The organism is Sunxiuqinia elliptica (genome assembly GCF_900113005.1).
Taxonomy (GTDB): domain Bacteria; phylum Bacteroidota; class Bacteroidia; order Bacteroidales; family Prolixibacteraceae; genus Sunxiuqinia; species Sunxiuqinia elliptica.
Map to the genome: position 1 here is coordinate 288,357 of NZ_FONW01000001.1, position 115,343 is coordinate 403,699.

The 115,343-nt window shown below is 42.2% G+C and carries 91 protein-coding genes and 1 tRNA gene (2 of these 92 cut by a window edge); 34 read left to right on the forward strand and 58 right to left on the reverse strand.

The window, feature by feature from the left end; genetic code table 11:
• The 3 genes from BM156_RS01125 to BM156_RS01135 form a co-directional block, all read right to left on the reverse strand.
• Positions 1–671, reverse strand: partial view of a TonB-dependent receptor gene (locus BM156_RS01125; RefSeq protein WP_093917979.1) — the 5' portion only. 1,684 nt of this gene lie to the left of the window's left edge; only the first 671 of its 2,355 coding nucleotides appear in the window; its start codon is at positions 669–671; its stop codon lies off the left edge, out of view.
• A 150-nt stretch (positions 672–821) separates the two neighbouring features.
• Positions 822–1,433, reverse strand: coding sequence for a porin family protein (locus BM156_RS01130; protein WP_093917980.1), 612 nt, complete (start codon positions 1,431–1,433; stop codon positions 822–824).
• 1 nt (position 1,434) lies between these two features.
• Positions 1,435–2,124, reverse strand: coding sequence for an SIR2 family NAD-dependent protein deacylase (locus BM156_RS01135; protein ID WP_093917981.1), 690 nt, complete (start codon positions 2,122–2,124; stop codon positions 1,435–1,437).
• A 329-nt stretch (positions 2,125–2,453) separates the two neighbouring features.
• On the opposite strand from BM156_RS01135, the gene dnaG reads away from it, so the two are divergent.
• The 3 genes from dnaG (at position 2,454) to BM156_RS01155 (ending at position 6,008) form a co-directional block, all read left to right on the forward strand.
• On the forward strand, positions 2,454–4,400 hold the full coding sequence (dnaG, locus tag BM156_RS01145; RefSeq protein ID WP_093917983.1) for a DNA primase: 1,947 nt from the start codon (positions 2,454–2,456) through the stop codon (positions 4,398–4,400).
• A gap of 12 nt (positions 4,401–4,412) precedes the next feature.
• Positions 4,413–4,904, forward strand: a complete 492-nt coding sequence (locus tag BM156_RS01150; protein WP_093917984.1) for a pyridoxamine 5'-phosphate oxidase family protein — start codon at positions 4,413–4,415, stop codon at positions 4,902–4,904.
• Between the two features lie 66 nt (positions 4,905–4,970).
• Positions 4,971–6,008 (forward strand): NAD-dependent epimerase/dehydratase family protein, encoded by a 1,038-nt coding sequence (locus BM156_RS01155; RefSeq protein ID WP_093917985.1) that lies wholly within the window; start codon positions 4,971–4,973, stop codon positions 6,006–6,008.
• A 143-nt stretch (positions 6,009–6,151) separates the two neighbouring features.
• Here BM156_RS01155 and BM156_RS01160 read toward each other — a convergent pair whose 3' ends face one another.
• From BM156_RS01160 to BM156_RS01170, 3 genes are all read right to left on the reverse strand, one after another.
• On the reverse strand, positions 6,152–7,129 hold the full coding sequence (locus BM156_RS01160; RefSeq protein WP_093917986.1) for an ROK family protein: 978 nt from the start codon (positions 7,127–7,129) through the stop codon (positions 6,152–6,154).
• Between the two features lie 149 nt (positions 7,130–7,278).
• Positions 7,279–8,562 (reverse strand): MFS transporter, encoded by a 1,284-nt coding sequence (locus BM156_RS01165; protein ID WP_212733382.1) that lies wholly within the window; start codon positions 8,560–8,562, stop codon positions 7,279–7,281.
• 550 nt (positions 8,563–9,112) lie between these two features.
• The gene (locus BM156_RS01170; protein ID WP_093917987.1) at positions 9,113–10,060 is read right to left on the reverse strand and encodes a pyruvate, water dikinase regulatory protein; all 948 of its coding nucleotides are present in this window, start codon (positions 10,058–10,060) and stop codon (positions 9,113–9,115) included.
• Between the two features lie 221 nt (positions 10,061–10,281).
• Here BM156_RS01170 and katG point away from each other — a divergent pair, with 221 nt between their 5' ends.
• Positions 10,282–12,516 carry a catalase/peroxidase HPI gene (katG, locus tag BM156_RS01175; protein ID WP_093917988.1) on the forward strand — a complete coding sequence of 745 codons (2,235 nt, stop codon included), beginning with the start codon at positions 10,282–10,284 and terminating at the stop codon, positions 12,514–12,516.
• Positions 12,517–12,588: 72 nt separating this feature from the next.
• Here katG and BM156_RS01180 read toward each other — a convergent pair whose 3' ends face one another.
• The 15 genes from BM156_RS01180 to BM156_RS01250 all read right to left on the reverse strand — a co-directional run bounded on the left by BM156_RS01180 (position 12,589) and on the right by BM156_RS01250 (position 26,323).
• A complete protein-coding gene (locus BM156_RS01180) occupies positions 12,589–13,602 on the reverse strand; it encodes a branched-chain amino acid aminotransferase (RefSeq protein WP_093917989.1) in 1,014 nt (337 codons plus the stop codon).
• Between the two features lie 195 nt (positions 13,603–13,797).
• Positions 13,798–14,574, reverse strand: a complete 777-nt coding sequence (locus BM156_RS01185; protein WP_212733383.1) for a DUF2797 domain-containing protein — start codon at positions 14,572–14,574, stop codon at positions 13,798–13,800.
• Positions 14,575–14,612: 38 nt separating this feature from the next.
• A complete protein-coding gene (locus BM156_RS01190) occupies positions 14,613–15,323 on the reverse strand; it encodes an HAD family hydrolase (protein ID WP_093917991.1) in 711 nt (236 codons plus the stop codon).
• Between the two features lie 71 nt (positions 15,324–15,394).
• A complete protein-coding gene (locus BM156_RS01195; protein WP_170846816.1) occupies positions 15,395–16,978 on the reverse strand; it encodes an aspartate:alanine exchanger family transporter in 1,584 nt (527 codons plus the stop codon).
• Between the two features lie 78 nt (positions 16,979–17,056).
• On the reverse strand, positions 17,057–17,767 hold the full coding sequence (gene pepE / locus BM156_RS01200) for a dipeptidase PepE (protein WP_093917993.1): 711 nt from the start codon (positions 17,765–17,767) through the stop codon (positions 17,057–17,059).
• Between the two features lie 182 nt (positions 17,768–17,949).
• Positions 17,950–18,750: an outer membrane beta-barrel protein gene (locus BM156_RS01205; RefSeq protein ID WP_093917994.1), complete on the reverse strand. Its 801-nt coding sequence runs from the start codon at positions 18,748–18,750 to the stop codon at positions 17,950–17,952.
• Between the two features lie 101 nt (positions 18,751–18,851).
• Positions 18,852–19,766 carry an outer membrane beta-barrel protein gene (locus BM156_RS01210; protein WP_093917995.1) on the reverse strand — a complete coding sequence of 305 codons (915 nt, stop codon included), beginning with the start codon at positions 19,764–19,766 and terminating at the stop codon, positions 18,852–18,854.
• Between the two features lie 138 nt (positions 19,767–19,904).
• A complete protein-coding gene (locus BM156_RS01215; RefSeq protein WP_093917996.1) occupies positions 19,905–20,948 on the reverse strand; it encodes a hypothetical protein in 1,044 nt (347 codons plus the stop codon).
• Positions 20,949–20,994: 46 nt separating this feature from the next.
• Positions 20,995–21,480 carry an RNA polymerase sigma factor gene (locus BM156_RS01220; RefSeq protein ID WP_093917997.1) on the reverse strand — a complete coding sequence of 162 codons (486 nt, stop codon included), beginning with the start codon at positions 21,478–21,480 and terminating at the stop codon, positions 20,995–20,997.
• A 38-nt stretch (positions 21,481–21,518) separates the two neighbouring features.
• A complete protein-coding gene (locus BM156_RS01225) occupies positions 21,519–23,153 on the reverse strand; it encodes a S41 family peptidase (protein WP_093917998.1) in 1,635 nt (544 codons plus the stop codon).
• A gap of 10 nt (positions 23,154–23,163) precedes the next feature.
• Positions 23,164–23,589 (reverse strand): deoxycytidylate deaminase, encoded by a 426-nt coding sequence (locus BM156_RS01230; RefSeq protein ID WP_093917999.1) that lies wholly within the window; start codon positions 23,587–23,589, stop codon positions 23,164–23,166.
• 131 nt (positions 23,590–23,720) lie between these two features.
• Positions 23,721–24,095 (reverse strand): response regulator, encoded by a 375-nt coding sequence (locus tag BM156_RS01235; RefSeq protein WP_093918658.1) that lies wholly within the window; start codon positions 24,093–24,095, stop codon positions 23,721–23,723.
• A gap of 136 nt (positions 24,096–24,231) precedes the next feature.
• A tRNA-Leu gene (locus BM156_RS01240) sits at positions 24,232–24,315 on the reverse strand.
• A gap of 65 nt (positions 24,316–24,380) precedes the next feature.
• Positions 24,381–24,851 (reverse strand): hypothetical protein, encoded by a 471-nt coding sequence (locus tag BM156_RS01245; protein ID WP_093918000.1) that lies wholly within the window; start codon positions 24,849–24,851, stop codon positions 24,381–24,383.
• Positions 24,852–24,955: 104 nt separating this feature from the next.
• Positions 24,956–26,323, reverse strand: a complete 1,368-nt coding sequence (locus BM156_RS01250) for an MFS transporter (protein ID WP_093918001.1) — start codon at positions 26,321–26,323, stop codon at positions 24,956–24,958.
• A gap of 180 nt (positions 26,324–26,503) precedes the next feature.
• Between BM156_RS01250 and BM156_RS01255 the strand changes: the two genes are divergently transcribed.
• The 5 genes from BM156_RS01255 to BM156_RS01275 are packed head-to-tail and all read left to right on the forward strand — an operon-like array spanning position 26,504 to position 33,851.
• Positions 26,504–27,091, forward strand: coding sequence for an RNA polymerase sigma-70 factor (locus BM156_RS01255; protein ID WP_093918002.1), 588 nt, complete (start codon positions 26,504–26,506; stop codon positions 27,089–27,091).
• 37 nt (positions 27,092–27,128) lie between these two features.
• Positions 27,129–28,136, forward strand: a complete 1,008-nt coding sequence (locus BM156_RS01260) for a FecR family protein (RefSeq protein WP_093918003.1) — start codon at positions 27,129–27,131, stop codon at positions 28,134–28,136.
• A 20-nt stretch (positions 28,137–28,156) separates the two neighbouring features.
• Complete coding sequence (locus BM156_RS01265; protein ID WP_093918004.1) at positions 28,157–29,725, forward strand: PDZ domain-containing protein; 1,569 nt, start codon at positions 28,157–28,159, stop codon at positions 29,723–29,725.
• The gene (locus BM156_RS01270) at positions 29,725–31,299 is read left to right on the forward strand and encodes an STN and carboxypeptidase regulatory-like domain-containing protein (RefSeq protein WP_093918005.1); all 1,575 of its coding nucleotides are present in this window, start codon (positions 29,725–29,727) and stop codon (positions 31,297–31,299) included. The genes BM156_RS01265 and BM156_RS01270 overlap by 1 nt, the downstream gene beginning before the upstream one ends.
• Positions 31,296–33,851, forward strand: a complete 2,556-nt coding sequence (locus BM156_RS01275) for an MG2 domain-containing protein (RefSeq protein WP_093918006.1) — start codon at positions 31,296–31,298, stop codon at positions 33,849–33,851. The genes BM156_RS01270 and BM156_RS01275 overlap by 4 nt, the downstream gene beginning before the upstream one ends.
• A gap of 4 nt (positions 33,852–33,855) precedes the next feature.
• Here the strand turns inward: BM156_RS01275 and BM156_RS01280 are convergent, their stop codons facing one another.
• Entirely contained in the window at positions 33,856–34,869 is a 1,014-nt protein-coding gene (locus BM156_RS01280) for a lipoate--protein ligase (RefSeq protein WP_170846817.1), read from the reverse strand.
• Entirely contained in the window at positions 34,847–37,252 is a 2,406-nt protein-coding gene (locus BM156_RS01285) for a TonB-dependent receptor (protein WP_093918008.1), read from the reverse strand. The genes BM156_RS01280 and BM156_RS01285 overlap by 23 nt, the downstream gene beginning before the upstream one ends.
• Before the next feature lie 111 nt (positions 37,253–37,363).
• On the opposite strand from BM156_RS01285, the gene dtd reads away from it, so the two are divergent.
• From dtd to BM156_RS01305, 4 genes are all read left to right on the forward strand, one after another.
• Positions 37,364–37,819 (forward strand): D-aminoacyl-tRNA deacylase, encoded by a 456-nt coding sequence (dtd, locus tag BM156_RS01290; protein WP_093918009.1) that lies wholly within the window; start codon positions 37,364–37,366, stop codon positions 37,817–37,819.
• 140 nt (positions 37,820–37,959) lie between these two features.
• Complete coding sequence (locus BM156_RS01295) at positions 37,960–38,307, forward strand: nucleotide pyrophosphohydrolase (protein WP_244525703.1); 348 nt, start codon at positions 37,960–37,962, stop codon at positions 38,305–38,307.
• A 6-nt stretch (positions 38,308–38,313) separates the two neighbouring features.
• Complete coding sequence (gene deoC, locus BM156_RS01300) at positions 38,314–39,144, forward strand: deoxyribose-phosphate aldolase (RefSeq protein WP_093918010.1); 831 nt, start codon at positions 38,314–38,316, stop codon at positions 39,142–39,144.
• A 145-nt stretch (positions 39,145–39,289) separates the two neighbouring features.
• On the forward strand, positions 39,290–40,012 hold the full coding sequence (locus tag BM156_RS01305; RefSeq protein WP_093918011.1) for a FadR/GntR family transcriptional regulator: 723 nt from the start codon (positions 39,290–39,292) through the stop codon (positions 40,010–40,012).
• Between the two features lie 4 nt (positions 40,013–40,016).
• Here BM156_RS01305 and murQ read toward each other — a convergent pair whose 3' ends face one another.
• Entirely contained in the window at positions 40,017–40,838 is an 822-nt protein-coding gene (gene murQ, locus BM156_RS01310; RefSeq protein WP_093918012.1) for an N-acetylmuramic acid 6-phosphate etherase, read from the reverse strand.
• A gap of 13 nt (positions 40,839–40,851) precedes the next feature.
• Positions 40,852–41,694, reverse strand: a complete 843-nt coding sequence (locus BM156_RS01315; protein WP_093918013.1) for a hypothetical protein — start codon at positions 41,692–41,694, stop codon at positions 40,852–40,854.
• Positions 41,695–41,860: 166 nt separating this feature from the next.
• Between BM156_RS01315 and BM156_RS01320 the strand changes: the two genes are divergently transcribed.
• The 7 genes from BM156_RS01320 (at position 41,861) to BM156_RS01350 (ending at position 56,664) form a co-directional block, all read left to right on the forward strand.
• Positions 41,861–44,338 carry a bifunctional glycoside hydrolase family 9 protein/polysaccharide deacetylase gene (locus BM156_RS01320; RefSeq protein ID WP_093918014.1) on the forward strand — a complete coding sequence of 826 codons (2,478 nt, stop codon included), beginning with the start codon at positions 41,861–41,863 and terminating at the stop codon, positions 44,336–44,338.
• Positions 44,339–44,392: 54 nt separating this feature from the next.
• Positions 44,393–45,502: an acyltransferase family protein gene (locus BM156_RS01325; RefSeq protein WP_093918015.1), complete on the forward strand. Its 1,110-nt coding sequence runs from the start codon at positions 44,393–44,395 to the stop codon at positions 45,500–45,502.
• Positions 45,503–45,567: 65 nt separating this feature from the next.
• Positions 45,568–48,570 carry a serine hydrolase domain-containing protein gene (locus BM156_RS01330; protein WP_093918016.1) on the forward strand — a complete coding sequence of 1,001 codons (3,003 nt, stop codon included), beginning with the start codon at positions 45,568–45,570 and terminating at the stop codon, positions 48,568–48,570.
• Position 48,571: 1 nt separating this feature from the next.
• A complete protein-coding gene (locus tag BM156_RS01335) occupies positions 48,572–50,410 on the forward strand; it encodes an outer membrane protein assembly factor BamB family protein (RefSeq protein ID WP_093918017.1) in 1,839 nt (612 codons plus the stop codon).
• 388 nt (positions 50,411–50,798) lie between these two features.
• Positions 50,799–53,891, forward strand: a complete 3,093-nt coding sequence (locus BM156_RS01340) for a SusC/RagA family TonB-linked outer membrane protein (protein WP_093918018.1) — start codon at positions 50,799–50,801, stop codon at positions 53,889–53,891.
• Between the two features lie 23 nt (positions 53,892–53,914).
• The gene (locus BM156_RS01345) at positions 53,915–55,801 is read left to right on the forward strand and encodes a SusD/RagB family nutrient-binding outer membrane lipoprotein (protein ID WP_093918019.1); all 1,887 of its coding nucleotides are present in this window, start codon (positions 53,915–53,917) and stop codon (positions 55,799–55,801) included.
• A 29-nt stretch (positions 55,802–55,830) separates the two neighbouring features.
• Positions 55,831–56,664, forward strand: coding sequence for a hypothetical protein (locus BM156_RS01350; RefSeq protein WP_093918020.1), 834 nt, complete (start codon positions 55,831–55,833; stop codon positions 56,662–56,664).
• A gap of 148 nt (positions 56,665–56,812) precedes the next feature.
• Here the strand turns inward: BM156_RS01350 and BM156_RS01355 are convergent, their stop codons facing one another.
• Positions 56,813–57,829: a radical SAM/SPASM domain-containing protein gene (locus BM156_RS01355; protein ID WP_093918021.1), complete on the reverse strand. Its 1,017-nt coding sequence runs from the start codon at positions 57,827–57,829 to the stop codon at positions 56,813–56,815.
• Between the two features lie 348 nt (positions 57,830–58,177).
• On the opposite strand from BM156_RS01355, the gene BM156_RS01360 reads away from it, so the two are divergent.
• Together BM156_RS01360 and BM156_RS01365 are read left to right on the forward strand one after the other, a co-directional pair.
• Positions 58,178–58,744, forward strand: coding sequence for an RNA polymerase sigma factor (locus BM156_RS01360; protein ID WP_170846818.1), 567 nt, complete (start codon positions 58,178–58,180; stop codon positions 58,742–58,744).
• Positions 58,734–60,029, forward strand: coding sequence for a hypothetical protein (locus BM156_RS01365; RefSeq protein WP_093918023.1), 1,296 nt, complete (start codon positions 58,734–58,736; stop codon positions 60,027–60,029). The genes BM156_RS01360 and BM156_RS01365 overlap by 11 nt, the downstream gene beginning before the upstream one ends.
• 4 nt (positions 60,030–60,033) lie before the next feature.
• Here BM156_RS01365 and BM156_RS01370 read toward each other — a convergent pair whose 3' ends face one another.
• Positions 60,034–61,008, reverse strand: coding sequence for a polyprenyl synthetase family protein (locus BM156_RS01370; protein ID WP_093918024.1), 975 nt, complete (start codon positions 61,006–61,008; stop codon positions 60,034–60,036).
• Positions 61,009–61,216: 208 nt separating this feature from the next.
• Between BM156_RS01370 and BM156_RS01375 the strand changes: the two genes are divergently transcribed.
• The 3 genes from BM156_RS01375 (at position 61,217) to polA (ending at position 64,867) form a co-directional block, all read left to right on the forward strand.
• A complete protein-coding gene (locus tag BM156_RS01375) occupies positions 61,217–61,522 on the forward strand; it encodes an ArsR/SmtB family transcription factor (protein WP_243745418.1) in 306 nt (101 codons plus the stop codon).
• Between the two features lie 100 nt (positions 61,523–61,622).
• A complete protein-coding gene (locus tag BM156_RS01380) occupies positions 61,623–62,072 on the forward strand; it encodes a 6-pyruvoyl trahydropterin synthase family protein (protein ID WP_093918026.1) in 450 nt (149 codons plus the stop codon).
• 11 nt (positions 62,073–62,083) lie between these two features.
• The gene (polA, locus tag BM156_RS01385; RefSeq protein ID WP_093918027.1) at positions 62,084–64,867 is read left to right on the forward strand and encodes a DNA polymerase I; all 2,784 of its coding nucleotides are present in this window, start codon (positions 62,084–62,086) and stop codon (positions 64,865–64,867) included.
• 515 nt (positions 64,868–65,382) lie between these two features.
• On the opposite strand, the gene BM156_RS01390 is transcribed toward polA, so the two are convergent.
• The 7 genes from BM156_RS01390 to BM156_RS01420 form a co-directional block, all read right to left on the reverse strand.
• A complete protein-coding gene (locus BM156_RS01390; RefSeq protein WP_093918028.1) occupies positions 65,383–65,739 on the reverse strand; it encodes a hypothetical protein in 357 nt (118 codons plus the stop codon).
• Positions 65,740–65,855: 116 nt separating this feature from the next.
• Positions 65,856–66,041, reverse strand: coding sequence for a YgaP family membrane protein (locus tag BM156_RS01395; RefSeq protein ID WP_093918029.1), 186 nt, complete (start codon positions 66,039–66,041; stop codon positions 65,856–65,858).
• Positions 66,042–66,060: 19 nt separating this feature from the next.
• Entirely contained in the window at positions 66,061–66,372 is a 312-nt protein-coding gene (locus BM156_RS01400; protein WP_093918030.1) for a hypothetical protein, read from the reverse strand.
• 2 nt (positions 66,373–66,374) lie between these two features.
• Entirely contained in the window at positions 66,375–69,629 is a 3,255-nt protein-coding gene (locus BM156_RS01405; RefSeq protein ID WP_093918031.1) for an efflux RND transporter permease subunit, read from the reverse strand.
• Between the two features lie 13 nt (positions 69,630–69,642).
• On the reverse strand, positions 69,643–70,734 hold the full coding sequence (locus BM156_RS01410; protein ID WP_093918032.1) for an efflux RND transporter periplasmic adaptor subunit: 1,092 nt from the start codon (positions 70,732–70,734) through the stop codon (positions 69,643–69,645).
• A 15-nt stretch (positions 70,735–70,749) separates the two neighbouring features.
• On the reverse strand, positions 70,750–72,081 hold the full coding sequence (locus BM156_RS01415; protein ID WP_093918033.1) for a TolC family protein: 1,332 nt from the start codon (positions 72,079–72,081) through the stop codon (positions 70,750–70,752).
• Between the two features lie 225 nt (positions 72,082–72,306).
• On the reverse strand, positions 72,307–73,251 hold the full coding sequence (locus BM156_RS01420; RefSeq protein WP_093918034.1) for a tRNA dihydrouridine synthase: 945 nt from the start codon (positions 73,249–73,251) through the stop codon (positions 72,307–72,309).
• A gap of 99 nt (positions 73,252–73,350) precedes the next feature.
• Here BM156_RS01420 and BM156_RS01425 point away from each other — a divergent pair, with 99 nt between their 5' ends.
• From BM156_RS01425 to rnpA, 3 genes are all read left to right on the forward strand, one after another.
• Positions 73,351–74,325 (forward strand): DUF4271 domain-containing protein, encoded by a 975-nt coding sequence (locus BM156_RS01425; RefSeq protein WP_093918035.1) that lies wholly within the window; start codon positions 73,351–73,353, stop codon positions 74,323–74,325.
• An 18-nt stretch (positions 74,326–74,343) separates the two neighbouring features.
• Positions 74,344–75,093 carry a uroporphyrinogen-III synthase gene (locus BM156_RS01430; RefSeq protein ID WP_093918036.1) on the forward strand — a complete coding sequence of 250 codons (750 nt, stop codon included), beginning with the start codon at positions 74,344–74,346 and terminating at the stop codon, positions 75,091–75,093.
• A gap of 71 nt (positions 75,094–75,164) precedes the next feature.
• Positions 75,165–75,545, forward strand: coding sequence for a ribonuclease P protein component (rnpA, locus tag BM156_RS01435; RefSeq protein WP_093918037.1), 381 nt, complete (start codon positions 75,165–75,167; stop codon positions 75,543–75,545).
• Between the two features lie 52 nt (positions 75,546–75,597).
• On the opposite strand, the gene BM156_RS01440 is transcribed toward rnpA, so the two are convergent.
• The 3 genes from BM156_RS01440 to BM156_RS01450 form a co-directional block, all read right to left on the reverse strand.
• The gene (locus BM156_RS01440; RefSeq protein WP_093918038.1) at positions 75,598–76,689 is read right to left on the reverse strand and encodes a chorismate mutase; all 1,092 of its coding nucleotides are present in this window, start codon (positions 76,687–76,689) and stop codon (positions 75,598–75,600) included.
• A gap of 2 nt (positions 76,690–76,691) precedes the next feature.
• Positions 76,692–77,585: a prephenate dehydrogenase gene (locus BM156_RS01445; RefSeq protein ID WP_093918039.1), complete on the reverse strand. Its 894-nt coding sequence runs from the start codon at positions 77,583–77,585 to the stop codon at positions 76,692–76,694.
• Positions 77,586–77,887: 302 nt separating this feature from the next.
• The gene (locus BM156_RS01450; RefSeq protein WP_093918040.1) at positions 77,888–80,368 is read right to left on the reverse strand and encodes a T9SS type A sorting domain-containing protein; all 2,481 of its coding nucleotides are present in this window, start codon (positions 80,366–80,368) and stop codon (positions 77,888–77,890) included.
• Positions 80,369–80,458: 90 nt separating this feature from the next.
• Between BM156_RS01450 and BM156_RS01455 the strand changes: the two genes are divergently transcribed.
• From BM156_RS01455 to BM156_RS01465, 3 genes are all read left to right on the forward strand, one after another.
• On the forward strand, positions 80,459–81,916 hold the full coding sequence (locus tag BM156_RS01455; RefSeq protein ID WP_093918041.1) for a glycoside hydrolase family 32 protein: 1,458 nt from the start codon (positions 80,459–80,461) through the stop codon (positions 81,914–81,916).
• A gap of 100 nt (positions 81,917–82,016) precedes the next feature.
• Positions 82,017–84,170, forward strand: a complete 2,154-nt coding sequence (rnr, locus tag BM156_RS01460; RefSeq protein ID WP_093918042.1) for a ribonuclease R — start codon at positions 82,017–82,019, stop codon at positions 84,168–84,170.
• A 79-nt stretch (positions 84,171–84,249) separates the two neighbouring features.
• Positions 84,250–84,858 (forward strand): TetR/AcrR family transcriptional regulator, encoded by a 609-nt coding sequence (locus BM156_RS01465; protein ID WP_133465245.1) that lies wholly within the window; start codon positions 84,250–84,252, stop codon positions 84,856–84,858.
• 73 nt (positions 84,859–84,931) lie between these two features.
• Here BM156_RS01465 and BM156_RS01470 read toward each other — a convergent pair whose 3' ends face one another.
• The 17 genes from BM156_RS01470 to BM156_RS01550 form a co-directional block, all read right to left on the reverse strand.
• A complete protein-coding gene (locus BM156_RS01470; protein ID WP_093918044.1) occupies positions 84,932–85,390 on the reverse strand; it encodes a toxin-antitoxin system YwqK family antitoxin in 459 nt (152 codons plus the stop codon).
• 184 nt (positions 85,391–85,574) lie between these two features.
• Positions 85,575–86,789 carry an ABC transporter permease gene (locus BM156_RS01475; protein ID WP_093918045.1) on the reverse strand — a complete coding sequence of 405 codons (1,215 nt, stop codon included), beginning with the start codon at positions 86,787–86,789 and terminating at the stop codon, positions 85,575–85,577.
• Positions 86,790–87,617 carry a class I SAM-dependent methyltransferase gene (locus BM156_RS01480; protein WP_093918046.1) on the reverse strand — a complete coding sequence of 276 codons (828 nt, stop codon included), beginning with the start codon at positions 87,615–87,617 and terminating at the stop codon, positions 86,790–86,792.
• 2 nt (positions 87,618–87,619) lie between these two features.
• The gene (gene rbfA / locus BM156_RS01485) at positions 87,620–87,958 is read right to left on the reverse strand and encodes a 30S ribosome-binding factor RbfA (protein WP_093918047.1); all 339 of its coding nucleotides are present in this window, start codon (positions 87,956–87,958) and stop codon (positions 87,620–87,622) included.
• 216 nt (positions 87,959–88,174) lie between these two features.
• The gene (gene metK / locus BM156_RS01490) at positions 88,175–89,431 is read right to left on the reverse strand and encodes a methionine adenosyltransferase (RefSeq protein ID WP_093918048.1); all 1,257 of its coding nucleotides are present in this window, start codon (positions 89,429–89,431) and stop codon (positions 88,175–88,177) included.
• 346 nt (positions 89,432–89,777) lie between these two features.
• Entirely contained in the window at positions 89,778–90,125 is a 348-nt protein-coding gene (yedF, locus tag BM156_RS01495) for a sulfurtransferase-like selenium metabolism protein YedF (protein WP_093918049.1), read from the reverse strand.
• 109 nt (positions 90,126–90,234) lie between these two features.
• Complete coding sequence (locus BM156_RS01500) at positions 90,235–90,828, reverse strand: MarR family winged helix-turn-helix transcriptional regulator (protein WP_093918050.1); 594 nt, start codon at positions 90,826–90,828, stop codon at positions 90,235–90,237.
• Positions 90,829–90,962: 134 nt separating this feature from the next.
• Complete coding sequence (locus BM156_RS01505; RefSeq protein ID WP_093918051.1) at positions 90,963–91,226, reverse strand: DUF2024 family protein; 264 nt, start codon at positions 91,224–91,226, stop codon at positions 90,963–90,965.
• A gap of 68 nt (positions 91,227–91,294) precedes the next feature.
• Positions 91,295–91,528 (reverse strand): thioredoxin domain-containing protein, encoded by a 234-nt coding sequence (locus BM156_RS01510; protein ID WP_093918052.1) that lies wholly within the window; start codon positions 91,526–91,528, stop codon positions 91,295–91,297.
• A gap of 187 nt (positions 91,529–91,715) precedes the next feature.
• Complete coding sequence (locus BM156_RS01515; protein WP_093918053.1) at positions 91,716–92,603, reverse strand: glycine betaine ABC transporter substrate-binding protein; 888 nt, start codon at positions 92,601–92,603, stop codon at positions 91,716–91,718.
• A 57-nt stretch (positions 92,604–92,660) separates the two neighbouring features.
• Positions 92,661–93,581 (reverse strand): universal stress protein, encoded by a 921-nt coding sequence (locus BM156_RS01520; protein ID WP_093918054.1) that lies wholly within the window; start codon positions 93,579–93,581, stop codon positions 92,661–92,663.
• Between the two features lie 24 nt (positions 93,582–93,605).
• Entirely contained in the window at positions 93,606–95,225 is a 1,620-nt protein-coding gene (locus BM156_RS01525; RefSeq protein WP_093918055.1) for a BCCT family transporter, read from the reverse strand.
• A 185-nt stretch (positions 95,226–95,410) separates the two neighbouring features.
• On the reverse strand, positions 95,411–96,367 hold the full coding sequence (locus tag BM156_RS01530) for a helix-turn-helix transcriptional regulator (RefSeq protein ID WP_093918056.1): 957 nt from the start codon (positions 96,365–96,367) through the stop codon (positions 95,411–95,413).
• A gap of 113 nt (positions 96,368–96,480) precedes the next feature.
• The gene (locus tag BM156_RS01535) at positions 96,481–96,840 is read right to left on the reverse strand and encodes a DUF3795 domain-containing protein (protein ID WP_093918057.1); all 360 of its coding nucleotides are present in this window, start codon (positions 96,838–96,840) and stop codon (positions 96,481–96,483) included.
• Positions 96,841–97,015: 175 nt separating this feature from the next.
• Positions 97,016–97,471, reverse strand: a complete 456-nt coding sequence (locus BM156_RS01540) for a GyrI-like domain-containing protein (RefSeq protein ID WP_093918058.1) — start codon at positions 97,469–97,471, stop codon at positions 97,016–97,018.
• A gap of 146 nt (positions 97,472–97,617) precedes the next feature.
• Complete coding sequence (locus BM156_RS01545; RefSeq protein WP_093918059.1) at positions 97,618–98,421, reverse strand: methyltransferase; 804 nt, start codon at positions 98,419–98,421, stop codon at positions 97,618–97,620.
• Between the two features lie 414 nt (positions 98,422–98,835).
• A complete protein-coding gene (locus tag BM156_RS01550; protein ID WP_093918060.1) occupies positions 98,836–104,448 on the reverse strand; it encodes an MBG domain-containing protein in 5,613 nt (1,870 codons plus the stop codon).
• 392 nt (positions 104,449–104,840) lie between these two features.
• On the opposite strand from BM156_RS01550, the gene BM156_RS20855 reads away from it, so the two are divergent.
• On the forward strand, positions 104,841–106,379 hold the full coding sequence (locus BM156_RS20855) for a collagen-like protein (protein WP_093918061.1): 1,539 nt from the start codon (positions 104,841–104,843) through the stop codon (positions 106,377–106,379).
• A gap of 11 nt (positions 106,380–106,390) precedes the next feature.
• Here BM156_RS20855 and BM156_RS01560 read toward each other — a convergent pair whose 3' ends face one another.
• Positions 106,391–107,200 carry an aminotransferase class IV gene (locus BM156_RS01560; protein WP_093918062.1) on the reverse strand — a complete coding sequence of 270 codons (810 nt, stop codon included), beginning with the start codon at positions 107,198–107,200 and terminating at the stop codon, positions 106,391–106,393.
• 249 nt (positions 107,201–107,449) lie between these two features.
• Here BM156_RS01560 and BM156_RS01565 point away from each other — a divergent pair, with 249 nt between their 5' ends.
• Together BM156_RS01565 and metG are read left to right on the forward strand one after the other, a co-directional pair.
• Positions 107,450–109,648, forward strand: coding sequence for a B12-binding domain-containing radical SAM protein (locus BM156_RS01565; protein ID WP_093918063.1), 2,199 nt, complete (start codon positions 107,450–107,452; stop codon positions 109,646–109,648).
• Positions 109,649–109,775: 127 nt separating this feature from the next.
• Positions 109,776–111,809 carry a methionine--tRNA ligase gene (metG, locus tag BM156_RS01570; protein WP_093918064.1) on the forward strand — a complete coding sequence of 678 codons (2,034 nt, stop codon included), beginning with the start codon at positions 109,776–109,778 and terminating at the stop codon, positions 111,807–111,809.
• 118 nt (positions 111,810–111,927) lie between these two features.
• On the opposite strand, the gene BM156_RS01575 is transcribed toward metG, so the two are convergent.
• The 3 genes from BM156_RS01575 to BM156_RS01585 form a co-directional block, all read right to left on the reverse strand.
• Positions 111,928–113,697 (reverse strand): sensor histidine kinase, encoded by a 1,770-nt coding sequence (locus BM156_RS01575; protein WP_170846820.1) that lies wholly within the window; start codon positions 113,695–113,697, stop codon positions 111,928–111,930.
• A 168-nt stretch (positions 113,698–113,865) separates the two neighbouring features.
• A complete protein-coding gene (locus tag BM156_RS01580; RefSeq protein ID WP_093918066.1) occupies positions 113,866–115,254 on the reverse strand; it encodes an alpha-amylase family glycosyl hydrolase in 1,389 nt (462 codons plus the stop codon).
• Positions 115,255–115,269: 15 nt separating this feature from the next.
• Positions 115,270–115,343, reverse strand: partial view of a glycoside hydrolase family 97 protein gene (locus tag BM156_RS01585; protein WP_093918067.1) — the 3' end only. 2,071 nt of this gene lie beyond the right edge of the window; only the last 74 of its 2,145 coding nucleotides appear in the window; the start codon falls outside the window, past its right edge; the stop codon is at positions 115,270–115,272.

The window sequence follows — 115,343 nt, forward strand, 5'->3', positions numbered from 1 at the left end:
TGAGCCGGAACATCTCCCTTGTAAAGCTTCAGATCTTTGATGGCATCGTTATTGAAAACGGAAAAGAAGCCCATCAGGTGCGAGGCATTGTACACAGTGGCTTCATCCAGCAAAATTAGGTTCTGGTCAGGACTTCCGCCACGCACACTAAACCCTGAGCCTCCTTCTGCAGTTGAATGCACGCCCGGCAATAACTGAATCGCTTTGATCACGTCAACCTCACCCATCAATGCCGGAATAGACTTAATGGTTTTGGTTTGCAATTTCTCCACCCCCATTTCAACTTGGGTGATGTTCTGGTTTTTTCGTTCACCCCTCACCTGAATCTCGTCCAGTTCCTCTGATCCGGGTGCAAGCTCAATTTCAATCCGAAAGTCTTCTGTAAGTTCAACCGTTTGCGAATAATCGTCGTAACCGATGTAACTACACAGCAGCGTGTAGGCTCCGGGAGCAACGGCAATTGAATAAAACCCGTAACTGTTGCTGATAGTGCCGACACCAAGTTCTTTGATCATCACGGAAGCACCAATGAGGCTTTCTCCAGTTTCGGCATCCAAAATGTGTCCGCTGATAATCTTTCGTTCCGACTTTTCATCTTCATCAGTAAAGGCATAAAGTAGATTTGCTGTAACAAGAAATACAGCAAAAAGGAAAAGTAGTTTTCTAAACATTGTTTAACTGATTTTCAAAGTAATTTTTGTTTTCTGTTTCTGACTTTCCCTATAAGACAAGCTTTACCTTTAAACGTTGCAGTTTTTTGATAAAAAAAGAATTACAAAACGCAAACAACTGATCGACAACAAAGAATCAAGATAAAAATATTATTTTCCTAATCGGTAATACAGGCTGGTACTAATTACGTTATTGTACTGGTCGTCCCACCAATACCAGTAGATGTCGCCTGGTAAATCACGAATTGGGAGGAACGAATAGGCGATTCGAAGCTCCACTTTCAAGCGATCGTTGATTTGCCAACGCGATCCCAACAAAGCCTGAAAATCGAAATTATTAAATGGGCGTTCATCTTCCTCCGGGAAAGGCCCATGATTTTCCCACTCCCCACTGTGCATCAAGTATCCTACTGATGCTCCGGCAATGAAAGAGATCGACTCACTGGTTCTGATGCCCAAGTATACAGGCACATCCATATAGCCTAAACGCATGATGTATTTTTCCTGGTCCTGCGTTTCCCGATCTGGATTCTTCCGACTACCTTTTTGGTTGTACTTAATTTCGGCTCCGGCATAAAAACGCATGGACAGATCGGTTTGAACATAACCTCCAAACGATACCCCGGGCTTGTGATAGCCGGTGGTAAAGTCACCATCAACCTGCGAAGCATTTAAACCTCCAACCAAGCCCCCTTCAAAACGTTGGGCCTGAACATTGAAGAACAGCCACGACAAAATTCCTAAAAGTAAAATTCGTTTCACACTATATCAGTTGTTTAAGTTTATCCTTAAGCTGAGCAACTCCTTCACCCGCCTTTTCTTCAATAAAGGTAACCCCTTTCATGTAAACCGGTGGACGTTCGGGATCGACAACAAAAACCGGGACGTCTTCCCGAATGTAATGCAGCAATCCTGCTGCCGGATAAACATTTAGTGATGTTCCAACAACGACTAAAATATCGGCCTGTTCAACCAGTGGAACCGCCTCGTCCATTGCAGGAACCATTTCGCCAAACCAAACGATGTGCGGCCGCAGTTGGTAGCCTTTTTCACACAGGTCTCCAAACTTAAGCTCCCAACCATCCAAGTCATAAATCAAATTAGGGTAACGTGTACTTCGCACTTTCTTGAGTTCACCGTGCAGGTGAAGCACCTTGGAAGCTCCTGCCCGCTCATGCAAGTCATCAACATTTTGGGTGATAATCTGTACATCAAAATCTTGTTCCAGCTCAACCAGCCCTTTATGTCCTTTATTGGGCTCACTTTCATACAGCTGTTTTCTCCGGTCATTGTAAAATTTCATAACTAACTCGGGATTTCGCTCCCATGCTTCCGGCGTGGCTACCTCGGTCACGTCATATTCTTCCCATAAACCACCCATGTCGCGGAAAGTACGGATTCCGCTTTCCTGACTCATTCCGGCTCCCGTCAGAACAACCAATTTCTTTTTCATTTGCCTATAACTGTTTATTTCACTGATGACTTCCAGATCGAAATTGCACCACAACCTCCTCCTTCACCATAAAATCGATCATCCTCTGTTCATCATTTCTGAGTTTGCTTTAAAGATAGCTTATTCAACAGGAAAAAGGAAAGCCCAGCCCCATGGGTTTTTGGCTCCATCTTTCCAGTTCCGGGCTCCTTAGAATTCCATACGTTTTGCCCCTGCACGCTGCAAACACGCTTTCGAAGTTTTTCGAGACAAACAGCTTTAGCATTCCACATCGAATACTTATTAACACATCAAACCTAAATGGGGCAATTTTTCCTACTTTTGTGCCTATGATTGACCAAGCAACAATTGATCGAATTATGGATGCAGCCGAGATCTCAGATGTGGTCTCGGAGTTTGTAACGCTTAAGCGAAGAGGAGTTAACATGCTTGGTTTATGCCCGTTTCATAACGAAAAGACTCCCTCGTTTATCGTTTCACCAGCAAAAGGTATTTTCAAGTGTTTTGGCTGTGGAAAAGGTGGTAACTCCGTCAATTTCATCATGGAGCATGAATCCTTGTCGTATCCCGAGGCATTGAAATGGCTTGCCAAGAAATACCATATCGATGTACAGGAATCTGAGGAGACCGAAGCACAAAAGCAGTTGAAGGATGAACGCGAGAGTATGATGATTGCATCAGCTTTTGCTCAAAAATATTTTACCCGATACCTGTGGGAAGAGAATGAAGGCCGCACCATCGGCCTCAGCTACATTCGGGAACGCGAACTGCGCGACAACATCGTTAAAAAGTTTGAACTTGGCTACTGTCCTGATGGGAAAGATACCTTTACGCAAGCGGCGCAACTGCAAGGCTACCAAATGGAATTTTTGGAGAAGACAGGGCTAACCATTAAGCGCGACGACTGGGTACGCGACCGCTTTGCAGGTAGGGTGATTTTCCCTATTCACAATGTGGCCGGACGAGTCATTGCGTTTGGGGGACGAACGCTCAAGAAAGACAAAAACACGGCAAAATACCTTAACTCCCCCGAGTCGGATATTTACCACAAAAGCCGGGTACTTTATGGAATCTTTCAAGCCAAACGGGAAATAACCCGCCAGGATAAATGCTACTTGGTCGAAGGTTATACCGATGTGATTGCTTTTCATCAAGCCGGGATTGAGAATGTGGTAGCCTCATCGGGAACGGCACTAACACCGGACCAGATCAGGTTGATCAAGCGATTTTCGCCCAATATCACGATCATTTACGATGGGGATGAAGCTGGAATCAAAGCTTCGTTGAGGGGAATTGACTTGGTACTGGAAGAAGGCATGAACGTAAAAGTGCTGCTCCTTCCGCAAGGAGAAGACCCTGATTCGTTTTCGCGGTCGATGAGTTCAACGCAACTTCAGGAATATATCGAGGCCAATCAAACGGACTTTATCCGATTTAAGACCAAACTCCTGCTTGAAAATTCAGAAAATGATCCGGTTAGTAAAGCCCGTTTAATCAGCAATATTGTCCGCTCCATTTCGGTTGTCCCAGATGCCATTACGCGCTCCATGTATATCAAAGAATGCAGTAGTTTGATGGATGTTGGGGAAGATATTCTTTACACAGAAATCAGGAAACTGATGCAGAAGGAATCAGACGATCTTCGCCGTAAAGAGTACCGGGATCAAACAGCCCGAAAGCTGGCTCCTCAGCCTGTACAGGAACAGAAGGTAATAAAAAACCTTTGCGAAATTGAAGAGCGGGAGATTCTGCGCATTCTGCTAAAATATTTTCACACCGAAGTTTTTGAAGAGGAAGGTGAAACGCCGGAAGAAACCATCTCCATCTCGGTTGGTCGTTTTGTGATTGAAGAGATTGAAAACGACGGTCTTTACTCCGACAATGAGCTGATTAACAAATTTGTGGATTTATTCAGAGAAAACCTGGATAATCCCCAATTTAAACCAAGCCAGTTTTTCATCAACCATTCTGATCAGCAACTTTGCCAACTGGCCAGTGACCTGATGTCGGAGAAATATGTGGAAAGCAAACGCTGGAAAAAGGGAGGAGCCTTTGTTGAAAGTGAAGATGAAGTTTTGGATCTCCTTGTTCCTAAAATTGTCCAGGAGTACAAACTCCGTAAAGTAAAAAATATGCTTTCTGACCTGGAGAAAGGGATTCAGCTTGCTTCCGACGATATGGAGAAAGTTCTGAGCCTTCAAAATCAATACATTAATCTAAAAAAAGTTGAAAAGCATTTGTCGATTCAACTCGGCAACCGCACCATTACCAGATAAAATCCCCAGACCATGAGAACCTTATTTATTGAAGATCGTGAAGAGATCAATGAAGTCATCAGGGCCTGTAAAACGTGCTTTGTAGGCATGTCTCTTAATGATGCCCCATACGTACTTCCGATGAACTTCGCCCTCGAAGGCGATACTATCATCCTTCATTCAGCTCAGGAAGGACGCATGTGGGAGACCATGAAGCAGAACCCTCAAGTGTGTATCAATTGGACCTTGGGCGAAGAACTAGCTTGGCAGGATGTCCGTGTTGGCTGCAGCTATCGTGTCAAATCAAAATCGGCTGTTGTTGAAGGCTCCATTGAGTTTATTGATGATTACGATGAAAAATACCGCCTATTAGGGAAGATCATGGGACAATACAGCGACCGTGAGTTTAAGTTTGGGAAACCTGCTGTTGTCAACGTTGGTCTTATGAAAGTCCACATCAATAAAATCACAGGGAAGATTTTCGGAGCCAAAGCAGTAACTCCATGGAATCAAAACAAGGAATAAGTAAAGCCATTGTCTGACTGATTTGTTCTTGCTATTTTTACCGACTGACAATTCATTTTTGACACTATGATTTTTGTAACCGGAGGAACAGGCTTAGTTGGCTCTCACCTATTATACGACTTACTCAGTGCAGGAAAGAGCGTTCGCGTATTGAAACGCCCCTCCAGCAACCTGAAAGGCGTCAAGAAAGTTTTTGCGTATTACACCGACAAGGCAGATGAATTGTTCGATCAAATAGAGTGGGTTGAAGGTGATATTCTGGACTACCACAGCCTGGAGGAGTTACTGGTTGGTGCCACGGAAGTTTTTCACTGTGCTGCCATCGTTTCTTTTCATCCCAATGATCGGGACAGCATGCTCAATAATAACGTGAAAGGCACAGCCAACCTGATCAACGCCGCCTTGCACAATCAAGTTAAAAAGTTCTGTCACGTCAGTTCCATTGCTGCCCTTGGGAAAACTCAGGATGGGACTGAGATTAACGAAGAAACCTACTGGATTCCATCCAAACAAAAATCAGGTTACAGTTTGAGTAAATTCTTCTCTGAAATGGAAGTCTGGAGAGGAATTGAAGAAGGCTTGGAAGCCGTTATTGTCAACCCATCAATCATTCTAGGACCTGGGAATTGGGACATTGGAAGCCCAAAACTATTTCAGGCCATCTGGAAAGGGCTCAAATATTACACGAAAGGAGAAACCGGCTTTGTTGATGTTCGGGATGTAGCCACAGCCATGATTCATTTGATGACTAATCGCAACTTCGAACAAACGAAGAATCAGCGCTTCATTCTCAACGCCGGGAATATGAGCTATCAAGATTTCTTTTTTAAGATCGCTGATTCGCTTCAAAAGCCCCGCCCCCGAACTTTTGCATCTGATCTGATTTTACAACTAGCTTGGCGAGCTGCGCGACTAGCTAGTTTCTTCTCCGGGAAACGCCCTCAGATCACTCGAGAAGCTGTTTCCGGATCCAACCGAATTCATCGTTACAACGGATCCAAAATTCAACAAACCATTGATTTTCAATACCGCGATTTAAATCAAACAATTGCTGACATCGCTCTTCTTTTCCAGGAAGACATTCGCAAAATAACACCTCATTAACCAATAGTCAAAAGAAAAAAGATTGAGGTAAATATCAAATAATCAATTCCTTGAAAGGAGATCCCAATAGTCTTTAAAACGATTAAAAACAAAAAAACGGAAGCTCGAAAGCTCCCGTTATTCTATCGTGAATTGATTGATTTTTATTTATCCACTTCTTTCCAAACCAAAGCACTTGCTCCAACAATAGCAGCATCTCCTTGCTTCAATTTAGAAGGTAAAATCTGAATCTTATCCTTAAAGATAGGAAGCAAGTATTTTTCCATACCCGCTTTTGTTGGCTTGAAGATATAATCGCCAGCAGCAGTTGGACCACCAAACAAGAAGACAGCCTCTGGGCTCAGGTGGTGAACAGTGTCAGCCAAAGCTTGACCTAACCAATGTCCTGTTTTTTCAAATACTTCCAAAGCCACTTTATCGCCTTTCTCGGCAGCATCAAAAATCATTTTAGAGTCCAGCTCTTTGTATGATTTGTCAGCCAACAAGCTATTAACAGCATTGTCACGTACCAGAATTTCAAAGGCTGTCCGCTTCATTCCAGGAGCCGAACAATAGGCTTCCAAGTGACCCTTTGTTCCGCAACCACACATGCGACCTTCAGGAATCAAAACAGTATGTCCACATTCTCCGGCAAAACCATCGGCTCCGTATACCAAGTCGCCATTAACAACGATACCGCTGCCAACACCAGTTCCTAAAGTAAACATCACAAAGTTTTTCATGCCTTTTGCACCACCATAGATCATTTCACCAATAGCAGCTGCATTGGCATCATTTGTCAAAGCCAAAGCGTCCAATTCAGGAAAGCTCTTTTTCAACAATTCTACCAAAGGGACAACTCCTTGGAATGACAGGTTTGGAGCATACTCAATGGTTCCATTGTAATAGTTTCCATTAGGAGCACCAATTCCAATACCCAAAATTTCGATGTCACTGTTAACCAATTTCACTGACTTAATCAGTTCTTTGATGGCAACAGTCAGTTCTTCAATATAGCGATCTAAATTACCATGAGAAGGAGTAGGGATTGAATCCTTTACCATCACGTTTCCTTCTCCGTCAACAACACCTATCGCTGTATTGGTGCCGCCGATATCAACACCTATTGCTACTTTTTTCATTTGTTCTATATTTTAAGTTTTCGAGTATTCCGAAACTCGCATCCTTCATTCTACATCCACCTTTTCTTCGGCTGTTCATATTCTAAATGTCGAATTCGAGTTTAGCTTACTCCTTGATTTTAGTTCTTCTATCTAAAGGCTACTCCAGCTTAGTCTACTGGAATATCTTGATTTACGTTCTTGCTACCAACAAGGGCATAGTACAACAGGTAAGCCAATCCCAAGAATGGAACCCAGTAAGATACCATGTAACCCGTGCTATCAGCAATAGCATTCTGAACCAATGGCAAGATTCCACCACCGACAACCATGGTCATGAAAATACCAGAAGCAGAAGCTGTGAATCTTCCTAATCCTTCAACTGCAAGGTTGAAAATACCTCCCCACATTACCGAAGTACAAAGTCCAATCAAAACAAGGAACATCGCATTAATAGGTACATTGGCGAATCCAAAAGCAATACCTTCGGCTGAACTTTGGAAAACCGGAATTGAAACAGTCGTTGCAATCGGTAGAACAATTGCCAAAAGAGCCAAAATCATACCAAGTCCCGAAGCAATAATCAACATGGATTTACTTGAAACCTTTCCGCCGATAGATGCACCAATAAAGCGGCCAACCAACATCAAAAGCCAGTATGTTGCAACAACAGTTCCTGCAGTTGCTGCATCCAAACCACCGGCATTCGCATCTGCTAAAAAGAAGAACATCGTTCCTGGAACACCAACTTCGACTCCAACATAAATACCAATAGCAATGGCTCCCAAGACAAAGTGACGGAATGACCAAGCACTATGTTTTGATTTTTCAACAACCTTATCTTTATCCACAATGTGTGGTTCTGGAATAGTAACGAAGTACAGTACCAAACCAACTAAAGCAAAAATTCCCATTGCTGTAAACATCACTGGGTTGACATCCTTAATGGCTGTGTTTTTTGTAACCTCGCCGACTAACATACCAACCAACAACGGAACTGAAGTTCCCATGAAAGAGTTGAAAGTAGCACCAACTTGAATCAATTGGTTACCTTTTTTACCACCGCCACCAAGTGTATTCAACATTGGGTTTACAACAACATTTAACATACACATTGAGAAACCAGCAACAAAGGCTCCCAACAGATATACAAAAAAGCTTTCCGCTACACCTGAAAGGTATTGAATTCCCACGCCTACAAAACCAATTAGGATTGCTAGCAAAGCAGTTTTTTTGTAGCCTACTTTTTCGAGTAACTTCCCTGCTGGGATTCCCATAAAAGCGTAAGCTAAAAAGTTGGCAAAGTTTCCTAACATGCCTAAAAAGTTCGAGGCTTGAAACTGGGATTTTACAACAACTCCCATAGGTGCTGCCAAATTTGTTACGAAAGAGATCATACCAAATAGTAAGATCATCATAAAAATCGGCAGTGCGTAATTCTTGTGCTGATTCATAATAGATTGATTATTAATTCCTATAAAGTTTATTTGTTCTAAAAGTCTTACCCTGTAATGCGATTGTTATCTTTAGATTAATAATGGCATTTTAGTAATGAGTCCGAAAATACCAAAATGATTTTAATCTGCTCTTATAATTGTTCTAAATAAGGCAAATTGTTCGTAAAATATTGCTTTGACTACTAAGCTAAAAAGAAATTTGCCGCTTTCTTTTACCTCATTTTTTGTAAAGAAGGAAGTTTTTTAAATACCTGGTAACGATCCCAAAATAGTTAGAAGAGAAAAGAACAGCTAAGAAAAAGCCTAAAAACCATAGTGAATTAATACACAAAGAATAAGGAAAGAAAAGATTAACGATCTAAATGAAAAGTTGTATTGCAAATCTGCCAGTATCGATTTAACAATGAGCTTTATTTCAATAGAAATTATTTCCCTACTTATCAAAGCGATAAAAACAAGAATTGCGATTATCAACTCCTCTTTAACAGATTAGGAAAAGCAGAACAAAGTCAAGCACTAAGCAGCAGTATTAAATACCAAGTGAATTTTAGTTTTCAGCATCCGGATCAGTAGGAAGTTCAAAGTCTAGCTGGGAATCATGATCACCAACTCCGGCAGGGTTCGTAACGTCTTGATATGGTGACACAATGCGTCGCCCTCCAAACTCAAACCGCTCATTCATAATATTTAAGATCTCATTAGCCGAAGACTCTACAGGCTTATTGGACACGTGAATAACCGAAAAGCCTCCTTTTTTGAAAATGAAAGAAGCATTACGTATTTCATTTCGGACTCTCTTCTCATCAATATAAGCTTCGCTGTTATGATTCGGCATACTTTTCAAGCGCTTAACGCGGTGAGCAATCAAATGTTGAGTTCCAATATGCAAACCAAAAACCCGCTTAGGATCTACCTCAAACAGCTCACTTGGAGGCTTTATACCATTGACCAAAGGAACATTGGCAACTTTCCACCCATACATGGCCAGATAAACACTCAAGGGCGTTTTTCCTGAACGCGACACGCCACACAAAATAATTTCAGCTTTATGCAAACGTTCCGGACTCATCCCATCATCATGATTCAAGGTAAACTCAATGGCCTCAATACGATCAAAATAGCGTTGATTAATTTCTCGGAACAAACCCGGAGATTTCAAGGAAGGAATTCCAAGTGTTCGATCCAGGTAATCAGCCAGCTTTCCCATGAAATCAATCTCCTCAACCCCTTCTTCTGCAGCCATCCGCATCAATGCCTTCCGAAGATCCGAATTGACCATGGTGTGGGTGATTAACGCTCCTTCCTTTTTTGCTTTTCGAACTACCTCCCGGATCTTTTTCTCGTCCGATACATTAGGCACAATAACCACAGGTACATCATTATTTGGATACTGAATAAGTAAGGACTGCACCATATTGTTTCCAGCAAGCCCTTTTCCACCGGAAATTACATAAATCGGTCTTGTTTTTTCCTTTTTTGCTGATGTTGTTCCCATAACAAACGATTTGCTTCTACTACTAACAACAATTACTGATGAAAATAGATTGCTCAGACACAACAAGTCCCTGAGCAAGACTTCCTTCAAAAGAAACACGATAGCCCAACAAACAAAACATAACAACAAATCTCATCTATCTATATATCAAAACTATCGATGAAAATTATAGAAGAATTTATTGTAACTTGAGATACCTCGAAAATAAAATTTAGCAAACCATGGAACACAAAAAAGACTCACACGCATCATCTCAGCAATCAAGTAGTGAAAGCAGATGTCCGGTTACCGGAGCAACAGCAAAACACAGCGCCGGTGGTGGCACACAAAACCGCGACTGGTGGCCCAAGAAACTGAACCTGAATATTCTTCGTCAACACGCGAACTTGTCCGACCCAATGGGAGCGGAATTTAATTACGCCAAAGAATTTAAAAGCCTCGACCTTAATGCGATAAAAAAAGACTTAGCTGCACTAATGACTGATTCTCAGGATTGGTGGCCTGCAGACTACGGGCACTACGGTCCACTCTTTATCCGTATGGCCTGGCATAGTGCCGGAACTTATCGAACCGGTGATGGCCGTGGAGGCGCTGGTCGTGGGCAACAACGCTTTGCACCACTAAACAGCTGGCCCGACAATGTTAGCTTAGACAAAGCACGCCGGCTATTGTGGCCAATCAAACAAAAATTTGGCAAAAAAATCTCTTGGGCCGACCTCATGATTTTAACGGGCAATGTCGCCTTGGAAACGATGGGATTCAAGACCTTTGGTTTTGCCGGCGGTCGTGAAGATGTTTGGGAGCCAGATCAGGATATCTATTGGGGATCAGAAACAGAATGGCTGGAAGATAAACGCTATTCAGGTGATCGTGATTTAGAAGATCCGCTGGCCGCCGTGCAGATGGGACTGATTTATGTTAATCCCGAAGGACCAGATGGCAATCCTGATCCGATTGCCGCAGCAAAAGATATTCGCGAAACCTTTGCTCGCATGGCCATGAACGATGAAGAGACCGTTGCCCTGATTGCCGGAGGGCATACCTTTGGAAAAACTCACGGAGCTGGCCCGGCCGATCATGTTGGCCCTGATCCGGAAACTGCCGGACTGGAGGAACAAGGCTTAGGTTGGAAAAACACCTTTGGAACAGGAAAAGGGGCAGATACCATTACCAGTGGAATAGAAGTAACTTGGACCAAAACCCCAACCCAATGGAGCAACAACTTCTTTGAAAACCTATTTGATTACGAATGGGAGTTAACTAAGAGTCCGGCAGGTGCTTACCAATGGAAACCACGAGGACAAGCAGGACAAGGCAGTGTTCCGCATGCTCATGATCCAAATAAACGGATTGCTCCTAACATGTTAACCACTGATTTGTCCCTGCGATTTGATCCAGCCTATGAAAAGATATCACGTCGCTTCTATGAAAAACCGGATGAATTTGCCGATGCTTTTGCACGCGCCTGGTATAAACTAACCCACCGCGACATGGGACCCCGTGCCCGCTATTTAGGTCCAGAAGTACCCGAAGAAGAACTGCTTTGGCAGGATCCAATTCCTGCTGTGACTCATAAACTAGTCGACGAAAAAGATATTGCTGCTTTAAAAGCAAAAGTGCTCGATTCCGGCCTAAGTGTTTCGGATCTGGTATCGACAGCCTGGGCATCAGCTTCAACGTTCCGCGGATCAGATAAACGAGGAGGTGCCAATGGAGCTCGCATTCGCCTGGCCCCGCAAAAGTACTGGGAAGTAAATAATCCAAGCCAATTAGGCAAAGTTTTGGATCAACTGGAAGCCATTCAAAAATCGTTCAATGATTCGCAATCAGGAGGTAAGCAAATTTCATTAGCCGACCTAATTGTTCTAGCCGGATGTGCGGGTATTGAAAAAGCAGCTAAGGATGCTGGTGTTTCCGTCACCGTTCCGTTCACGCCAGGACGCGCAGATGCCACTGCTGAACAAACCGATGTCGAGAATTTTACGGTATTGGAACCTCTTGCCGATGGTTTCCGAAACTACCAAAAACGAAAATACACCGTTTCAGCAGAAGAATTACTGGTTGATAAAGCGCAACTATTAACGCTAACCGCTCCAGAAATGACTGTTCTAGTTGGTGGTATGCGCGTACTGGGTGCTAACCATGCTGATTCAAAACATGGCGTGTTTACAAACCAAGCAGGTGTGTTAACCAACGATTTCTTTGTCAACCTGCTTGATATGGGGACCGTTTGGGAACCGCTAGATAAAGATGGCGACGAATACCGTGGACGTGATCGTAAAACTGGAGAAGTCAAGTGGACCGGAACTCGTGTCGATTTGGTTTTCGGCTCCAACTCCGAACTACGGGCACTAGCCGAAGTTTATGCTTGCAGCGATTCTAAAGAAAAGTTTGTAACCGACTTTGTAAAAGCCTGGGACAAGGTTATGAACCTGGATCGCTTTGATCTTGATTAAATCAAAACACAAATTTGAATCATAAAAAAGGGTGGTCAGTAATTGGCCACCCTTACTATTTCATTGTATTTTTTAGTCAACTACTTCAACCCAACCATGTTGATCGGGTTCATCGCCATTTTGAATTGCGCGAAGCTTGTCATAAAGCTTCACACTCCACTTACCAGGCTCAGTTCCATACAGGTATTCTTTTTCGTTATCAGCGTCATAAATGCGCTTAATTGGAGAAATAACAGCCGCAGTACCGCAAGCTCCAACCTCCTCAAAGGTTGCCAGCTCTTCTACTGCAACTTTTCTACGTTCAACTTTCAATCCCAGATCCTGTGCAATCTGAATCAAGCTCATGTTAGTTATTGAAGGTAAAATCGACTCCGACTCCGGCGTGATATACGTATCGTCTTTAATACCAAAGAAGTTCGCAGGACCGCATTCATCGATATATTTCTTTTCGCGAGCATCAAGATAAAGGACGGCCGAGTAACCTTCTGCTTTGGCTTTTTTACCTGCAGTAAGACTTGCCGCGTAGTTTCCTCCAACTTTATACTTTCCTGTTCCTTGTGGTGCCGCCCGGTCAAAATGACGCATAATAACCAAGTCGGTTGGCTTAAACCCTTCAGGGAAGTATGGCCCTACTGGCATAACAAAAACAATAAACAAATACTCGTCAGCAGGTTTAACCCCAATTTCGGCTCCGGTACCAATTAGTAAGGGACGAATGTACAAAGAAGCTCCTGAGCCATAAGGAGGAACAAACTCAATATTTTTCTGAACCGCCAGTTTTACGGCTTCCTGAAACAATTCTGTTGGGACACGCTCCATCAAAATTCCATCACTTGAACTTTGCATGCGTTTCGCATTTTCATCCATGCGAAAAACACGAACTTTCCCATCTTTGCCCATGAAAGCTTTCAACCCTTCAAATGCTTCTTGCCCGTAATGAAGTGAAGTTGCAGCCATGTGCAGATTAAGATATTCAGAATCACTCAATTCCAGCTCACCCCATTTCCCATCTTTAAAGGTGCACCGAACATTATAATTAGTTTTGCTATAGCCAAAACCAATCTTTTTCCAATCTTGATTTTCCATAATTTTATTGTTTGCCTACCAGTACTTTTTTTAGGAATTTAAAAATAGCGAAAAAAAGGCCAACAGAACATGCAAATTGTCCTATTTCTGGCATTTCTTGGATGTTATAGAAACATACTCAAAAACAGGCAATTATCAATCAGAAATTACAAGTCAACACGCAGTATTAATTAGAAATTTCAGTTGTAAGAAGACTTACGAATTAACAGAAAGGCGTAAAAAGTACCCATTATGCTTTCGAATGTTAAGCACCCGGTCTTCATCAAAAAGCAAATATTGCCCTTTAATCCCCGTTAATGTTCCTTCAATATCAGCCAATTTATCGAAACCAATGCTCTTGATTTTTTTAGGGAAAACCTCCACCGGATACCTTAATTCAAGCACCTCATTTTCATCAGAAAAATACTGTTGTAGTTCTGCAGGCATTAAATCACGCGCCTTAACTTTCTCTTCTTCCAGCTTAATCGCGTCATCCACTTTGTTTTGCAGCATAGCTCGCCAATTGGTTTTATCGGTGAAATGATTTTTCAGCAACACCTCAATCACTCCGGCAATATGCCGATTAGGCGTTTTTGCCAGCTTAATGGCCCGGCTTGCTCCTTGATCTATCCAACGAGTTGGAATTTGATGATGACGAGTTACGCCTACTTTCAACTCACTGGACACTGCCAGATAAACGTAATGATCAATCAAATCATGTTTCTCCGCCCACTCCGGATCACGAGCCACCCCAAACTGCGCTTTGGATAACTCCGGGCGCATAACAGTTTCGCTGGCCTCTGGCACGATCTGAAAACACGAGTAACAAAACCCTTGACTGAAGGATGTTTTGGTCCGTTTTCCGCAGGAAATACAGTTGATCTGTCCATCAAAATGAAAATGAATTTGCTTTCCCAGCAGAGCGTTCATATCCACTACTTGATCTCCAATTGGCAAAGAATAACGAATTGGCTCATCCAATTCAGTTCTCATCTTAAGTATATTTCCTTCGTAATTCATCGGGGTTGAGTTCAAATTTTCACACCATTAAATAAAGTCAGAACATCATGTATTTCCTTTAGTTCATAAAAGCGATCGCTTTTAATTTCTTCCGGATCCATTTGCTCAAGAATCCAAGTCGTATAATACGGAACATGGGCCGCAGTTCCTCCCAGGTTAATGACCGGAAGAACATCTGATTTCAAGGAATTTCCAATCATCATAAACTGGCTGGCATCAATATCCAAGTGCCGGAGTAAATCTTCGTAGTTTTCCTCTTTTTTATGGGTCATCACTTCAATATGATGAAAATATTTTAATAGGCCTGACTTCTTCAGCTTTCGTTCCTGATCCAGCAAATCGCCTTTTGTGGCTAAAACCAAACGATAGTCAGGAGCCAGTGTTTCCAGCACATCGCGAATACCATCAAGTAAAACGACATCTTTATTGAGCATTTCTTTCCCCAAGGCAACAATGGCCTCGATCTGCTCCGGGCGAACCTGTTTATCAGAGATCAACAAAGCTGTTTCCACCAAAGACAAAATGAATGCTTTGATGCCGTATCCGTAGATTTCCATGTTTTGAACTTCCACCTTGTAAAGTTCTGCCATGATTGCGTCAGCCGGCTGATACTCTTTTAAGATCTCGCAAAACTTTCGCTCAGCCTCGCGAAAATAGTTTTCGTTTTCCCATAAAGTGTCGTCTGCATCAAAGGCAATAATCTGTATATCTTTTAAGCTCATCCTTTGTTTGTTTTGAAGTTAAAAACTATTAATCCTGACAAGGACATTGCCCGATGAGCTCACCATCTTATTTAGATCAAGCTCAATACCTGAACGGCAACAATCAATAACACCATTGCAATTGGGTAAACTGTTGCATAGGCAACCGAAGGTGCATCCGTATCCGTCATTCCGTCAATTGCTGCCAAGCCCGGCGTACTGGTCATACTTCCGGTTAGCGTTCCTAATAAGGTAAGAACATTCATTTTCAAGAAATACCGGGCTACAATAGCTGTCAAAAGCATGGGCACCAAGGTAATCACAATTCCATAAAGGAATAGTTCAATTCCATACTGTTGAAAGGTATCCACCAGGCTCGATCCGGCGCTGGTTCCGACAGCAGCCAGAAAAAACAACAATCCAAATTGACGAAGCAATTGGTTAGCAGCCCCTGTCATGGTCCACATTACCGGCCCCGTTTTTCCTGTACGCCCTAACACTAAAGCAGTCAACAAAATACCACCTGTCAATCCTAAACTAAACGAGAAAGAACCGAAATTCAGACTTAACTTTCCAACCAAAATACCCAAGATAATTCCCGTAGCAATCGGTAAGAAGTCAGTATCTGAAAGTCGTCGGTCATCATCTCCAAAGATACGAACCACTTGCTCCATATTCTCCCGGTTACAGGCCACAATTAACTTATCGCCAAACTGCAATTTAGAAGAAGGACTTGGGGATAAATCAATTCCCGAACGGCGAATCCGAGTTACCGTCGTATTATAAGTGTTCAGCATGTTCAGCTGTCCAAGTGTCTTTCCGACAACCTCTTTGTTGGTAACCAACAAGGAACGAACATCATATTGTGTACTCAATGGAATTTCCGTTGCCGTTTCAGAGCCAATCAACAAGCGCACCCGATCTAAAGCCGCTGAGGTTCCAACTGCTTTTATGATATCTCCTTTCTTTAAAACAGTATCCGAAACAGGGGTAATGGCCGCATCGCCATGCATCACGCGCGACACAACCGCTTTTGTCATGTAACGAATCCGAAGCTCGCCAATGGTCTTCCCGAATACATTCTCATTTTCAACACGGAAATTACGCTTCCTGATCTCAGGAAAGCCACCTGACACTTCATGCCGATATTGATCCTCGGCCTGCTTAATATTCACACGTAAAATCCGAGGTAAAAAGCTGACAAATAAAATCACTCCAATCACACCAAAAGGGTAGCCAATACCATAACCAATAGAGGCTAAAGGTGATCCGGTTGTATCAATAGCGGCGGCTAAACCCGGCGTACTGGTTAGTGAACCGGTTAGCAAACCAATGCAAAGGCTTCGATCAATACCTCCAAAATAGTAAACCCCAAAAGTGATGAGGCTTGAGCTAACAATCAATAAGGTTGCCAAAATAGCCAATTGCCTTCCATTCTTTTTGAACGAACTGAAAAAACCCGGTCCTGCCTGAATCCCAATAGTGAAGATAAAAAGCACCAACCCGAGGTATTGAAAGTCCTTTGGTACAATAACACCAAAGTGCCCAAAAACCAAAGCAACAAAAATAACAGCCGAAACGTCAAGCGATATCCCCTTGATCTTGATTCGGCCAATTATAAAACCAATTAAAATGATTAAAAAAAGTGCAAAATAGCTATTCCCTAACAATTCCATGTTCACATTTTTATGTCTGCAAAAGTATAAACTTTATGCTGCAAAACATACAAATAGCTCCCGAATTAGGTCCTTACATTAATCATTTAACAGAAAAGAAAAGTCATCGCCAACTTGCAGTTCGTAAGGTGTTTTGCCTTTCAAAAAGATACGTGTTGTGCGATCTCCAATCAGGCTAAGTGCTCCACCTTCGAGCTTGAACATCGTTCCTTCACGCAAACCAACAACATAAGTTCCCGGGTTAATTTCTAAAAACTCAGAAATTCGCTGTTCACGCGTTTCACCTCCATGTCCTTCGGGGTTAGCATCCAAATAGTGTGGGTTAATCTGAAAAGGTACCAAGTTCAAGGTATTGAATCCCTTTGGATCGATAATGGGCATATCATTGGTTGTACGAAGCGTTGGACAAGCGACGTTTGAGCCGGCACTCCATCCCATGTAAGGAGTTCCTGCTTTTACCTTTTTACGAATTGGTTCCATCAAATCCTGATCGTGCAACATTCTCACCAATTGCCAGGTATTTCCACCTCCCACAACAATTGCTTCAGCTTCTGCCACAGCTTTCACCGGGTCATCAAAACGATGAATACCGACCACTTTATGTCCGATCTCCTGCAAACTATCGTTCACTTTTTGCTCATATTCGTCAAACGAAAAAGTAACCGCAGCAAAAGGAATAAATAGCGCATTTACCGGCTTCTCACCCAAAAAATTCAGAATTTCCTTTTTAGGGTAACCAAGGTAAGCCTCTCCGGGCATTGTTGAATTGCTAAGAAGTAATAGTCTCATTTGTTGTATATTCTTAAGTATTAAATTACGAATCAGGAAATGCTCCAATCGCGTTGTCTTAAAAAGATCAAGTACCAGTCATCATTTTAAAAAAACAAACACCGGATAAAATTGGACGTCTTTCCGGGGACTAAGATAACCAATGCCCTTTATTTTTAACAAGAAATTTGTCACCCTGCTGATTAAAAAGAAAACAGCGCAATGCCCACCGAAAATGGATAAAGCTCGGGCCCTTTCTCATCAACAAACAACGGCTGCAGATCATAGCTGGCATACACATTGATAAATCGATACCCCAAGCGAACCATACCCGACAAGCGGAAATCATGCATATAAAAATCATCCGGCGTTTTCAACTTCTCCTTTTTGTTGTTCTCCCGGTATTTGACTTTCGTATGTGTACTCATTCGCTTGGCAGCCACAACCCCAATGGCCAGATAAGCCCTATTCCCATAATGCTTAACGGGAACTTGAAATTCAACTAGCAGGGGAATCGTCAAGTAAGCAGAAGATAACTTTGATTTTTGCTTTGAATCATAAAACTGCTCGATGGGCTCAATTCGATTGCCCACTTTTTCAATGCTAGTCTTTTTATCCAGAAAGTAAGTTTGAAGTTGTAAGCCCAAGCCAGAAACCAAGCCAATGGTATTGCGGGTGCGTTGCAGTCCTTTTGAGAACTGAATTAAGTTTAAATCCAACACCGTAGACCGAAGTAAATTAACATCCAAAAAGCCATGCTCCTCCTCGGGATACATGGAGTAATCTTCATTGGTAAAACCATTCAAGCCTAAATGAATTCCCGACCAATGACCAGAAAATTCATCATCCCAATAGTTAAAACCATCAGTAACAACTCCGTGAGGTTGGATAATATTTAATTGCCCTGCGGCCCCCGGGCGGCTCACCTTTAACGAGTCGGTTTTCTGCGCATGCAATTGAAAACTACACAGCAATCCCAGCAATATGGTGTAAAACTGTTTCATGACTTAAATCTAATAACAAAGTTAAGCATGAAAATTTAAAAAAGAAGCCTGCTCATTGGCAGGCTTTACAGTTTTCTGAATACTGGGTCTTAAAATGTGTCTTAAAAATTGAGCAAACTAATGCCAATAGTGAAGGGATACAGCTCGGGGCCTTTATCATCTTTAAAGAATGTAGACAGGCCATAGCTTGCAAACAAGCTGATATCTTTCAAGCCAATACGCCCCACAACCGAATATTTGAACGGATTAATTGCAAAGCTTCCGTGGTCTTTACTTTTACTGCTATTGGCTTTGATCTTCGTGTGCGATCCAATGTTTAAAGCACCTACAACACCGCCAGATACAAATACTTCGTTACTACCCCCATTAACCGGAATTTGAAACTCCAATAACAAAGGAACGGTCAGGTATGAGGCTGTTAACTTAGACTTATCAAATCCTTCTTTTTCAATGGGGACAGGAACAATAATTCCGTCTTGCTTTTCAATCGTCAATGGATTATCGAACCGATAGTTATTGATTGACCATCCCATTCCTGTTACCAAACCAATTCGATCGGGGCTTAAAGCAATATTATACTCCAGAAAGTTAAAGTTCACCTCAATGGATTTTGCCTGATTCAGATCCATAAAGTCTCCTTCGGTATAAGCACTATAATCGGTATTGAAAAAACCATTTACGCCAAGCTCAAAACCAGCCCAGTGCCCATTAAAGTTTTTACGTCTCCAGCTGTCTCCCCAATCTTTATCATCATCATCGAAAAAACGATCCCGTTGCATGTTGATATTTGTTTTTCCTCCCTCTTCTACAATCTCTACACTCCGCTTTCCTACTCGAATATGAGTTGTATCTGTCCCGTAATTATCTTCAATGTGAATCCGGTTATTCAGAAGCGCAACTTCGGTGCGCTCACTTCCTTCTTTTACCTCTACTAGTTTGCCTACTTTGGTTGTTTCCTGTGCGTAAACAACACTCACAAACAAAGCGAATAATATTGTTAACACTCTTGTTTTCATACCGCTAATTTTTATTAAGTCGTTAGATAACTGACACCAAATTTACATGAAAGTGTGCTCGTATTTTGGCCAAATTATTTGTTCTCTCAAATTGTTATTCGAATGTAGGACGGATAGCCTATTAGGAAAGTTACAGGCCTAATCTCCTTTTTTAAACGGAATTGAAAAAGCAAGCAAGCGGGTATTCAATCGAACTGCAGTCACATTCCCCTTGTCATTCGTTTTATAGTCTACCCGATCCTGACTTACCGTAGCAACAGCATCAAGTCCGGCGCTTAATACATTCGAAAATGTAAAGGGTTGCTCTTTGCTTTTATGAAGCACTTTCTCGGCCAAATACTCAGGTATCGTCAGGTATTCTTCACCGCTTGGAGCGATATATTCTTCCATGCCATGCAAGGCCAATGCCTCTGCTTCTATTCCACTTTTTACCGACGCCTCTAACAAGGCCAAAGGCTCTGGTGCCTGCTCACGAATAGGATCCAACTGCACTGATTCAATTTGATCAGCAACAACGAGCTGCGACTGTTTGGCCTTCAATGGCTCAACAGTTTGTTCAAGTTGTTTCTGTTGCACTGTTTGCGGTTCATTTTCCACAGGTTTCTCTGTTGCAGCTACAATATCAGGAGCTGAAACACGTGGCTCATCTACCAACTGATTATCAGCCATAGGAATTACAACGGGTTCATCAAAAGAGCTTTGCCACACAGTCCATACGCCAAACAACAAAACAAGCACTGCCGCCACCCAGCTACTATATTTCCATAGCATTCGCGTCGGCGTTTGCTTATATAGGTGCTTTTTGCCATCAAAAACAATGGCTTTATCTGGCACCAAACGAGCTTTCAGGAATAAATCAAATTCCTCTTCTTTTTGAGGATCCTCGCTTAGTTCATCCAGAAAAAGCCTGGAGTCTTCTTGATTTAAATCCTCCTCGATAAAAGCAACCGCCTGATAATCGAATTGTGAGGTTCCTGTCAATTCATTCTTCAACAAGCCTTCCTTCCCGCTATAAGCAATCTTCTCCGCTGGTAGCTCAATCGCTGACACCGCCTTCAGTTCATCGTGCAAATCCGGATTATTCTTCAGAAAATCCAAAAAATCATCAATCTGATTATCCGGCAAATTGCCATCCAGATAATCCAGAAAGTAAATTTCATAATTTGACCGATGAATATTCATGCCTATCTTCCTTTATCCTTTACCATTCTAAAACCGGACTAATCCGTTACACCAACACATCGATTTTACCGATGTAGTTCTTCAAAAACACTCGGGCCCGGTAGATGTACACCTTCACCTGGGCTTCAGAGAGCGCTGTTATTTCACTAATCTCTTTGTAGGAATACCCTTCATAATCGCGCAGCAACAACACCGAACGCTGATCGTCCGGCAACAATTGAACAGCTTTATTCAAAACCTCTCCAACGTCGGAATATTGCCTCTCATGACCTTCTTCCTGCAAAGGGATTTCATCGTATGACTGCTGTCGCTGATCTTTTCGAATCATATCGATTGCCCGGTGGTAAGCCGTGGTAAACAGGTACGATTTTACTTTGGCGGCATCAACCGAACGTAGACGCGCCCATAGTTTTTCGAAACTGTCCTGAACAATATCACGGGCCTTTTCTTCATCCCGGATTGTCTTCAGCACAAATCGAAAAATGCCATCAGCATATAGATTTACAGCTTGATTGTAATCCTCAACAGTCATTCTTTATAGATCCTTGCTAATGTATGACGAGCAACGATCTATTTTGTTACAGCAATTAACTGGCTAAACTGTTTTTTTGAATTTGACAGGCGAATCGCCTCTTTTAGGGTTTCATCGATCTCCCTGATAATCGGGAAGAATCCTTCTTCACCAATCATGTTTCGGGCAATGTAAGCTTTTACTTGAGTTTCAATTATCTTACCACTGGTAGCTAAGCCTTTGGCATCTTCTTTGACCCCTTTTTTGTTGGCATAAGCTACAAATTGTCTCAAAATATCTTGCTGATGCAGGTAATCTGCCAGCTCGTTGGCTGTTCCAAACCCACTCAACTGATCCCGGTTCTCATCAGTATATTCAAATGCAAAATGATAGACTAAAGCCTTCTGGGTGATTTTTGAATAGTAAGCAGAATAACCGGCCGTATCGGCAGGGACAAAGTAATCTGGCATAATTCCACCACCACCATAAACGATTCGGCCATGGGCTGTTTCATACTTCAGTGAATCTGCAAACTGGATGCTATCTGCCACCTGGAACTCGCCATGCTCTGCACGGTCAATGATATCGTGATAGTAACTCATATTACCATCAACATACGATTTCTGAATGCTTCTTCCACTCGGCGTATAATAACGTGCAACCGTCAGACGCAAAGCTGACCCATCATTAAACGGAATTTGTTCCTGAACCAGTCCTTTTCCAAATGAACGACGACCAACCACAATACCTCGATCATTATCCTGAATTGCACCAGCAAAAATCTCACTGGCCGAAGCTGAATATTCGTCAATTAGCACAATGACATCCTTATCTAAAGCAATCCCACTTTTCGTGGCAGAGTAAGTCTTACGAGGCTGCGAATTTCCTTCGGTATACACAATCAAATTGCCTTCTGGTAAAAATTCATTCACCATGCTGACGACAGCCATCAGGTAGCCCCCCGGATTTCCTCTTAAATCAACAATGAACTTTTCGGCTCCGGCTTTATTCAGCTTCGAAATTGCATTGATAAACTCATCGTAGGTTTTCTCTGCAAATCGATTGACTTTTACAAAACCCGTTGTTTCATCAATCATATAACTAACATCGATACTATAAATAGGAATATCACCACGCGTAATTTCATAAAGAATCAGGTCGGCAATTCCTTTTCGCTTAATACCAACTTTAACGATCGTGCCTTTTTCGCCGCGCAGAATGGAAAGGACATCTTCATTCTCCACATCAACTCCTGCAATGACTGAGTCATTTACGGTTACAATGCGGTCTCCAGGCAAAATTCCTAGTTTATAAGAAGGGCCTCCGGAAACGACGTCCACAACCTGAACGGTATCGTTATGAATAGAAAACTGCACGCCTATACCACCAAAATTTCCTTGCATCTCTTCATGCACCTCCTGCATGTCTCGCGCAGGAATGTACGCCGTGTGCGGATCGAGATTCTTCAAAAGCTCAGGAATGGTCTTTTCTACCAACTCATCCGTCTCAACAGAATCAACATAGGCATGATTAATCAAATCGACAATCGCACTTAATTTGTTGACTTTGGGTGGTGAAAAATTCTGTCCAGCAGGTGTCTGAATCCGACTCAGGCTATTTCCCAACACAATGCCAACAATTACTGAAACAGCAATTAGAATTGGCAGGTATATGGCTATCTGTTTTCTGTTCATCGCTTTTTACTTATTCATCTGTTTCTACCTGAACAATCTCGATATTGGCTCGTTTCAACAAACTAATTCCGTCTTCGAGCCGGTAGTTGTCCGTAAAGACCACGCGTTTAATTCCTGCCTGAATAATAAGCTTTGCACACTCCAAACAAGGCGAAGAAGTAACGTACAAAGTAGCACCATCGCTGCTGTTGTTCGATTTTGCTACCTTCGTAATCGCGTTGGCTTCTGCATGAAGAACATAAGGCTTGGTTTTATTGTTTTCGTCCTCGCAAATATTCTCAAAGCCCGATGGTGTTCCATTATACCCATCAGAGATAATCATCTTGTCTTTTACCAAGATAGCTCCCACCTGACGCCGTTTACAATAAGAATTCTGAGCCCAAATATTAGCCATTTTCAGGTAACGCTGATCAAGTAAATATTGCTTCTTTTCCATCTTAAAGTCGTGATTTAATTGTTCAAAAGTAATAAATCATCAGTCTTGAAGTACCGAATGAATTACAAAAAAAAAGCTCATTTCTTCTTTTCATGAAATGAGCACCTCTTAATATCCGTGTGGTTTAGGCCTTACACATGCATGTATTTTTCAACAGTGTTCAGTAAATCTTTCGATTTAATCGGCTTGGCGAGGTAATCATCACAGCCAGCCTCGAGTGCTTTTTCCCGGTCATCTGACATCGCAAAAGCTGTTTGAGCAACAATAGGTAAATCGGGACTAATCGCCTTAATTACTTTAGTAGCCTCATAACCATTCATTTCAGGCATTTGGAGATCCATCAAAATTAGGTCTACCGTTTCTTTTTTAAATATCTCTACTGCTTCCTTGCCATTTTTTGCCCAATAGATTTTGGCCTTTATTTTACTGAGCACTGCACTCAAATACAGATAATTCGACTCAACATCTTCGGCAATAAGTATTCTTGGATTATCTACTATTGTCATTTCGTCTTTATTAAACTCCGGTTCAATAATCAAAGATATTGAAAGATTTACTCAAATACCATAGTTTATCTTATTTTTTAGAGTGTCCACAGGCGTAAAAAAAAGAGAGATACCTGTGCTAGATATCTCTCTTTTGTACCCGGGGCGGGAATCGAACCCGCACTCTGTTGCCAGAACTGGATTTTGAATCCAGCGCGTCTACCAATTCCGCCACCCGGGCTGGAATTGCGATGCAAAAATAGTGTAAATTTTTGCATCGCAAAGATTTTTTTAAAAATATTTTCATTAAAAAATATATCGTATGGATAATGCACCGCCATCTCCCCAGAAACCAGAGTGTCCAATCAAGTTTAAAGAAGGCTTCCAGTCCAGGCTCAAATTAATGGGCACTTCCACAAAATTGTACTCTAAACCGATTACGCCATCAGCACCAATAACGGTATAGGCACCATCATCATCGGCCCAGCCTACATCATTTCCATCCCAAAAACCAATGTGAGCACCAAAACCATAATACCAGCTCAGCCCCTGAACTGCAAACGGATAATTATGAATTTCGTACAATCCGGTTACATTAAATCCTCCCCAACGAGTTGAGAGAATACCTTCCAAGGCATTATTTGCACTCACAAAATGCTTTACGGTCAAACCATTCGAGAATCCACCTCTCAATCCAATACCCGTTGTATAGTCTTGAGCCAGTGTAACTCCTGACAGAAAAAACAGAAAAGTAAAACTTAGAATTAATTTCTTCATTGTATTGAGTTTATTGATGTCCTAAATTAGCAAGCCTCAAATTCATGGATCAGACACTAACATCATGCCGCCATCGCAAAGAGCAGACAACTGTTCAGGATTAATTATTTGCTATCAAGGCGTTTTACGACCCTACCATACACAATTAGTGCAATTGCCGACACCGAAGCAATAGCTACAAAGTAATACCAAATGTAGTGTGCATTTGCTGCAGCAGCTTCCCAGTCAGCTCTATTTTCAAATAATAACGGATCAGGACAGTATTTTGTTAACAGATATCCGGAAAGTCCGAATCCTAAAATTGATGACAAAAAAGAATGCAAGTGGCTAAATCCAAGATACAGTCCTTCTTCTCCTTTTGGTGCCTGCAGTGAAAAATATTCCAGGTAGCGCGGAGAAATAAAGGTTTCAGCCAATCCTTGGAAAACAATACCAACAATCATCATGAAAGCAACGGGGTGCAGTCCCAAGATCGGCTCAGTTCCCATCAAATTACCCGAAGCCATACACAGTGCTGACACGGGCATGATGAACATTCCTGCGGTCATTGAGAACAAAGAAGTTTTTTTACTCATCAGTCGGGTTACAAGTCCAACGGTTAAGAAAACAACCAGCGGATTAACATTGGCATACCATGAAATTGCATTGCCTTCGCCTGCCAAACGTAGTACATACTTGGGCATGGTTGCATACAACTGGTGCTGCACCATCCAGAAACCAGTGATAATTACGATTAAAACCAGCAAACGCACATTGACAACCACCTTTTTAAGAGCAAACAAGATCTGTGCAAAACTCTTTCCTTCGCCACTGCTTTCGCTTGACCGGTAAAAAAGATAGACCAGAATAATCGCCAGGAAAGTCATTCCCGCTGCAAAAAAGTTCAAGGTCACCAAACCTTCATTCCCCATGGCATCACGAAGTGGCTTCACAATTGTTTTCCCACTAAAGGCTCCGATGTTTACCATCATATAAAAGATGGAATAGCCCTGTGCACGGGTTTTCTCGGTTGTTTCGCGCGCAACAGTTCCGGTAATGCACGATTTAATAAACGAACCTCCAATAACGATCACAACCATAATGGGCACAATAATCCACTTATAACCACTCTCGCGTAAACCATTAAATTGCGTGGTTTTGGTATACTCAACCAAACCGGTTGATTCGAGCATTGTTGGAAGCAGTCCCATTCCGAAATAGCCGATTGTCAGTAAAGTAAATGCAAGCATAATCGACTTACGGAATCCAATTTTATCAGCAATTGCACCGGTAAAAGTAGGCAAGAGATACAATCCTGCAGAGAAAGATCCGGAGATAAGCGCAGCCTGCATATCTGAAAACCCTAAAATACGTGACAGGTAAAGCGTAATGACAATAAAAACGCCGTAATAAGCAGCTCGCTCCAGCAGCTCAACAGCATTGGCAATCCAAAAAGCCTTGGAAAAACCAGCACCAATTTTCTTTAAATTCATCGTTTCTTTAATTGATTTTTGTTGTGTAAATAGTCCTTTTGTTTTTTTAACCTTGCGAAAATAGAAGCTTTTTGCAGGATTTAAAATGATTATTCTTGATGTATTAGGCCTAATATCCTATTCTAAGATTCATATTTTTGATACCTTAGCCTGGCAACTACACAGCTGAGGGACTATTGCATGAAAACACCCGACGAGAACACGCTCTTTAACCAACTTAAACAAGGTGATGAAAAGGCCTTTGAACTCCTTTTCAATACCTATTATTCTTCCTTATGCTTATTTGCCCACCACTACCTTAACGACCAGGAAAAAGCAGAAGAAATTGTCCAGGAACTCTTCGTAAACCTGTGGAGCAAGCGCAAGAAGTTAAACATTGACAATTCTGTCAAAAACTACCTTTTCCGATCAGTCAGAAATCAATGCCTGAACCAAATTCAACACCGCAAAATAAAAGACAAGCACGCTCAATTTGTCAAAGAAAATTTTTCTCAAGAAGTGCACGAATCCGACTACTTTCTAGAAGTTGGTCTTAGCGAAAAAATTGAAGCAAGCATTGAATCGCTCCCCGAAAAACGCAAACAGATTTTTAAGCTCAGCCGCGAGCAAGGATTAAAATATAAAGAGATTGCTCAACAGCTTGGAGTTTCAGTAAAAACAGTGGAAACACAAATGGGACTAGCCTTAAAACAACTACGCGAAAAACTCAAAGACTACAAAGACTACTTCATCATTGGACTGCATCTTTTAAAAAAGAAGCTTCACTAAATTAAGGGTATTTTCTGCCTGACATGTCATTAAAGCGATGGGAGCAAATAAAAACATAAAACAAGAAGAATGGGAATTGCTGGCCAATGAGCTTTTTAATAAACAGGCTGGCACTTCAGAAAAACCGACCAACACAGATTCTGTCACGTCTGAGGAGTGGGAAGAATTGCAACGCTTATCCAAACAAATCGACCTTCATTATCAACTTAAGCAATATTCGCCAACCAAAGCCTGGTCCGAGGTGAAAAACCAAATTCGGTCCAACAATAAGCTTAAACGCACCATTCATTTACGACGGGTATTACAACTAGCAGCGGCTGTTGTAATCGCTCTTCTAATTGGATCAGCAGCTTATTATGTTGGTCAGTCAAACCTAAGCAACAAGCATATGGCTGAGGTGACAGTGGACGATGCCGGACTATCTCAGATAGAACTATCTGATGGGACTTTGGTTACCTTAAACCGAGACACAAAAATCAATTATCCGGATCAGTTCAATGGTTCAAGCCGCGAAGTTTCTATTGAAGGTGAAGCCTTTTTCGAAGTAAAACCTAATCCAGACAAACCATTTATTATTCATGCCGGCGATGCTACAATCCGGGTGCTGGGAACCAGCTTTACGGTGAATGCCTATCCGGGTAGCAACCGGGTTGAAGTAATCGTGGCAACAGGAAAAGTGCAATTCTCCAAAGCCAAGTCTTCGAGCGGAATAAACCAAGTTATTCTAGATCCGGGCGAGAAAGGCACCTACGAACATACCGGCCAAAACCTTGGAAAAACATTGAATACTGATCCCAATTTTCTGGCTTGGAAAACGCGCACACTGGTCTTCAGTGAAACTTCCCTACAGGAAGTCATTCAACACCTTAACAAAGTTTATCGGGTTCAAATCAAACTTGCTGATTCGAATCTGAGTCAACTCTTACTGAATGCTCATTTTGAACGAGAACCACTCGACTTTATTCTCGAAGTAATTTCGTCAACGCACGGATTAACAGTGCAAAAACAAGGCGAGTATTATTTATTACTGAAAAAAGAAGCCTAATCTTTTAATTCCAATAAACCATGAAAACATCAATCATAAATGCCGGCGCTTCAATTTTCATAGTTATCCTATTGTTCTTATTTGGAGCTCAACCGCTAACGGCACAAGAAGAAAAGCAGGGAGATCCAATTCTGGATCAAAACATCAGTCTTTATGCCGAGAATGAATCATTATCAAAAGTAGTCGAACAAATCTGCGATTATTTTGACCTTGATTATTCCTACAATTCGCAGTTGCTTGAAGGCAAGAACATCACCCTCAACATTTCCAACAAGCCTATTCGCTACGTATTGGATAAGTTGATGAAAGATTTTTACCTCATTTTCGAGATTGAAAACAACCTGCTAGTCGTCCGCGATTATGTACCACTCAAGGAAAGTGTGGATTACGAAAAGAAAATCAAATTCGAACCAAGTAAAAACCGTTTTGAATTTGAAGACCCTCGCAATAAATCCATTACATTTAAGTTCAAATCGGCCAGCAACTTGATCATCATTCCGGTGATTATCAATAACTCCGACACGTTGAACTTCATCCTCGATACCGGAGTTCGTTACCCAATTATCACCGAGCTTCCGTTTGTCAATAAGCTGAACTTAAACCTCATGCAACCCGTTAACATTAAAGGGTTGGGCGAAGGAGAAGGGCTAACGGCATACCGATCAGGAAACAACACCATGCGCATTGATGGCTTGGTAGCCTGGAACCAGGAAGTACAAATGGTGATCAACGACAATTTCCAAATTTCACAAATACTTGGTATTCCGGTGCATGGTCTCATTGGTTTTGATCTCTTTAAAGATTTTGTTGTCGAAATTGATTACCTAAATGAGAAACTCACTGTAATCAAACCGGACCATTATCGCCAGCGGGTTCGCAACAGAGACATCGTCATGCCATTGCACTTTGAGCACAACAAACCTTTTGTGCGCACAACCATTGTAACTGATGAGAATGAAGAAGTTCCGGTCAAGCTCTTGATTGATACCGGCGCCAGCGATGCCATCTGGCTATCCACCAAATCGGACGAACGGATCGATATACCGAAAAACCACATTGAAACCTTCCTCGGGAAAGGGTTAAGTGGCGACCTTTACGGAACCAAAGGACGCATTGGCGGCATTTGGGTTGGGCCACTGGTTCTCACCGAACCGATTGTTGCTTTCCCGCATAATGAGATGATCGAGGACTTGATTGTAGCCAACGACCGAAATGGAACTTTGGGAGCAGAAATCCTACGCCGATTTTTCGTTACACTTGATTATCCCAATCATCAGCTCAAGCTACGTCCAACCAGTAAAGTCAAAGCCGATTTTAACTACAACATGAGCGGACTTGAAGTATCAAATCCGATGCCCGGATTACCCATCTTCACCATTGATAATATCCGCGAAAACTCACCAGCATATCATGCCGGACTGCAAGAAAACGATCAGATTATTTCGGTGAATAACACCAGTCACAAGTCGTTGTCTTTAAATGATATTAACCTTATCTTTCAGAGCAAGGAAGACCGAAAAATTAAAATGAAGGTCCTTCGAGATGGAGCCGAAATAAAAACCAGTTTTCACCTTGAAAAAGTCTTTTAGTGAAACACTTTGCTCTGACAGCCAGCTTGCTTCTCTTACTTTTGCCCGGACTTTTAACCGGACAGGAGAAGCAGGCTCATAACCTGAGCACTCCCGTTTCAATTTCGATTACCAATGGGCAGCTCACCACTCTCTTCAACCAAATATCTGCTCAAACCGGAATCTATTTCTCATATGATCCGGTTTTAGTAAATGCTGATCAGACGGTCAGCCTGACAATGCAAAACAAGCCCATACAGCAAGTTTTAGAACAGGTATTTAAGGATCGATTTCAATTTAAATTACTAAAGAACCAGCTGATTATCACCAAACGCAAAGCACAACAACCCGTTTTTCAAACTGATCCTCCGGAAGAGATCCATTATGAGCTATCAGGAATACTGACCGACCTGGAAGATCAGGCAGCTATTCCATACGCCAGCGTATCGATTTTAGGACACCCGCTTGGAACGATCTCCAATACCGATGGTGAATTTCGCTTAAATATTCCTTCAGAGTATGAATCCGATACGCTCATCATTTCATGCATGGGGTACGCACGCCAAATACTCTTGCTTGACACACTCCAAAATCAAAGGCTAAACCTTCAACTCCGACCAATAAAAATTCACTTGCAAGAAGTTAAAGTGACAGCGATTAACGCCTTGGAAGTCATGGAGAAGCTCTCTGATCGAATTCCGGACAATTATGGAAGCAAGCCCCTACTAATGAACTGTTTTTACCGGGAAGTTCTGAAACAAGACAAAGCCTACATCAATGTTTCGGAAGCGGTAATGGATATTCTAAAATCATCCTATACCAATCCGTTTCGGCAAGATCAAATTCGCTATTTAAAAGGACGGAAAAGCCCCAATGTACAACCTTTCCATCTGGTTGATTTCAAAATGCAGGGAGGCCCCTACTACATCACGAAATTGGATGTCATAAAAACGATGGACTCTTTTATAGACCAAGAATTTAGGAGCTACTACCGCTATGAAGTCGAGCGGGTTATTGAATACCTGAATCGCCCAACCGTGGTGATTCATTTCGAACCCAATGGAAAATTCGACTACCTCACCTACGAAGGTGAACTATACATTGACCGGGAAACATTTGCCTTGGTACATGCTGAATTCAGCTTAAGCAAAAACGGAAAAAAAATCGCCCGAAGATCCTTAATTAAGAAAAAACCCCGTGGGTTCAATGTTCGTCCAATCGAGATGAATTACACGGTCACCTATAAAAATCATCATAAAAAGTGGTACCTGAGTGCTGCCCAAACGTCTGTTCGATTTCATGTAAAAAGTCGAAAGGATAGGATTAACTCCATGTTTCATAGCATTTCAGACCTGCTGGTTACTAACTACCGCGAAACCAACCTCAGACGTTTTAAACGTTTTGAAAATTTCAACTCCAATGATATTTTCAGAGAAATCATTACAGATTACGATGAAACATTTTGGGGCAATTACAACATCATAAAACCAAGCGAAGATTTACGTAAAGCCCTAAAGAAAGCTCCTGCTCCCGAAAGCTCCCTCCCCTCTAAATCACATCCTCATGCATTAACCTCACAAACCAAGCAACCATGAAAAGCCAACTGTTTGCCATAAGCCTGTCATTGCTTTCCTTTACGGCGATTGCCCAGAATGCAACGATCTCTGAGATTGCTCAAAAACTAAACGACTACTACCAGTTTTACCCCCAAGAAAACATTCACTTAAGTACGGATAAAGAAATTTACAAGCCCGAAGAAATCATATGGTTCTCAATTTACCTCACTGATGGCACAGGAAAACCAACGCAATCAATAAGCAACGAATGCCAAGTCTCCCTGTACTCAAGCTCAGGCATGCGAGTTACCGGAGACGTTTTTCAACTAAAGGAAGGGTTCACAAATGGAGATTTACTCATCCCCAAAGGATTAGAACAAGGGAAATATGTACTTGTTGCCAACACAGGCCCCCAGACTCAAGCGAACGAAGCTTTCTACAAACTCATTTACCTCAACCCTAAAGATGAAGAAGCCATCCGGGTTCGACAAAAAGGAATGCTCCCGCTTCTGGAGCCAGGTAAGCTCAACTTCTGTTCTTTCTCTATAGAAAATATGAATGGAGAGCCACTCAAAAAAGACAAGCTGGAATATCAACTTTACGCTCAAGAAGAACTCATTCAAAAAGACAAAGTAAAGACCGATGAAGCTGGCCTTTTGAAACTCGCCATTAACCTCCCAAACCGGTCATACGATGGGCCTTTGAAACTCTCGTTGAGCGAAAAAAGAGGGCGGATAGACTACTCCTGTTTACTTCCCGTTCAAACCGAAGAAGTACAACTAAACTTCCTTCCCGAAGGAGGGAAAGCAATAGCCGGGGTTTCTCAACCATCAGGTTTTACAACACACAACAAGCTCCAGCAACCTGTAAGCGTTGATGGTGAAATTATGGGCAGTAAAGGCCAAAAGTTCGGCGATTTAAAAAGTATCATTCCTGGATTCTCTATGACATCACTCAAACTTGACACCACCCAAGATTACACCCTTCACCTAACAAGTAAACTGGGCAACGGACAAACATTCAAGCTTCCTCAAGCCAACCACGGCCTGTTGATGAGTATCTCACGAACAAGCACAGACTTTATCCACACAAACATCACCCCTGCCGAAGAAAAAGAACAGACTCTTTTTGTTGTTGCCAATAAGGGAGCGGAGATTATCTGGGTTTCAGAAATGCAAGTAAGCGGACCAACACGGGTGAAGATTCCCAAAGCTGATTTTCCTGGAGGACTAAGCTTGATTTCAATTTTTGATCAACAAGGGCAAGCACTGAGCAGCCGACTCATCTACATCGAAAAGATGAACAAGTCAACCATTTTCATTAAAGCGCCGCAGCAGGTAAAGTCCGGAGATGTTTTTAAACTAACAATCAAAAACCCAAAGACCGCCAGCACAGAGCTCACACCAATCAATCTGTCAATTAGCGCAGCTGATGAACGACTTGACTGGCCAGGACAATGGACACAATTGGAGGCATTAAACGCCGAACTGGAGTATCCAATTCAACGACTCCAAAACGAAGAGAACAGCCTTCTTTCTGAAGCTACGATCAACTATTTGTTAATCGCTAATCAAGCTAAAAACTTCAGCTGGCAAAACGTCCTTCATTTCGATCGGCAACAAGAACAAAATCGTTTTCAACAAACGGGCTTATTCGGTCAAGTGCTAGACAAGAATAACCAGCCCGTGCCTAATGCCAAGGTTAGTTTCATCAACTCTCAGAACATGCAGATTCTGAATACTTCAACCGACCAAAATGGCACCTTCTTTCAGCAAGCAATTGCTCCCAACGACAAAGACAATTTCGTCATAAAAGCCATCGGCTCTGATGGAAACTCCGATCTTAATGTCATATTTGAAAAATCAATGGCTGAAGAAATTTCTAATCATGTTCAACGAGTAGCGCAACAAGTAAACGGAAATGAAGAGGCACAGTTCAGCCAATCGTTCTTTAGGCAGAACACACAACTCTTTTCGAAATTAAAACAACAAAAACAGACACAACGAGAAGAACCTTATCTGAAGTTTCTGGAAACGGCTACTTCCTTAATGGATGTTATAAAAATGATTAAGCCCTACCGACTTGAAGGCGACCGAATTATCTTTCCCGGGGGAACCAATTCGTTGAATGCACAAGACGGGGCCCTCATTGTCATTGACGGACAAAAAGTTGGCACTAGCTCCTCCATCCTTCAAGCAATCAATCCGAATGATGTCGCATCAGTCAATGTCTCCACCAGCCCGGTTGACATTCAGCGTCACACGGGACTTAACTCGGTTGGTGTTATCGAAATTGAAACCAAAAGAGGAGACCTAGACCAAGAAACAGCTACGCCATCAGAACCGGAAGAACAATTATACCAGAACGGACAACGTATTCCACGTGACTTTTGGCAGCGAAAAGCGAAATTCCCAGAGACACAACCAACCACGCTATTTTGGAGCCCAGGAGTACAATTAAGTCAATTGGGGCATGCTGAATTTGAGGTAGCGACCAATCACGTTATAGGAAAATTCCTAATTCGAGCAGAACTAGTTAATGCCGATGGAAACTTGATTCGAATTGAGAAGCCAATCGAGATTATTCCATAAGAAACTAAACTAACACCTTCAATAACCGATCAACAGAAATTGGGGCCAATCCGGCCTCAATTTTTTTTAGTTTTCCCTCCAACTCTTCGTAATCATGTCGCGTGCCAAGCAACGAGTTTGTTAGCAAAACAGCTTGCTCATTACTTATCTTGCCCAAAAAATCAATTGAGTTGATTATCCCTTTAACAACCTGCAACGAGAAACTCAAGCGACTGCCATCCATCTCCACCTGGTTGCTGTACTTGTATTTTGGCGAATACCCATAAATCCATTCCCAAGTCAGGTATTTCTCGTCCCTCAATTTCTGAATGGCCTGCATATCATCGTCTGACAGATGATAAACCTCCTGCTCCGGATATTCAGCCCGAATACCATCAAACATGAATGCCGAGAATTCCTCAATCGGCATCGGTTCTTTCAAATAGTTTGCAATATTGGTCACCTCACTTCGATTGGACTGAACGGCCTTATCCTCAAATCGGCTCAGGTCCACCTTTAAAGCCTTTTTCAACCGACTAAGCTCGCTATTGAACAGCAAGGTTCCATGGTGCAAAACACGCTTTTTAAAGACATGCTCAGCATTTCCGGAAATCTTTTTCCCATCCAGGAGCAAGTCGTTCCGCCCGGTGCTATAGGCATCTAGCCCCAACTGTTTAAGCACCGCCACAACAGGCTCAGTAAACACTTTAAAGTTCACCTGATCCAAGCGTTCCACATTCCGAATGAAGGTAAAATTCAGGTTTCCGGGATCGTGAAAAACAGTCCCACCACCCGACAAACGTCGAGCCACCTTAATCTGATTTTCCTGCACATACCGATGATTAATCTCAGCCAGTGCATTCTGGTGTTTCCCAACAACGATCGAGCTTTCACTTTGCCAAAGCATGAAAATATCTTCAGTAAAGTTCTTTAATAAATACTCTTCAACCGCCAGGTTAAAATAGGGGTCCCTCCCTCTTTGTTGAATACAAATCACGCGCATAATCCAAATGTAGCTAAAACTCAAGAATGATTCCAATGGTTGGCAAAATAGTTCCCGACGTATTTTTAACCCGATCAAGAACATAGCGAGTTCCCCCATCGGAGGTTAAAAACTGCCCGTCGGCATCTTGTGCCCGAACCAAAATATCTTGATCCTGATTTTGGAAGTTGTACAAATTTTGAATGTCAATATAGAATTTCGCTGTAAGCTTGTTCAAATAATAAGCCTTGTCGATACGCATATCCAGCTGATGGAACGAATCAAAACGTTTAGTGTTCCACCTATCGGTATCTAAAAAAGGACCGTTGTTTGAATTCCAGGCTTCAACTAATGTTGATCGATTCATGTCGTAAGGCGTGTAAGGTAATCCACCAACAAATCGCCACCGAGCTCCTACCCGCCAATCTCGCTTCAGCTTTCTGGTTCCGGTAAACACCACTAAATGCCTGCTGTCCCAACTCGAAACAATCGAATTTCCCTCCTTATCATCAAATTCACTGCGCACCCAGGTGTACGATAAATTCAAATTAAAACGGTTTACTGATGCAATTCGAGATTGAAATTCTAAGCCATACGACCGCCCTTTCGAAATGGATCGAACCTCCTCATTTCCAATCACCCCATAATCTGCGCCCAAGTTGGCCAAACTCACCGAGTCTTTCACCGAAAAGGGATAGTCATCATACATTTTCAGAAAGCCCTCGACCGAAAACAGCACGTTCGATGCCGGTCGATATTCCACTCCCCCAATAAAATGATCCGCCCGGATATATTTTAAATCGTTTGATTTATTGATTAGCTCGCCATCCTGCTTGTATCCCAAAGCCGTGTATGGAGGTAACTGAAAATAGCGCCCCGTATTGAAATTCAAACTCCATTCAGGAGCAAGTAAATAAGAAGCTGAAACCCGAGGAGAAATCTGGTTAAAAGGCGATTTCATACTTGATGAATAATTGTTGGCATCCATTCGAACCCCCACTGACAGGGTCAGCCTTTCATTCCATATCTTATTACTTACCTGTCCAAAAACGCCCCATTTCAATAAGTTCAAATCGGTATCGTAGTCAACATTTAGAAATCCGTCTGGATAGTAACGTCTTTGCTGGGTTGAATTGGTATACGTCACCCAATCCAAGTTCGCGCCAAAATTCAACTTCACTGCTCCCAAGCGAGACACATTCTCAAACCGTAACTTGTTTTCAATCTCTTCCGAAAGATAATCCAGAGTCTTATTCTCAAGCGAACTATCATCGTTATCCAAAAATTTCACAGCCGAGTTGTTCAAATGACTCCGACTCAAGACAATCGTCTCGTAGCCATCATCTCTAAAATGCTTGTAAACTGCACCTACCGTGTAACTCCATTGCTCATTTTCGGGCAAACTAGCCAGGATATATCGCTGTTGCTCATCCGGATCTTCAATATCCAGGTTCAAATCAAACTGATCAATTGCCCCCAAACCAATAAATGAAAGCTCATTTTTCGAATCCAAACGAGTTTTCAACTTAAATTGAAAATCATTGAATGTTGGCAGAAAAGGCAATTCCAAAGCACTAAACAGCAATTGCAAATAAGATCGGCGAGCTGAAAAAATGTAAGTGGTATTCTCTCCAATCGGGCCATCAATTGTTGCTGAAACTTCGGAAGCACCAACAGAAGCCTGCGCCCGAAACTTCTCAGAATTTCCATCAACCTGAAAAAACTCAAAAACCCCGCTCAAGGCATTTCCCCGGTTGGCCGGAAAAGCCCCTGAGAAATAATTCACCTCACGTAACAGATCCGCATTGATGATACCAACCGGACCTCCGGAAGCTCCCTGTGTCGCAAAGTGATTGATGTTGGGCACTTCAACACCATCCAGGAAAAAACGGCTTTCCGAGGGGCCACCGCCCCGAATAATAATGTCATTGCGAAAAGCAGCCGTTGACTGCACTCCGGGAAACGACTGAATAACTTTGGAAATATCTCGGTTAGCTCCCGGACTATTTTCAATTTCAGAAATGCCAATATTCTTCAACGACAACGGGCTCTCTTCCGTTTTTCGAAACAAAGAAGCAGAAACCGTAACCTCTTGCAACTCCGTGCGTTTCTTCTCCAACTCAATATCCAGATAGGTTGGCTTTGAATTACTGACTTCTATTTCCGGCGAAACTACTGATTCGTAGCCAATAAACGACACCTCCAGCCGAATAAATCCAGGCTTCAGACCGGCAATATGATACGCTCCATCCTCGCCAGTGATTGTGCCGATTGTTGTTCCAGACACCACCACATTCACAAAAGGAAGCCCTTTGTTATTATCCGAATCATACACACGTCCATGAATCGTAGCACGCTGAGCCCATGCACTATGAGCCAGTACCATAAAAACCAATAGCAGGATTGATCTCACTTTGTTTCTCTTCGTTTTCTGAATCATTATCTTTGTTCGTTCAGCCTTATTTTCTGTTTAAATATAAGGTCAGAATAATTAAACAAAAATAACGAAAGCTTGTTCGACATCAACAAGCTCTAAAAAATAATAAACAACATGAGAGTTGTCATTCAACGCGTATCCAAGGCCTCGGTAACCATCGACCAACAAATAAAATCGGCCATTCAAAAAGGCATGCTAATTCTTTTAGGAATCGAGGATGCTGACACCGATGAAGACATCAGCTGGCTCATCAAAAAGATCAGTCAACTTCGAATTTTTGATGACGAAGATGGCGTCATGAATAAATCGCTGCTTGACATTGACGGAGAAGCTTTAGTGGTTAGCCAATTCACGCTGCACGCCAGCACCAAAAAAGGCAATCGCCCATCCTACATCCGGGCAGCCAAACCTGACTTTGCAGTTCCGATGTATGAAAAGTTTGTCGCAGCGCTGTCAGCTAGCTTGCAAAAAGAAGTGCCAACCGGCGAGTTTGGAGCCAACATGCAGGTTGAACTACTTAATGACGGACCTGTTACGATCATCATCGACTCAAAAGACAAGTCGTTTTAACAAGTAAGTTTGACTAGATACATGCTCGTTTATAAGTTTTTAGAGGGCTATCGTTTCATTCTTACATAAACTTTTTGAATCATCTTTGTTTAAATAGATATGATTAAATAAGTTCATACTCGTTTTATAAATCATTCAAAATGAATATTCCAAATCGAAATATAGGCCTGGCTGAAGCACAGGAAATGGTTGATGAATGGATCAAAACGATTGGGGTTCGTTATTTTAGTGAACTCACAAACATGACCATCCTTACTGAGGAAGTTGGAGAGCTCGCCCGCATCATGGCAAGAAAATACGGTGATCAGTCTTTTAAAAAGAGTGATGAGGGTGCTGAATTGGCCGACGAAATGGCTGACGTACTCTGGGTCTTGATCTGCCTGGCCAACCAAACAGGAGTTGACCTGAACCAAGCATTCTTAAACAACGTAGAAAAGAAAACCAGACGGGATAAAAACCGCCATCAAAATAATCCGAAACTAAAATAGCAACCTATGGAAGCGACCAAATATGAGCTAGCACAAATAAAAGAAGCTGCCTTGCAAAACAACAACTCCGACTGGCAGGAGCTAGCATTTTCATGCATCGACCTAACCACCCTTAACTCAACAGATACCGTAAGTCACGTAAAAGCATTTACCGAACGAGTGAATGACTTCGAAAATGATTATCCCAACCTACCCAATGTTGCCGCTATTTGCGTGCATCCTAACATGGTTCGTACGGTTAAGGAAAACCTGAAAGACGATCATGTAAATATTGCTGCAGTTGCCGGAGGTTTTCCGGGCTCAATGAGTTTTATCGAGGTAAAGGTAAAAGAAGCTCGAATGGCTGTCGATTATGGTGCTGACGAGATTGATATTGTCTTGCCACTTTGGGCCTTTTTAGATAACGACGATATCATTTGTCGTGAAGAAATAACCACCATCAAAGAAGCCATTGGTGAAGCACACCTCAAAGTGATTTTGGAAACCGGAGCTTTGGCTGATTCAGAGAAAACCCGTCATGCATCGATGTTGGCCATGGAGTCAGGAGCTGATTTCATTAAAACATCAACCGGAAAAATGTCACCTGCAGCAACACCTGATGCCGCCTTGGAAATGTGTATAGCTATTAAAGATTATCACCGCAAAACCGGAAAGAAAATCGGATTTAAACCTGCTGGTGGAATTTCAACAACCGAGGATGCGATCTTATACCTAACGATTGTTAGCGAGGTATTGGGTGAAGAATGGCTGAAACCATCGCTCTTTCGAATTGGAGCAAGCCGTTTGGCCAACAACCTGCTGAGCGACCTCCTTGATGAGAAAATAAAGTATTTCTAAGCTAAGTGCACCTCTTTTTCAAAAGTTTACTCTTCAGTTAATCCAAAAAATTAGCTCATTTTGTTAAACAAAAAGGACAAAAAGTGAAAAAAATACCTTACTTTGTACCTGCTGTTTTCGCAGCAAGCTAATTATATCAAAACACATGGATAATCTTTTTCAAAAAATTGGCACAACACAAACGTTAAGCCAAAAAATCGAACGCAACATTGAGCGTGCCATCCGGGAGAAAAAACTTCCAATTGGCTCCAAACTTCCCTCAGAACGTGAACTTTGCGAGATGTTTGCTGTAAGTCGGACGGCACTTCGTGAAGCCCTGCGCCGGCTAAGTGCCCGTGGCCTTATCGAAATCCGAAAAGGAAGTGGCATGGTCGTTACCAAAATCAATATGAAGGATGCTATTGACTCCCTCAACTTGTATTACGACCTGAAGTTTGATATGAACCTGATCAGTCAGATCATCGAGCTACGTTTAGCTTTTGAACCGGAAATTGCCAAAATGGCTGCAGTCAACCGGAAAAAAGAACACCTGGAGACTTTGGAGAAAAATCTGGTTGAGTTTGCAGAATGTGATCCAGACAACACCCAGTTGGAATCCGACCTTGACAATAAATTTCACCTAAACGTAGCACGCGCAACAGGTAACCCATTCGTTATTGTAACGATGGAACCGGTTCACAACCTATTGCCTCGGATGCGTAACTTTATCTACGCTAATATTGAAGGAGAAAAAGAAATTACCTTAGGCTACCACAAGGAAATCGTTAACGCCATCCGCGAACGAGACTCAGATCGTGCCTACGAAAAAATGCAGGCTCATTTAGACCGCAATATGCAGGTTTACAATAAATTCTTAAAGAATACCTAGAAGCTTATTTGCCTTCATTTTTAGCAGCCTCCAATACATTGTTTACTGAACCATGCAGTAGCAATAAACGTCGGGCTTTAGCTTCCTCATACCCAAGCTCATCCACAATCATGCGGGTTCCCCGGGCAATCAATTTTTGATTGGTGAGCTGCATGTTCACCATTTTGTTGCCCTTTACCTTCCCAAGCTTGATCATCAATGAGGTTGTGATCATATTCAAGATAAGTTTTTGTGAAGTCCCCGATTTCATTCGGGTGCTTCCTGAAACAAACTCAGGGCCAACGATCGCCTCGATAGCAACATCAACAGCCCCGGCCAATTCACTTCCCGGATTATTGGTAATACATCCTGTGAGTATTCCATTTTCTCGGGCTTTCCGAACAGCTCCAATCACATAAGGAGTTCGTCCTGAAGCAGCAATACCGACAACAGTATCCAGCTCATTAATACCATAGGCTTGCAAGTCTTCCCAGCCAAGCTCTTCGTTATCTTCGGCAGCTTCAACTGCTTTCCGGATTGCCTGATCACCGCCAGCAATCATGCCAATGACCAAATCATAGCCAACACCGTAGGTCGGTGGAATTTCTGAAGCATCTAGAATTCCTAACCGTCCACTGGTTCCTGCTCCAACATAAAACAAACGACCACCTTTTTTCATTCGTTCAACTACTTGTTCAACCAAGCTTTCAACTTGAGGGATGGTCTCATGAACGGCTGGCAACACTTTCTTATCTTCCTCATGAATGCTGTCTAACAGTTGTCTAACCGTCATTTTCTCCAGATCGTTATACAACGATTCTGATTCTGTAATACTTTCCAAAGTCATTGATCTGATTTCTTTATTCGTTTGTGCTATGATATTCTTGTAATTTTTCAATCGGTCCCTTCAATATGCGCGGATTGGAAAAGCCATGGACTGAAGCAACAGCTTCCAGAATAGCGCGAAAATGCCATGCAACTGATCCTACAAAACCAAGATCAAACTGACCTGCATCCGGAATCTGTATAACATTACGTTTAAAAAATTCATCGACACTTGCAGTTACCAACTCACGACAATAGGCTTCATCGATATGCTTTGATAAGAAAGGGGTGAACCCAGCCAAGTATTTGTTTGGCCGATCGGCACGATAAACCCGTCGCAGAACTTCGGCTTGAGTTACCGCGTAATCGCTTGCGAAAAGAGTCTGAATATCAGCTGGCATCACATTCTTAAAATAGTCTCCCAGAAGTTTCCGTCCCAAAACAGCTCCACTACATTCGTCGCCTAAAATAAAGCCAAGCGGAGGAATCCCAGTCACAACTGCCTCACCATCATATAAACAAGCGTTTGATCCGGTTCCTAAAATGCAGGCAATGCCGGATTGCTTGCCAAACAATGCACGCGAGGCGCCCAGTACATCACTATGTGTTTCAACGTGAGCTACTGGAAACAGTTGCAATAAAGCCTTACGAATTACCTCTCCACGTTCTTCATTGATGATGCCTGCACCATAAAAAAAGATGCTTTCAGGCTCACCAACGACAGGCTGCAAATCATTTTTCAGCTCTTCGTAGATGTCTTCGCTAGTGCGGAAAAACGGATTAATCCCTTTGGTTTTTACCCCCACGGTTTCTCCAGAATCCTTGATTAGTAACCAATCTGTTTTGGTTGACCCACTGTCTGCAATTAATCGATTCATGCCGCAAATATAAGTAATTTTAGTTCACAAACTGCAAACCTATAAGATGTATTACAAATCTTGTTTTTAATTTTAATTAAACTTATTTTTGACCTGAAAACCTAATTATATAAATTGAAATACGACTATACGCCAATGATTCTAGTCAAAACCTAAAACTATTCTCATGAAACATCCAGCATTCTTTCTGTATATCCTTCTCATACTCTTACTCCCAACAGCATTGAGAGCTGAAAGTGTCATTCGGATTAACCAGCTTGGCTATTTACCAGAAGCCTCAAAAACAGCTGTTTTCCTAAGCGACAGTCCAATTAACTTAGCTCAATTTGAACTCTACAATAGCCTGACCGATGAAAAAGTTTTTGATGCAAAACCAGTTGCTGCAGACGCTTCTATTTGGGGGAAGAAGGCTGCTTTTCGACTTGATTTTTCGTCCTTCACCCAAACCGGAGGCTATTATTTGAAGGCTGGAGCAAACCAATCACCCTCATTTCGGATTGATCACAACGTGTATGATGGAACAGCTGATTTCATTCTTAATTATATGCGCCAACAACGCTGCGGGTTCAACCCCTATTTAAAAGATTCCTGCCATTTGCACGATGGCATCATCGTCGATCATCCCACCCGATCGGACGAGCACATTGATGTTACCGGAGGCTGGCACGATGCATCCGACTACCTTCAGTATGTGACCACATCGGCCAATGCCACTTACCAAATGCTCTTTGCCTACCACCAAAACCCAACTGCCTTTGGAGATGCTTATCAGGCAAACGGCCTACCGGGAAAGAATGGAATCCCAGACATCCTGGATGAAGCACGCTGGGGACTAGAATGGTTGCTTAAAATGAATCCGGCAAAGAATGAGATGTACAATCAAATTGCCGATGATCGGGATCACCGGGGTTATCGCCTTCCCAATAAAGACACTGTATCCTACGGACTTGGAAAATCACGTCCGGTTTATTTTGTTACCGGAAAACCTCAGGGATTAGGATCGCATAAAAACCGGAGCACAGGAGTTGCCTCAACAGCAGCAAAATACGCCTCGGCATTTGCCCTTGGAGCAAAACTATTCCAAGCGAACGACCCGGGTTTTGCCAGTACGCTTAGCTCAAAGGCTTCGGATGCCTGGGAGTTTGCTCAGTCAGATCCAGGCGTGTGTCAAACAGCCTGTGTCGTTTCTCCCTATTTCTACGAAGAAGGCAACTACCTCGATGATATGGAACTTGCAGCAGCTTCGCTTCAGGAGATGACCGGCGAAGAAAGCTTCAGCAAACAAGCCAGCTACTGGGGAAACCTGGAACCAGTAAGCCCTTGGATGGAGCTCCACCGAGCTCGTCACTACCAATATTACCCGTTTGTCAACCTGGGACATGCCTGGCTTGCCCAGTCCAATAATCCCCAAACTTCGGAGCAATTTAAAGCTTTCCTCAAGCAAGGCTTAGAAGACTTAAAAAGGTATGCCGGAGACGATCCTTTTTTAATTGGTGTCCCATTTGTATGGTGTTCAAACAACTTTGTAGTTGCCGCTACCACGCAAGCCAGATTATACCGACAAATCACCGGAGATACATCTTTCCTGAAAATGGAAGCCGCTCTTACCGACTGGCTACTGGGCTGCAACCCTTGGGGAACCAGCATGATCTGTGGACTTCCAGCGGGAGGAGATTACCCCGCAAAACCACACTCATCAATAACGGTTGAGCTGGGTGAAACAACAAACGGAGGGCTGGTTGATGGTCCCGTTTACCAACACATTTACAACAGTCTACGAGGCATCCAACTGCTTGAAGCCGACGAATACGCCAACTACCAAGGAGGAAAGGCTGTTTACCATGACGATATTGGGGATTACTCATCCAATGAGCCTACCATGGATGGTACGGCCAGCCTGAGTTTCCTGCTTTCATCCTTAGAGGCAGAAGGCCAACAACAAGCCGACAAGCTACCAATAAAGGACAGCGAAGGTGCACTTATTCGAATGAATCCTTCCAACAAAGAGGTTTATTTGATCTTCTCAGCTCACGACTTAAACAACGGAGGCAAAACAATTCTAAATACGCTGAATAAACATCAAGCTCAAGCATCCTTCTTCTTCACAGGAGACTTTTATGCTCAACCTAGCAACAAACAACTGATCCGGAAGTTAATTGCGGCAGGGCATTACCTCGGTGCTCACTCGGATAAACACTTACTTTATGCAGATTGGTCAAAAAGAGATTCTTTACTGGTCAGCAGAACCCAATTTGAAGCAGATTTAAAGTCCAATTATCAGAAAATGAAAGACTGGGGTATCGAAGCATCAACCGCACCTTTCTTTCTTCCTCCTTATGAGTGGTACAATCAGGCTGTAACAGACTGGGCACATCAAATGGGGCTAAAACTCATCAACTTCACCCCTGGGATACGCACAAATGCAGACTACACAACTCCCAACATGCCCAATTACCGCTCATCCGAGCAAATTATCAAAGAGCTAAAATCCTTCGAGAAAGAAGATCCTCATGGACTTAATGGTGCCATTGTTCTCATCCATTTAGGAGCCGAAGACAAACGCCCCGATAAGCTTTTTGATCGACTGGATGAGATCTTGATATTCTTAAACGAGAAGGGCTATAAACCAAGTCGACTTCGATAAGTTTACTGATTACAAATAAATACCGCCAAATACAACCAAAACAAAAAACACCAAATGAAGACAACACAACGATACCTGGCGCTTGACGTATTACGAGGTATAACAATTGCCACCATGATAACGGTAAACACTCCTGGAAGCTGGTCACACATTTATGCACCACTCAGGCATGCAGCCTGGCACGGTTGCACTCCCACCGATCTGGTTTTTCCGTTCTTTCTTTTTGTCGTTGGAGTTTCCATGTTTTTCTCCTTCTCGAAATACGGCAACACCCTCAACCATGATTCCTTGCTTCGCATAGGTAAACGCACCTTGCTCATTTTCCTGATAGGTCTCTTTCTGAACTCTTTTCCCCAATGGGCCAAAGATTTCTCTCACCTTCGGATTATGGGAGTTTTGCAACGAATCGCACTCGTTTATGGTTTCGCATCACTCATCGTGTTGTCAGCTCCTAAAAAATGGCTTCCTTTCATTGGCGGCTCCATCTTGTTTCTTTACTGGGGAATCATCTATTTCTTTGGAACAGGCGATCCCTATAGCTTGGAAGGCAATGCCACGATTCCTTTCGATACATTCTTCCTCACCGAAAACCACCTTTACAAAGGTTTCGGAATTCCCTTTGATCCAGAAGGCTTGCTCAGCACGCTCCCGGCAATTGTAACCGCTATTTTAGGTTATATGGCCGGATCCCTAATCAAGCAATCAGACAAAACAGATGTTCCCCGAAAACTAATCCTGTGGGGAGGTATTGGTATCGTTGCAGGCCTTATCTGGGGCCAATTTTTCCCAATCAACAAACCCATCTGGACAAGTTCCTACGTGCTTTACACAGGCGGTCTGGCCAGTGCATTTCTCGGAATTCTTGTTTGGATTATCGATTTGAAGAATTACACCAAATGGACCTCTTTTTTCGTCGTTTTCGGTATGAACCCTCTTTTTATTTTCGCTTTATCTGGCGTGTGGGCCATCACTTTATCCCGCATTATTAAATTTGAAGGAAGTTCCGGAAAAATGACCAACGGATACAGCTGGCTCTACCAAGAATTATTTGTTCCACTGGCAGGTCCGTTAAACGGCTCACTGCTATTTGCTTTGACACACATCGTCTTCTTCTGGTTGATCGGTTACATTCTTTATAAGAAACGAATTTTCATTAAAGTGTAACAAAAAGAATTAAAACCAGTCAATTTAAACAACAACGGAAATAACAACCTGCTATACGATTTATCATGAAACGATTTGCCCTACTTTTTCTGATTATTGCTTGTTCATTCACCCAAAGTCGCGCTCAATTCGACATCAACAAACTGATGGAACATCAATGGGTTGATTCAGTCTTTAACTCACTTAGCCCCGAACAGCGCATTGCCCAATTGGTATGGGTAAACACAGCTGCCAATAAAGATGTTACCAGCCAATTTAAGGTAGCAGAACTCATCAAAAAATACAATCTTGGAGGTGTTATTTTCTTTTCAGGCGATCCAGTAAAACAGGCTCAACTAACCAACCTGTACCAGGAAGAAGCACAAACGCCCTTATTGGTTGCCATGGACGCAGAGTGGGGAGTTGGCATGCGCCTGCCAGGTGTTATTCCTTTTCCTTATAACATGATGATGGGCGCTTCCGACAGTCCGGAACAAATTAAGGCAGTGGCAACAGCCATGGCTCAGCAAATGAAACGACTGGGAGTTCACATCAACCTTGGACCAGTTGCCGATAGCAATACCCAACCACTGAACCCAATTATTGGCATGCGCTCTTTTGGTGAATCACCTCAGAAGGTAGCAGATTACGCCATTGCTTACATGCAAGGACTTCAGGAGAATGGGATCATCGCTGTTGCCAAACACTTTCCCGGACATGGGGACACACAATCTGATTCTCACTACACCCTTCCCTTAGTGCCCTATTCCAGAGACCGCCTTGACACAGTTGAGCTTTACCCATTCCGAAAGCTGGCAGAAGCCGGAATAGCAGGCATCATGACTGCTCACCTCAGTGTTCCGCAACTCGATCCTCAAGAAGCCATTCCTTCAAGTCTTTCTGCTCCAATTATTCAAGGAATATTGCAGAACGAATGGGGATACAAAGGCTTGGTTATTACCGACGCTATGAATATGGCTGGAGCTGAAACATTCGGAGCACCGGGAGCAATTGAAGCTCTTGCTCTCAAAGCCGGAAATGATGTTGTCGAATTCCCCAAAGACATTGAAAAGGCAATTGAAGGAATCCAACAAGCCATTGAACGAAATGAATTGACTTGGGAAGAGATCAACCACAAATGCCGACGTGTGTTAGCCGCAAAACACTGGGCCGGATTGCATCAAATAAAACCGATCAACACGCGCAACCTGCTGAATGACTTAAACAGCCCTCAAGCAAAACTTAGTAAGCGACAAATGATTGAAGCCTCACTTACATTATTGGAAAACCAGAATCAACTCATTCCTCTAAGTCGGCTTGACACACTGCGTATCGCCAGCCTTATTATTGGAAATCAATCGACTGTCATGCCAACCCCTTTTCAGAAAATGTTGGCCAAATACACACAAACAACAAATTTCTTTCTTCCAGAGAATTTCTCCAACGAGGACTTAAATAACTTAAAAGAGCAACTCGCCGACTTCAACTTGGTGATTGCTGGATTCCACTTATATGAAAGCAAGACCCGGCACTCCATGCAAGTCGGCAACATGCAGCGTGTGCGCCCTAAACGTCCTTATGGACTAACTGCCGAGACTGAATCATTATTACAATACCTGGGTACAGAAAAAAACAGTATCGAAGTCTTTTTCTCAAGCCCTTATGCCCTATCTGAAATCAATGATTTTAAAAAGCCTCAGGGGCTGGTCCTAAGCTACCAAGCAGATTCACTTGTTCAAGAGTTAACAGCACAACTCATTTTCGGAGGAATTGGAGCTTCAGGAAAACTACCGGTTAGCTTGGCTTCCTACTATTCTCTTGGCGATGGAATCTCTATTGAAAAAGCCATCCGCCTGAAATACACCATTCCTGAAGAACTTGGAGTGAACAGTGCCTCACTAACGTCCAGAATTGATTCCATTGTTGATGATGCTATTGCTCAAAAAGCAACTCCCGGCTGCAGTGTTCTTGCTGCCAAGGATGGAAAGGTTTTCTTCAGAAAAACATACGGTCATCACACTTACGATCAATTAATTCCGGTTAAAGAAAATGACCTCTATGACTTAGCCTCTGTAACGAAAATTACCGGGGCATTGGCGGCTGTGCTTAAATTAACCGATGAGGGAGAAATTAACTTGGACTCACCATTCTCCAAGTCGTGGCCCGATTGGAAAAAAAGCCTCTTTCACCGATCAAACAAGGAAGCCTTAACATGGCGAGAAATCCTAGCTCATCAAGCCGGATTAATTCCCTACTTAAACTTCTGGACTGCGACTCGAAAAGACGGTCAACTGAATTCTAAATGGTACTCTTTTCAACCAACCGAAAAAAATCAACTGGAAGTCTCGCCTGGACTTTTCCTAAGCCAGCGTTTCAAGAAGAAGATTTACCGCCAAGTACGGCTATCAGAACTCAAAGAACCCGGCAAATATGTTTACAGTGGTTTGTCTTTTCTTCTCATTCCAGAGATCACCAAACGCTTATCCGGAGAGGACTACACTGACTTTCTAAATAAAAATTTCTATCATCAGTTAGGTGCCTATACCATCACCTACAATCCTCTTGATCATTTCCCTATTAATCGAATTATTCCCACAGAATACGATAGGTATTACAGAAATCAACAGGTACATGGTACGGTGCACGACGAAGCGGCAGCTGTTTTAGGAGGTATCTCGGGAAATGCAGGCCTTTTTGCAACAGCCAATGACTTGGCAAAACTGATGGAAATGTACCGACAAATGGGAACCTATGGCAACCATAAGTATTTGAATAAAAAAACAATGAAAGAATTCACGCAAGTACAATACCCAGAAAACAACAACCGAAGAGGTTTGGGATTTGATAAGCCTTTACTCAATAACCAAGAGCTGAATGAAAGCCGTAGCTACCCCTGTACTGCAGCCAATCCTCAAAGTTTTGGTCACTCAGGTTTTACCGGCACTTTTGTCTGGACTGACCCAGCCAACGGACTAACTTATATTTTTCTTAGTAACCGCGTATTTCCAACGAGAGAAGGAAATAAACTGGGGCAACTCAACGTCCGAACCAATATCCTGAAAGTCATTTATGATGAAGTAGAAAAATAACATGAAGAAATTAGTGCTTATATCAGTCCTTCTGGCATTTTCAATAGCTATTTATGCCCAAACACTACAATATGCTCATGTTACCGACATTCATGTAGGAAGCAGTACTTCTGTTGAAGACATGGAGCAGACTGTGCAGGACATCAATTCAATTTCAACTATTGACTTTGTGATTCTTTCTGGAGATATCACCGAATTTGGTTCGGATGAAGAACTCACGCTCGCCAAAGAAATTTTCGATCAACTGAACAAACCCTGGTACATTGTTCCGGGAAATCATGACTCCAAGTGGTCTGAAAGTGGCAACAATAGCTTCGTTCGGATATTTGGAAAAGAGTCTTTTGCTTTCGAAAAGAATGGCTATCTATTTATTGGAACCGCAAGTGGTCCTAACATGCGCATGGCGCCAGGCTTAGTTCCACACGAACAACTCGTTTTTCTTGATTCAGCTTTAGCCAATATGGAAGATCCTGACCAGCCGATCATATTTGTCAACCACTACCCGCTTGATGAATCGTTATCCAACTGGTACAAGGTTATTGACAAACTAAAAACCCGAAACATTCAAGCGACCTTGCTGGGGCATGGCCATCGAAATAAATTATTCAATTTTGAAGGAATACCTGGCATAATGGGACGCTCAAACCTTCGCGCAAAGAACAAGGTCGGCGGTTATAATTTGGCCACAATCAAACAGGATACACTTTACTATGCAGAACGAACTCCGGGGCAAAAGACACATCCTGTTTGGTGCAAAGTTGCATTAAAAAACCACCATTTCGCCCAAGATAAAACTAACTGGCCAAGACCCGACTACTCCATCAATGATCGCTTTACGCAAGTACAAAAAACGTGGGAAGTGCAAGACAGTAGCGACGTCGGCACGGGCATTGCCAACAACAATAAAATAGCCGTCTATGGAAATAGCAATGGTCAAATTATCGCCCTGGACCGAACCAACGGAAAAGCCTTGTGGAAGTTTCAAACTGCAGGAAAAGTATACTCAACTCCTGCAATAACGAAGAACCGGGTTGTTTGTGCTTCAACAGACAATTCCATTTACTGCCTGAACCTAAAAAACGGCAAATTAATCTGGTCATTCATAACCGACAAGTCCATTGTTGCTTCACCTGAAATCGATGGAAACGACGTCTTCATTGGCTCATCTGAAGGTATTTTCAGGTCGATCAATTTAAAGACGGGAAAGATAAACTGGCAATTTGATGACGTAAATAATTTTGTTGAAACCCGTCCTTTAATCTACAATGGTTTGGTCTATTTTGGCTCTTGGGGTAATACCTTTTATGCACTCGACCAACAGACCGGAAAACTCGTTTGGAAAAGAGAAAAATACACCAACCGGATGCTATCACCTGCTGCTGTTTGGCCAGTAGCCACCAATGGCAAGGTATTTATTGTTGCTCCCGATCGTCACATGACTGCCTTGGATGCAACTACCGGTGAGGAAATCTGGGACTCAGGAAAATATACTTGCCGAGAATCTATCGGCATTTCGGAAGATGGAGAACTGGTGTACATTAAAAACATGAACGAAGGAAATGTTGACGCCTTTTACACCAACACAAAAGAACAAAAACTGGCTTGGGAATGTCCTGCAGACTTAGGCTATGAGATAGCTCCATCCCCAATTACAGAAGCCAATGGCTACCTTTTTGTGCCAACGACCAATGGGATTGTTTGCGCCATCGATAAAAACACGCATCAAGTTGCATGGAAATACAAAATATCCAACGCCTTGATTAACCATATTCTTCCCGTTTCAGACCGTCAATTACTCGTTTCAGTACTTGATGGAAAAATTGTGTGCCTGCAGTACTAAGCAGGTGCACATTTTTAGCAAACCTATCCTACAGAAAAACAAATACTTCATTTTACAGACATGCAAGAACAACAAGCTTTTACATAAGAACGTCCCATAAAATACAAAAAACATGTATTACATGTTACATGTTATTGTAATATAAAAATAAAAACTCTATTTTTAAGTCGTTTAGAATAAAATAAAACAACATAAGCATCAGATCTTCAACCCAAATACCACAGCCTATGCCAGAAAAAAGTACCTAGATAAATGGAACACTCGAAACAGCACTAAAACACTTTAAATCAATGTAAAAACTTAACTACCTAATCAAGTCTATTGCCAGACTATTTCTTAAACAAACCAATATATAAGGATCATTTCAAAATAACTAAAAAACTAATTTATGAAAAAAACAATTCTATTAATGTGCCTGGCGCTTATTGGGATAATCATAACACCCAGCAGGGCATCAGCACAGTCAAAAGCCATTACAGGCCACGTAATGGATGCCGAAAATCAAGAACCTTTACCTGGTGTCAGTATCGTTATAAAAGGGACAACCGAAGGGACCATGACTACCCCAGAAGGCTTTTTCAAACTGGAAGCTTCTCCAGGGCAAACACTTCAGTTTTCGTTTATTGGATATGCAACCCAAGAAATAGTGGTGAATGAATCCAACACCATCAACGTTAACCTGAAGACTGATGTACAAGCAGTTGATGAAATTATGGTAACAGCAGAGTTTGGAATGAAAAGGGTTTCTCGATCGATCGGATCATCTGTTCAGAACATTAAAGCCAAAGATATTACAGATTCTGGTCGGGAAAGCTTCATTTCCGCATTACAAGGACGTGTAGCAGGTCTAAACGTCAGCTCAAGTGGAGGTACTCCAGGCTCTTCGACAACTGTTGTCTTAAGGAGTATCACCTCAATCTCTGGAAATAATCAACCATTATATGTTGTTGATGGAATTCCAATGAATAACTCCACCTTCAATCCTGGCAACCTAGCTGATGGAGGAGCAAGCTTTTCAGTACGAAACCTTGATTTTGCTTCAAGAGGAAATGATTTCAACCCGGAGGATATTGAATCAATGACAGTATTAAAGGGAGCTGCAGCCGCTGCCTTGTATGGATCAGATGCATCAAACGGAGCCATCATTATAACCACCAAAAAAGGGACTGCAGGAAGAGCACGTGTTTCTTACAGCAATTCTTTTAAATGGGATAAGGCCTACGGCTACCCGGACCTACAAACTAAATATGCCAACGGTGCCAGAGGAACAACAAACTACTATTATTCTGGCAGATACGGAGGATTGTATCCGCAAGGCATGGAATTGTATAATAATATTGAATCAGTGCTCAGAACTGGTTTTTCCTCCAGGCAGAATGTATCAATAGAAGGAGGATCGGATAAAGCATCTCTGAGAGCCTCTGCATCATTTCTCGACCAAGAAGGAGTTGTCAAAACAACAGACTATTCTCGAATGAATGTTTCATTATCCGGAAAGGCAAAACTTAACGACTGGATTCGATTTGAAGGTTCCATGCAATTTGTTTCAACAGAAAATACTAAAGTTCCAAGAGGTACTTCCGGTCCATTATACATGGCCATGAGATGGCCTATTGTTGATGATATGTCAAACTACATGGACGAAGATGGCTCTCACATGAGAATGCCTAACTACTATACAGACACTGACTTATTGAATCCTCTTTTTGGGATGTACAAAAATAAACTGTACGATGAATCTGATCGATTCATTTCAAGCTTTGTTGCAACAATTTCTCCTATAAAAGATGCTTTTCTCCGAGCACAAGTTGGATGGGATGTTGGAACTTCAACCTACGAAACATCAATACATCCTTACTACTATAACGACAACGGTGGAGTAGGAAGATACAACCTCGCCAAATCCAACTTTTCTTACCCAACACTCAACCTACTAACGGGTTACAACAAAACTATAAAAGAGAAGTTTTATATTTCTGCTCAGTTTGGATACCACCAGATCGAAAACGGGGTAAGCCGATTAGCCACTTACGGATCAAATTACGCTGTAATTGATTTTCAGTCTATAAACAATGTTGACCCCTCAACCGTAGCTTCTACAAAAAGAACAACGACAAGAAGGGTGCAAGCTTTATCCGGACAAGTGGAGTTAGCCTACAACAACATGGCTTTCGTCACACTTAGGGCCCGTAACGACTGGTCCTCAACATTACCTGTAGCCAACAACTCCTACTTCTACCCAGCAATTGAAGGAGCTTTTATTGCTACCGAACTTCCCTTCTTGAAAGACAATAAGTCGGTATCTTACCTAAAACTCCGTGGCTCTGTAGCTCAAGTAGGAAAAGATGCCGGCCCTCTTGAAATTGATCCTCAGCTAGAAGCCACAGAACTTACCGGTGGAGGCTATCAATACGGGTACACCGGACCGAACAAGAACCTACGTCCAGAGATGACAACCTCCTATGAAATAGGTTTTGAAGGCCGTTTTGCCAACGATCGAATCAATACTGACTTTACCTATTTCTGGACCCATTGCGAAGATCAAATTGTTAAGGGCTTCAGGTTAAGCTATGCTACTGGTTTTGTCCTAAATAACATGAATGTTGGAACCTTTGATACCTGGGGCTGGGAAGGACATATTGATGCAGATATCATTCAAACCAATTCAGGCCTTAGCTGGAATGTTGGTATCAATGCGTCTCATACAAAATCGGAGGTGGTTTACCTACCCGAAAATGTGACTGAGTATTATAATGCATATACCTGGAACTCTGGAAATATTAGAAACGGAATCATGGTGGGACATCCTGTTACCACATTAACGGGGCGAGCCTACAGCAGAAATGATGCTGGACAAATCCTCATCAATCCAACCACTGGGCTACCAATTATTGATGAAACTTGGAGTGTAATTGGCGATCGAGAACCAAAGTTACGTTTCGGATTCACAACCCGTTTTAATTACAAAGGCTTTAGCCTTTCAGCACTACTTGCTGGAAGATACAAAGCAACAGTAGTAAACGGAACCAAAAGAACGATGATGCAACGTGGAACAAGCTGGGAATCTGTTGATCTTAGAGAAAGTGGTCCTGTTGTGTTCGATGGAGTCCTCAGAGATGGTAATGAGAACACAGACACACCAACTAAAAACAATATCGGTGTAACCTATGACGTTTATGGTTCTTCAATATATACTGGTCAAGATGAGGATTGGCTCGAAAAAGATGTAAACTATCTGAGACTACAAGAACTTAGATTATCCTATCGAATTCCAAGCAAACTACTTAGAAGAACCTTTATTTCCAGAGCTATTATTCACATAGCAGGAAATGACCTGGCAACCTGGACCAATTATTCTGGTATCGATGCCGTTGGAAATACGGTATCCGCTGCAGCAGGAGGAACTGGAGGAGAAGGCTACGATGTTTGGTCAATACCTAATCCCAGAGGATACTCAATTGGGTTAAATGTTACATTCTAATTATCTTAAATCAGAATAATACTATGAAAAATATATTAGTCACTTTTACACTACTTGGGTTATTCTCCATCTCTATTTCGAGTTGTGATGAATACCTGGATGTAAACAACAATATAGATGCTCCTGATTACGTTGAAGGACACCTCTATTTAGCAGGAATAATCGCCTCATACCAAGATATGTATTATGACCTTAGAGCAATGGCTCCTCTCACTCAAATGATGGGAACAACCTCTGGTTCTTTTGACAACTTTGCTTATCACTCATATGTCTCAGGAAGCGATGTTGGTGGACAAATTTGGCGACTCGTTTATTGGGAACAAGGAATGAACCTTGAAAATATGATCAATCAATCTGTTGAAGCTGAACAATGGACTTTAGCAGGAATCGGATATGCCATTAAGGCCTACTCTTGGGACTTATTGACTAAACAACATGCCGACCTTCCCCTTAAAGACGCATTTGTTCCAGGCTTGCTATCCCATGAATATAACTACCAAGAAGAAATTTACCCACAAGTTCGAGAATGGGCTTACAAAGCAATTGAATATCTGGAAATGGAAGACCCCCATGAATATGGAGATAAGATTAGTTCAAACGACTACATTTATTATGGAGATAAAGAAAAGTGGGTCAAATTTGCTTATGCCGTGATTGTAAGAAACCTTGCGTCATTATCCAATAAAAACAACTTCACATCTGAGTACGCTCAAGAACTAATTGAATGTGCAAATAAGTCCTTCCAGTCTTCTGCAGACGATGCAACTGTAAAAGTCGCCGGAGGATCATCATCTGCCTCACAATCTTCTTACAATAACTTCTGGGGAACATACCGGAGAAACCTGTCTTACACATACTTCCAACACGACTATGCGGTTCAGGTATTTACAGGAACTGTCCCCAAATACGATGAAGCTACTGGCGAAAAAAATGTAGTTGAAGATAACGACTACTATCCGTACGAGCTGGCAGATAAACAAATTATTTGTGATACATTTAAACTCGCAGGACACTATGATCCCCGAGTTGCTGTAAAGCTAGCTACAACTGATGATCCCAGCTACGAATACATGGAAAATATCGATAGTATTAAAGCACGAAAATACTACGGAGGATCATTTGCAGGAACTGCAGGATCTGTAGGTACAGCACCCTCGTTTTATGGAAGAAACAAATCCTCTTCTTACACCGGAGATATAAACGACGGAATTGGAAGATGGATCTACAGGGACGATGCCCCCTACATTCTTACTACCTGTGCCGAAATAAAATTCTGCCTAGCAGAAGCTTACTGGAAATTGGATCAAAAGGATAATGCGCTGGAAGCATTTAAAGCTGGTGTCAGTGCAGACATGGCATTCACAGAAAAGTACATCTATCCTGGAGACAAAGGCTCTTCCATTGGTGGCGACAAAATAACGAAAGATGTTTTTGGAACGTTAGCCAACGAATACCTTGAAGGACCATATGTAAACAACTTATCAATGTCCGATTTTTCATTATCTCACATTATGATGCAAAAATGGGTTTCGCTATATCCTTGGGGTGCTTTCGAAGCTTGGGTAGACATGAGAAAATACCATTATGATCTAAGCTATTCAGGAGACTATCCACATTCAGGTAATGGTTGGGATATTTCCATGGTCGATCAAAAATGGGACACAGATGAAACAAAAGTCTTTAAAGGGCTTTATCTTCCTCCTGCTCAGGTATCAAGCCGAAAAATCACCTTTGACACAGATAATGAAGGAGCTCCTTGCTACCGGATAAGACCACGCTACAACTCAGAATATATGTGGAATGTTCCATCACTCGAATCATTACTGCCTATTTCCGGAACTGCAGATGATTATCAATGTTCAATTCCTTGGTTTGCCTATCCGGGAGACCTTCCAACAAACGTGCAATAATTTGGTGTTAATCACAAAAAATAACGCAGATGAAAATATTAAAATACATAAGCTTAATTGCAATAATTGCTTTTGCAATGTCTTGCGAAGAGCATGAAATTGAATACAACACGACATCGATCGGAGAATTAGCTGAATTTCAGCTTCACTATTTTGCTCCACTCGCGGCCAAATCAACAAACAATATTTACCGAGTAGAGATCAATGATCAACTATATGCCAATAGTGATGCTCCATTAACGACTTATAATGTTATTCCCAAAGGATCGGTGGGACGTTTTTACACCGTTACTCCTGGCGAAGTAAACATTAAGTTGTACAAAGGAACCGATGAAATATTAGTCTACGATCGCAACACAACCTTAACTGTAGGGAAACAAAACATCTTTATCCATGACTTCGATAAAGACCCAATCGTGTTTGACAATGAATACCCATACGTTGCTAATTTAACAGAGGACACAGACTCAACATCTTATGTGAAATTCTATAATTTCTTATACGAAACAGAAGGTGTTCCCTCTGATCTTAAATTACAGTACCAATACATTGACCCAAATACAGATGAACTAATCAATATTGGTTCTCCTGTTGCATTTGGAGAAACAACCGGATGGCAACCCGTTAAAATATTAAAAACGATTAATAATTCTTCTGGTTACGCAAATGTTTACTACAGGATGAAGGTGGTTGATAATGATGGTAATATTGTAGACGACCTAAAACTTTACAACTCATCAAGCAACTACGTTAGCTATTCCGATTACTGGAGAGGTTATATCGGGCGACGCGTTCATCATGTAATGGCCGGATTCCGATCCAGCCAACCCAAGGCCTCAGTTAGATTGTTCTATGCACTCTAAATAAAAGACAAAAAATAGATCAATCTTGATGGAAAAATTGTGTGCCTGCAATACTAAGCAGGTGCACATTTTTCTTTTTATTGAAGTCGTACTATGAGACCGTTCTATTTTCTGAAGTCGTTTTACCCTATCAAAGGCTGAACGGTCATTAAAATGTCTCGCAATTCCGACAAAGTTCCAAATCTCCCTTCTTTCGTCTGAGGTGCTTAGCCAAGTAGTGCATGCGCTCCTGCGATTGATAAATATCCGGAATGGATTGCCTACGAATATTGCCCACCACTCCTTTCGAGTTCAAATCATTACAACAAACCGTCACATTCCCGTTAGGCAGTACAACCAGTTGGCGCATCAGCAGGCCACAGCCAACCTTGTGCCTCTTTTCCCGGGGCTGAACAGTTTCCACTTCTCCCGCCCAATTGTGTAGTCGTCGTAGTTCATAACGATCCAAAAGATTTAAAATCTCAACAAACTCAGGGTGCATCCATCTGGTGGTTAACTCAAACTGCGATGGAATGCAGCAAATGCTGTATAAGCTCACGGGAGATGGAGCAAGCTCATTCATGGTCACCAAATTTTCCACCTGCTTATAAAACACCGACCAACGAGCCCGAACCCGAATTTTCTCAAACAAGTCGGGAGTCCCTCCATCCATGCTAATGCCGATCACATCCAAAACTTCCATTGCCAGTAATTTCTCCACCGTCTTCTCGGTTAGTGGCATCCCATTGGTTAACAGATAAATTTTAGGAAAATGATAACCATTATTTCGAGCTAAATCCTTAGCCTCTTTAATCACTTGCAGCATTTCTTCCCAACGAGGATGGAGCAGCGTTTCACCGCCATTGTGTAAATTAATCACCTCCACCTTCCTCATTTGGTTGTGAATCAAAAAGCCATCGAGAAATAGCTTAAGAGTGTCCGAAGTCATGTACCGAGCTTCTTTTGAGTGATCCAAAGAACAAAACTTACACCGCAGATTGCACTTATTGGAAAACTCAATGTTAATCTCTCGAATACTAAATCGTCTCTGATGGCCTCTCAGTCGATAGTAATAAAAATAATCAGCAACAAAAAGAAGTCCCTGAAATAACTCCAACACCATCCACACAAGGGGTCTTTGATAAAAATAGCGCTTCAAAAAGGTTCGAATTTGAATATACATCATACCCAGTTTTAAATCGTAACTTTGATAAAACCGAGACGAAATCGAACTTCAAAATGCTGTTCAAGCTATTTTTAACGACTCTTCAACTTTTCTTAAAAGACGGAAAATCAAGTGAGTTATCTTTTTTCAAAAAAAGAATGAATTTATTGCAGCGATTTAATGGCTTTTATCGTTTGGGTAGTGTGTAGAAATTTTTAAACCTCAAATATGGCCTATGCAACAACATATTTTCCATGACAAATCATTAGCTCAAGCTAAAAGCACTTCCGTCATTTATCAGAAAAATGCGTGATGTGACAAATTCAATCGGAAACAGATTAGCTAACAACACGAAAGACAATTGAGTTCGTGATATTTTTTCGTCAAAAGGAAAAAGGATTTAAGCTTAAAAAAGTGCTCAACGGCTGTAAATGGGGGGATCTCAACTCTCAAGAACAGTTGTACAGGGAATACTATGCTTACGTGCGTAGCATCGCTTTGCGCTACGCTAGCTCTGATGACTTTGCTTCGGAAATAACGAATGACACCTTTTTGAAAGTGTTTAAACATATCAGCACATACAATGAGAACAGTGATTTTAAAGCTTGGATCCGCCGCATAACCATAAATACCTCGCTTGATTACAATAAAAAGGAAAAGAAATACCAGGAAAATGACACAATTGACGAAACAATAGACCTGCCAACCAGCCATGGCATTGAAGAAACATTAAACGCTGAAACCATTATTCTTTTACTACAGCAACTTCCTCCTTTGTACAGGATGACCTTCAACTTACACGAAATTGAAGGTTTTTCGCACGAGGAAATTGCACGAATGATGAACATCAAAACCAGCACATCCCGAGCCAACCTTACCCGGGCCAAAAAGGAACTTCGAGTATTAATCCAAAACCTTAACCATCATGAAAAATAACGAAGAATACCGATGGGATACATTCAAACAGGTGCTGGATGATTATCAGCCGGAGTTTAAGCCACAGGATTGGGATAAACTAAAAACCAAACTTCAGCAAGAGCAACTTGTCCCGAGCTGGAAACAAATGCTCTATCGCTACCGGAAACTGCTTGGATTCATTGCAATCAGCACAGTAATTACCCTTTGCTTCTTGTTGACAACGAAGCCAAACAACCAAGAACAAACACCTCAGAGACAAGTTTACGATTTGTCTGAAAGCATACAACAATCCTCGAAAAAACAAGAAAACAAATCAACAGAAAAACAGCATCAACCAACTAGAAAACTGACAAGTGCAGTCTCAAATTCACAAGAAGGAACTCCGAAAGAAAAGACTATACCTGAATCAAATAAGCAACTAAGCTTAAGGCCTGTTTCCAAAGCTACAGACTCTCTTCAATTCTCCTATGAAGAATTAGAATTGATCGGATTTCATCAATTGGAAAGCAGCTTCAGCTTGCCAAGACTAGAACTTGATACGACATCGGAGACTCCAACAAGTCCCAATCAACAAGCGTCCAAAAAGAGAAAAAAACGCACTTGGAAACTGCCAGAGTTCAATTTCCAACTCAATCAAACCTCGCAAGCTTACCTGCAATTTGTTGGGCCAACTGAAGTCCTACTTTCTTATTCACCACTAAGCAAAAGCAACTACAACAGCCAATCGCTAAACACACCAAGCTGGACACTTGGCTTACGCGGCCCCTTGTCGGACAAATATGCCATTGCTGTTGACTTTTCCTATTCAAAAATCAACTACCAGCCTCAAGGTCTGGATCAACCAATTTTTGTTCCTGACTCAAGCAGAACTCGAGCCGAATTAGAAGCTAAGCTTCCAACCAACTTCCAACTACACGATTCAACCTCACTTATTCATCATCAGCTAAACATGCTGGAAGTCAGCCTATCGCTATCTCGAACAATTGCACAAAACGAAAAGAATATTTTCCGGGCTGAAGCAGGACTAAGCGCCCGCATATTTTTAAAAGAAGTATACCACGATCTTTATCAAGCTGGTGACTCGTTAATCCTGTTTAAGGAAGAATATGGAGCTTTTAAGCATCTCACTATTCCCGCTAATTTAAAGCTGGGATTAAGCTGGGAGTACAAACTATCCAATCGCTTTTGGTTCTATTGCTCACCAAGCTATCACATGCCTTTGCGCTCTTCCGGAGCGTTAAAACAAAGCTGGAGTAACTGGCAAATAAAAACGGGAATTGTCTTCAAACTGAGACGCGAATGATCAGCTATTTCTTTCGGGTAGTCACGTAGTTCACCAACTCAACAAGTGCATTCCGGGAATCCGACTCCGGAAATTCATTTAATTGAGAGATGGCACGATCGCGGTAATAGTTCATTTGTTCGGTAGCATATTCCAATCCACCTCGCTCAACCACCAGGTTAACCAACTCCTGAACTTTAGCCGTATTCTTGTGCTTGCGTTTCACTTCGTGCAAAATGCGCCGCTTCTCTTTCTCTGTTGAATTGCTCAATACATACAGCAAAGGAAGCGTGATTTTCTTTTCCTTGATATCGTTGCCCGTTGGCTTTCCCAAAACACCTTTTGCCTGATAATCAAAAATATCATCCTTAATTTGGAACGCAATCCCCACGTCAATACCAATCTGAAACATCTTCTCAACCACAGCTTCATCTTCGCTAACCGAAGCAGCACCAATTGCCATGCTTGTTGCAATCAACGAAGCCGTCTTTTTCTCGATAATCTCAAAGTAGGTATCGTAGTCAATATCCAGCTTCCGGCTTTTCCGCATCTGCAGAATTTCACCCTCACTCATGTCTTTTACCGAGCGACTAATCAGCTGCAAAAAACTGTATTTGTGGTTATCCAGGTTCAGCAAAAGCCCGCGAGCCAGAATGTAATCTCCAACCAAAACAGCAAGCTTATTCTTCCAAAGTGCGTTGATTGAAAAACTCCCCCGGCGCTCGTACGATTCATCCACCACATCATCATGAACCAATGTTGCCGTGTGCAACAGCTCAATAGAAGACGCGGCCATAAAGGCTGACTCATTGAAATCACCATTGATTTTAGCAGAAAGAAAGACAAACATCGGGCGCATTTGCTTTCCTTTTTTTCTCAAAATATAATTGATGATTAAGGACAACAACGGGATATCGCTTTGAATGGTTGTTTTGAAGTACTCTTCAAACTGCTTCAACTCGTCTTTTATGGGGGCCTGAATGATATCCAAAGAGCTCATTTGTTCGGGTTTTGAACGGTTCAAAAATAGCAAATAAATTAAGTTTTTACTTGATAAATCACAGTCTTACACAAAATAATCCGAGCTTTGTTCACGGCCCTGTTAACAATCAGGTATTTGTAATCCTTCTAAAATATCATTCTTACAGTTGTTTTCTTTTAGAAGAAATCAAATATTTATATATTTGCATTTGTAATTGATAAACAAGATGATAAAGATTCAGGAACTAGATTCAGAACGATTGGATATGGCAGCGAATATGCTGAAAGCCATTGCGCACCCTATGCGTATTGCCATACTCAAGCACCTTGAAGGTGGTAAAAAGCTGACTGTTACCCAGATTCATGAACTACTGGGCATTGAGCAGTCAACAACTTCGCACCACCTGGGAATTTTGAAAGACAAAGGCGTACTTTGTTCGCGACGTGAAGGTAAAAATACCTTCTACTACTTGAAACACGATGTGTTAAGCCAGGTGGTTGATTGCCTGGAGCGTTGCACTTGTGGAGAATAATATTGAACCGACAACAATAGTTTTTAAAAGCCGGCCCTTTGCCGGCTTTTTTTATTTTTTGCGCTGAAGTTTCTTAATTTCGCCCCATTAATTTGAAAGCATGACGAAGATAAGAGTTACGAAACAATTTGGCTTTGAAATGTCGCACGCATTAACCAATTACGATGGCTTATGCAGCAACATTCACGGGCATTCCTACAAACTACAAATCACACTATTGGGCGAACCGCTTGAGAGTGCTGGCGACCCGAAAGATGGCATGGTGATGGATTTCAGCGTGCTAAAGAAACTGGTCAAAAAGTACATTGTCGAGCCATTTGACCATTCCTTGATGATCAACGATATTGCTGCGCATGAGAAGTTAACTGAACTCGGCGAACTCTATCGACGCCAACACTTGGTTAATTTTCAGCCAACAACCGAAAATATGGTTATTTTTATTGCTGATAAACTTAAAAAGCTGCTTCCTGAACATCTTGAATTATTCAGTGTTCGGCTTTATGAAACCAACAACTCATTTGCCGAGTGGTTTGCTTCTGATAATCCATAAATTTGAAAATCATGCCAGAACAAAATAAGAAGAATCACCGCCTGTTTTTGCTGGACGCCTATGCGTTAATCTATCGCTCTTATTTCGCCTTCATCAAAAATCCACGGTTCAACTCCAAAGGACTGAACACTTCAACCATGTTGGGCTTCGTTAACACCTTGGAACAACTGCTAAACAAGGAAAATCCAACACACATTGCTGTGGTTTTCGACGTGCATGCGCCCACCTTTCGGCACGAGATGTTTGCCGAATACAAAGGGACAAGAGATGAGATGCCCGAAGATATCCGCAAAGCCATTCCGTGGATTCGGCAAATTATTGAAGCATACAACATCCCCATTCTCGAAAGAGCTGGTTTTGAAGCGGACGATGTAATTGGAACTTTAGCCAAAAAAGCTGAAAAGAAAGGCTACACCACCTACATGATGACCCCGGACAAAGACTATGCACAGCTGGTTTCAAACCAAATCTTTATGTACAAACCCGGACGGGCAGGAAATGATGTAGAAATCTGGGGTGTTGAAGAGGTTAAAAATAAGTTTGAAATCGAACATCCTGATCAGGTGATTGATATTCTTGGACTGATGGGTGACACCGCCGATAACATCCCTGGCTGCCCGGGAATTGGACCCAAAACAGCCATGAAATTGATCGCCTCCTACCAATCGATCGACGGCATTTACGAGCACATTGACGAGCTGAAAGGAAAGCAAAAAGAAAACCTACAGAATTTTGAAGAGCAAGTTCGTCTTTCACGCAAACTTGTTGAGATTATCCAGGATGTTCCGGTTGACTTTGACGAAAAAGCCTTGACCCGGGACGAACCCAATATTGAAGTCCTAAGGAATATATACAACGAACTGGAATTCCGCACACTGGCACAAAAGCTAGGAGTTCCGGCACAACCGCAACAAACAGCCTTTGCACAAGGCTCTCTTTTTGGGGATACTGAAACCGTCCAACAACCTGTACGAAAAGACTTGGCCAACATCGAGAATACGCCACACGAATATTACCTGGCAGAAACGGCTATGCAACGAGCCAGCCTACGTGCAGAACTTTCGGTACAAAAAGAGTTTTGCTTCGACACCGAAACAACGGGACTGAACACTCATACAGCCGAACTCGTTTGTTTGTCATTTGCATTCAAATCCGGCGAGGCTTACTGTGTTCCGTTACCCAAAGAGAGAAAGAAAGCGCAGGAAATTGTTGATGAATTCCGCTTGATTTTTGAGGATGAAAACATTCAGAAAATTGGTCAAAACATCAAATACGACATCCTGATGCTCAAACACTATGGTGTTGACGTGAAAGGCCCTGTTTACGACACGATGATTGCTCATTACCTCATTCAACCGGAACTGCGTCATAACCTAGATTACCTGTGCGAAACCTATCTGAATTACCAGAAGGTTGAAACGGAAAGCCTGATTGGCAAGAAAGGGAAAAAGCAGCAAACCATGCGCCAAGTCCCGGTTGAGAAGCTAAAAGATTACGCCTGTGAAGATGCTGATTTAACCCTGCAGCTGAAACTCGCACTCGATCCGCAACTCGACAAAACCGGCGTTCGTGGTGTTTTCGAAGAAATCGAAATGCCCCTTATTCCGGTACTGGCCGACATGGAAATAGCCGGCGTTAGCCTGAATACCAAAGAGCTAGACGTCTTTGCTGAAAAACTCCGGGAACAAATTATTGATCTTGAGAAAGAGATCATCGATTTAGCCGGCGAAGAATTTAACGTATCATCGCCCAAACAGTTGGGCCCCATTCTGTTTGAAAAACTGAAGATTGATACGAAAGCCAAGAAAACAAAAACCAAACAATATTCAACTTCCGAAGAAGTATTGAGCAAACTGGTTGACAAACATCCGATTATTTCTAAAATTCTTGATTTTAGGGGATTGAAAAAGCTGTTGTCCACTTACGTTGAAGCATTGCCCCAGTTAGTGAATGCCAAAACTGGCAAAATTCACACCAGCTACAACCAGGCCATTGCAGCAACCGGACGCTTAAGCTCAACCAATCCGAACCTGCAAAATATCCCAATTCGGGATGAAAATGGTCGTGAAATCCGGCGGGCTTTTACCGCTTCGGATGACAATCACCTGTTTTTATCAGCCGACTACTCACAAATTGAGCTGCGTATTATGGCAGCCCTGAGTAAAGATGAGAACCTGATGGAGGCCTTCCGGAACAAGCAGGATGTCCATGCCACCACCGCATCAAAAATCTATAAAGTTCCGTTGGAAGAAGTTACCTCGGACATGCGGAGAAAGGCTAAAACAGCCAACTTCGGAATTATTTATGGCATTTCGGCCTTCGGACTTTCTGAACGGCTCAATATTTCACGCTCTGAAGCCAAGCAACTGATTGACGGTTACTTTGAGAACTTTGGACGGGTAAAAGAATTCATGGATGAAAGCATCAACCTTGCGCGCGATAAAGGTTATGTGGAAACCATACGCGGCCGCCGCCGCTACCTGAAAGACATCAATTCAGCCAATGCCGTTGTACGTGGCGTTGCTGAACGAAATGCCATTAATGCGCCGATACAAGGATCGGCTGCAGACATCATAAAACTGGCCATGATTAATATCTGGCGAGAGCTGGATAAGCAACAACTCAAAGCCAAGATGATTCTGCAAGTGCATGATGAATTGAACTTTGATGTTCCGAAAGACGAATTAGAACAAGTGCAAAAGATCGTCAAAGAGCAAATGGAACATGCCGTTGATATTGGCCTTCCGCTTACCGTAGAAATGGATGCAGCTTCGAACTGGATGGAAGCACACTAAAAGATAACGAGGCTGCCCTTTTGAGCAGCCTCGTCTTATTTACAATCAACCAACCAACCCAAAATAGCTCATCAAATACTTGAGAAGTATTAAGGCTAATATAAGTCCAATCAATCCAACCAATAACCAGATAAAATCCTTACTCTTTTTAGGTGTTGTTTCCGGGGTACTATTTTGTGTTTCCATCGTATTTAGTTTTAAGTAATTGGAATGAGCTTGAGTTCAAAGCCAACAACTCTTTGCGCTGTGCAAACTCAAGCTTTATAAAAATCCAGATACTCATCCTCGCTCATTTGTGAGAATAGCATCAACTCTTCTTGCTTTAAAGAATAGCTACCAGAACCTGCTTCTGCACATGGAATTTTAATTAAACGCAATCGATTTATCCAAACTCACATTGCATCTGCAGCCTTTTGAAATTGCAGTTTATTCAAAAAAATAGAAGATTGTTTCTATCGGTAAAATCATTTAGGATTAACCAATAGAACTTGAAAAGAAAGATGAAAACTCCCGGGCTAACACAGCAAGGCATGTTCACGAATAAACAGCGGAACAGAGGCCCAATAGTTAATTTTTGGAAGGGTTAAACGAATGGTGTTTTTAAAACAAAAACCACGCGGCACGATCCGATTACTGCTTAACAGCTGAAACTGAAAGCGCAGGTTGTCCGTCAAAGTCTGCGTTCCATTTGCCTCTTTGTTAAATAAGAATAAGGGAGGAATAGATGGCAGCTGATAAGCTCCATTCGAATTGTTTGAAACAAGATGGCCATCGACAGCAATGGTGCTGCCGGCTTGCTCCTGAGGCACAACCAATAAGGTTGTCACAACCGCCAGGGCAACCAAAACCAATCGAATTACTTGTTTCATCATGACACGTTATAGCCTACAAAGGTAAGCATACTTTTGATTGAATGTATCAACGGTGGAATGACGCGATTTTTTAGAACAAAAAAAGGGCCGCAACTCAATAGCTGCGGCCCGACTAACTAGTCCTTTACTCCTGCTTTCTTCAGGATGATTTCTAAAGGGCAAAATCTAGTTATTGAAGACTGAAAAAGGTTCAGACCAACAAAGGCGGCTAGAATTAACCAATCAGTACTCACGAAAATGGCTAACAGCACACTTAAGGAGACCATAAATCCGGCAACAGCCCTTACGACACGTTCTCTCATTTTATAGCTTGTTTTTTGGTTATACAAATTTCTCTACTCCAACAGCATAGGCATTAATTGGACTCATTGCTTCAATTCCATCATTGAACTCCTGAATCCGGTCTAATAGTTGGTTCGATTTATCCTCGGCCAGGAACATAAATGAAACCATGTAGTTGTATGGATTTTTTTGTGAGCCAAACCAATTTGCAAAGTCTGTATTTCCATCAGCCTGCTCCATAAAACCTTCCACATCCATTTCGCTGTAAGCATTGATTTTTATGCTTTTCAAAATCTGCTCCAACTCATGGTGATAAGCTTTTACACACTGAATAATTACAAATTTCATCATCATTAGTCGTTTAAAGGTTCATCTGTATTTTCGTCACTCTCTTTTTCCGTACTTACAGACTCAGCAACCGGATATTTCTTGCGCTCAGTCATGTAATAAATTAGCGGAACAATAATCAAAGTCAGGAAGGTAGAAGCAATGGTTCCTCCCATCAACGAGATCGCCAGTCCTTGGAAAATCGGGTCGAACAAGATTACCACGGCACCAATCACCACGGTTCCGGCAGTCAATAAAATTGGTGTAGTCCGAACGGCTCCTGCTTCAATAACCGCTTCTCTCAGCGGAACTCCATCGTTGAGCCGGAGGTTGATAAAGTCGATCAGCAAGATCGAGTTTCGGACCATAATCCCCGCTAGCGCAATCAATCCAATCATTGAAGTAGCGGTGAAGAATGCTCCCATCATCCAGTGTCCGACCAAAATTCCGACAAGCGAAAGAGGAATAGCCACCATCATCACAAAAGGCACTTTGAAGTTTTGGAACCAACCGATAATCAACATGTAGATTACCAGCAGCACGACGGCAAAAGCAGTTCCTAAATCGCGGAATACTTCATAGGTAATTTGCCACTCACCATCCCACTTCAGGCTATAATCATCCTGGACAAAAGGCTGTTGAGTAAACTCTTCATTTAAAGTATAACCTTCAGGAAGTTGAATGGTATTGAGGTTTTCAGACATATCCATGATTCCATAAACCGGGCTCTCCAGATTTCCGGCAACATCGGCTGTTACATACACCACGCGCTTCTGGTTTTTCCGGTAGATGCTTTTGTCCTGTAAGCCTCTCTCGATTTCAACCACATCGCCCAAGGCTACAACCTGCCCAGTCGGACTCATGATATTCACCTTCTTCAGATCACTGATATCCGAGCGCTCACTCTCTTTAAAACGCAGCATAACACCAACCTGATCGTGCTCTTTCTCCTGGTAAAGCTGAGTCACTTCATGTCCTCCAAGGGCCATTTGCAAACTATGAACAACTTGCTGAGTTGACAATCCCAATAAGGCAGCTTTCTCCTTTAAAACGTTGAATTTATACTCGTACTGGTCATCTTCCATGTGCCAATCAATATCCACCACATCGGTGGTATTGGCAAATAAACCTTTAACCTGATGAGCAATGTCTTTCTGAGTTTCGTAGTCCGGGCCATAAATTTCGGCCACCAAGGTTGACATCACCGGAGGACCAGGAGGTACTTCCACCACTTTGACATTTGCATTGTATTTTTCTGCCAGCTTGTGCAGTCCCGGACGCACGGCCTTTGCAATGTCGTGGCTCTGTAATTTCCGGTCGCCTTTATCCGTCAGGTTAACCTGAATATCGGCAACGTTCGAGCCTCTTCGCAAGTCATAGTGACGAACCAATCCGTTGAAGTTCATCGGTGAAGCAGTTCCTACATAAGTCTGATAATTCACAACATTTTCTTGCTGAGCAATGTAAGCACTCAACTCTTTGGCTACAACAGCGGTACGTTCCAGTGTTGTTCCTTCCGGCATATCAATAATGACCTGAAACTCATTTTTATTATCGAATGGAAGCATTTTTACGGCCACCATTTTAAAGTACACCAAAGTCATCGATCCCATCAGCAGAACAGTAACTCCAATGATGAAAGTCCAGCGTTTCCAACTCGAATCGAGCATTGGTTTCATGGTTTTGGCATACAAGCGATAAATCATGGAATCTTCAAGTCGGAATTCCTTCTTCTGCTTTCCTTCCTTTTCATTGGTACGCAACAGACGATAAGCCAGGAATGGCGTAATGGTCAGTGCAACCAGCAGTGAAAAGATCATGGCAATGGAAGCTCCAATTGGCATCGGACTCATGTAAGGTCCCATCAAACCCGAAACAAAAACCATTGGCAGCACCGCAGCAATTACAGTGAAGGTTGCCAAAATTGTTGGGTTCCCCACCTCATCGATCGAACGAATGGCTGCCTGAATAAACGGCAGTTTCTTCATCTTGAAGTGGCGGTGCATATTCTCCGCGATAATGATGGAGTCATCAACCACAATTCCCGTTACAAATACCAGAGCAAACAAGGTAATCCGGTTCAAAGTATAATCGAGGAAATAGTAACTAAACATGGTCAGGGCAAAGGTAATTGGCACCGATAAGAAAACTACCAGGCCTCCTCGCCAACCCATAGCCAACATCACCACAAACGTAACAGCGACAATCGCTCCAAGCAGGTGCATCAGTAGCTCGGACACTTTGTGCGAAGCTGTTTCACCATAGTTCCGGGTAACATCAACATGGACATCAGCCGGAATAAGCGACTCCTCCAAAATATCAATCTTTGCCAAAATTTCATCCGAAACTTTCATGGCATCGGCACCTCGACGCTTTGCAACAGAAATAGTCACAGCGGAGTAATCTCCCGGGAATGCTTCCTTTTGTTCGTTAATCTGACCATAACCAAAGCTCACATAGTTAGCTGGTTCTTCGGGCCCGTCAATCACTTGGGCCACTTGTTTCAGATAAACCGGGCTTCCGTTATGAATCCCAACAACCAAGTTGGCCACATCATCAGATGTTTTCAGGAACTCACCAGCTTCCACCAGGAATTCTTCGTCATTCTGATTAAAGGCTCCGGCATTGAATTGCGAATTAGCCAGCTGAATTTTCTGAGCAATGCTCAAGGCATCAACATGAAATCCGGCCAGCTGCTCATTGTCCAACACCACGCGAACCTGGCGCGAACGACCGCCAATCACTTTGGTTTCTGAAACGTCTCCAACTTGCTCAATCTCATTATTCACTTCCTGGGCAATTCGCTTCAACTCATAGTCGTTGTAGTTTTCACTCCAGAAAGTAAGTCCCAAGACCGGCACATCATCAATTGAACGTGTTTTTACCAAGGGTAAACTTGTTCCCTTAGGCATTTGATCCATGTGCTTCATAATCTCGTTGTACATTTTCACCAACGAGCGCTCCACATCTTCACCCACATAAAACTGAACGATTAACATGGCCTGCCCCGGCATTGATGTTGAGTAAACATACTCTACGCCAGGAATATTGGCCACCACTTTTTCCAGTGGTTGCATCACGCGTGATTCAATCTCTTTAGGACTGGCTCCCGGATAGCGGAAGAAAATATCAGCGATGGGAACATCAATCTGAGGCTCTTCCTCCCGTGGAGTCAGGTACGAACTGTAGATTCCGATTGCCAAAAAGGCAACCATCAACAGTGGCGTTAATTTTGAATTTATAAATTGTTTGGCGATTCCGCCTGCAAATCCTGTCTTCATGTTTTTTTTCTGCTTATTGGTTTACAACTAATGCTCCGTCAACCACTTTTCCGTTGGCTGACTGAACATAGGTTTCGCCGTCAGCCAGACCTGATAAAATCTCGACAGCACCATTGTTTTCTTTTCCGGTTTTCACCCAGCGAAGTAAGGCATTTCCATTTTGGCCTACCGCAAAAAGCCCCACAAGCTGACCTTGGTGCACCAATGCACTCTCAGGAACTAAAATTGAAGGCTTCGTTCCATGCTCGTAAAGTACGGAAGCATACATGCCTGTATACAAGCGAGCATTTTCTCCTTTAGGAGCTTCTAAAAGAACTTTAGCTTCAAACTGGTTTCCGGTGTTAGCCGATGATGGATTAATTTCAGCGATAACTCCACTAAACTCGACACCTTCAAGTGCATTGAAGGTCACCTTAACAGAATCTCCCAACTCCAAGCGAGCAATATCAGCTTCCGGAATCCGGGCAACAACCTTCCACTTGGTGGGGCTTTCCATGCTCAAGAGTGGCATTCCAGGGTTGGCCATATCACCTTCCTGAATAAACTTTCCGGTAATTACACCTTGGTAAGGAGCACGAATCGCCGTGTAGCGGATTGACTCTTCCACTTCCTTTTCCATCTGATTCACGGCTTCCAATCGGGCTTTTGACATCTGGAAATGTGTCCGAATATCGTCCATTTCCTTGTCAGACGCACTGCCGACCTCATACAAGGCTTCGAAACGCTTCAGGTCTTTCTGGGCACTTTCAAAAGCAGTTGTTGCTTCCAGCTTGCTGGCTTCAACTTGAGCCTTTTTAGCCAGAATATCTTGATTTCGAACTTGAAGCAATAAATCGCCCTGATTCACTTTTTGCCCGGGCTTTACGTAAATCCGGTTCACCTGTCCCATAATTCGGGTACTTAAAGTGGCTTGTTTTTCAGCTTCCAGCTTACCCGAGAAGCTATGAACAACTGGATAATCTTTCAGCTTGGCAACTGCCAACTGAGCAGAAACACGCTTAACAGGCGCTGTTTCAGTTGTACTTTTTGATCCGCATGAGGAAAGTACAATTCCTAAAGCTATGGCGATTAAGAGTGGGGCTGTCTTAATAAAACTTGTTTTCATTATTGTCTTGGCTTTTTATTCGTTAATTTCTTTTTCAAGCAATAACTCCATCTCAAAAATGGCTTGCTTATAATTGTAAATAGCTTGAATGTGATCGAGGCTTTTCTTAGAAGCAAGAGCCTCGGCAATGAGCAAATCTGTTGTTTTTTCGAGTCCTTGCTCAAACCGGTTTGTTCGTATCCGAAGTGATTCTTCGGCCTGTTCACGAGCCAGTTCACTCGATTGAATTTGCTGGTAAGTTAGTTCTAGTTTACGCTGGGCTCTGTTTAATTGTATTTGGCTTTGAGACAGATAATTTTGATAATTGATTTGAGCTTCGCGAACTTGAGAACTCGCCCGTTGGACACTTCCAACATTTTTATATCCGCTGAATAAGTTCCAGCTTAAGCTGGCTCCAACGAAATAGTTGCTGGCTGATGTTCCCAGTATTTCCTTATCGTTCCATTCGTAACTTCCAAAAGCATTTAACTTGGGAATGAATTTTAGTTTTTCTGAACGAAGCATGTTTTCAGTTGCTTCAACTTGTTTCTGTACGGCTTTGAGGTCTGAACGGCTTTCTAACTGGTGTGGGATCGAATTCAGCGAAAGTAAAACAGGTGATCCGGGCATCGAATCAGTTGGTTCAATAGTCGTTCCCAAGTCCACCCCGATTAAATGAGCCAAAAATTCATTTGCTGTGCGAAGCTGATTATTAGCTTCCCGCAATTGATTCCGACGCTCTTCTAAGCGCACCGAGGCTTCCAAAACATCAGCATGCTTTACAAAGCCTTGCTCTTCATTATCCTTGGTCAATTTCAAGGCTTCCTCGGCAACGTTTACCGACTCTTTTAAAACATCAACTGCTGCCTGAGCTAACTCCAACCCAAAATAAGCTTTCTTTACTTCATAACTTATTTGGTGATGTGTTCGATCGGCTTGTAGCGAGACAGCTTCATATTGATTACGAGCTGCCTTGCGGGCGTACAAACCATCCACATTAAGAATGGGTTGTTGAACTTCAATTTTTGTAGTAAAATTCTCAATGTTGTCCGGGTCATTCAAAACAGCCGGATTAAAATCGGCCTGTGTAACCACTTCCTGCTTCAATTTAAAGCCGAAAGATGAAAGCGGATCATTCGTTGAAACTCCGGTATGACTAACCGATACTCCAGGTAAAAACAAGGAATTAGTCATTCGGTAAGCTCCACGGGCCGCATCCTTTCTGGCAATAGCGCTTTGAGAGGTCAGGTTGTTTGCTTCGGCCAACTCCAACGCTTCTTTTAAGCTTAACTGTCTTGCCTGGCTCCTCCCGAGAAGCGGCAAAGCAAAACTTAAAATAAGCACGTAAATGTGTAGTTTCTTTTGCATACCTTTTTAGTCTTTTTCAATTTTCAGGTAGCAAAACTACACTTTTACATTTAAATATCTATATTTCTAGATGTATTAATGTTTTAATATTTGTAAGTGTAAAAAGTAATCGCTTACAAAAATAGACGTAATTATCTTATTTTCAGATCAAAATATAGCCTAAACACTTCTTCAAATAATCTATACTAATGTTAAATTAATATTACCACCAAGCCAAACAGCAGTTTACATACTCAAAATTGAGGGATAAATTTCCATATAGCGAGCCAACTTGGTGGCCTTTTTAATCGGTTTAAAAACCTTCGCCGGATTCTCAAAGCTTTGTGAGAAATAACTCCAAAATTGCTTCATTTTAAGTAGCACATGCCCATCATCCTGCAACACCTCTCGGTAATTGTCCAATAACAATTGATGAAACTGGGCTTTTAAATTCAGCTCCTGAGCATCCGAAAATTCCTCGCCTTTAAGCTGGTTCACCAAAAGCGGGTTAATCAAAACTCCTCGACCAATCATCCAATGGTGCTGGCCGGCGACAGCCTGCTGAATCGCGTCCAAATCACCAGCATTCGCTAAGTCACCATTGTACACCAGCGGACGGTTCAATTCGCTTGCCAAACGAACAAATAAATCACGATTTGCTTGGCCTTTATACATTTGCCTGGCTGTGCGCGGATGAAAAATCAGCTGGCTGAACGGATAAGCAGCCAAGGTATCTATTTCCTTAAAAATCGTCTGATCATCAACCAAGCCCGATCGAAACTTAACGGAAACCTGAAAATCATAGTCCGAAAACAAACAATCCAAAACAGCTCTCAGCATTTCGTCATTCTCCAGCAAGCCGGTTCCCCTTCCACGTTTTGTTGCCATGGGATACGGACATCCCAAATTGAGATTTACACTGGAATAGTTCAGCTGTTTGAGTTCATCGGCCAACAAGCGCAGTTCATCAACATTTGCGCACAGAACTTGCGGAACAACCGGTATCCCCTGATTATTCTCCGGCAATACATCTCGATACTGGCTGTTGCGTATTTTTTTTCCTTTACCCACCGAGATATAGGGAATATAGTAAGTATCGATGCTTCCAAAAACCTGGTGATGACAGCGCCGAAAGACAAAATCAGTAAACCCCTGCAAAGGAGCCAAGTCTATGATTTCTTTTCCACTCATAAAAACGTTGATAACTATTTTACAGACAAAGGTAGCAAGCCCCACTATTTAACCTTGAAAATCCTTATTTTTGTGTAGAAATTTCACAACTGGTTTGGCATGTTACAAGGTACGAATCAAAATGATACACTTTTACGACAACTACACCAAGCAGTTGAGATCAGATCGTCCAACACCCTAAAATTGCAACCTAAGTTGATTCAACCAGATACGACCATCAATTTTGACACTGTCCGTCAAGCAAGTAACACACAGCAAGCGATCCCGAAGCAATCAGGAACCCGCGTAAGTGAAAGAGCTCGGGCTCAAGCAGAACAGTCAATCAAACTTGACAGTTTGAAACCAATAAGCCCGACAAAAGTAGAAACCCATACCGAACTTCCACGCCCAGGCATTGTGTTGCCCGAAAAATCGTTGCTACGCGATAAACCTGACTGGATTATTGGTGTTTATATTTTGCTCCTTATTTTGCTGGCATCAGTCCGCTTGTTTTTCAACAAATACCTGAACCAGCTTTTCCATTCGATCGTCAATTATGCGACTTCATCGCGCCTGTTTCGCGACCGTTCTGTCAGCATAACTCATGCTGCCTTTCGGCTCGATTTAATGTTCTACCTGATATTCAGCGTATTTATTTATCAATTTTTTAACCTTTTTCACGTTTCGTTCGGACAAACAAGCTTAATCACTTACCTCATCATCCTGGGAATGGTCATCGGCTATTACCTGTTAAAGCGCTTGGTCTATTCAATTGTTGGAGTGATCTCTGACAGCACTCAGGAGACTTCAGAATACCTTTACAACATGCATTTACACAATCGAGTACTCGGATTATTCCTTTTTCCAGTAAGTTTAGTAATTGCATTTGCATCTCTTCAAAATCCACGTACAGTAGCCTACATCGGGCTTCTGGTGTGTGGAATCTTTTATTTATTGCTAATAATTCGGGGCGCAAAAATATTAATCACGAAACATTTTTCTATTTTTTATTTGATTTTATACCTTTGTACCCTTGAAATTTTACCGTTGATTTTTATCTATAGCATGGTATTGGTTAAAAACGGGATTAAATAATTTTAAAAGTTTTATAACTTGAAAATCAAGAAAATATTAGTTTCGCAGCCAAAACCTGAATCTACAAAATCACCTTATTTTGACTTGGCTGAAAAAACCAATGTACAGGTTGATTTCAGACCATTTATTCAGGTAGAAGGTGTTTCCTCCAAAGAGTTTAGGCAAACAAGAATTCAAATTCTTGATCATTCTGCTGTAATTTTTACGAGTCGTACAGCTATTGATCACTTCTTTCGAATTTGTGAGGAAACACGGGTAACAGTGCCCGACTCTATGAAATACTTCTGCATTTCAGAAGCTACCGCTTACTATTTGCAAAAGTATATTGTCTACAGAAAAAGGAAAATCTTTTATGGAAATGGCCGCTTTGATGATTTAACTGAAATCATGAAAAAGCACAAGAACGAAAAATACCTCGTTCCACTTTCCCATATCCATAAGCAAGAGATTCCTGAACTATTGGATAAAGGAGGCTTTAAATACACCAAAGCCATTCTTTACAAAACGGTAAGCAGCGATTTATCTGATCTAAAGGACGTGAACTATGACATCCTTGTTTTTTTCAGCCCTTCTGGAATCAAATCATTGGTTCAGAACTTCCCTGAATTCGAACAAAACAGCACCAAAATTGCATCTTTTGGCCCAACAACAGCCAAAGCGGTAAAAGAAGCTGGTCTTCGTTTGGATATTCAGGCTCCAACTGCACAAGCCCCTTCTATGACGATGGCCTTAGAGCAGTTTATCAAGAAATACAACAAGGCAAAATAGATCATCACTACCATATTCAATAAAAAAGGGGAAGATTTTTCCCCTTTTTTTATTGTACTTTCGCGTTTATCATGAACAACTTCAAGCTAACAAAAAAGGAGCGGCTTTGCAGCACCAGTCTTATTGGTCAACTATTTGATCAGGGATCTTCTTTTTATGTTTTTCCACTGAAAGTTGTTTATCTCAAAACGACGCTCCCCTCCCATCATCCGGTACAAGTAAGCTTTTCTGTCTCTAAAAAGAACTTTAAACGAGCAGTTCACCGCAACTTAATCAAACGTCGCATGCGCGAAGCCTACCGCTTAAATAAGCCAGCTTTTTATGCCCGAATACCCGAGGGAGAGCAGCTAGCCATGATGATTATCTATTCTTGTAAAGAAGAAAAAGACTTTAAGCAGATTGAAAAAGGCATGAAAAAAGTGCTGGACAAACTCGCTGAAAGCTGGGAATAAAAAAAGGATCACCAGTCGGTAATCCTTCAATATACAAGGGGGTTGAAGACAACTAATCTTCATCCATAATTTCTGTTTGCATTCGCACAGAGTCTTCGTGAATTAACTGAAAAAGAATCTGTACAAAAGTTTTATTCAGGCTAAGCTTCTCACCCAATGAGATGCGTTTGTTCATCAATTCAGTCCATCGGTTAATCTGAAGCGCTGTTACGTTATTCTCTTTCTTATACCGGCCAATTTCACGGGCAATTTCCATTCGAGATGAAAGCACCTCCATCAATTCAGAATCCAATGCGTCGATCCGGCTACGGAGCAATTCCAGCTTATTCTCAAACTGCTTGTTAGACGAACTTGATTGACGAATAACCAGTTTATCCAAAAGAAGTCCCAAATCAGCAGGAGTAAGCTGTTGCTCTTTATCACTCAAAGCACAAGATGGGTCACGATGCGATTCGATCATCAGCCCCTCCATTCCCATGTCAAAGGCTTTCTGAGATACTTCAAACAAATATTCTCTCTTTCCGGCAATATGGCTAGGGTCGCAAATCACAGGAAGATTAGGAAGCAAACGACGCAGTTCAATAAAGGTCTTCCAGTTGGGATAATTGCGGTAATGCGTTTCGCGAAACGGTGTAAACCCACGATGAATACCAACCAGATTTTTAATCCCTGCCTGATTCAAACGTTCCAAGGCTCCCATCCACAATTGGACATCGGGGTTAACCGGGTTTTTCACCATAACAACAGCATCGGTCCCTTTCACCACATCAGCAATTTCCTGCACCACAAACGGACTTGCTGTTGAGCGTGCCCCAATCCAAAGCACATCCAAGCCTGCATTTAACGCTTCCTCAGTATGCTGCGCATTAGCAACTTCAGTTCCAACCGGTAAGCCGGTCTCTTTTTTCACTTGTTGCAGCCATTTCAAACCAATCGCACCAACACCTTCGAAGCTTCCGGGTCGTGTTCTGGGCTTCCAAACGCCACCACGAAAAACAAAGACTCGCTTATCTTTAGCTAGCTGATGAGCTGTCTCCAATGTTTGCTCTTCGGTCTCCAGACTACACGGCCCGGCAATTAACAGCGGGTTATCCTGCTGTGGCAACCAATCCTTAATTGGTCTGATGTCTAATTCTATTCCCATCTTTACTTTGTATAAAATTTAACGATTTTCTCTTCATTTTTAATCAGCGAAGGATTTTGTCCTCCTAAAACGGATCTGATATTATTGGCGTTCTCCATCAAATCATACATCCGTTCCTCATCATTCTGAATGCTTTCTTTGAAATCAATCAGGTGCTTGATGTAAACCTCCAGCGACTCAACAACGTAGCTTTTGTTTTGTTGAAAGATTGGTCCCCACATTGAAGGAGTACTTTTAGCCAAGCGAACTGTAGACCGAAATCCCCCGCTTGCCAAATCAAAAATAATGGAGCGATCTTCCTTGTCCTGCACAGCATTAGCTAGTGCAAAAGCAGCAGCATGTGGCAGGTGAGAAATAAATGCCGTGCTGTGATCTTGTTCATCAGCCGACATGTAGGCAATATCCATTCCCATAGCTTGAAACATTTTTTCAATAAGGGCCAGGTGCTGTGGACCACTTTTTTCGTGGTCGCAAATAATTGCAATCTTACTCGCAAAAAGTCCTTCCAAAGCAGCAGTTGGACCCGAGTTTTCCGTTCCCGACATAGGATGAGCAGCCACATAATTTCGACGCCTTGGATGTCCATCAACTGCATCAGCCAACGCTTTCTTGGTCGATCCCATATCCGTTACCGTTGTCCCGTCAGATACTAAATCAAGCACCTGAGGCAATACGACCTTTATTTTATCTACGGGAATCGCTATCACCACCAAGTCTGCTTTAGCAACCGCCTGATCCAATGGTAAGACCAGATCAACCAAGCCAATTTGTGTTGCTTCTTCAGCATGCTTTTCGTTGGCATCAACTCCAACAACTGAAGTTGCAAAACCACATTTTCGAAGATCTTTTGCGATTGATCCTCCTATTAATCCTAGCCCAATTATTGTTACATTCATGATTTTTGGTATAAAAAAAAGGTCCCGATTTCTCGGGACCTTCTTTTGTAATATATCTTAGATTTTAACAATACACTACCGTTCGACCCCGTTTTGTGAACCGAAATAATAAAACCAGTAATAAAATGTATTGCTAAAAATCGTTGTCATTCCTATGAATTTGAAAGCAAAGATAGCGTTTTCTTTTAAAATCAAAACCTTAAGGTCTTTTTATTTTCTTTATCAAATTAAAACTGAATCATTAAATCGCATGATAACAACGATTTAAGCGATTGCATTTTTTCTAAATAAAAATCTCATTTTTACTGTTTCACGAACTTTTGCGTGAAGACCTGACCATTCTCAAACTCGAAAACAACTAAATACAATCCTGGAACAAAAGACTGAATATCAACATCTTCATACAGTTCCCGAGCAACATCTCCAAACAGCTCTTGTTTCAAAAGTTGTCCCTGTGTGTTCAATATTGATAGTTTTACGGCTCCTGCTTTCAATTTGAAACTGCCTTTAACAAACAGCTTTTCCGCAGCAGGATTGGGATAAACCAACAATTCGCCGGGTGAAAAATCAACCAAATCAACAGCCGTTGATGGATCCTGAATCTTAAGGTCATCAATCACCCATCCCCAACCATTGGCATAAGGATCGGAAAATAAACGAAAACGAAGAACAATCGTATCTCCTGCCTGAAAATGACCACTATCCGTTAGCTTGAACATTCGATCAACATAGTAACTTTCCTGACCTGTTGCTGTTGAGTTATTGCCTTCAATTAGACTATTATAAGTTGATAGCCAAGTGGTGTTTTCTCTGGAATCATAACCATCCAGCAAAGGCAACCACTCTCCTGTTCCGTTTTTCGAAGCTTCAACAATCACATAGTCCCAAAAATTCTCATCACCAAACACGCTTCTGGTCTCTCCCGGCTCCACCAAAACCACCTCCCGAAATGAAATTGTCCCCAATTCATTAATGATAATCGGATATTTCAGTTTTGCTGTAAAATCAAGTGTTTCCTCATCTCTCTCAATACTTGGATAAGGGTGAGGACTGTGCAGTGCTCCATTCTCGAAAAGTTCTTCCTCGCCAATATAAAAGTCTGCTGAACTAAAATCTCTGGAAGTTGAATTAAAATCATTGACATACAACTCTACAGGATCATAATAGCCATCGATCATGAAAAAGTAATATCCATTTACTCCGGGCAATATGGTTTGATTTGCACTGATGGAGCTATCTTCGACAATGATCTGATAACGTACTGAATCGCCATCAACCAGACCTTCCAAACGCAGAGTATCCCGGTACAAATCATCACCAATTGACTTAAGAACTAACTCTTTGGGTTCATCTTCGTTCACCAGGTAGCGCATCTTCACCTCTTTCACCCCAACATTGTCTGTTGCTTCAACCAATACTTCCGCGGCTAAATCTCCTTCAAACATGAGCGGAATCTGTCGATGCGACACCAGTGGCAACTCCGAATCAACACCGATCTTAAAATTGAAGCTCTTACGTGGCGCCCTTGTTGGCAAGTAAAAACTACGTCCACTTGTATCCACAACCGTCAAATAATACACATAACTCCCTTCAGCAAGTTCAGACAAGATAAGCTCAAACTTCTGCTGTTGCTCGTTGTAACCCATCGCCAGTGTATCTGCTGTTTCAAAGCCGTCAACCGAATAAATAAAAGCTACCGTACTACTATCAATTTCTGTATCTGTACTAATAGCAGCATTAACCAGCAACTGATCAGCATCTTCAATATCTTTCAAAGGTTCATGAATAATGCTTGTGTGAATCCAGCCCATATCAGCAAAAATGCCCAAGGTATAAGGGCCAGGATCGTGAACGGCTTCGGCCATGTCAAAATAAGGAGTCATCAACGAGTTTTCGTTGCCATTTAAATAGGTTGACTCATTGAGGTGATAAATACTCGAACCTTCATCAAAAGCAGTGGGAGCAAATAAGCGCGGGTATGAATCGGTTGCACTCTGTAAACGGGCCGCCTCACTTTTTGAATACAAATTATTTGAACGAAACTGACGATACAAATCCACAGAAGGATTCGGATACAAATCGGTATCCACGAGATAATTGCCGACCTGATTAATTACCAACTCATCGAAAATACCCGGATAAGGAAGAATATCGCCATAAGCTCCCTGTCTATCCTGTTCGTAGAAAAAACCTGTAAAGCCCAATCCATGCCCGATCTCATGAAGAACGACTGAAACAAAATCGTATTTCCCAGCTGGTGTTTGCCCGTCGGTTCCAAAATACCAGTCTTCGTTAGCACTGTTAAACTGAGCAATAATATCCGGAACATCTTCTCCGCTAATCTCTTTGCCTTCCAGTTTTTCAACCAAAGCAATTGGGTAGTAACAATTTTCGTAAGGAGCAGCATCAAAATTCTCGTAATACTCATATGGGCCACAGCTTCCCAGCACATCCTCATCCAACTTGACCCAACGAGCAGTGAGGTAAATTGGCACGGGCGAAGCAATTAAACTTTCCCAAATCTCCACAGCATGCTGAAAGGCTGCTTTAGGCTCCTCATCAAAGCCAACATAACGCACAATGATAGACGATTTCTTTTGAGCTGCCGACTTTAGTCGAAGGCTATGCGCTTCAGGAGGATGCACACAACTTGCATGACTAACATTTGATCCATAGCAAATTGGAGCCGGAACCTTCACCCCTCTTTGTTGCCATGCTTTCTGCGAAAAAGCAGGGATAGCTAGCAATCCAATAAGTGCGATCAATAAAAATCGTTTCATCATTTTAGATTCAATATTCCAGCAAAATTAAGAGAAATCTTGTCTTATTTTTGTTAATTTGTGTTTCTAGTCTAAAGCCATAACAAACAAAACATGAAAAGTTTGCACAACTACCTCATTTTATCATACTTACTATTTTTTTCAGCGATTTCGTCACAAGCACAAAAGCACAATTTTGATGAAGTCTACCGTCCTCAGTTCCATTTCACTCCAGCCCAAAACTGGATGAATGATCCCAATGGATTGATCTATTTTGATGGAGTCTATCATTTGTTTTATCAGCATAACCCAAACGGAAACGAATGGGGCTATATGCACTGGGGGCATGCAACCTCCAAAGACTTGGTCCACTGGGAACACCAGCCTATTGCGATCTATCCTGATGACAACTCAAAAGATAAAGAACTGGCAACAGCCTGGTCTGGATCGGCCATTGTAGATCACAACAACTTACTTGGCTTACAGCAGGGATCAACCCCTTGTCTGCTGGCATTCTACACAAGTAAAGACAATGGACAGCGAATTGCCTACAGCACTGATAAAGGACAAACCTGGCAAAAATTTGCCGGTAACCCGGTGATTCCTTTTAATGAAAAAGACGAAGCTCGCGATCCCAAAGTATTTTGGCATCAGGAAAGTCAAAAGTATGTAATGGTTTTGTGGCGCAAACCAGACGGCGTACAAAACGCACAGGGAATCTCGATCTACACATCGGAAAACCTGACCGATTGGAACTACGAAAGTCATGTTCCCGGCTTCTACGAATGTCCTGATTTGGTTAAGCTTCCGGTAAACCGACGAGCTGATGATACCCGTTGGGTTATTTTCGACGGAGATGGTTCCTACATCGTTGGACAATTTGATGGTAAAAAGTTTAGTCCGGAAACCCCAAAAATACAAGGAGACTATGGTAAGAATTACTATGCAACCCAAACCTTCAGCAATATTCCGGAAGAAGATGGGCGCGTAATTCAACTGGCATGGATGCGAGGCGGAGAGTTTCCCGATATGCCTTTTAACGGGCAAATGACTTTTCCTAGCGAACTTGCGCTAACAACCTATTTAGAGGGTATTCGCCTGGTACGAACGCCAATTAAGGAGATTGAGCTTTTGCACGAAAAGGGAGCTGTTTGGGAAAATAAAAACCTGATTCCCGGTCTTAACAAAAACCTCACGAAAAAAGTAAAAGGCGATTGCCTTCACATAAAAGGTACTTTTGAACTTAAAACCGTGAACAGCTTCGGCTTTGTTGTCCGAAACTCTCGGAAAGAAGTGGGTGTTGAAATTCGATATGATGCAACAAAAAACGTCCTTTCCTGTCTTGGTAAAGGTGTTCGGCTGATGCCCGAAGATGGAAAAATTGAACTGGAGATTTTACTGGATCGAACCTCCTTGGAGCTATTTGGCAATGGAGGAAAAGCAGTGCTAAGCTCATGCTATAAGGCTGAACCAAGTGCTCAAGATCTTGTTTTATACAATACCGGAGGTGAACTTCTGGTCGAAAAATTGGAAGTTCATCCGATTAAATCGATATACCTCCCCGAGGATTAGCCCGTAACAAAAAAATAACATACCAGGGGAGTGCAAATTCAAGCATTCCCCTTTTTTATTCGTTTTGAATAGGCTAACTTCAAAAAAATATTTTGACAATATGGCAAAAAAGAAAAACAGAAAGAAAAAGGCAAAGAACCTTTCAAACTTCAATAAAAAACAACTCAAAAAACATATTCTCGATATCTTTTATGGCGATCCGCAAAAAACCTACAATTACAAGCAGTTAGCTCTTTTTTTAGGTGTAAAAGATATGGAAACCAAGAAACTCATCAATGTTGTTCTTGATGAGCTGGCTGAAAATGAAAACCTCGAACAAATTCAACGAGGAAAATTTAAACTAAAATCACGTGGCGGCGACATCTGCGGCCGTGTTGAGCTTCAACCCCAAGGGTTTGCCCACATAATATCAGAAGAAGTCGATCGTCCGGTACTCGTTTCGCAGCGAAACCTGAATCACGCCATGGAGGGAGACAAAGTTCGTGTATACTTGTATGCCCGTCGTAAAAAACACCAACTGGAAGGTGAAGTCGCCGAAATTGTAGAACGTGCAAAAACCACCTTTGTCGGAACTGTTGAGCGATCAAAGAATTATGCTTTTCTGGTTCCAGTTGGAAAAGTTGGTTTCGATCTTTTCATTCCAACAGAAAAACTGAATGGCGCCCAAGATGGCCAAAAAGCCATCGGAAAAATTACGGAATGGCCTCAGAAAGCCAAAAACCCATTCGGAGAAATTATTGAAGTACTGGGAGATTCAGGGAAGAACGAAACCGAAATGCACGCCATTCTTGCGGAGTTTAATCTCCCCTACCGATTCCCTGAAAATGTATTAAAAGCAGCAGAAAAAATACCGCTTGACATTCCACAGGAAGAGATTGAAAAACGCCGGGACATGCGTGATGTCACCACTTTCACCATTGACCCGGAAGATGCCAAAGACTTTGACGATGCCCTTTCCATCAGAAAAATTGATAAAGGCGTTTGGGAGGTGGGAATACACATTGCTGACGTTAGTTATTATGTGCGTCCAAACACCATTTTGGATGACGAAGCCTACTCGCGTGCCACTTCGGTTTACCTTGTTGACCGGGTCGTTCCAATGCTACCAGAGCGGCTTTCCAATGGCGTTTGCTCGCTTCGCCCCAACGAAGATAAACTTTGCTACTCAGCAGTTTTCCACCTGAATGATGAAGCTGAAGTGCTCAAGCAGTGGTTTGGCCGAACCCTCATTCATTCCAACAGGCGCTTTACCTATGAGGAAGCTCAGGACATTATTGAAACCGGAGAGGGTGACTTAAAAGACGAAGTGCTAACCCTTCAGGATTTAGCCGTAAAGCTTCGGGGAAAACGTTTCCGCGAAGGCTCACTAGCTTTTGATCGCATTGAAGTAAAATTTGAAATTGAAGAAGAAACCGGAAAGCCTTTAGCGGTCTCATTCAAAGAGTCAAAAGAAAGTAACAAGCTAATTGAGGAGTTTATGCTTTTGGCCAATAAGAAGGTGGCCGAGTTTATTGGAAAGGCTAAAAATAAAAAGCAAGCCAAAACCTTTGTTTACCGGATTCACGATAGGCCGGATCCCGAAAAGTTGGACAACTTCAACCATTTCATCAATAAGTTTGGCTACGGCATTCAAACAACCAGTTCCAGAGCAATCGCCCGTTCGATGAATAGCCTGATGGAGAACGTCAAAGGCAAGAACGAGCAGAATGTTATTGAAACCCTTGCTATTCGATCGATGGCTAAAGCCGAATACTCCACCCGAAATATTGGACATTACGGCCTTGGATTTGAGTTTTACTCCCACTTTACCTCTCCCATTCGTCGTTATCCGGATATTATGGTTCACCGGCTTTTAGAACGCTACCTCGAAGGAGGACGGTCAGCCAACGCACAGAAGTATGAAGATCATTGTCACCACTCTTCCGAGATGGAATCGCGTGCAGCTTTGGCCGAGCGCTCATCCATCAAATACAAGCAGGTTGAGTTCATGAAAGACAAAGTTGGTCAAGAGTTCCCAGGTGTCATTTCTGGAATTACGGATTGGGGAATCTACGTCGAGCTAGAAAATAAATGTGAAGGCATGGTGCCCATCCGAGAACTGGATGATGACTTCTACATTTTTGATGAGAAGAACTATTGCTTGGTTGGAAAACACAGCAACAAAACCTATCAACTGGGGGAACATGTGAAAGTCGAAATCTGGCGAGCAAACCTTGAAAGAAAACAGCTTGATTTTAAGCTCATTGAAACGTGATCTTTATTTTAAACAGGAGTTATAAGAACAATTATTCGAAAAATTGAATATCTTTACCCCTGCAAAAATCCAAGATACAATGGTAATGAATCTTCAAAACGGCGTGAATAAAAGAGATGCCAACCGGGAAAATATCTTAAAAATTGCTCAGGAAATTTTCAGTAAATACGGTTACAAAAAAACAACACTCGACGACATTGCCAATGCCGTAAGAAAAGGAAAAAGCTCATTGTACTACTATTTTGACAGCAAGGAAGACTTGTTTCAAGCAGTCATCATGAAAGAAGTTACCATCTTAAAACGGGAGCTGGAAAAAGTAGTGATGCGAAATACAGACCCGGTAGAAAAACTTCGCGAATATATTCTGACAAAGTTGACAACCTACCGCGGACTGGCCAATTTTTACCATGCCTTGGAAAATGACGTAACTGCCATTGAATTTATCGACAACATCAAGGATAAATATGATCAGGAAGAAATTAGAATGATCAAGCGCATCCTGATTGAAGGTGTTCGAAAAAATGAATTCGAGATTTACGATTTCACCTTGGCTGCCATCGGGATAACAACAGCAATTAAAGGCTTAGAAATGCCTCTATCAGCCGGAAATTATGGTTCTGTAAACTTGGAAAAAGGGGTCGATAATATCTTGAAAATCCTTTGCTACGGCATTATGAAACGGACTTAAAATCAAAAAAAATAGCATACAAGAAAAAGCAGTATCAGTTCGATACTGCTTTTTTGCATTTAAAAATATAAGCTCAAAATGTACGCTCACTGATAAGCTGACCAGCTTCATCAAACTTTTTCCAAGTTCCCACTTTTTCCCCTTTGTGGTATTTCATCTGATAGATTAACTTTCCGTTGTCGTCCCAAATCATCCATTTCCCATGCTTAACGCCATTTTTATAACTAGCTAAAGCAACCTTTTGCTTCGATTCGTTATAGGTAATCCAGGTACCATTCATTTTGTTTTTCTTGTACTTCCTAATCTCATTCAGCTGCCCGTTTTTAAAGTAAATGTGTACCGTGCCATCTTTCAACCCATCTTTCAAATCCATCTGCATTTTCGTATCTCCATTATCAAAATGAGTGGTATATTGGCCGGTATAAGGTGTCGAATCGGCATAATAAACACCATCAACTTCCTGAATATTTTGAGAATTGGTATAGAGCGCAAACAGCAATAAGAAGCTGGCTAATAAACTAATTTTTTTCATCTCGTTCTCCTTTTTTATAAGGTTTCACACTACGTTTTAAATGTTAACTCAAAGTTAACTACAGCCCCTATGAATTAACAAATAATTAACGTTAATTTTTGAATAAATTATTTCAGGAAGCGCGACGAACCGCTCATTATAAGACGAATAGAGCACTAAAAAGAAAGGAATAAAAAACTGAAAGCTATTGCAATTTGGTAGATAAAGACTTAACCGGATACCAAGCGGCAAAGAAACCAATTGCCAACACAACGGCAAAGGTTGCCAAAACATCGAAAAATTGTAAGTCAACCGGGTAAGCCTGAAGAGCAAACGAACCGCCTCCAGGTAGCTTCAGGAGTCCAAATGTTTTTTGCGCCCACACCAAAACAATTCCCATCACCAAGCCAACAGCTGCTCCGGAGAAGGAAACTAGCCAGCCCTCAATTAAAAAGATCCGCCGAATTAATTGGTTATCTGCCCCCATGCTTTCCAAAATACGAATGTCATTCTTCTTATCGATAATGATCATAGTCAATGAGCCCAGCAGGTTAAAAGAAGCAATAACCAAGATGAAACTCAAGATTAAAAAGCCGGCCCATTTCTCAGATCGCATTACCTGATAAAATAACTCGTGCTGCTCATACCGGTCCTTCACGACAAAATCGGCCCCCAGAATACTTTGCACCTGTTCTTTTACCGTAGCAACATCAGCCGATTCATCGAGCTTCAGTTCAAAAGCACTCAGCCGGCCCTCCATCTCAAAAAGCGACTGGGCCATTTTTAATGGAACCAGTAAGTATTTGCTGTCTATTTCCTGCTCGATGGAGAAAACCCCAGCAGGAAACACATAAGCCCGATTTAAGGCTTGTTCCGGGCTCATCCGGTTGGTAAAGTCCTTCTTAGGAACATAAATACGAATGGGACTTACGAAAGACAGGCCAATGCTTAAATCATTCTTGACCCCGTGTCCCATCACAGCATAATTCTGCGATCCTTCGTTCAACACAAAACGTCCTTCCAACAGAAAGGTATCACGCAAGCCCGAGAAGTTGTCGTAACCATCCGGAACGCCTTTTACGACAGCATACTTTTGCCGGTCTTCGTACTGAAGCAAAGCATTTTCTTCAACCACCTCAGCATAATCAATAACTCCGGGAACCTGCGTTACAGCCTCAAACGTCTTTTCATCGGGCACAAAGCTTTTACCTTTAGCAGCCGTAATTTTTAGCGCCGGATCGAAATTGGAAAGCATGCCTTCAATAAAAACATCGATTCCATTAAAGGTGGAAAGAACCACTATCAATGCCATTGCCCCAACAGCGACCCCAGCTACCGATATCGCTGAAATCAGGTTCACAATGTTGGCTGACTTTTTCGAAACCAAGTAACGACGAGCTATGTAGAAGGCTAATTTCAACTATTTGTAAGCTTTAACAATCAACCCAGTTCCGGTTGAATGGCTATTCTTAACATCAAAGAAATTCAAAATCAACGAAAAAGGAAAAACAAGCAAGTAGTAGAAAGGGAGTAAAATGAAAAATAACTTGCTAACTCCTAAAAGCAAAATAGGATATTTCATCGATAGTTTCCAGGAAATTTTCCCTGGAGCTCCATACGAATATCGCGCCTCCACTCGGCTAAATCCAGCAGTCTTAAGCTTATTGGTTATATCCTCCATATTGTAACCATCGCGCACGTGCTCATCAACAAACCCATGCACTCCGCTTTCTTCATGGTCATGATCATGATGAGCGTCTGAACCTCCTTGATCAGAAGGTGTTGAAATCAACAAAACGCCCCCTTTTTTCATGGATTGACACAAATTTTTAAACACCAAAGTGTCCTCCTCAATATGCTCCATCACATCAATGGATAACACCAAGTCAAACTTATCCGATTCAACATACTGCGTTAAATCGGCATATTGAAATTTCACCCGGTCTGCTCGATCAATCTGCTCAAAAAAGCGGTTACAATCTTCCACCTGCTCCGGTTTGATATCCGCTGCAACAATGTTGGCATTTGGAAACATACTCGACATCCGATAGGTGTACTGTCCAAATCCTGAACCCGCATCCAGCACTGCAGGCTGACTCATTCCTTCACGTTTCAACTGGCGCAACTCTTTCCGGATGTGCCACGAGCGTAGCAACAACCAATCGAGCAGGCGATAAAACAGTTTTCGAAGAGCGGGTGTTTGATTAAAAACTTTTCCTAACGAGCGCTTAATGGGGTCGTATTGCATGCTTAATCTTTTAAGAGGCGGTCAATATTATCGATGTAATCCAGACTATCGTCAATGTAAAACTCCAGTTCGGGAACTACGCGTAGCTGTTTACCGACCCGACGGCCAAGAATTCCCCTGATCTTTGGGTTGGCAATCCGAATTTGTTTCAGCACTTCTTTGTTATTGTCTGTTGGGAAAATGCTCACGTAAGATTTGGCCAAAGCCAAGTCGGGGCTTACCCGCACAGTTGTTACACTAATCATTTTACCCATAAACAGGTTACGACTTTCCTTCTGAAAGATATCGGCCAGCTCTTTTTGCAAGAGTCTGCTTATTTTTTGTTGACGCGTTGATTCCATAATTGATTGAATTTCGGGCAAAGTTACAGAAAATCCATTACAAACGATGACGGAGATGCGGCATGATACAGAGAGTGAAGTGCAAAGGGCCAGATCAAAATACAATTGCAGCTTATTACCTTATGAATCCCTGGTTTCTCACAATAAAAAAGCTGTCCTAAAATGAAGTGGTCAACTTCATCCTCAGGACAGCTTTTTTACTTTTCAGTGGATCAATTAAGCTAAGTCGAAACTAGCTTTAATTGGATCTACAAAATCAAGTTTTTCCCAAGTAAACAACTCAACTTCGGTTTCTACCTCACCAAAATAAGGCGAGCTAAATACTTTACGAACCGTACGAGGTGTACGTCCCATATGTCCGTAAGCAGCTGTTTCTCTATAAATTGGGTTCCGTAATTTCAAGCGTTCCTCAATCGCAGCCGGGCGCAGGTCAAACAATTCCTTCACTTTTTGAGCAATTTCACCATCATTCTGCGCAACATTGGCTGTTCCATAAGTATCGATAAAAATACCTACCGGCTGTGCAACTCCAATAGCATAGGCCAATTGCACCAACACTTCGTTAGCGACTCCTGCCGCTACCAGGTTTTTGGCGATATGGCGAGAAGCATAGGCAGCCGAACGGTCCACTTTCGAAGGATCTTTTCCAGAGAAAGCACCACCACCATGAGCTCCCTTACCTCCGTATGTATCTACAATAATCTTACGTCCAGTCAAACCGGTATCCCCGTGTGGTCCACCGATTACAAATTTCCCGGTTGGATTGACGTGGTAGATAATATCATTACCAAACAAAGCTTTCACACGCTCAGGAAGTTGAGCAATAACCCGTGGCATTAAAATCGCAATGACATCTTCTTTGATTTTTGCCAACATGGGCTCATCAGCATCAAACTCATCATGCTGTGTTGAAACCACAATGGTATCCACCCGCTTTGGCGTATGGTCATCGTTGTACTCAATGGTTACCTGTGATTTTGAATCAGGACGCAGGTAAGTCATTTCCTTACCTTCGCGACGAATAACTGCAAGTTCCATCAAAATACGATGAGACAGTTCCAAAGGCAATGGCATATAATCATCGGTTTCTTTGCAAGCATAACCAAACATCATTCCCTGGTCGCCAGCTCCCTGCTCCATCTTATCGGCCTTATCCACACCGCGATTAATGTCGGGGCTTTGCTCGTGAATGGCCGTCAGCACACCACACGAATCACCATCAAAACGGTAAGCTGCCTTGGTATAACCAATCTCATTGATCACCTTACGGGCTACTTCCTGTACATCAACATAAGTTTTCGACTTTACTTCACCCGCCAAGACCACCTGCCCCGTTGTTACCAAGGTTTCAATGGCCACTTTAGAGTCGGCATCAAAGACTAAGAATTCATCCAACAAGGCATCTGAAATCTGATCTGAAACTTTATCCGGATGCCCCTCGGATACAGATTCGCTTGTAAATAAATAACTCATATCTAAATCTGTTAAATTGACAATTGACTGCTTACGCGATAAACCATTGCGGCAGCATTTTAGTTGTGGGCAAAAAGGAGATTGAATGAAGTATGAAAAGTAAAGCCGATTGCTTTAGCATTTTTTTTACGTGGTTGCAATCAATCTCAAATCTATCCACAATTACTGGCACAAATGTACAATCTTTTTTTAGGATACAAAACAATCAAAATCAGCAAGTCAGCCAAATTGATGTTTTTTTGTAATGAAGTAACGACTCTTCAAAAAAGCCAAAGACACTCGGATACGATTAAATCCAACTGCTTCTAACTTCACTAGGCGCTTTTAGGATCGTTTAAACCTGCTCTTATAAATTAATGACCTTATTGGCAACCTTTTGCAATTCGATAATATCCATCATGGTTCCGGCAATGCCTACTTCAACTTTGTCCAATAAGTTGAAATGGTTTAAGCAGGTTTTGCAAGCGAGCAACTTACAGCCTTTCTTTTCAATGAGCTTCAACGTATCGATTACGGGTGAACCAGAACAAATTAACTGAACACCAGCGTTGTAAAATACAATCACCCGAGGTAGTTCTTTTTCTTCGCTAATCAAAGTCAAGTAATTTGCAATGAGTTTTTGCCCAAGCTCATCATCGCCAGCTCCCATGCCATTTTGGGTGATCTGAATCAGGCTATTCTTAAAATTTTCCATGTTTTTTGTGGTTGAATGAAGATCTGCAAAGATAAGCTCAAAATACGTGTCTCAACTAGAAATAAGCACTTAAGTTTAGTGTGCCTTATATTGGATTAGCTGTGTTTGATTAAGACTGTTCAAATTCGGCACAATCCAGGCGCAAGTCTTGTGTTTCCAGTTTTTGATCAAGCAGCTTACAAAAATGAGCTTCCTCCTTTTTCCCGTAATATTTACAATTAAAACAGGTCCGTTGTACACTGATGATATCCAGCTTATTTAATTGAACGATCAGCTTGGCAATATTTTCCCAAAGCACTTGCTTATCCTGCATCGTGCCCTGGGCAACTAAATCCGTTATTGGGCTAGCAAAATCTTCGGTTTGAGCAACAAGCTTATGGCCTGCAGCTGTTAGCCCAATGGAATAGCTCCTTGAGTCGCTGGCAGCCTGCTTGACAATTAACTGCTTTTTGAGCAAAGTTTTTACGGCATCGCTAATGGTGGGTTTCGATAGGTTAAACTCGCGAGCCAGGTAACTAACAGTTGACTTATCCTGAGAATGGTGTTTAATAAAAATCAGCAACTGAATTTGAATCGGACTTAACCCAAAGGCTTTGGCTTTTTCCCAAAGCAAGGTTTTAAACACCTGAGATAAGCGCTCCAATCCGGCTACGATCTTCTTATCCAAGCTCGTGTTTTGTTCGTTTAAATTAAATACCGACATGCGATTCGATCTTCGGGCCCACCACGACAATCTGCTTGCGTGGATAAACCAACATTCTTATAGCCAAAAGTAACCATTTCTCATCAAGAAGCCAGCTTCATCTCGGAAGTCAATTATCAGATAGAAGATTGGCGCTACAAACAACCTTCCATTTCAACAATGAAATACCCCTTTTCCTGAATCGCCTGCTGCATCTCTTCACTGGCTTGTTCTACATGACAAAACTGGCATTCTTTGGTCGTCAATGGCTGTTGGCCTTGCTGTTTCAAATGCAAATATGCTTTTCCAAACGCATAAATTTTGGACTCATCTTTCAAATCTTCGGGCACAATAATATCGAAGTGCATTTGCGCTCCATCTGTTTTTGTTACGTAAGTATCCCAAACGGCAACTTTCATTTTCTGTCATTTTAGTTTGATTGCGAAGTAATACAGCCGGAATAAAATCATCCGGCTGCCAGCATTCTTTAGCCTTTTACATCAGCCAAGGATGCTCCATAATTGATGTGCAACACATTCCCATTGGGAGTTAACAACGCGGGGACCGACTTTACTCCGGCTTGCTCAGCTTCGGCAATTCGAGATTGATTATCTCCCAAATGAACAACTTCAACATTAGATGAATCGATCAATTGAAGTAGCTCTTGTTCGGCACTTACACATACCGGACAACCTGCGTGATAAAATACGGATTTACTCATGACTTTAAGTTTTAAATAATCAATAGAAAGAAATGATATTTCAAATATAGTTAGGATTACTAACTATAACAAATAAAAAGACTTTTTATTCTTTTTTATAATTTTGACGCACAAAAAAAAGGCTGAATACCCTTTATAATAAGGTCATTCAGCCTTTAAATATCATTCTATTGGAATTGGCTTATTCCTACATAATTTTTTTGCGTTCCGGTCTTAAATTCCGTACCCATTGATTAACCAAGTACTCATTTTTCTGCATCCATTCCCTGACACCATCTTCCGGATCAGCTTCACTACTCATCAAGTAGATCAAGCTATTCATTTGTTTTTCTGACAATTGCATCCTCTCAAACAAACGAACAACCTGAGGAAAACGTTCTTCCAACCCTTTTGTAGCGATAGCATAAATGTTTTCCTGCTCACCAAAAACAAGCTTAGGGTCATCCAAAAAGCGAACTTTAAAACGATCGAATAACCAATGTGGCTCCCATCCCGTGATTACCATCTCTTCCATCCGCTTATAAGCTTCTGCAAACTGCGTCGTCATTTCCTTCTCAGAAAGGTTCTTTAAGCTTACAGTAGACAACTGATAATCCGTAATTGCCCGCCGGGTTTGAAACATGATTCCGGCATCAGCTTCAATGCCCACAATTGTTGTCTCACTGCTTTTCAAATCTCCAATCGAATGAAAGCGACTGTATGCTGGCACCACCAAGCCGGTTCGCGCATGAGGATACAGAATGCTCAACTTTTCAAGAGAGTCGGCATACTTTGCCCAATACTGACTTTGTGTTTCAGGCAGCCATGCATCAGCAAACACGTCTGCATCGCCTCTTGCTAATTCAGCATAGGCACTGTCTACTCCAACCAATTTTAGCTGTACCTCAAAGCCCATTTCTTCCTCCAACATCAACTTACTGAGCTGACTCAAAGCAATAGCCTCTGACCAATCAGTGTAAACTATCTTTACCTGTTGCGGTTCCGAAGACGAATTTTGCTGTGGCTGAGACGTACAGGCAGTCAATCCAACAAATCCGAGTAAAACAATTGCGACATTCAATATTCTAATCTTCATAGGTCAACGATTTTTGGGTTTGGCACAGTCGATCAAGGTCCAGCAACCAGAGGATGTCTAGTCAAACAAGGCTTCCAGAAACCCTAATGTTTGCTTGCGGTCCTTAACAATCAGCACCGGTATATTTTTTTCTACATCAGCTAAATCCTCCGAGGTACGGTCAAGAATAACATTGGCAAATTCCGATTTTATTTTCGATCCAATAACTATCAAATCAGCTTGGTTAATGATCCCATGGTGATAAAGTAATAGCGCTTCATCGTAATTCTTATCATAGGCAAAAGTGCAAGGAATTGCAGCCGGATCTAACTTCAACCTCTTCATAAACTTGACATACTCCTTTTCTCCATGTCGGCTCATCTTTTGCTGTAAGCGTCTTTCATCGTCATCAGAATATTGAGGGAAATGGCTAACCGGCAACTTAAAAGCATTTAAAGCCAGTAATTCTGCTCCCAATTTATTCCCCAGTGAAATCGCTGTTTTCATCGTTATTTCCGACATTTTAGAAAAATCTGTTCGCACCAAAATCTTCTCAATCTTAGGTGTCACAGTTTCACTTACCAAGAGTGTTGATGAAGGTGTTAAAGGCATCACCCTCCTCGCTAAAGCTCCTGTTCCCTCATAACCTACCTTTTTACCAAAAATAGTCAGGTTTATTTTTTGATCGCGAGTAAATTGTAACAAGGTATCAGACTTTAAGCCTTCCAACACATGCACTTCAACCTGAATTCCTGATGTCGGTTCAAACGACTCGCTTACCTTATCTTCCAATTCTTCTTTAACAACCTTACTAATTGGCTTTTTAAAATCAGGAAATTCACTCAAAATCTCTTGTGGCAAATCATACGACTGCATTAAATGCAAGAAAGACACTCGCTGAGCTTGAGTTTCAGCCACCAAAAAATTGGTATACCTAATCAGGAAATCATCCATCTCCGTCAAATCAAGGCATACAAGAATATGATCAAGCTTTTCCATACTATCATTCAAATTAATTGCTTTTTACTTTGATTCACGTTTCTTCATGATATCAACGATGATCCGTTGATAATCCTTACGTTCTTTCTCACGCAAACGCTCCATCATCTCAATATGTTCGTTCCGTAATCCTTTCATTAAACTATAGGCAATAATGAGCAAAATAATGGCAAATGGCAAACCTGTTGTTATCGCTGCGGTTTGTAAAGCCTGTAAGCCTCCTCCCAACAACAATACAGCGGCTATTCCTCCTTCGGTCAGTGCCCAAAAAATACGCTGAGCAACTGGAGCATCCAATTTTCCTCCCGCCGTGAGGCTATCTACCACCAATGATCCCGAATCAGAACTGGTTACGAAGAAACTTGCAACTAAAACAACCCCAACAAAGGACGTTATCATCGAAAGTGGAAATTGCTCAAGAAGCACATACAACGATGTGGCAACATTGTCTTTTACAGCACCAGCAATATCAGCAAGCCCATTTAACTCTAAAAACATGGCACTTCCTCCAAAAGCCGATAACCATAAAAAGGTCAGCAAAGTAGGGACAATTAAAACTCCCAATACAAACTCTTTCAGGGTTCGGCCCCTTGAAATACGGGCAATGAACATCCCCACAAATGGCGACCAGCTGACCCACCAAGCCCAATAAAAGACCGTCCAACTATTTTGCCAATCTGACTGCTGGTAGGTTTCCGTCCAAAAGCTTAGCTCAAAGAAATTTTGCACGTAACTCCCCAGGTTTTGGACAAACGAATCGACGATAAACAACGTTGGTCCAACAATAATGATGAACAGGAGAAATAGCGCAGCTATAACGATATTAATCTCACTCAAACGTTTAACACCTGAGCTTAAACCAGCAATAACCGAACCTGTTGCGGCAAGTGTAATCACGACAATCAAAATAACCTGAGTCTTGATCGTATCGGGCAATCCAAATAAATGTGCCAAGCCCGCGCTAACCTGCTGCACTCCCATCCCGAGTGAGGTTGCCAGACCAAAAAGCGTAGCCACAACCGCCAGTACATTGATCATCTTCCCTATCGGGCCATTCACTTTCCGCCCCAATAAAGGATAAAATACCGAACTGATCGTTAGCGGCAGTCCGCGGTTAAACGTAAAAAATGCCAGAGCCATCCCCACCAAAGCGTAGATTCCCCAAGCATGCAAGCCCCAGTGTAAAAAGGTAAGCTCCATCGCTACCCGGGCTGCTTCAACGGTTCGTCCTTCTGAAAGTGGCGAGTTAAAGAAGTGATTCATCGGTTCGCCCACACTCCAGAATAAAATTCCAATCCCCATTCCAGCACTAAACAACATGGCAAACCAAGCTCCCCGGGAAAACTCAGGCTTAGCCGTTTTTCCTCCAAGCTTAATACTTCCGTACTTACTAAAAGCAATGTATAAGACGAAAATCAGGAAAAAGTTTACTGCTAAAACAAAAAACCATCCCCCAGCATCGGAGATGGCATTTTGAAGATTATTGAACACTTGGGCCATTGGTGCCCCTACGATTAGCGTTACCGAAATAAATAAAACAATGATAATTGCCGAAGGCCAAAAAACCGGTGCATCAACGTCAAAATACTTTTTTGTGGATTTCAACTCGGGGTTAAGTTCAACCTTTTCTTCTTGTTCTTCCATTCATTTCTATTTATTATTCAACCATGAATTGAAACACACAATTGCATTCCAAAAATTCCAGTTAAGATAAGAAATTTGCAATGGCGAACAAAGAAAAGCAAATGATATTACACACATTGATAGCACATTAACATATAAGTGCCAGTTAGATACAAAACCTAAAAAAAGATGAAAAAAACTCTAGTTTATAACTCATCCTGATAGACATTTAACATATTGCGTACAAATTGAGAGATGATCTCTTTCAGCTCAAGCGGATATTCAACCTGCGCATAGCTCCCCGTATTCAGCAACCAGATCGCAAAACCATGCAATTCACTATTCGAAAAGTGTATGCGTACAGTTTCTCCCAAGTCCTCTTCTCCTAGAAAACCATACCAAAACTTGGATTCATCAAGATATTTTAGCCTACTTTTAGGCACCAGAACACAGATGTTTGCTTCAGAAGAAACAACCGAATTCTCAGCCATGTACTCGCTAATCGTTAGATGTTTTTTCCCTTTAAAGTTTTCCGAGCTGACTTCCAATTCCTGGATGCGATCGAGTCGGAAGTCGCGATAAGCACTGCGCAACTGGCACCAGGCAAACAAATGCCAACGTGAACTGTAATTACACAAACCGATTGGCTCGACCTTTCGCCATTCGGCAGCCTCAGCATAGCGCGCTTCATACTTAATATTTAAGACCTGCTTATGCACCAAAGCCTGCTGAATCTCATTCAAGTACAAACGATTAAATCGTTCGCCATAAGAATGATAGTTGTATACAGCAATCCGCTCGTGCAATTTTTCCAGGTAGTCCTTTTCCCCTGGTTTTAAAATAGCCTTCACTTTGTAAAGCGCTGAGCAAAAATCACTTTTGATCTTTTCATCGCTCATCTTCTCAATAAGCTTTTCGCCAAATAGCAAGGCTGAAGCCTCATCGCTGGTAAACATGACCGGAGGTAACTGATAGTTTTCCTGTAAAAAATAGCCAATACCGGCCTCGGCCCCAATGGGGACACCGGCTTCTTCGAGTGCACGGATATCGCGATAAACCGTTCGCAGGCTGATGTCAAAACGCTCAGCAATCTCCTGGGCTTTTACAATCCGCTTGCTTTGTAGTTGAATTAAAATGGCATTGAGCCGGTCGGTCCGGTTCATAAATCAAAGGTTGGTGGATTAACTCCACAAAGTACATAATTTTTACCAATTAGCTTTTGCTCTTTCAATAAAACTCCACCACTATAGAAGCCCAGATTGAGCAGAAAAAATCGCTATTTGAAGGACTGCCCTTTCCAAATAACCATTTGTTTTTGCTCTGTCATTAAACTTATAAAAGCTCGTCGACCATGTTTCCGGATATAATCAATGGAGGCCGGCCGATCGGACCGGAAAATGAATGCAAAAGCTGAAGCAATTAAATTTTGGTACTTACTGCATTCGCGCGGGTTAGAAACAGAACAATCGGCACAAGTATCCAGCCCATTCTCCAAACAACAAGACCGGATTTTACACCAGCCTGCCTTTTCATTTTCCAGGCAGCCTCCACACTTACCTGCTTGTAAGCGTTTACAGTTGCCACAGTACAAACCGCATTTCGCTACCCAGTCCAGTTTATAAATTGTTTTTGTCATCCCTTATTTTATAACTAGCATTCAATCTATTTTATTGATTGAAAAGCCTCAACATTATGTCCTACGTACTCAAAATCAAAGAGGTTAAAACAAACGTCACCAAAAATGAGACAAAGCAGGAAAACCCACTTCTTTGCGCCCATAGAAGCAGGTAATCCCTCTTTGTAAAAGCAGTTTATTGCTGAATTTCAATCTGAATTTCAGTCACATTGTTTGCTTCATTTTCAAAATCGCAGGTGTGATACACTTCTCGGCTCACCCCTGTTGGGATAATTCCTTTTCGGCCCATTTCTCCGAAGATCCGCCCATAAGTTTCTCCTAACTTCTTCCACGGTCCTTTGTGAATTTCGGTTATACAAGTCATTTCGGGAAGCTCACAAAAAACAAACTTGCCAGCATCACCCTTGGCCTCAACAATAGGTTGGCATATTTCCAGTTGAAAAGGCGTATCTGGTTTTCCATCTACGCCCCGATACGCCCAGACTTGTGGCCCCGCTACTCCCAGGCCAGGCTCCATTGCTTTATTCATAATCTCATTCGGAACATCCCCCGGATCAGTCATGATGTTAGCTAGCGTCGTGGTTAATGAATACTTGAGAACGGTTGTCTTTTGAATGCTCTTTTTTTCCATGGCATTTGAGGTTTTAAATGTTAATAAGAAGAGTCTGCATAAAAACTGCAATCCTCGAATTTGTTTCTAGTTCTATTTCTTCTACAAAGGAAAAGCAGACAAGTGACAACAGTATGTCAGTAGCCTTTCATAAAATACAATTTTAATTAAACTACCTCTTTTTCTTCTTGCTGTTTTAGCAAGAATTCCAAATGTGGTTTCATCTTGAATTCCTGATAAATACGTTCGTATTCTTCATCCAGATTAAGGACTTTTTTAAAGGACTTTCGGACGGCTCTCACCATGGTATTTTTATCGGTAAAACGAGATGATACGAAATCAAAAATGTCAACCTTGTACCCGCCTTTTTCCAGTAAAAGTGCCCGCATACTGTCAGCAATCATCATCAATGCCTTGTCGCGAAATGCTTTATGGCGAATAACCGATTTCAACAAGCCCGACTTAATTTGAATGGAGTTCTGACAGCAAGCCACCGAGAAGATAAAGCGTGCCTGAAGACGCAAGCCCATAAACATGGTTTTGTCCGTTGCGGTGTCGCAAGCATGTAAGCTATAAACAGCATCGACTTCTTTTTCCAGGCTAAAAGTATCAATGTCACCAGCGTGAAAATAGAGGTCGTCAAAGTTCATTCTTCGGGCTAATTTCTCATTTTGGCGCATCAACTTGGCATTGTGATCAACACAATGAATCTCCAGTTCGCGTCCTTCCAGCTCACGGTAGAAATAATAAATCAAGTAGCTCAGGTAACAATTCCCTGCAGCACTGTCAATAAGCACCAATTTTCGTTTGGCTGATGTTCGCCGTAGTTCAGCATGAATGATTTCAAGATAAGCCAGTACCTGTTCAATTTTCACCTGCTTGTCAAGACTCGATTGAAACTGGCTGTTTTGTAATTTGATTAAATAGAAAAGTTCGTTGAGCTTTTCCCTCAACTCTTTATTAACTAACATTTTATTACCTTTTTGAATGAATTCAAGAGGCAATTATGTTGCATTAGAAATTTGACACGAATGAAAAAATAAGGCAAGTAAAAAACGACTTATTGCAAAAAATCTAATTACAACAATCACCTCTTCAGTTGTTTTTAATTGAAGAAATTGAATGACATCCACCTTTCTGGTCAATGTCCATCCTGGTATTGTTTGTGTAATTTCGATTTTTAGCAATCCCAAACCACTGTTCTCTTTTTACAGCGAATGGGGTGGTTCCCCGGCAAGTGTTTTTTATTTCGGAAACAAAGCTATAAAAAACATTTGATTAATTCCTTCTCTTTGTGTTTCAAAACGATCAATCAAAAAAGGAGGCTGTTCCTTTTTCAGAAACAGCCTCAACAATCAAGCGCTTTAATTTATTTATATCTCCGGTTATTCTTTGATGATCTTTCGAACAACTGCTCCTTCGTCAGTACTGATCCGGACAAAATAGAGGCCGGGAGAAATCTCATCAAACATCAGACTTTGATCGCCAGTAAGGCTTTCTTTCTGATAAACGACAACTCCACTGGAATTGACAATTGAAAGGTCATAATCATTACGATCAAATTCGATGTGAATCTGACTGTTTACCACCGTAGGATAAACCTGAACTTGTTGATCCAATTTAACCTGATCAACGGATGTTGGAATATTCGGATTAGGATCTTCCTTATCGTTAATGCCATCACCATCTGAGTCCGGATTTAGTGGATCCGTTCCCATCGCTTCCTCCTCTTCATCGGTTAAACCATCATTGTCATCATCCGGATCCAGAATATCAGCAATTCCATCCATATCCGTATCTACAAGAATCTCCAATAAGCCCGATGCTGAACCTTCATAATTCTGATCATCAATGACCACCTCTACCGAATATTCGCCAACTTCAGTAGGAATCTCTGCGTTCCCTTCATAAGTAACCAGGGTATTTAAACCTTCAGGGTTGGTGCTTACAACAGCTTCCTTGGGCGATCCGTCATAAGCTACCGATAAGTTCTCCAGCGAGATTGTTGCCTGTGCTTTATTAACGATCAAGGTTCTGCTAATTCTAATTGCATTGTAGTATTCGTCATTCCCGTTTTGATAAGCGTGAATCATGCAAGTTCCTGCACCAACCAAATGCACCACTCCATTCTTAACGGTTGCCACATCCAAATCCGAAGAAATATAGCTTACCGACAAACCCGAAGTCGCTGTTGCATTTAAACTGAAGTCCTTATCACCATACGTTTTTGCTTCTATTTCTGGGAAATAGATGGATTGATTCTTCTTGGTCGTTTTAAAAGTTACAATGCTTCCATAACTTGTTCCGACGCCATTGGTTGCAAAAGCTCTCAGGTAGTAGGTTTTGTTAGCCGTAAATCCGGAATAGTCTTTAGAGAAACTTCCAGCCCCCGAGCCATCGCTCACCACAGTTATATCTGCAGCTCCAATTTTCGGATCAGAATTCACAAAAGAATAGACAATTCCACGCTCAGTCACGTTTGAGTTCCCTTCACTGGTAATTGTACCTCCTAAAGTGACCTGTTGATTGTCTACGACAGGGGTCAAGGTTGTTACTGTTGGAACTGTAGCTCCAACCAAAACCGCATTTGTTGCCCCCACACTATTTAAAGTCAGGTTAGCATTATTTCCGGCGACATCTTTTATCGTTCCTCCATTAACAGCCAACGAACCAACCACAATCCCGTCGGTATCCAAGTCCCCGCCCTGAACCGTATAGCTGAAGGCTAAAGCAGAGCTTCCACTTCCGCTCTGATAGCTAGCCTGGCGTGTGGTTGCTCCAATTGTAAGCGCAATTTGAGGAGTTCCGGCATCGGTATTGACGGTAACAGCCTCATCAAAGTTGATGGTAAAATCTAAGTCCTGTCCAGCGACATAAGTCGCATTAGCAGGAACGGAAACACTTGTTACCGTTGGAGCAACTGCATCAACTAAAACAGCAGAAGTAGAGCCCACACTGTTTAATGTGAGGTTGGCATCGTTGGAAGCCGCATCTTTTATGGTACCTCCGTTAGCAGATAAAGTACCAACGGCAATTCCATCGGTATCGAGCTCGCCATTCTGAACAGTGTATCTAAATTCTATGGCATTCGTTCCACTTCCACTGAGGTAAGCAGCCTGTTGAACAGTACTTCCAACCGTTACAGCAACTTGAGGCGTTCCGCCAGTTGTATTGACCGTGACATTTTCATCAAAGCTTACCGTGAAATCTAAGTTCTGTCCAGCGATATAAGTTGCATTAGCAGGAACGGAAACACTGCTTATAGTTGGGGCAACTGCATCAATTAAAACAGCGTTAGTAGAGCCAACACTGTTTAAAGTAAGATTGGCATCATTGCCGGCGGCATCTTTGATGGTTTCTCCGTTAGCTGACAAAGTACCAACGGTTACACCGTCGGTATCCAGCTCACCCGCTTGAACCGTATAACTGAAGACTAAAGCAGAACTTCCACTTCCGTTCTGATAGGTAGCCTGACGTGTTGTACTCCCAATCGTAAGCGCTATTTGAGGAGTTCCGCTGGTAGTTGTAACGGTCACATTTTCATCAAAGTTTACGGTAAAATCTAAATCTTGACCTGCAGAATAAGTTGCATTGGCTGGAACGGAAACACTGCTTACAGCTGGGGCAACTGCATCAATTAAAACAGCAGCAGTAGATCCAACACTGTTTAAAGTAAGATTGGCATCGTTGGAAGCCGCATCTTTTATGGTACCTCCGTTAGCTGATAATGTACCAACAGCGACACCGTCCGTATCCGAATCACCTGACTCTACGGTATACCGAAATAATAATGCATTCGTTCCACTTCCATTGAGGTAAGCAGCCTGCCGAGTAGTACTCCCAATTGTAACAGCAATTTGAGGCGTTCCGCTGGCAGTTGTAACAGTCACATTTTCGTTAAAGTTAACGGTAAAGTCCAGGTTCTCTCCGGAGCTATAGGTTTTGTCAGCAGGGACGTCTACACTTGTTACCGTTGGGGCAAGAGCATCAACCAAAACAGCAGTAGTAGATCCAACACTGTTTAAAGTAAGATTGGCATCGTTGGAAGCCGCATCTTTTATGGTACCTCCGTTAGCTGACAAAGTACCAACGGTTACACCGTCGGTATCCAGCTCACCCGCTTGAACCGTATAACTGAAGACTAAAGCAGAGCTTCCACTTCCACTCTGATAGATAGCCTGGCGTGTTGTACTCCCAATCGTAAGCGCTATTTGAGGAGTTCCTCCTGTTGTATTGACCGTGACATTTTCATCAAAGTTTACGGTAAAATCTAAGTCTTGACCTGCAGAATAAGTTGCATTGGCTGGAACGGAAACACTGCTTACAGCTGGGGCAACTGCATCAATTAAAACAGCAGTAGTAGATCCAACACTGTTTAAAGTAAGATTGGCATCGTTGGAAGCCGCATCTTTTAAAGTACTTCCATTGGCAGCTAACGAACCAACAGCAATCCCGTCGGTATCCAGGTCGTCCGATTGTACAGTATACCTAAATAATAATGCACTTGTTCCACTTCCACTAATATAAGTAGCCTCGCGTGTGGTAGCTCCAATGGTAAGCGCTATTTGAGGAATTCCTCCAGTCGTATTGACCGTGACGCTTTCATCAAAATTAACGGTGAAGTTCAAGTTTTGGCCGGCTACATAAGTCGCATTTGCTGGAACGGAAACACTGTTAACAGTTGGACCAACTGCATCGATTAAGACGTCAGATGTGCTTCCCACACTATTTAAAGTAAGATTGGCATCATTTCCTGCAGCATCTTTTAAAGTACTTCCATTGGCAGCTAACGAACCAACAGCAACACCGTCCGTATCAAGGTCACCTTCAAGAACAGTATGTCTAAAAACTAAAGCACTTGTACCACTACCGCTAATATAAGTAGCTTGACGTGTGGTAGCACCAATCGTAATTGCCATTTGAGGTATTCCACCTGTAGTATTTACAGTTACATTTTCATCAAAGTTTACGGTAAAATCTAAATTTTGCCCTGTTACATAAGTGGCATTGGCAGGAACGAAAACACTGCTTACAGTGGGTCCAACTGCATCAACCAACACACTGGTCGTGCTTCCCACATTATTTAAGGTGAGAACAGCATCATTCCCATCAGCATCTTCTAAGGTCCCTCCATTAGCCGACAAAGTACCAACAGCTACACCGTCCGCATCAAGTTCCCCATATTGAACTGTGTATCTAAAGACTAATTCACTAGTTCCACTGCCGCTTATGTAGCTTGCTTGACGTGTGGTACTTCCAATAATAATCGCTATTCGAGGAATTCCGCCAGTTGTATTGACCGTGACATTTTCATCAAAGTTTACGGTAAAATCTAAGTTTTGGCCGGCTACATAAGTCGCATTTGCTGGAACGGAAACACTGCTAACAGTTGGGGCAACTGCATCTTCATCAATGATCGTAAGAGTTACCTGTTGAGTCCCATCTTCTATAGCATTAGTGGGAGCTCCCATATCAATAACAACCGTCTCATTCCCTTCTTCTATCCCATCATACATAGATGTAACACGCATACTGTCTGTCAAAAATCCAGCAATAATCGTAATTGTGCTTCCTGTAATAGAATAGTCGGTTCCTCCACCTGTGGCAGTACCACTAAAAGTCAGAGGAATAGTCACCGTTACTCCGGCCGGCGCTGATAGTTCTCCAATAATAAAGGCTTGTCCACCGCTTTCATCAGTAATCGGGTTGTAGTGATTCCTTGTAAAAAGAGTAGCAGTAGGCTTAGCATCATCATTCGTAATGGTATATGTAATTTGTTGAGTACCACTTTCTGTGCCATTGGTCACTGAAGAGATGTCAACAACAACCGTTTCATCACCTTCAAATAGCATATCGTTTATATTCTGGAGTGTAATGGTTCCAGAGGTATTTCCCGGAGTAATGGTGATCGAACTACTGCTTCGGTTATAGTCAATTTGATTGATTGCAGTACCTGAAAAATCCAAATTCACGGTTACATCTGCGGCATAAGTATTTGAAAGCGTTGCATTTATTTCAGATGCTGTCGTTATATTTTCAGCTTTGCTGCCAGGAGTTACACTGAGCGTTACGGTAGGTACAACTGCGCTTGAAATAACGGTTGTTGTATTATCCGTATCGGTATCTGTACCGTCATTTATTTCTACCGTAAATGTGGTGGTCTCATTAGTGGTTGTTCTGTTATCTGTTGGATTAAAAGATAAAGCTCTTAGCTTTGCTTGTAAGTCTGCAGGAGTAGTGCTTGCTATTGTATAGGGACCAGAACCAGAAAGTCCAGTACCTGTTAATACTCCTTTAGCATTATTGTCTAAAGTAATAGTTGCTGATAAGTTATCTCCATCAGCATCTGTGGTTGTAATGCTTGAAAAAGGAGAAATTGTACTGTTGTCATTTACAGTTTGACCAGAAGAAGTTCCCCCTATTACTGGAGCTGTATTTAAAACAGGGGCAGCAATTGAACTCAACGTTATATCTCTAAACTCGATATTGTCTGAGTTTGAGGATCCATCTAAGTCGGCGGTAATTATAATTTCAGCTACATTAGGAACTGAGCTAGTCTCACCAAAAATTGTTTTAGCGGAGACTTCTGAATTAAAACTTAAAGGAGCTTGATAGGCAGCAGAAAGAGTCCACGTATCAATAGTATTACCAGAAGAGTTTTTAAAGACAATTTGCGTATTAGTTAATGTTCTAGAACCAGTGAATGGTCCCCATGACATATCATCAAAAGTAAATGTTCCTGTATTAATACCATCTCCCTTAATAGTACAGGTGAAGCTTGCAGTACTGGAAACACCAACCGTTATTATTGGATTGTAGAATGTCATATTATCGGAAATGATAATGTTTGCTGCAGAAGGACTGGTTGTTATCGATTTGTAACCTCCAGTACTACTACCTAAAGCAGAAAAGGTATAGGTCGTTTGCGCAAACGATACATCAACAACAGTAAAACAGATAAATAAAACAAGGCTTGTAACAAAGTAGATTTTCTTCATAGTTTAAATTGGGATATATTCATACTAATACAATTTCTTCCAGCTAAATTTTTGTTCTAGTTGTCAAAAATTAGTTCCCAATCGCATACCTATTTGTAGAAAAGGCTGAACAAGAATCGATCTTATTCGAAAGATGAGAAAATGCTAATAAGGCAACTGAACAAGTTGTTTATACTTAAATTAAGCATTTTTCTCTCTAGGAAGTTACAACAACAAACTGAGCCTGTTTGTTTTGTGCAGAAATAAAATTTAACTCACCAGCAATGGCCTATTTGTTATTAAAATCGGCCATAAAGTCTCCAAAATATGTTTAGCAATAGCTTTTCACGAAAAAGGCTTGAAGGGGTATAGTTTTTGCCTGTTAGTTTAATACAAAAATTAACTTCCCAGCCATGCGAGCTTTACTAACCATAGCATTTTTCCTTTTCATCCTTCTTTCAGGGGCAGGAGAAAAAGTGCATGCTGCTCGCTTAGATTCCATTCAAATCATTATTCCCAAAGAACAGCTTATCTTACCTGGAGAAACGTTTAACTTGGGTGTGCTTGCCTATAAACGCAATGGGAAAATAAAAAAGAATTCAGGCCTGCTTTGGCGCTACAAAGTTGAAGTGGTTGGTGGCACCTATCAAGCCGGACAAATTACGGTCAATCCGGAACTCAGCCCATCCAAAGGCAAATACATCCGTATTAAAGTTTTCCCGAGACGCCACCCCGAACTTACCCGTGAAGCTTATGTCCCGCTGAATTACGAAACAAATCTGGAATTTGTGCCCACCCATTCGTTTGACAAAGCACCGGGAGTTCGAGTTGAAGGTCAGTTGATTCGAACTTACAATAACGGACAAATTCGTGTTTCGGATAAACTAAGAAAGAAACGCGAAGCTGAAAACTTTCGATTTGCAACTGACGGAGGATTCTGGGATAAAGGAAAATTCACCATTCATCCAGATTTTCAACAAATTAAAGGCCACCAATCTCGCTTATTCATTCAATCGGTTAATACTCCATCAATCATTGATACCTTTTCAATTCAGCTCGATTACAAACACAACTACCAACTTCAGGTTTATGGTCGATCAGGAATGGATGGGCACCATGGCTTTAGTGGAAGCGATGGTTCTTTCGATGGAGCAGACGGTTCTCCTGGAGGTCATGGAGCAGATGGTGAATATGGCGAACATGCTCCCGATATTGGTGTTTGGGTTGATTTATACCACGACTCACTTCTCAACCAGCCATTGCTGTATGTGTATGCTGAAAACCTGTGGACAGGCAAAGAACACCGCTACCTGATTAATCCTGCAGGAGGCCATTTTTCGGTTAACTCAATTGGTGGACGTGGAGGCGACGGCGGACATGGTGGACGCGGAGGAGATGGAGCCAAAGGGCGCGATGGCGAAATTTGGATTGAACGAAAAGTTGAGAAAAAAAGGGTGCACAAGCCATTCAAAGAAACCAAAATAGTTACTGAAAAAAAGACCATTACAAACAGCGAGGGTGAAGAAGAAGAGATTGAGGTCAAAAAAGAAGTAGTGGTGACTGTTTGGAAAGAAGTTGAAGAAGAAGTCGTTATTGAAATCAAGCACCAATATCCTGGTTTAGATGGCGGCAATGGCGGTCCTGGTGGAACGGGAGGCATTGCTGGCGATGGTGGTGACGGAGGCTCTATTTGGCTTTACTTTACAGAGGATGCCCGTCCATGGCAACACTTAATTCGCGCCCGAAGCTCTGGTGGATCGGCAGGACGCAACGGAGATGGCGGTCGTGGTGGCAATGGTGGTCGCGGTGGCGATGGCAAACCAACCGGAAGATCCGGATACAATGGACCAGACGGCCCTTCGGTTTTTGGCTGGGCTTATGATGGTCACGATGGCAAAATTCAGATCATGCCAACCGAAGAGTTTTTCTTCTACCTTTCAGTTACTCCCTAGCGCTCGTTTGCTTACCTTCGAAGTAACTCAAACTGAGTCATTACCTGTTGAGTAATCGGACCGGGGGTTCCGTTCCCAACTGTCCAATCATCAATTGTGGTAATGGGAACAACTAATTTGGTTGTGCTGGTCAAAAAGATTTCATCAACGCCTGCAAGCTCCGACAGCTCTATCGAACGCTCTTGCGCAGGTAGGGCTAACTGCTCAAGCAAGTCCAAAACAAGCTCACGAGTAATTCCTTTCAATACACGATCTGCGGGAGTAATTACCTGGCCATCTTTCACCACAAAAACATTCCCACGCGAGGTTTCCTGCACCGTTTGACCATCATGAAACAAGATGTCCATCACCCGCTCATCAGAACAAGCATCCATCCAGAACTGGCCACTCAGGTAGTTCGTTGACTTGGCTTCAGGCAAAAAACGTTCGTATTGTTTGGTTACCAAACGCGCTCCATGTATATAAAGCGACTCCGCATAAGTAGGCATTGTGGTTGGAAAAGCATACAAAGCTCCCTCGTACCAACCATTCCTAGCAGCGGTATGTGGTAGCACAAACAGCTTGATAAAAGCATTCTGCAGGTTGTTTTTGGCAATTAATGCTGCTAACACCTCTTTTAGTTGATCGTTAAAGCCGGTTTTTAGATGCAATAAATTCATGGAGTTCAACAAGCGTTTTACATGCCGATCGCCATAAAAAGGCTTTCCGTTAATCACCTCTAAAAACTCAAATGCACCGTAGCCCCGGTTAATCGAAAGACTCGTAATGGGAATACTTATTTCCGATAAATCCCGAAAAGAACCGTTGTCAAATCCAATCATAGCATAAATAGTTGTCGCAGCGAAATTACAAAGGATTATTCAGTTTTCAGGCGATCTATTTCTGAAAGAACCGATGAACCGGTCTCTTTTTTTCTATCCAGCTTCAACGCAAAATTTACCCGAATTCTCTAACTACAGGTCAATCAATCCATTCTTCTTTTAAACGATCTTCCAGAATCCCTTGGCTTCCCCATCAAACTCAATCTTTCCATAGTTTATTATTACTTTTACAGCTCTAAATATTTAAATGTGAGTCAAAAAATACTATTCATCACGCCACCATTCACGCAGCTTAATACGCCGTATCCTGCAACCGCTTATTTAAAGGGCTTTCTAAATACAAAATCCATTCCTTCCCATCAATGTGATTTAGGAATTGAAGTCATTTTAGCCTTGTTCTCCACCAACGGATTAAACTCTCTCTTTCAGGATATTGAAAGCAGAAATCCTGAGTTGTCCGATAACGCCCGGCGTATTTTCAATTTACGCGATGAATACATCCACACGATTGATCCGGTCATTGCTTTTCTGCAAAACAAAAACACTGCTTTGGCTCATGTGATTTGCGAAAGGAGTTACCTGCCCGAAGCTTCCCGTTTTGGCCACACCGACGACTTGGACTGGGCTTTCGGAACTATGGGCTTGCAGGACAAAGCCAAGCACCTGGCGACACTTTACCTGGAAGATCTTTCGGATCTGATTGTGGAATCCGTCGATCCTCATTTTGGTTTTAGCCGTTATGCTGAACGCTTAAGCAGTTCGGCCAATACGTTTGATGAAATCCACCAATCACTGCTTGAACCAGACAGTTTTATTGATCGGTTGACACTGACTTTACTGGAGCAAAAAATAGCCGATTATCAGCCAACAGTGGTTGCTTTTTCGGTTCCCTTTCCGGGAAATTTGTACAGTGCTCTGAAATGTGGTCAATGGTTGAAAAAACATCATCCAGCAATTCCAAGAGTCATGGGTGGCGGCTTTCCCAACACCGAGTTACGTTCGCTTTCTGATCCTCGGGTGTTTGATTTCGTTGACTTTATTACCTTGGACGATGGCGAAGCAACCACCCTTTTGCTACTTGAACACTTGGATGGCAAACGCGAAGCCGATTTGCTAAAACGTACATTCAGACGCGTTAACGGAGAAGTGATTTACAGTGATGGAGCCACTGAAAAGGATATTTCGCAGGCCGACGTAGGCGTTCCAGATTACTCCGACTTACCACTTCATCAGTACCTTTCAGTAATTGAAATTGCGAATCCCATGCACCGCCTATGGAACGATGGACGTTGGAACAAACTCACCTTGGCACATGGCTGCTATTGGGGCCGTTGCACCTTTTGCGACACTTCGCTGGACTACATCAAACGCTACGAGCCCAGCAGCGTGCAACTATTGGTTGACCGCATGGAACAGCTCATTAAGCAAACCGGACAAATTGGCTTCCATTTTGTTGACGAAGCAGCTCCGCCTGCCTTGACGCGTGCCCTTGCCCTGGAAATTATCCGCCGCAAACTAAGTGTCGTTTGGTGGACCAACATTCGCTTCGAGAAAAGCTTTTCCTACGACTTATGCCAGCTCCTGAGAGCATCCGGCTGCATTGCAGTATCCGGCGGGTTGGAAGTGGCTTCCGACCGCTTGTTGGGCATGATCAACAAGGGTGTTAGTTTAACCAAAGTAGCCAAGGTAACCGATAATTTCACCCAGGCAGGAATCATGGTGCATGCCTACCTGATGTATGGCTTTCCCACGCAAACAGCCCAGGAAACCATCGATTCCCTGGAAGTGGTCCGCCAGCTGTTTGAAGCAGGAGTCATTCAATCCGGCTTTTGGCACCAGTTTGCCATGACAGCTCACAGCCCGGTCGGTCTTCACCCCGAAAAATTCAACGTCAAAATAGAAAATAAAACGGTGGGGACGTTTGCCAATAATGACCTGGTTCATAGCGATCCGAGTGGCTGCCAGCATGAGCTGTTCAGCGACGGACTAAAAACGTCGCTCTACAACTACATGCATGCCATTGGCTTTGACCTTCCGCTTCAGGAGTGGTTTGATTTCAAGGTACCTCACACCAAAGTCAATCCGCACTTTATCGAACAGGCGATCGAATCGCAGGAATACCAACCGGTCAGCTCATCCGCATCCATTGTTTGGATCGGCGGAAAAGCCGCCATTGATTACTTCAGTAAAAAGAAGAAAAAACGAAGTTACCCGATGGCGCAGCTAAGGTTCTCGAATAAGCATTCAGAAGTCAGTATTCAGCTGAAAGAACAGGAAGGAAAATGGCTCATGACACAGCTTCCCAGCTTGGCTGTTGCCAACACCAGCTTGCCAACCTTTGAAGAGCTGCAAACAAGTTTTGAGGAGGAAACCGGCGAAGATTTCATCCTTTTCTGGAACAGCAAGCCCATGATAAGCTTGAGAAAAAACGGTTTATTGATGCTTTGACAAACGAAATAAGCATTTAAAATCAATCGTCTTTGCATTGGTAATCTATTCTTTCGGCTCAAAATTTCGTTTATCTTTGTAGCCCTTAACCAGAATTGGTTTTCACGACAATAAAATCATTTGAAACATGTCATCATACAAACGCACCTTAATTACTTCCGCCCTGCCATATGCTAATGGGCCCGTTCATATTGGTCACCTGGCCGGAGTTTATGTACCAGCTGACATTTATGCCCGTTACCTGCGTCTCAAAAAACAAGACGTCTTGTTTATCGGAGGATCTGATGAGCACGGTGTTCCCATTACTTTAAAAGCAAAAAACGAAGGAGTTACTCCGCAAGATATCGTTGACAAATACCACGGGATGATCAAAGATTCTTTTGGCCGTTTTGGTATTTCGTTCGATGTGTATTCTCGGACCAGTGCGCCAATTCATCACGAAACAGCTTCGGAGTTTTTCAAGAAATTGTATGACGACGGTAAATTTGTAGAGCAAACCAGCGAACAATATTACGACGAGGAAAACAAGCAATTTTTAGCTGACCGATACATTGTTGGAACCTGCCCCAAGTGCTCGTTCGAAAAGGCCTATGGCGACCAATGCGAAAGCTGCGGAACTTCGCTTAGCCCAACGGAATTGATCAATCCAAAATCCATGATCAGTGGCAATACGCCGGTATTGAAAGAAACCAAACACTGGTACCTGCCACTTGACCAATACGAACCTTGGTTGAAAGAGTGGATTCTGGAAGGACACAAAGAGTGGAAATCGAATGTTTACGGGCAATGCAAAAGCTGGATTGACAGCGGCCTGAACCCACGCGCAGTGACCCGCGACCTGAACTGGGGCGTTCCTGTACCTGTTGAAGGTGCCGAAGGGAAAGTGCTATATGTATGGTTTGATGCGCCTATTGGCTACATCTCAGCAACCAAGGAGCTGACTCCTGACTGGGAAAAATACTGGAAAGATTCGGAAACCAAAATGCTACACTTCATCGGAAAAGACAACATTGTCTTCCACTGCATCATTTTTCCATGTATGCTGAAAGCTGAAGGAAGCTACATTCTTCCAGAGAATGTGCCCGCCAACGAATTCCTCAACCTGGAAGGGGATAAAATCTCCACTTCCCGCAACTGGGCCGTTTGGTTGCACGAATACCTGGATGAATTCCCTGGAAAAGAAGATGTACTGAAATATGTATTGACCGCCAATGCTCCCGAAACCAAAGACAATGACTTTACCTGGAAAGATTACCAAGCCCGAAATAACAACGAGCTGGTTGCCGTGTTGGGTAACTTTGTCAATCGTGCGTTGGTACTGACACAAAAATATTACCAAGGCGAAGTGCCTGCTTTGGGTGAGCTAAACGAAGTAGACCAAACGACCTTAGCTGAAATTGGCCGTTTGAAAGGAGAAGTTGAGAAGAGTCTGGATAACTACCGTTTCCGCGAAGCTTTGAAATTAGCCATGGATTTAGCTCGTTTGGGCAATAAGTACCTGGCAGACGAAGAGCCTTGGAAAGTGGTGAAAACAGACCCTGAGCGTGTAAAAACGGTCATGAATATCTGCTTGCAGATTACAGCCAACCTAACCATCATGTTGGAGCCATTCTTACCAATGAGTATGAATAAGCTTCGCGGTTTCCTTGATATGGAGAAATTGGAATGGAGCGAGTTGGGCCGCACTGATTTACTGGCTGCCGGACACCTAACCAACAAACCAGAACTGTTGTTCGAAAAGATTGAAGATGCCGTTATCGAAGCTCAGGTGCAAAAGCTGCTGGATACTAAAAAAGCCAATGAAGCTGCTGAAGCTGTGGCTAAACCAGCAAAAGAAAATTGTACATTCGACGATTTCATGAAAATGGATATCCGCACCGGAACCATTTTGGAAGCAGAGTTGGTTCCTAAAACGAAGAAGCTGTTGCAGCTGAACGTTGATACTGGGATTGATAAACGGACTGTTGTTTCAGGAATTGCCGAGTATTACAAACCCGAGGACATCGTTGGAAAACAAGTTTCGATTTTGGTGAACCTGGAACCACGCAAAATTCGCGGAATTGAGTCGCAAGGTATGATTCTAATGGCTGAAGATGCCGATGGTACCCTACGCTTTGTTTCGCCGGAAGAAAAGGTGAAAAATGGCTCTGAAATACGCTAAAAAGACAGTCGTACCAACACTTGTTGGTGCGCTTCCGTAAGTTGCCGTACTGCCTTTGCGGATCGGCCACTTACTCTACATATAACAAGAACCGCTTTTGTACGCAAAGGCGGTTTTTTTATTTTCCGGAAGGTAAGTTTAAGATAAACGAAGACCCTTTGCCTAGCTCACTCTCAACCCGAATCGTTCCTCCATTTTTAGCGACCAACTCAGCCACTAGCTTTAAGCCAAAGCCAGTCCCTGCCTCTTTCTCAGTTCCCGGTTGTTGTACTTTTGACGACAGATCAAAAATCTTTTGAGCATCTATTTCTCTCATGCCAATTCCAAAGTCAATCACCCGCAACTCAACTTGCTCCGCTTTCGGCCTTCCTTCGATGACAATACGGCTCTTACGGTACGAAAACTTAATGGCATTATTGACCAGATTGCGGAAAATGGTCTTGAGCATATCTCGATCTGCAAATACCACAAATTCATCATCAAAATCAAACTCAACAACCAATTCCTTATTTTTTAGTTGCAAATCAATTTGTTGCAGTTGCTCCTCCAATAGTTCTTTCAAACGAATAGACTGAGGCTTAAAGCTCACATTCCCTTGTTGCAACCGAGCCCAATCTAAAATTTCATACAACAGCTTATTGTGTTGTGATGCAGCAAAAGTGATATCCCTCAAATGCACAGTTCGCTCATTTTCCGGAATATTATCATAATTTTCAAAGATGAATTCCAGGTAATTAGCAATTGTTCCCGAGCTGTTTTTCAAGTCGTGGGCAACAATCGAAAAAAACCGATCTTTGGTTTCGTTAGCTATTCGGAGCTTTTCTTCGGACTGAATCAATGCCTGTTGTGCTTCCAGCTTTCGCCAAGCAATTTTGGAGTAAAAGAAAACCAACAACACCCCTAATGCCAAAGCAAAAAAGAATAAGACAAGTAACTTTCTCATGGGCAAGAAAGAGCCATAAGTCATCTCCTGGCTAGGAACAAAAGCAATTAATTTCCACTCATAACTTTCAACAAGTTCATAATTAATTCCCCCATGACTCAGCCTTCCAAAAGGCTCAATAACCGACACCGTAAACAAACCTCTGTCACTCTCAAACTGACCTTGTTGCATCTGATTGATTCTCTGAAAATCATCTGAAAAGAAACTCGTAATGTTTTGATCTTTTTTGTTTTCAAACATGAAACCCCACTCCATCGCCGTGTCTTTCGCATTCAAAAAATACCCATCCTGATTAATTAGGTAATTAGCTCCGCCATATTCCTGTAAATGTTCATCCAACTCCTGAACGATATCTGTCCCATCAAAATTCAACACGTTAATTCCCTGCCTTTCTCCTTTATCATTAAAAACGGGTGCACAAATACGCAGCATGGGGCGATAAGGAAGTTCCAGTTCTCCGTGTTCAATATTCAAATCAAAAGGAGAGACGTAAAACTGTCCTTGTTGAAGTCCGATCGCTTCTTGATAATAATACCGGTGAGACTTATCCTGTAACTCTTTAGGAAGACAGAAATAGGGTTCATTGTTGCGTCGTTCCAGCCGAAAAATTTCCATTCCAGAAGTATTAAGGAACCTCAATTGATAGTAGGCTTCCTTATTTTCCAGCAACTTTAGCAGAAAGGCATTGAAAGACTTTTCAATCTCTTGGTCAGCTATTTTACCCGAAAAAAATTGAAGAAACAGATCACTCTCAGAAATTGTCAGAAGATCAAGGATGGACTCTTTAAAAAGGTGCTCAATCAGATTTTTATCGGCCAATACAATCTGTTTTTGATTGGCTCTCAATTCGATTTTTTGCTGAATAACAATCTGACGAATTCCAATCAGAAAAACAACGACAAACAAAGCAACAACCAAGGCTAAACGCCACAGAAAATGCTTCAAAAAATAAGTTTGGCTATACTTCTCTTTTAATCTCACGAGCTAATTAATTCAATGAATATGGTTCAGCATACTAAATTAGCTAAAAACAAAAGCCTGCCAATAAAAAAGGGTCGCAAATGCAACCCTTCTCAAACTAATAAACCAACTAAACCTAAACTAAACCTAAAACTATAAGCGTCTGTAAATTTTGTATTCCCAAGCTTGAAGTTCGATGCTCTCCTTCTCTTCTACAACCAATTTACTGTCTTCCCAAATCCCATCATATTCTTCACGAACATCGAACTCAATATCAGAAACAACAGGATGATCGGAAAAGTTCATAATGATCAAAAGTTTGTTTGCGTTTTTTTCACGGGTAAAAGCGAAAACCTGATCATTATGATTGGTGTTGAGTAGTTTCAAATCCCCGCCATCCAAGCCATTCCACAGCGCTTCGTTGGTCTTTTTTAGCTCAATTAAACGCCTATAAAAATCTGACTTATCAAGCTTTGACCAATCAATTTCATCTTTCTCAAAAAATGCCAGCTGCTTATCCAAGCCAGCTTCCTGGCCACTATAAATCAAAGGAATTCCGGGTACGGTAAAGCTAAATACAGCAAAGGCATCAGCCGCGTCACCCATGCGTTGGTTCACTGTTCCGGCCCATGAATTTTCATCGTGGTTGGTGATGAACTGCATGGGAAAAGACCCCGGCGTGTATTGTTCTTCATCCATTTCGATGAAGTAGTTGCGTAGATCCTGCACGGTTTGTTCGCCTTTAGCAACAGCATTCATCATATGATGCAGCTTCCAGGTGTAATTCGATTCAAACGCATACTTCAGCAAGCCCGGATGATCTTCATCCTCGGCAAGCATGTAGATGGGCTTAATGGAGTCGAATGAAGCACGTGCTTCTTCCCAAAAGTCCTGAGGCACTCCCCAGGCCACGTCGCAGCGAAAACCATCAATATTGGCTTCTTCCAGCCAAAAGTCCATCGCATCAATCATGGCACGACGCATGGGCTGAACATCAAAGTTCAGATCGGCAATATCTGACCAGTCCGGATTCGGCGCAATAATGGCTCCTGTTGAATCTTTGGTGTACCACTCCGGATGGTCAAAAATCCACTGATTGTCCCAGCCTGTGTGGTTTGCCACCCAGTCGATAATTACCTTGAAACCGAGGTCGTGTGCCTCATTAACCAGATTTTTAAAATCTGCCATCGTTCCAAACTCTGGGTTGATTCCTTTGTAGTCTTTCACCGCATAATACGATCCCAAAGCTCCTTTTCGGTTTTTCTCCGAAATTGGGTGAATGGGCATGATCCACAAAATATCGACTCCCAGATCTTTCAAGCGGGGCAAATGCTCGGCAAATGCCTTGAAAGTGCCTTCTGGCGTATATTGGCGAATGTTTACTTCGTAGAGCACGGCATCTTTTACCCAATCCGGGTTCGGCAATTGCTGACCGGTTATCACCTGCTCCTGATTCGATTCAGGCTTTGTTTTTGGCTGACAGGACACCAAGGCTCCCACCACAAACAAAATCGTAAATAGTTTAAACACTTTTAACTGCATGTTATTCCAATTAGCTTATAGTTTCTTCAATCCTTTCGTTAGTGCTTTATCCGTAACTTCGATGATACTGATGGCATAGCCACCGCCCG

What these genes read in the sequence shown, in the direction of transcription:
- BM156_RS01330 (WP_093918016.1), top strand. Translation starts at nt 45,568, where the DNA reads ATGAAACGATTTGCCCTACTTTTTCTGATTATTGCTTGTTCATTCACC.
- BM156_RS01425 (WP_093918035.1), top strand. Translation starts at nt 73,351, where the DNA reads ATGTTACAAGGTACGAATCAAAATGATACACTTTTACGACAACTACAC.
- BM156_RS01230 (WP_093917999.1), bottom strand. Translation starts at nt 23,589, where the DNA reads ATGGAAAAGAAGCAATATTTACTTGATCAGCGTTACCTGAAAATGGCT.
- BM156_RS01375 (WP_243745418.1), top strand. Translation starts at nt 61,217, where the DNA reads ATGATAAAGATTCAGGAACTAGATTCAGAACGATTGGATATGGCAGCG.
- BM156_RS01510 (WP_093918052.1), bottom strand. Translation starts at nt 91,528, where the DNA reads ATGAGTAAATCCGTATTTTATCACGCAGGTTGTCCGGTATGTGTAAGT.
- BM156_RS01410 (WP_093918032.1), bottom strand. Translation starts at nt 70,734, where the DNA reads ATGAAAACAAGTTTTATTAAGACAGCCCCACTCTTAATCGCCATAGCT.
- BM156_RS01315 (WP_093918013.1), bottom strand. Translation starts at nt 41,694, where the DNA reads ATGAATCGATTAATTGCAGACAGTGGGTCAACCAAAACAGATTGGTTA.
- BM156_RS01185 (WP_212733383.1), bottom strand. Translation starts at nt 14,574, where the DNA reads ATGAGAACTGAATTGGATGAGCCAATTCGTTATTCTTTGCCAATTGGA.
- BM156_RS01320 (WP_093918014.1), top strand. Translation starts at nt 41,861, where the DNA reads ATGAAACATCCAGCATTCTTTCTGTATATCCTTCTCATACTCTTACTC.
- BM156_RS01235 (WP_093918658.1), bottom strand. Translation starts at nt 24,095, where the DNA reads ATGACAATAGTAGATAATCCAAGAATACTTATTGCCGAAGATGTTGAG.
- metK (WP_093918048.1), bottom strand. Translation starts at nt 89,431, where the DNA reads ATGAGTTATTTATTTACAAGCGAATCTGTATCCGAGGGGCATCCGGAT.
- BM156_RS01225 (WP_093917998.1), bottom strand. Translation starts at nt 23,153, where the DNA reads ATGAACAGAAAACAGATAGCCATATACCTGCCAATTCTAATTGCTGTT.
- katG (WP_093917988.1), top strand. Translation starts at nt 10,282, where the DNA reads ATGGAACACAAAAAAGACTCACACGCATCATCTCAGCAATCAAGTAGT.
- BM156_RS01260 (WP_093918003.1), top strand. Translation starts at nt 27,129, where the DNA reads ATGGGAGCAAATAAAAACATAAAACAAGAAGAATGGGAATTGCTGGCC.
- BM156_RS01455 (WP_093918041.1), top strand. Translation starts at nt 80,459, where the DNA reads ATGAAAAGTTTGCACAACTACCTCATTTTATCATACTTACTATTTTTT.
- BM156_RS01580 (WP_093918066.1), bottom strand. Translation starts at nt 115,254, where the DNA reads ATGCAGTTAAAAGTGTTTAAACTATTTACGATTTTGTTTGTGGTGGGA.
- dtd (WP_093918009.1), top strand. Translation starts at nt 37,364, where the DNA reads ATGAGAGTTGTCATTCAACGCGTATCCAAGGCCTCGGTAACCATCGAC.
- BM156_RS01215 (WP_093917996.1), bottom strand. Translation starts at nt 20,948, where the DNA reads ATGAATATTCATCGGTCAAATTATGAAATTTACTTTCTGGATTATCTG.
- yedF (WP_093918049.1), bottom strand. Translation starts at nt 90,125, where the DNA reads ATGGAAAATTTTAAGAATAGCCTGATTCAGATCACCCAAAATGGCATG.
- BM156_RS01550 (WP_093918060.1), bottom strand. Translation starts at nt 104,448, where the DNA reads ATGAAGAAAATCTACTTTGTTACAAGCCTTGTTTTATTTATCTGTTTT.
- BM156_RS01540 (WP_093918058.1), bottom strand. Translation starts at nt 97,471, where the DNA reads ATGGAAAAAAAGAGCATTCAAAAGACAACCGTTCTCAAGTATTCATTA.
- BM156_RS01535 (WP_093918057.1), bottom strand. Translation starts at nt 96,840, where the DNA reads ATGACAAAAACAATTTATAAACTGGACTGGGTAGCGAAATGCGGTTTG.
- BM156_RS01420 (WP_093918034.1), bottom strand. Translation starts at nt 73,251, where the DNA reads ATGAGTGGAAAAGAAATCATAGACTTGGCTCCTTTGCAGGGGTTTACT.
- BM156_RS01500 (WP_093918050.1), bottom strand. Translation starts at nt 90,828, where the DNA reads ATGTCGGTATTTAATTTAAACGAACAAAACACGAGCTTGGATAAGAAG.
- BM156_RS01205 (WP_093917994.1), bottom strand. Translation starts at nt 18,750, where the DNA reads ATGAAACAGTTTTACACCATATTGCTGGGATTGCTGTGTAGTTTTCAA.
- BM156_RS01450 (WP_093918040.1), bottom strand. Translation starts at nt 80,368, where the DNA reads ATGATGAAACGATTTTTATTGATCGCACTTATTGGATTGCTAGCTATC.
- BM156_RS01265 (WP_093918004.1), top strand. Translation starts at nt 28,157, where the DNA reads ATGAAAACATCAATCATAAATGCCGGCGCTTCAATTTTCATAGTTATC.
- BM156_RS01545 (WP_093918059.1), bottom strand. Translation starts at nt 98,421, where the DNA reads ATGTTAGTTAATAAAGAGTTGAGGGAAAAGCTCAACGAACTTTTCTAT.
- deoC (WP_093918010.1), top strand. Translation starts at nt 38,314, where the DNA reads ATGGAAGCGACCAAATATGAGCTAGCACAAATAAAAGAAGCTGCCTTG.
- BM156_RS01195 (WP_170846816.1), bottom strand. Translation starts at nt 16,978, where the DNA reads ATGGAATTGTTAGGGAATAGCTATTTTGCACTTTTTTTAATCATTTTA.
- BM156_RS01365 (WP_093918023.1), top strand. Translation starts at nt 58,734, where the DNA reads ATGAAAAATAACGAAGAATACCGATGGGATACATTCAAACAGGTGCTG.
- BM156_RS01440 (WP_093918038.1), bottom strand. Translation starts at nt 76,689, where the DNA reads ATGGGAATAGAATTAGACATCAGACCAATTAAGGATTGGTTGCCACAG.
- BM156_RS01520 (WP_093918054.1), bottom strand. Translation starts at nt 93,581, where the DNA reads ATGGAAAAGCTTGATCATATTCTTGTATGCCTTGATTTGACGGAGATG.
- BM156_RS01295 (WP_244525703.1), top strand. Translation starts at nt 37,960, where the DNA reads ATGAATATTCCAAATCGAAATATAGGCCTGGCTGAAGCACAGGAAATG.
- metG (WP_093918064.1), top strand. Translation starts at nt 109,776, where the DNA reads ATGTCATCATACAAACGCACCTTAATTACTTCCGCCCTGCCATATGCT.
- BM156_RS01180 (WP_093917989.1), bottom strand. Translation starts at nt 13,602, where the DNA reads ATGGAAAATCAAGATTGGAAAAAGATTGGTTTTGGCTATAGCAAAACT.
- BM156_RS01345 (WP_093918019.1), top strand. Translation starts at nt 53,915, where the DNA reads ATGAAAAATATATTAGTCACTTTTACACTACTTGGGTTATTCTCCATC.
- BM156_RS01470 (WP_093918044.1), bottom strand. Translation starts at nt 85,390, where the DNA reads ATGAAAAAAATTAGTTTATTAGCCAGCTTCTTATTGCTGTTTGCGCTC.
- BM156_RS01525 (WP_093918055.1), bottom strand. Translation starts at nt 95,225, where the DNA reads ATGGAAGAACAAGAAGAAAAGGTTGAACTTAACCCCGAGTTGAAATCC.
- polA (WP_093918027.1), top strand. Translation starts at nt 62,084, where the DNA reads ATGCCAGAACAAAATAAGAAGAATCACCGCCTGTTTTTGCTGGACGCC.
- BM156_RS01355 (WP_093918021.1), bottom strand. Translation starts at nt 57,829, where the DNA reads ATGATGTATATTCAAATTCGAACCTTTTTGAAGCGCTATTTTTATCAA.
- BM156_RS01135 (WP_093917981.1), bottom strand. Translation starts at nt 2,124, where the DNA reads ATGAAAAAGAAATTGGTTGTTCTGACGGGAGCCGGAATGAGTCAGGAA.
- BM156_RS01190 (WP_093917991.1), bottom strand. Translation starts at nt 15,323, where the DNA reads ATGAGCTTAAAAGATATACAGATTATTGCCTTTGATGCAGACGACACT.
- BM156_RS01505 (WP_093918051.1), bottom strand. Translation starts at nt 91,226, where the DNA reads ATGAAAGTTGCCGTTTGGGATACTTACGTAACAAAAACAGATGGAGCG.
- BM156_RS01155 (WP_093917985.1), top strand. Translation starts at nt 4,971, where the DNA reads ATGATTTTTGTAACCGGAGGAACAGGCTTAGTTGGCTCTCACCTATTA.
- BM156_RS01380 (WP_093918026.1), top strand. Translation starts at nt 61,623, where the DNA reads ATGACGAAGATAAGAGTTACGAAACAATTTGGCTTTGAAATGTCGCAC.
- BM156_RS01250 (WP_093918001.1), bottom strand. Translation starts at nt 26,323, where the DNA reads ATGAATTTAAAGAAAATTGGTGCTGGTTTTTCCAAGGCTTTTTGGATT.
- BM156_RS01530 (WP_093918056.1), bottom strand. Translation starts at nt 96,367, where the DNA reads ATGAACCGGACCGACCGGCTCAATGCCATTTTAATTCAACTACAAAGC.
- dnaG (WP_093917983.1), top strand. Translation starts at nt 2,454, where the DNA reads ATGATTGACCAAGCAACAATTGATCGAATTATGGATGCAGCCGAGATC.
- BM156_RS01560 (WP_093918062.1), bottom strand. Translation starts at nt 107,200, where the DNA reads ATGATTGGATTTGACAACGGTTCTTTTCGGGATTTATCGGAAATAAGT.
- BM156_RS01445 (WP_093918039.1), bottom strand. Translation starts at nt 77,585, where the DNA reads ATGAATGTAACAATAATTGGGCTAGGATTAATAGGAGGATCAATCGCA.
- rnpA (WP_093918037.1), top strand. Translation starts at nt 75,165, where the DNA reads ATGAACAACTTCAAGCTAACAAAAAAGGAGCGGCTTTGCAGCACCAGT.
- BM156_RS01395 (WP_093918029.1), bottom strand. Translation starts at nt 66,041, where the DNA reads ATGAGAGAACGTGTCGTAAGGGCTGTTGCCGGATTTATGGTCTCCTTA.
- BM156_RS01255 (WP_093918002.1), top strand. Translation starts at nt 26,504, where the DNA reads ATGAAAACACCCGACGAGAACACGCTCTTTAACCAACTTAAACAAGGT.
- BM156_RS01160 (WP_093917986.1), bottom strand. Translation starts at nt 7,129, where the DNA reads ATGAAAAAAGTAGCAATAGGTGTTGATATCGGCGGCACCAATACAGCG.
- BM156_RS01415 (WP_093918033.1), bottom strand. Translation starts at nt 72,081, where the DNA reads ATGCAAAAGAAACTACACATTTACGTGCTTATTTTAAGTTTTGCTTTG.
- BM156_RS01170 (WP_093917987.1), bottom strand. Translation starts at nt 10,060, where the DNA reads ATGGGAACAACATCAGCAAAAAAGGAAAAAACAAGACCGATTTATGTA.
- BM156_RS01340 (WP_093918018.1), top strand. Translation starts at nt 50,799, where the DNA reads ATGAAAAAAACAATTCTATTAATGTGCCTGGCGCTTATTGGGATAATC.
- BM156_RS01400 (WP_093918030.1), bottom strand. Translation starts at nt 66,372, where the DNA reads ATGATGAAATTTGTAATTATTCAGTGTGTAAAAGCTTATCACCATGAG.
- murQ (WP_093918012.1), bottom strand. Translation starts at nt 40,838, where the DNA reads ATGACTTTGGAAAGTATTACAGAATCAGAATCGTTGTATAACGATCTG.
- rbfA (WP_093918047.1), bottom strand. Translation starts at nt 87,958, where the DNA reads ATGGAATCAACGCGTCAACAAAAAATAAGCAGACTCTTGCAAAAAGAG.
- BM156_RS01350 (WP_093918020.1), top strand. Translation starts at nt 55,831, where the DNA reads ATGAAAATATTAAAATACATAAGCTTAATTGCAATAATTGCTTTTGCA.
- BM156_RS01305 (WP_093918011.1), top strand. Translation starts at nt 39,290, where the DNA reads ATGGATAATCTTTTTCAAAAAATTGGCACAACACAAACGTTAAGCCAA.
- BM156_RS01465 (WP_133465245.1), top strand. Translation starts at nt 84,250, where the DNA reads ATGGTAATGAATCTTCAAAACGGCGTGAATAAAAGAGATGCCAACCGG.
- BM156_RS01325 (WP_093918015.1), top strand. Translation starts at nt 44,393, where the DNA reads ATGAAGACAACACAACGATACCTGGCGCTTGACGTATTACGAGGTATA.
- rnr (WP_093918042.1), top strand. Translation starts at nt 82,017, where the DNA reads ATGGCAAAAAAGAAAAACAGAAAGAAAAAGGCAAAGAACCTTTCAAAC.
- BM156_RS01275 (WP_093918006.1), top strand. Translation starts at nt 31,296, where the DNA reads ATGAAAAGCCAACTGTTTGCCATAAGCCTGTCATTGCTTTCCTTTACG.
- BM156_RS01285 (WP_093918008.1), bottom strand. Translation starts at nt 37,252, where the DNA reads ATGATTCAGAAAACGAAGAGAAACAAAGTGAGATCAATCCTGCTATTG.
- BM156_RS01335 (WP_093918017.1), top strand. Translation starts at nt 48,572, where the DNA reads ATGAAGAAATTAGTGCTTATATCAGTCCTTCTGGCATTTTCAATAGCT.
- BM156_RS01245 (WP_093918000.1), bottom strand. Translation starts at nt 24,851, where the DNA reads ATGAAGAAATTAATTCTAAGTTTTACTTTTCTGTTTTTTCTGTCAGGA.
- BM156_RS20855 (WP_093918061.1), top strand. Translation starts at nt 104,841, where the DNA reads ATGCGAGCTTTACTAACCATAGCATTTTTCCTTTTCATCCTTCTTTCA.
- BM156_RS01390 (WP_093918028.1), bottom strand. Translation starts at nt 65,739, where the DNA reads ATGATGAAACAAGTAATTCGATTGGTTTTGGTTGCCCTGGCGGTTGTG.
- BM156_RS01165 (WP_212733382.1), bottom strand. Translation starts at nt 8,562, where the DNA reads ATGAATCAGCACAAGAATTACGCACTGCCGATTTTTATGATGATCTTA.
- BM156_RS01220 (WP_093917997.1), bottom strand. Translation starts at nt 21,480, where the DNA reads ATGACTGTTGAGGATTACAATCAAGCTGTAAATCTATATGCTGATGGC.
- BM156_RS01480 (WP_093918046.1), bottom strand. Translation starts at nt 87,617, where the DNA reads ATGCAATACGACCCCATTAAGCGCTCGTTAGGAAAAGTTTTTAATCAA.
- BM156_RS01405 (WP_093918031.1), bottom strand. Translation starts at nt 69,629, where the DNA reads ATGAAGACAGGATTTGCAGGCGGAATCGCCAAACAATTTATAAATTCA.
- BM156_RS01370 (WP_093918024.1), bottom strand. Translation starts at nt 61,008, where the DNA reads ATGAGCTCTTTGGATATCATTCAGGCCCCCATAAAAGACGAGTTGAAG.
- pepE (WP_093917993.1), bottom strand. Translation starts at nt 17,767, where the DNA reads ATGAGACTATTACTTCTTAGCAATTCAACAATGCCCGGAGAGGCTTAC.
- BM156_RS01150 (WP_093917984.1), top strand. Translation starts at nt 4,413, where the DNA reads ATGAGAACCTTATTTATTGAAGATCGTGAAGAGATCAATGAAGTCATC.
- BM156_RS01515 (WP_093918053.1), bottom strand. Translation starts at nt 92,603, where the DNA reads ATGAAGATTAGAATATTGAATGTCGCAATTGTTTTACTCGGATTTGTT.
- BM156_RS01210 (WP_093917995.1), bottom strand. Translation starts at nt 19,766, where the DNA reads ATGAAAACAAGAGTGTTAACAATATTATTCGCTTTGTTTGTGAGTGTT.